Here is a 115343-nt window from a genome sequence, read left to right as displayed (position 1 = left end):
AACACAAAGTTCACAGGTTACGAAGTTTAAATAATTGAAAAACTATTTAGGCATTGTATTTTATGCAATCAACTTATTAAAGTAAAAACAGGTATTTTCACTCTGTATTACATTAACTTAAGTAGATATGATAAATTGCATAAGAAGGAAAATATACAATTGGATTTTGCTATTGATTTTCCCAGGTCTGCCACCGGATGGGATTGCCATTCTTGTCAAATGTAACCGATGAATAAGATTTGGGAAGGTCCGGAGATATGGTCCTGTCAAATAAATCGTCCCAGATTTTCAGCCACTCCTGACCAAAAAAGATATTTTGGGCATTATGATAAGTCCATTTTTCAATGACTTTCTCCACGGGCTGTTCCTCTCCACGATATACCTTGGAAGATTGTCTTTCAATTATATTACCAGAAGGATCCTTTAGATATATCTTTGTTGTAAGAACTGATGGCATTTTGTGTATTTCTTTTGCTAACCCTTTCTGATCGTAAATGAACGTTATAGTGTCTATAACCTGACCTGGATTAATATCTGAGAATTTTAATATCTGTATTATGCGACCGCTTTCAATATAAATGTCCCGTCTTGAACGATCCTGGAAATTAAAAGTATTGTGTCCGTATTGAAATACCTGTATATTGTATCTATCTTTATAAATAATGGTATCATAGATATCACTTGAAAACCGATCTGAATAAACGGAGCTAGCCGATAACGAAAAAAAGAAACCAATTCTCTTTACAGGTAAATTATCATTATTATAGAAAAAATGAGAAAAAAGGGTGTCGGTTTTTCCATCTGCTATTTTATTTCCATTTCCATCATAATATGCCTCTGCTGGTATGATTCCCATTTGGATACGGTTAATTTTTGAAACAGATCTGAAAATCGCTCCTCCTTCAGTAGTTGTAATTGGGGTTTCATCCTTTCTGCAGGCAAAAAGCACAGTTGAAAGCAGTATAATTTTAGTGATTGTTTTCATTTAAATTAGGCTTAAGCTAAAATGACTTATATGATGATAAAAATCAGTTTATACAAAGATAATCAATTTGTCATTATTGATCCTTTGGGCAAAGATCCTAATGGGGCAAATGCATGATTATGAGATGGCCAATTGTCTACTATTCTGAATGGTGATAAATCATCAGATCCCGGTGATGATCACGGAATCCATTGCTCTCATACAGGCGGCGGGCCCGCTCGTTGTGGTGTTCCACTTCAAGGAAAATAACTTTCAGGCCGTTTTCTGCAGCATATTCCTTCACAAAATTCACTGCGTATTTGCCATACCCTTTTCCGCGGGCCCTGTCGTTCAGGTACAATTCATCCAGGAAAGCAACCCGGCCGCCGAATTCAAAGCTGAGCATAAAGGTCAGCACCAGGAACCCGATCACCGTTTCCGTTTCATCATAGATCATAAAAAGCTGCCCTGCTTCAGGATGTGTAAGAAAGTAACGGGTAAGTTCCTTTGCGGCCGCCTCATCAAAGGGATAGCCGTCTATCGCAAAAAAATCCTGTTTCATAGCAATGAACAGGTCAGTGGTTGCTTCGGTCAGAGGCCGGATGATGTGGTTATCCATAATAGCGTTGTTTTTATAAGAAAGCCATCGGCTCCTGCAAAAATAAAACCGCTCCGGCAATCCGGAGCGGTTTTTATATTCTTTAAAAGAAAGTGCTTAGTAGCCCATGCCACCCATATCAGGACCACCCGGCATTGCAGGGGCTGCTGTTTTGGGTTCGGGTTTGTCGGCAACCACACACTCGGTGGTCAGCAACATACCGGCAATAGAAGCGGCATTTTCCAGCGCAACACGGCTTACTTTTGTAGGATCGATAACACCGGCTTTGAACAGGTTCTCGTAAGTTTCTGTTCTTGCGTTGAAACCAAAATCCGCTTTACCATCTTTGATCTTCTGAACAACGATAGAACCGTCGATACCGGCGTTGTCAGTCAGGGTACGTACAGGGGATTCCAGGGCACGTTTTACAATCGCCATACCGGTTGCTTCATCTTCGATCTGGCCTCTTACTTTTACGTCCAGGCTTTCAATAGCGCGGATATAAGCCACACCACCACCCGGTACAATGCCTTCTTCCACCGCAGCTCTTGTTGCATGTAATGCATCATCCACACGGTCTTTCTTTTCTTTCATTTCCACTTCAGTAGCAGCACCTACATACAATACAGCAACACCACCGCTCAATTTAGCCAGGCGCTCCTGTAATTTTTCGCGATCGTAATCAGAAGTGGTATTTTCAATCTGAGCTTTGATCTGGTTTACACGACCAGTGATATCGGCTTTTTTACCTTTACCGCCTACAACAATGGTGTTGTCTTTATCGATAGTGATTGAAGAAGCCTGTCCCAGGGAAGCCAGGTCTGCACTTTCCAGTTTGTGTCCCAGGTCTTCGGAGATCACGGTACCGCCTGTTAAGATGGCAATATCGGTCAGCATTTCTTTTCTTCTGTCGCCAAAGCCCGGAGCTTTAACAGCAGCCACTTTCAGGGTGCCACGCAGTTTGTTCACCACCAGTGTCGCCAGCGCTTCACCTTCCAGGTCTTCTGCAATAATCACCAGCGGACGTCCGCTTTGAGCTACTTTTTCCAGGATGCCCAGGATGTCCTTCATGGTGCTGATCTTTTTGTCGTAGATCAGGATATAAGGGCTTTGTAATTCGGCCTCCATTTTTTCGCTGTTGGTAACGAAGTAAGGAGAAATATACCCCCGGTCGAACTGCATACCTTCCACTACATCTACAGTAGTATCAGTACCTTTTGCTTCTTCTACAGTGATCACGCCTTCTTTACCTACTTTGCCAAACGCCTGCGCGATCAGCTCACCGATCTGCTCGTCGTTATTGGCAGAAATTGTAGCCACCTGTTTGATTTTTTTGCTGTCGCTGCCAACTGTCTGGCTTTGCGCCTTCAGGCTTTCCACTACCAGTGAAACGGCTTTGTCGATACCGCGTTTCAGGTCCATCGGGTTGGCACCCGCTGCTACCATGCGCAGTCCTTCGCCAATGATCGCCTGTGCTAAAACAGTTGCAGTTGTAGTACCATCACCTGCTATATCAGCAGTTTTGGAAGCTACTTCCTTTACCATCTGCGCACCCATATTCTCTACTACATCTTCCAGTTCAATCTCTTTTGCTACAGTAACACCATCTTTTGTTATAGCCGGTGCTCCAAATTTTTTCTCGATAACCACGTTACGGCCCTTTGGTCCTAATGTAACTTTTACAGCGTTGGCCAGAGAGTCAACGCCTTTTTTCATCTTATTTCTTGCTTCAATATTGAAGAAAAGTTGCTTTGCCATTTTTTATTTAATTTGAAAATTTGAGGATTTTAGAATTTGAAGATTAATCTGAATTATTGAAAGGGCCAATCATTTTCATATTAGCACATTTTCAAATTTTCAAATTAAACAATCGCCAGGATATCGCTTTCTCTCATAATTAAAAGGTCTTCGCCGCCAATCTGGATCTCCGTACCGGCATATTTTCCGTATAATACGGTATCGCCTGGTTTTACTGTTACAGGTTCGTCTTTTTTACCAGGACCTGCTGCCACTACTGTACCGCGCTGGGGTTTTTCTTTGGCAGTGTCAGGAATGATAATACCACCTGCGGTTTTTTCTTCTGCTGCTGCTGGTTTTACAATTACCCGGTCGTGCAAAGGGGTAACAGTTGATTTTTTAGCCATAATCGTATTGTTTTTTAAAATTTTAATTTAAAGTGCCAAAAATGCTTTTTTTAAGGCTGCTAATGTAGCATAAATAATATGCCATGCCCTTTTTAAATGAAAATTTTTCAGTTTAACCCCGGATTCGTCCAAAAAACAGAGGACTTTGCAGGTCTTTACATGTCAAAATTGCATTTCCGGCTGGTTTTTTCTTTAATAAAATAGAAATCAACTATCTTCGCAGCCGCAAAAAGAGTTCATTCAATCAATGATTAGCAGAAGAAATATAAGGGTTAAGGTGATGCAAACCCTCTATGCATGCAGCACGGAAACAGAACAAATCACCAAAACGCCCGATCCTTCTAAAATTTTAGACCAGCATTTCAATCAAACCCGCAGCCTGTTCGTTTACCTGATCTATTTTATAACGCAGATCGCCCGCTATGCGGAAAAGGATGCGCATAAAAGGGCCAGCAAGTACATCCCTTCTGCACACGACCTGAATGTAAATACCAAACTGGCCGGCAGCGGCCTGCTGTGGCAGATCCTGGAAGACAAGCTCTGGGAAGAACAGGTAAAAAAGGAAAAGCCGGAACAGCTGGTAGATGAAGAACTGGTAAAGAAAATTTACAATCAACTCGTAAAAACTTCTGAATATCATCATTATATATCAGTAAATCAGCAAAGTAAGCAGGAAGACCGGAAGATCTTTGAATTTATTCTCAACGATTACATGCTGGGCAATGAAGACTTTATCGCCCACATCGAGGAATTGTTCTCCAACTGGAACGACGACGGTGAAATGGTGGTGCAGCTGCTGCAGACCTACCTGCACAAGCCCGGTTCAGTTAAATTCCAGGAGATCGTAAGCCCGGATAAGGCCCGCTTTGCCCACAGCCTTTTAACTACCGTAACAGAAAAGAACGACTACCTGCTGGAATTTATTACACCCAAACTAAAGAACTGGGACCCGGAGCGGATCGCCCTGCTGGACATGGTGATCATGAAAATGGGTGTGGCCGAGTTCCTTTATTTTGAGACCATTCCGCCCAAAGTGACCATCAACGAATACATCGACCTTGCCAAGGAGTACAGCACCGCCCAGAGCGGACATTTTGTTAACGGGATCCTGGACAACATCCACAAAGAACTGGTACAGGAAGGACGGTTAAAGAAAACAGATTACAAAAAAGCCTGAGAGTGGTGATTTTGAACTAATTTCGCACTTCAAAAAGAAGGAAACGGAGCCGATCACTTTTCTCCCAAAGGAAATGATTTGCTGCGGAGTTCCACCAGGCCATTAGAAACATAAAAAATAAACTGATGAAAAAGGGGTTCCTTATTTTTATTGCTGCTGCCACACTGGTTGCCTGCAAAAATACTTCCGGTAAAACCGGTTCAGCAACCGAAGACAGCGTTTCTGCAGCTCAAAAAGAAAAAGCATTGACCGACTCAGCCAATTTTACCACCGCAGTATGGGTCGATTCCACGTTTAAAGATATTGGTAAAGTAAAAAAAGGCCAGGTGGTGGAAATTCCGTTCACGATCAAGAACACCGGCGACAAACCATTGGTGATTGCTTCGGTAAACCCCGGATGCGGCTGTACCCTGGGTGAAAAACCGGAAAAGCCCATCCTGCCGGGTGAAGAAGGAAAAGTGGTGGCCAAATTCAACAGCGAAGGCCAATCAGAAGGCTCCCATACCAAAAATATGGTGGTACATGCCAATACCAAACCCTTCACGGAATCCGTTTTAAATTTTAAAGTAGAAGTAGTTAATTAATCAAAGCGTAAATAGAAATGACAAATGTATTATTACAGGCACAGTCCGCTGGCCCCTTCGGATCAATGACAACAATGATTTTCATGTTTGGGATGATCATTGTTTTTTGGCTGTTCTTCATCCGTCCGCAGGCAAAAAGAGCAAAGAACCAGAAAAAATTTATTGAAGACCTTCAGAAAGGCGATAAAATAGTAACCATAGCCGGTATCCATGGCAAGATCAACCAGGTAAACGAAGACGGTACCCTGAGCATCGAGGTAAGCCCCGGTAACTATATCAAGATCGAAAAATCCGCCATCAGCATGGATTGGACGAACCAGCTGAATAAAGGTACCACTACCCCGGCTAAATAGCTATGGGCTGTCAGCTTTCAGCACATAGCTGATAAATAAGAAATAAAACACGGCAATCAGTAATTTTGCCGTGTTTTTTATTATCCTGTTTTACAGCCACAGAGCCGCTGAGACACTTACGCTTTTTAAGACTGTTTGAGGTCGATGGATGCAGGTGCCCGGCAGGATATAAAATCTGTGTTTCTGAGTTTCAGTGGCAAATCAGAAAAAAACAAACTTCATGCTTAAAATAGGTATCACAGGGGGGATCGGAAGTGGTAAAACACTGGTGGCTGCCGTATTTCACACATTGGGCATCCCGGTATACGATGCCGATGCCGCCGCAAAACGGCTGATGAACACCAGTCCGGAGATCCGGGAACAGATCACCGGATTGTTCGGCGCAGACAGTTATAAAACCGGGCAGCTCGACCGGGGATGGCTGGCTTCAAAGGTATTCGGCGATCCCGAAAAACTAAAACAACTCAACCAGATCGTGCACCCGGTCACCATCCGCGACAGTCAGGAATGGTTTGCACAACAGACCAGCCCCTATGCCATCAAGGAGGCCGCCATTTTTTTTGAAACCGGAAGCGACCGGTATGTCGATTACATGATCGGCGTTACGGCTCCCGAGGCCTTGCGCATCCGGCGCGCCATGGAGCGCAGCCATATTACGGAAGCACAGGTACGGGAACGGATGAAACAGCAAATGGACGAAGCCGAGAAAATGCGCCGCTGTCATTTTGTGATCGACAATGGCGGGTCCGTACCCCTCATTGCACAGGTAATGGACATACATAAAAAATTATTGACGCAGCAATAGAAACACAGCAAAACGATGGCATCAGTACCCAACCTGGTCTGTCGGGGCGTTTCCCGCAGGTGTACCCGATTTCAATCGCAGCTCCTGTAATCCTGAACCATTTAATGACCGGATTTGTTAATTGATATCGACCCGTCGGGAACATTTATTTCCCGCATTATTTTAACGATCTAATCTTTTGTAAACTAGCATTTTTCGCTTATTTTCACGTACAAAATTGACAAAACAATGGAAGACAATTATTCAAGAAGCACACCAGACAGTATCTTTTCAAGGAATGAAGCGGTAGGTTCCAAATCACGCTCCTTTCTGGCCAATGTATTTACATACATGTTTGTCGCATTGGGAATCACTGCAGTAGTGGCCTATCTTTTTGCCGGAAATGAGGCGCTCCTTTATCCGATAATATCAAATAAATTGTTGCTTTATGCCACAATATTTGCTCCCCTCGGCTTTGTATTGCTGATGTCCTTCGCATTTAACCGGCTATCTGCCCCCGTGCTGATGGCATTATTGCTGATTTATTCAGCCATCAACGGTATCAGCTTTAGCTTCATTTTACTGGTATATACCAGTACATCTGTTTTTGGCTGTTTCCTTACCGCAGCACTGATGTTCGGTGTAATGGCCGTAATGGGTTATACTACCAAGCAGGATCTTACTTCAATGGGTCGTATTATGATGATGGGGCTGATCGGTATCATCATCGCGTCCATTGTAAACTGGTTCCTGAAAAGCGATTCCATGAGCTATATCATCAGCTTTATCGGAGTAATCGTATTTACCGGTTTGACGGCATACGATGTACAAAAATTAAAAAGGATCGGTGAAGGGATCGACCAGGAAGGCAATGTGATTGCCGGCGATGCAAAGAAACTGGCGATCATGGGTGCGTTAAGCCTCTACCTGGATTTCATCAACCTGTTCCTGATGCTGCTGCGTCTGTTTGGAAGAAGAAACTAATTTTCCCTGATTAACTTAATAAAAGCCGGCATCCCCGGCTTTTTTCTTTTAATGCCATTGTCATGAATCTTCCGGTTTTATTTTCGGCTGCAATAAAAAAAGAGCAGGTAGCAGCGATCGTTGAATGGATCGGTGATGATCGAAAACGGTTCGGTCAATTGTTCTTACTCTTTTCAACAGGTGAGCCCCGTGTGGTGCAACGGGCGGCCTGGCCCATGAGCTACTGTGTGATCCGTTATCCGCAGCTGATCCATCCCTATTATAAAAAGATCATTTCCTTGTTGAATGATCCCAAACAGCCTGCGGCTGTAAAAAGGAATATCCTCCGGTTGATGGATCAGGGACCAGGGATACCTGAAAAGTTCCAGGGACCGGTGATGGATGCCTGCTTCCGCATTCTTGAAGATCCAGATGAGACCATCGCATCCAAGGCGTTTGCCATAGGTGTATTGTCCCGCATGGCGGACAGTTATCCGGAGATCTTACCGGAGCTGAAAACAGCGGTGGAGTTTATACTCCCCCATGCTTCTCCCGGCGTACGCAGCAGGGCAATGAAGGTGCTGAAGAAAAAATAAAGGAGACTGATAGTTAGAAGTAAATTGCAACAGGAGCACCGAAACCCGGATTTTATACTGCTTCGAACGTCTGGGCCAGGTCAAAACAATACATTTACTGTGCCTCAATTCCTTAGTGTTTATGAATGAGGGAGCTGCTTGTGTATCTTTTTTAAATCATTAAGAAGTTCGGCGTAGTTAAGTTTTTTGACTCTTGGCGCCCCTCAATTCCTTAATGTTTTTATCCTGTAACAGATCACAAACCCCTGAACGGTGTTGCAGAAAAATACAGGCGGTAATCTTTGATGCGTCCGTTGGGATTATCCTGGCGTGGCAATAGTTTCAGCCCTCCGATCTTGTAAGACCGGCCCAGATCGATCACCACCTGGTGCGGATGTTTCGGGCTATGGTCCTGCCATTCGGTGTGCCAGATGCTGGTAAACTGCAGGTCGAAAAGATTGGCAGCATTTCCGTCGTCGCCATCCAGTTCTTCACTGTCGGCATACAGCACTTTCCAGGCATTACGCGGGATCTCTTTCCCGTCATGGGTCAATAGCTGGAGCTCCGCTGCGGAAGTATAGGGCTGGTTTTTGAATTCATTCAATGCTTCAAGACAAACATATCTTGCAGCTACAGGGTTGAAGGAAGCGGTCTGCCACTCCTTACTGTCTTCGAAGCGGCCGCTGTAATACGCTTTTGAAGCAGAAAAGCTCCATTTCTGTGATGACTTTTTATGCGCCTCCGCCCGTTTTTCGGTCACCGAATCCAAAATGGGTTGATCCAGTCCCTTCAACCCGGGACGGCTGTTGCCCAGCAGGTCGAAGATGATGATCTCGTTCTCTCCGTTCTTCAGCCAGCAGCCCGGAAGGTACATGGTCTGTGTCGGACCGATATTCCAGTAGCGGCCGAGGCAGATACCATTTATCCATACCAGTCCTTTGTTCCATTTCCGCAGGTCAAGATAGGTATCCTTTTGCGCGGTTACACGAAAACGGGCTTTATAAAAAGCAGCGCCCGCAGGTGCCGGTGCAGAAAGTGGTTCATATGTTACAGGGATATTTTTATCGCCGAGTGCAATGGGATAGTTCTTCCACTGCCGCAGTTCTTTTCGGGTCTTGCCGTCATCCAGTATCACAGGCCCGTGAATGCCTTTCCTGTCGTGCATCAGGTGCCCGTAATTCACCCTCCCGGTTGCCTCCACCAGCACCTGGAGCAAAGTTGCTTTCGCGCGGGCCGGCACACTGAGTGTAAAATTGCCTTTTCTCCGGTCGATGGTCCCCACCTGTTTCTTATTGATCAGTACGACGGCATAGTCATGGAGGTCTGCAAACTGAAGGGTAGCGGCGCTTCCTGCGGGCAATAAGGTCTCATACAGCACCGCACCGTATCCCTGGTTCAGGTCTTCCATCAGCAGGGCCGTATCAGCGGTCACAGCAGCCGGCAGGTTCTTCCACAGGGAAGCCACTTCGGTAAACTGTATTGCGGGCAGCGGCTGTGCTTCCGTTGCCATTGGTACATCCGGAAGCGTTTCGCCCGGTTGCAGGTATTGCTGCAGCAATTCCCGGATAGCGTAAAATTTGGGCGTGGCGTTGCCGGCTTCATTAATAGGTGCATCATAATCATAGCTGCTGGTCTGGGGCAGATAAGGAGGCGCATTGGCACCGCTAAAGGTGCCGAAGGTGGTGCCGCCGTGGGCCATATAAATACTGAAAGATGCATTATGGTCCAGCATCCATTTCAGTTCATCAATCACGCGTTGACTGGCCCCTGTGTGATGCGGTCTTCCCCAGCTGTCGAACCAGCCGGGATAATACTCGGCGCACATTAATGGTCCCTTTGCCTGTACGGCGCGCAATGCCTTAAAGCCGCTTTCAGGATTACCTCCGAAATTCACTGCGGCAAAGATATCCGGACGGACATCATTCTTTAATTGTACCGGGCCATCACAGGTGAAGAAAGGAACCGTAAAACCCGCTTCTTTTAAATAATCCCGGATCCGTCCGATATATTCCCTGTCTGAACCAAAGCTTCCGTATTCATTTTCCACCTGCACCATGAGGATATTGCCTCCCTGGCTGATCTGAAGCGGTGCCAGTTGTTTACCTACTTCCAGCAGGTACCGCCTGCATGCTTCCAGGTATTGCGGATGCTGCGTGCGGACACTCATACTTTTGTCTTTGAGCAGCCACCACGGGAAACCGCCAAACTCCCATTCAGCACAGGAATAAGGCCCCGGACGCAGGATCACGTAGAGTCCCTCCTGCTGAGCCATCCGGCAGAACTCCGCAGCATCCGCCTGACCGCTCCAGTTGAATTTTCCGGGTTCCCGCTCTGTAAAATTCCAGAAAAGATACGCACATACCGTGTTCAGCCCCATGGCTTTCGCCATCTTCAGCCGGTGCCGCCAGTATTCACGGGGCACGCGGGTATAATGCATTTCCCCGCACCGGATAACGAACGGCCGGTCATTCAGCAGGAAACTGGAATCGCCGATAGAGAAGGTTGCGTGCGATTGTTGTGCCGTTGCATCATATTGAGCGACCAGCAGTACAAACGCCAGCGTCAGACAACAGCTGAATCTTCGGAAAGCGCGCATAATCCGGTATGTGTTGGATTATAATCTTCTTACTTTGATGTTACGGAACCAAACGGTATTGCCGTGATCCTGCAAACCGATGCGTCCTGATTTGAAGGCCATAAAATCCGGAAGGTTCTTGAATTTGCTTCCGGCTACCAGCGTGCGCCAGTTATCATCCCACAATTGGGTATCAACAATATGAACACCATTCAGGAAAAAGTCCAGTTTGCCGTTGAGGCTTTTTATTGCCACATGGTTCCACTCTCCCACTGCTTTTACCGGCTCGCTGCTGCTTTTGATGATATCATACAGATCGCCTGCACGGTGTTTGGTGATCTTTCCGTCCGGATGTCCGTCGTTATCGAGGATCTGCATTTCCAGACCGGTATACCACATATATTTGTATTTTTCCTTATTGTCGATCACATACAGGCAAACACCACTGTTCCCTTTTTGTGAGATCTTCCAGTCGAGCTGAAGCTCAAAGTTGCCATATTCTTCATCGCTCACCAGGTCGCCGCCTGTAGCGCTGCCTGACTTTGCATCGGCATCCAGTTCCAGGGTACCATCAACTGCTTTCCATGCGGTGCCCGCCGTGGTTTCACCATAGGTATGCCATCCGCTGGTGGAGGTTCCATCAAACAGCAATTTCCATCCGGCAGCTTTTTCTTTTTTGCTCAGCGTATTTGCAGGGGCATCAGTACCGGTTTGTCCCTGTTTCTGACCGGAACAGGAACAGGCCATGAAACCCAGTCCCAGAGCGAATAAAAACGATTTTGTCATGATCAAATTTTATCGGTTATTTTTTTAGAGCGAGGATATATTTCACCATTGTTTTTGCGTCAGCTTCGGACACGTTCGGGTGCGGCGTCATCGGAATTTCTCCCCAAACGCCACTGCCTCCGGAGATCACTTTCTGTGCCAGCTTGGTGATGGTAGCGTCATCCGCACCAGCATATTTATTGGCAACATCCCTATAGGCGGGGCCGGTCAGTTTTTCGTCGATCTTATGACAGGTAATACACTGATACTGCCCCACCAATGCCAGTCCGGCCTGGTAATCGGGATTCGCCGAGGCATCATTTGTTTTTTCAGTGGTCGTTGTTTCAGTACCCCCGGGTTTCTTTTCCTCTCCCCCGCCGCATGCCGCCGCTATTGTGGCCAGGATGGCCGCCGACAAAATAACTTTCTTCATGTTTCTGTCTGTTTGTTTGAATTTTTTTATAAAGATATTAATTGATTCCTAAAATTTTTCTATTTAACGCATCATCTTTTACGGTAGCTGCAAAATCGTCAAAAGCTTTATCTGTTACACGGATGATATGATCTTTAATGAACTGCGCACCTTCCCTTGCACCGTCTTCCGGGTGTTTCAGACAGCATTCCCATTCCATTACCGCCCAGCCTTTAAAATCGTATTCTGCCAGTTTTGAAAAGATGGTTTTGAAATCCACCTGGCCATCACCCGGGCTTCTGTAGCGTCCTGCTCTTTTCAGCCAGGGCTGGTACCCGCCAAAAGCACCTTTTTTTCCTGTGGGATTGAACTCGGAATCTTTTACATGAAATGCTTTGATCCGCTCGTGAAAGATGTCGATGTATTCGATATAATCCAGACATTGCAATACAAAATGTGAAGGATCATACAGCAGACAGGCCCTGGGATGGTTGTTCACTCTTTCGAGGAACATCTCGTAAGTATCGCCATCAAAGAGGTCCTCTCCCGGATGGATCTCATAACAAACATCCACACCACATTCATCAAAATAATCCAGGATGGGGGTCCAGCGTTTTGCCAGTTCGGCAAAACCTTCTTCCACCAACCCCGCAGGACGTTGCGGCCAGGGATGAAATGTATGCCATAATAAAGAACCGCTGAAAGTGGCATGCGCATTCAGTCCCAGGTTCTGGGAGGCCTTTGCTCCGTATTTCAATTGCTGAATGGCCCATTCGGTACGGGCCTTCGGGTTATTACGAACGGATTCCGGTGCAAAAGAATCAAACAACAGGTCATAGGCCGGATGCACAGCCACCAGCTGTCCCTGCAAATGGGTGGACAGCTCGGTGATCTCCATCCCGCAGGCATTAACGATGCCTTTGATCTCATCGGCATAGGTCTTGCTTTCGGCGGCTTTTTGCAGGTCGATGAACTGATCATTATTGGTAGGGATCTGTACCCCTTTGAAGCCCAGTGAGGCGGCCCAGGTGCAGATCGATTCCAGTGTATTAAAGGGAGCTTGATCACCGGCAAACTGTGCCAGGAATATACCAGGTCCTTTCAGCGTAGTCATATTTATCGTTATTTATTTTTCGGAAAGACCGGCTAAAAATACAAAACTTTCAATGAAACAATTCAGTTTTTCGTGTATTATGAACACTTTCCCCGGTTTCTATTATATGAACGGTATTTTTATAAAAATAGTTTGGGGCTGCCCCTTTAATTTTGGGTGCTGAAAAAAAATCAGCATAATTATTTTCAAGAATGAAAAAATAGTACATTTAGCGTCTAAATCATTTTTTTAGTTTCAATCATTAACGAAAGCATTAGTATGAAATCCAGCATTAAGATCCAACTGTCTTTGATGATGTTCCTCGAATTCTTTATATGGGGAGGATGGTTTGTAACCCTGGGAACATTTTTGGGAGCGAACCTGAAAGCCGACGGGCTGGATATTGCCAAAGTGTTCTCCACCCAATCTTATGGGGCCATCATTGCACCGTTTATTATCGGCCTGATCGCAGACCGTTTTTTTAATGCGGAGCGGATTCTCGGCTTTTTACATATAGCCGGCGCGATACTCATGTATATGATGTTCAAAGCCGAAGATGTAACGGTCTTCTATCCCTATGCCCTCGGATATATGATCCTTTATATGCCCACGCTGGCACTGGTGAACTCCGTATCCTTCCGTCAGATGACCAACCCGGAAAAGCAATTTTCTTCTATTCGCATCTGGGGTACCATCGGCTGGATCATTGCCGGTATTATTATCAGTCTGCTCAAATGGGATGACGTGGAAAACAACGCGGCGCATGATACACTGCGCAACACGTTCCTGATGGCTTCCATAGCTTCCGGACTTCTGGGTATCTTTAGTTTTACACTGCCTAAAACTCCGCCCAAGAAGGCAGAGGGCTCTGCAAGCGTTACTCAGATTCTGGGACTTGATGCGTTAAAGCTGCTGGCAGATAAGAACTTCCTTATATTTTTTATTTCCTCTATACTGATCTGTATTCCCCTGGCTTTTTATTACTCGAATGCCAACCCCTTTCTCACAGATATCGGCATGAAAAGTGCTACGGCAAAAATGACCATCGGCCAGGCATCCGAAGTACTGTTTTTACTGCTGATCCCAATTTTCTTCAAGCGTTTTGGTTTTAAGCTGACGATCCTTGTAGGTATGTTTGCCTGGGTATTACGCTACCTGCTGTTTGCCTATGGCAATGCCGGGGAAATGGCCTTTATGCTGATCCTCGGGATCGCGCTGCATGGTATCTGTTATGACTTCTTCTTTGTATCCGGACAGATCTATACCGATTCCAAGGCCGGTGAAAAATACAAGAGCTCGGCCCAGGGCCTCATCACATTGGCAACCTATGGTATCGGGCAGCTGATCGGCTTCTGGGTGGCCGGATATGTTGGAAAGCATTATGCAGACCTCGCCCCTGCGAAACTGGAAAATGGTGCCGTGCTTACAGACGCGCAGAATGCGGAACGGATCACACAGTTTGGAAATTTCTGGCAGCATGTATGGATCGTTCCCGCAATTATTGCAGCCATCGTGGCTGTATTATTCCTGTTATTTTTCCGTAACAGCAAAAAAACAGAGAGCGTTCAATAACGACGGGTCATGCAACGTAGAAAAGCGATCAAAACAATTGCAATAGCTGCTGCCCTTGCCGGAGGTACGGCAAGCTGGGGAACGGCTTTAAAAAAGAATAGAAAAGGAATGAGCTTAAATGGTAATATCAATCACAGTGTATGCCGGTGGACCTACGGCGACCTGTCGCTGGAACAGCTTTGCAACATGGTGAAGGAACTGGGCTTTGCCGCCATCGACCTGGTGGGGCCCAAAGACTGGGATGTACTGAAAAAGAACGGTATTTATTCCAGTATGTGCAACGGGGCAGAGATCAACCTGGTGGATGGCTGGAATGAACCCAATTTTCACAGTACGCTCATAAAAAATTATACGGATCACATCGAATATGTGGCAAAGGCCGGTTATAAGAACCTGATCTGTTTTAGTGGCAACCGCCGCGGAATGGATGATGAAACCGGTTTAAAAAACTGTGAGCATGGCCTGAAAAAGATCCTGGCGCATGCAGAGAAACGCCAGGTAACACTCGTGATGGAACTGCTCAACAGTAAGGTGGACCATCACGACTACATGTGCGACCATAGCGCATGGGGTGTTGAGCTCTGCAAACGGCTGGGCTCTGAAAACTTTAAACTGCTTTACGATATCTATCATATGCAGGTGGATGAGGGAAATGTAATTGCCAATATCCGTGCGCACCACCAGCATTTTGCACATTACCATACGGCAGGTGTTCCCGGCCGGCATGAACTGAACGAGCTCCAGGAATTGAATTACCCCGCCATTATGAAAGCGATCGCTGCCACCGGCTTTAAAGGATACGTGGCGCAGGAATTTATTCCCACGGGTAAAACAGCAGAGGACCGGAAACAGGCGTTAAAGGATGCCATTACGGTATGTGATATTTAATATCCTATGTACAAAAAACAGAAGTTATGTATAATAGAAAAGAGTTTTTAAAAAGATCAGGAGGCGCCGCACTGGGCCTGATGCTGGGTTCGGCCCTGAACACCGCCTGTAACGCCTCCTCTTCCGCTGCCCGCGGAAGCATCTCCAAGGTAGGCATTCAATTGTACAGCCTCCGGGACGATCTTCCCAAGGATCCCAAAGGGATATTGAAACAGCTGGCAGGCTTCGGGTATAAAGAGATCGAGAGTTATGAAGGAGCAGATGGCATGTTCTGGGGCCTGGGCAACAAAGGCTTTAAAGAATATGTGGACGGCCTCGGCATGAAGATCGTCAGCAGCCATTGCGACTATACCAAGGATTTCGAACGCAAAGCAGCTGAAGCGGCGGAGATCGGGATGAGCTATCTCATCTGCCCTTATGTTGGTCCGCAGAAAACACTGGACGATTATAAAAAGCTTGCAGATACATTTAATAAAGCCGGAGAAACCTGTAAAAAGAACGGCATCCGCTTTGCTTATCACAACCATGATTACAGTTTCCGGTTGCAGGACGGCCAATACCCGCAGGACATTTTTATGCAGAACACCGATAAGAGCCTGATGGATTACGAAATGGATATTTACTGGGTGGTGACCGCCGGACAGGATCCCATCGCCTGGTTAAAGAAATACAACGGACGATTTAAGCTTTGTCATGTAAAAGACCGTAAAAAAGGCGCCGTACCTCAACAGGGAGAACCCAACCTAAGCGTGATCGTGGGAACGGGATCGATCGACTTTAAAACGATCCTTGCCGCAGCACGTACAGAGGGTATGGAACATTATATCCTGGAGCAGGAGGCATATGAAAAAACGCCGCTTGAGTGTGTAAAAGAAGGGGCCGCGTACCTCAACCAGCTTGTTTTTTAACAGCAAATAAACCAAATCACCCATATCTTAAAACCGGCCGCTGCGCCGGTTTTTTTTAACCTTTCTTTTCCGTTATTTTTGCGCTCAAACAACCGGATCGCCTATTTATGATGCATACATACCTACTAAAATCACTTTGGATCAGCTGCTGCTTTTTATTTTATACCGTTACTGCAAACACACAACAATTGCCGGATCTTTCCGTCATCAACGACGCCCCTACCCTTGCCGCATATTTCAAAAAAGCCAAGGCAGAACAAACCGCGGCAAAGAGCTACCAGGCGCAATACGCTTATATATTCCTGGACTCCGCGCTTTACAAAGGGATGAAAGTATACGAAATCACGCTTTATGAACAGGAGTTGAAACTGACTATTGGAAAGAATCAGTCCTTAAAGCTGCGTGGTTTGATCGAGCAGGCAAAAAAGCAATACGGAAACCTGCTCACGCGAAAAGAATCCTACAGCGGGATCAGCTTCGAAGCAAAAACAGCAGAAGAAAATTTTCATTTATCCATCGAAGCGGAGAGTGAAACAGCGATCGGCAAGAACACCTCCGCTCAGCTCGAACGCAGGTTTAAACAATCTGCCGCCTATGCCTACCCGCTTTTGTCAAAAACGATACCATCCGATACAAGCGGACTCATCTATTACCTCCAGCTTGATACCGATAATACTACTGTCAGCGTTCGTGTAAACGGGGTCCCTGTAACAATTGCATCCGAAGCTTCGCTGATCCTGAACCCTTTTATTTTATCAGCTGCTGATGGTCTTTCTATAAACATCGAGGTAAAGCCGGGAGTGGACGAGCAGGGTATTCCGGAAAAGGTGATCGGGAAACGATCCTACTTCAGCGCCACACTTTATGCCGGTAAAATACGGCAGGGCGAGTTGAAAGCGCAGGAGGAATATCCGCTTTGTGAAGGATACAAAGGCTATGTAACAGACACCCTGATGGAAGATGGCCGCGAGGTACACAGCAGCTATATGGGAAACCCAAAGTACGGCAGCCCTTCCATTACCTGCGGATACCAGCTAAAAACCAAGACCGGTTATAAGCAGGAAGGCTGGAGCAACGGAACCGATCTGAGAACGGAAAAGGAGCTCAAAGAACAGGTACTTGCCCTGTATGGAAAATTATCGCAGGCCATTCTTAATAAGGATGCTTCCGGTTTTAATGATCTCCTGATCAAAAAAGAGGAAGAGCGTGTGAGAAGCATCTACAATATGAACCCCTCCCGGCTGGTGGAAGACTGGGAGGCCTGGATGGGGTTATTTGAATATACCAATATCACCCGGATCGAAAAAGACTTTGATCTTGAATTCAGCGATGACGGCAAACTGGTATACGCACGACCCAGAACGCAACGGCACATGTTGCGCGCCATCGGCAAGAACCAGGCAGGTGGTTTTAGTTTTTATATGTACAAATCCGGCAAGGAATTAAAATTTATCCGTTAACATGAAAGCAATCACTATTTTCCTTTTCAGCCTGCTGATGATACCAGACAGCAAGGCACAGCAGTACGATGACTATGTGGAAGCATTCGACAATAAATCCAACACTGCCATTATTGAAGAATTTAAAACATTTAAGGAAACACTGGAGCGGCTGGAAAAAATGGAATCGCTTTTTAAACAGGACGCTCCGCGCGTAATAGATCCGAAGGAGGAAACCCTTATGCCCGGATATCATTTTGACGCTGCCGCGGGATCAAACGCGCTGAAACAGGCCCTCGCAACACCACGGACATTCAAACAGACGATCACCCGCGAAGGATCTGAGATCGCATTCGACAGGAACCATGATGCTCCCGAAATGCGGGGAGCCGCATTTGAGATCACTACGAAAGTGAACAAGGTATATTTCTACGATGGTACAACAGCCAACGGGGATGCCCTGGCTGTAGATTATAATTTTTCTGAAACATGGCCTTATCGTAAACGTATCGACAGTATTGAAGTAACGGAAAACCTTAAGGCTGTTTCCGGTTTTGATGAGATCGTACTTACGGCACAACAACCTGCAGCCACTTATCAGAATAAAAAGATACAGATCGACCGGATCGACCGGAATACCATCTGGTTCACCAGCGACAACACCATTGCCCCCGAGTTTTATGAAGGCCTCAATAAGGCGGGGAAAGTCATCGATAGCAAAAGCAGCAGCTCCGGTACTTACAAACCAGAACAATACAAAACCGTCTTCGCTCCGCTAAAAGCCCCCCTCGCAACTTTGATTGAAAACGCTATAAAGGACAGCACGCTGGACAATGCGATTTTTAAAGAGAAATATAAAAAGGAGGCGGAACAGCTGGTAAAAAATATTCCCCGGTCGGACATGCGGTATTACACTGCCCAATATAAAGGGATGATAAACGGGGTGCGGCTTTTTATAAAGAAAAACAGTGAAGAAAAAAGCGGGACCCGGAGTTTCAGAAACGGGTACATTGCTGCCATACATGCATCCAGCCAGGGGGATACCACCTTTTTTTATGATAATGCAGGTAAAGAGCTTGCCCGGTTCAACCAGCCGCTGACGGCAATAAATGATTACTATTATGAAGATGATCAGGCCTATTATTACCTGGCCCCTTCAAAACCGTCACTGGAAAAACTACCCTACTACAGCCTGGAAAAGATAAACGGATCCTATGTAAGTGCCCGGGAAGATGAAAACACGCCCTTTCTCCTGCTGAACAACCAGCAACAACAACTGGGTACATTTGATTTTGTAACCGGCAGCGACCGGGTGGTGGCTGCCGAGAAAAGCGATGGCAGCGTTCTCATTGCCGGTCCTGAAGGCGTCAGAAACACCATTAAGGACGTGACCCGGCTAAGTGCTTTTATAAACGATGCCGCAGTAATAAAGATAAAAGACAATTATGGTTTTCTTGATGGTGACGGCAAACTGACCATCCCGGCTGTATATGAAGAGGTAAAAGGCTTTTCGGATATGACGACCTATACCGGGCAGGACCGGTTATTTGCAGTAAAGAAAAACAAGAAATGGGGCTTGGTAGATCGTGATAACAATACTGTTATTCCGTTTGCTTATGAGGATGTGGAGCCATTTTCCTTCGGCATCACTATGGCCAAAAAAGACGGCCACTGGGGACTCATCGACACAAAGAATGCGGTGATAGTCCCCTTTGATAACGGCCCCAGCTACAGCCTGTCTACAAATTTTGGTAAACGGACCTATGGACTTGGCGGCGGTACCTTCAATCATTTAGGAAAAAAAGAAAAAAAATAAACCGGCCCTTTTACGGGAGCCGGTTTAAGAATATAAGTTGGAACAGATTACTGATGTACGGGTGTTCCGTTCTTCGCCAGCCGGTCGATGCTCACCATATCATCCACTACATTGGCGGCCTGGTTTAAATAAATGTCCTCGCTCAATCCTTTTAGCCATTGCTTGGCCCGTTCGGCCTTGTTCTTATCCCCGGCAAATTTGTTCGCCTCTGCAGGAATAAGGGCGATATCCATTTTATTCTTTAGTTTCTGAGCCGCATTCATCTGGTCGGACTTGGCCTTGATCGCCTTCCGCTCTTCGCGGTATTTATCAATATTCAGTGAGCTTTCATTATTCTCTTTCACCAGCCACTGGCTGTTAGTCTGTATCACCTTAAAAGCGCTGTCTGTTTTCAACCGCTCATTACTCAATGTTTTTATCTCGGAAAGGTTCCAGCTGCTTTTCCAGGGGCTGTACTGTGCCTTGGTGATCTCATCATAAGGCAATGCATCCTTATTATCCTTCTCCCTTAGTTTCAGCAGGTCCATATAACTAGGCAGTACGATGTCCGACTCTACCCCCTTGAGCTGCGTAGAGCCTCCGCTTACGCGGTAGAACTTCTGCAAGGTCAGTTTTACAGTCCCCAGATCAGACTCACCATACGTAATGCCATTCTTGGCATCCAGGCCGAAATTGCGTTGCACGGTTCCTTTACCAAAAGTGGAAGTGCTGCCGATGATCACCCCCCTGCCATAATCCTGTATGGCGGCCGCAAAGATCTCCGAGGCCGAGGCGCTGAATTCATTCACCATAACCGCCAGCGGGCCATCATAGAGCACCGACTCATCTTTTACATCCAGGACATTGGCCCGGTTGATGCGGTCTTTCACCTGCACCACAGGACCCTTGCCTACAAAAAGGCCCACCATTTGCACCACATCATATAAAGAGCCTCCGCCGTTATACCGCAGGTCAATAATGATCCCGTTCACCTGCGCATCCTTCAGCTTCTGCACTTCTTTTGCCACGTCCAGGTAACTCCTGCGTCCGTTGGGGTCATCAAAGGCCGCGTAAAATTCCGGAAGATAAATAATACCTACTTTGGTGTGCTTTACCGGATCATTAATGATCGCGCTTCTTGCATAGGTATCAAAATCATTTTCGATCTTTTCCCGTTTCAATGCTACTTCCTTAACGGTTCCGTCTGTTTTACGCACCGTAAGTTTTACGATCGTACCTTCTTTACCCCGGATCAGTTTTACCGCATCCTGAACGTTATATCCCATCAGGTCTTCGGCAGGTCCGTCGCCCTGGGCTACCTTTGTAATGATATCACCATTCTGCAGCTGTCCCGATTTTTCTGCCGGGCTTCCCGCATTCAGCGAAGAGATCTTGATCTTGCCATCCACCTGCTGCAGTGCAGCACCGATACCAAAGAATACACCACTCATTTCTTCATCAAAATACCGCTTGTCCACCGGCGCCATAAAGCTGGTATGGGGATCCATGGTGTTGGCAATGGCATTCATAAACATATCAAACTTGTCATCATCGGTATATTTCACCTTATAGCGGTCGAATAAGCGGCCGATCACGGTATCGGTTCTGCTACGCGCCTGTTTTTCCAGCTCCGTATCACTTTTGATGACATAATCTTTTTGATTCTTGTTGGCTTTCTTTTCGTCAACCAGATCCACATATTTTTCAAGTGCCAGGTATTTCAGCTTCTTTCTCCAGCGGTCTTCACGCTCTTTTTCGCTTACCGGGTATTGCAGCTTATCAAAATCCAGCAGGATGGATTCGTTTGTTGTATAGTCAAACGGTTTCGCCAGGATCGATTGGCTCCACCCCGCAGTTTCCCGGATCCGCCGGTCAAAAACAGCGGAAATCGCCAGGAAGCTTTGTACGGGAGCTCCCTTTATTTCATCATCGATCCGGGTGGCATAAAGCGCTCCCAACGAATCGTAATCGGATTTCAAAAAGATATTTTTTTCAAAATCCAGATCGCTCATGAACTTATCAAAAACTTTTCTTGAAAAATTGTCATCAATGCTCTGCGGACTGAAATGCCCCTGCACCAGCAACTGCCCCACCAGCCCCATAATCTGTTCATATTTGCCGGGAGGAGTTCTTGCTACAGAAGATTTGAACGCAAAGAACGAACCTGTCAGCAATACAATCAACAGTATAAACGGTAATCTTTTCATATTCAATATATACTTTAACAAACCACGCATTACCAAAATTAACATTAAAAACGATGACTTACGTATTTCATCATTCTTTTTTAAGACAACAAAATGGTAAAATTTCTTGAGTTGTGCGCTCCGGATCAAAAGATTTCGCTCCAAAATATGGATTTTCTTACGCGTTGTATTTATTTTTTATTTACATTTGCAGCCCTGTTGATGGTGGCTATAGCTCAGTTGGTTAGAGCATCAGATTGTGGTTCTGAGGGTCGCCGGTTCGAACCCGGTTAGCCACCCTGGATAAAGAAAACCTCGAATTATGATTCGGGGTTTTTTTATAAGCACCTCAAGGAACAAAATTTATTTTCATGTCCTATTGGTTACTTCTTTTGCTACCGCTTTCTGCCGGCACAGGCTGGCTGATCCATCTGGCAGCAGCAAATTATTTCCTGAACCGGTACCTTCCCCGCCAGGATGAAAAACTGGCGAAGGCTGCCGGCCGCTGGGCGGGGGCTGCAATGAGCCAGGGGTTTAACATCGAAGAAAAGATCAGCGATCCGCGGCTCATCGAAAAAGCCATGCCTGCCATAGAAAAACACATAGATGAATTTTTAAATATAAAACTAAAAGAAGAAATCCCCATGCTGGCCATGTTCGTCGGGAACAAGACCACCGACAAAATCAGGGAGGTCTTTATCAACCAGCTTAAACTACTGTTTCCCCAGGTGATGCTTCAGATCACGGAGGGTGTAAAAAATGAACTCGATCCCGAACAACTGGTCGTCAAACACTTAACACAGAATCCTGTTTCCCTGCTGGCCAGGGATGCGGCGGCAGCACCATTGAAACGCTACCGGAATGCGGGTTTACTGTACGGGTTACTGATCGGCCTTGTCAACCTGATCTTCCTTTTCTTTTTCTTTATCCGCTGAATGTTCGCTTTATACCAGTATGTGGGCGCTGGTCAAATATTTTGAACACGGTAACAAGAATTGATTTAATTACGCGTCTAAAGCACTAAAATAATTTTTGATGAAAAAACAGTTAATCCTGGCGGTAGCCTTTTTATGGTCCATCGGGATGTATGCGCAGAACGGGCAGATGCCTACAGGCTCTCTTTATGGAAAAGTAGTTGATTCGGCCACAGGCAAAGGAATTGATGCAGCTTCTATACAATTACTACAGGTAGGAAAAGACTCGGCTTCCGGTCAGCCCAAAACAACAGTGGTAACCGGGATGCTCACCAAGGCAAACGGGGAATTCCGCCTGGACGGGGTTCCGGCAATGGGCCGTTACCTGCTTGAAATATCCGGTATCGGTTATACCACCTATAAAAAACCATTCTTCTTTATTGATCCGGCCCAGCTGAAACAGGGCAACCGGGACATGGCATCCCTGCTCAATAACCTCGACAAGGACCTGGGGAATATCAAACTGGGAATCGATAACCAGACATTATCCGCAGTAACGGTTGTCGGATCCAAACCTTCCGTCAGTCTGGGCATCGACCGCAAGGTGTATAATGTAGAGAACAACCTGATGGCTGCAGGCGGAACAGCTACTGACCTGCTGAAAAATATTCCTTCTGTAAACGTAGATATCGACGGCAACATCAGCATCCGGAACAGCAGTCCGCAGATCTTCGTGGATGGAAGGCCTACTACCCTTACGCTGGATCAGATCCCCTCCGATCAGATCGAGACCGTTGAAGTGATCACCAACCCCTCGGCAAAATATGATGCATCCGGCGGAACAGCCGGTATCCTGAACATTGTTCTGAAGAAAACAAAACGAGTTGGCTACAGCGGGAATGTCAGAGCAGGGATCGATCAGCGTGGAAAATTCAATGCCGGTGGGAACGTAAATATCCGGCAGGGAAAATTCAACATTTTTGCCAATGCCAACTATGGTCAGCGAAAGTCCATTTCCGATGGGGTTACCGAGCGCTCTACCCTTCTGAATGACACGACAAGAAACCTGTTGCAAAAAGACCGCAATATAGGTGAAGGAACATTTATGTTCGGACGCGCCGGCTTTGATTATTTCCTGGATAACCGCAATACCATCACCCTTTCAGGTATCGGGGTTAAAGGTAAATTCAATAATTATACGGGTAGCGACCTGTTTGTGGATACACTGGCGGACGGATATGCAGCGCATTCTAAAACCATCCGGGAATCCAACGGAAGTTTCAGTTTCCGCAACCTGGGCGGAAGCCTGGGCTATGTTCATAATTTCCCCAAGAGCGGCCATCAGCTGACGGCGGATATGAACTATAATAAAAGCAAGAATGACAACACGACTACCGTTAATAACAGGATCTTCGACAACGCGACCGGACCTCAGACAGGAATTTTCAACCAGCAACAAATAGGAAACGGAAACAATGAAAGGATGACCGGCCAGGTGGATTATACCAACCCGCTTTCCGACAACTCCAAACTGGAAGCCGGGGTACGGATGAATCAGACCAAAGTTTCCAGTCTGAACAATATGTATTATATACAGGGAGATGGTGCGCTGGAATTACAACCGCTGCTGTCTTCCCAGTTCAACTATAAAGACCAGGTATGGGCTGCCTATGGTAACTTTTCCAGCAAGATCGGGGAAAAATTTGGTTACCAGATCGGCGTGCGGCTGGAAAGCTCCAACTATGACGGAACCGTTTTTTCTACCGAAAAGAAAGACGGCGTCGTGGTACCCACCAGCAATCATTTTAATATCAAATACCCTGTAAGTTTATTCCCGAGTGTTTTCCTGAGTCAGAAGATCAACGACAAACAGGACCTGCAGCTGAATTACAGCCGGCGGATCAACCGTCCCGGGTTCTTCCAGCTCTTCCCTTTTACGGACTATTCCGATTCATTGAATCTTAGCCGTGGTAACCCGAACCTGAAACCGGAGTTCACCAACTCATTTGAGCTGTCTTATTCCAATAATTTCAATCGCAACAATAACCTGATTCTGTCGGCGTATTATAAACAAACTTCAGGACTGATCACCCGGTACCAGTCGCCAGACACCAACCCGATCAATAATCAGCCGGTACTGGTCAATACCTATATCAATGCCAATTCCAGTTTTGTAGGAGGTTTTGAAGCTGTGGGTAAGAACAAGATCACGCCCTGGTGGGACCTGACCAGCAATATCAATATCTATACTTCCAAAATTGATATTGATGATCCTTCTATTCCAACTGCAGATCAGATCTATAGCTGGTTCGGGAAGATCAATAACGATTTTAAATTACCCAGGAACTTTACATTACAATTATCGGGCGATTATAATTCAAAAACGGTACTGGCACCCGGGGGCAGCGCCGGTAACAATTCCGGCGGCGGCCGTGGATTTATGGGCGGTACAGTAAGTGGAAATGCCCAGGGATACACCATGCCGAATTACGGGGTGGATGCAGCGTTGAAGTATGAATTCCTGAAAGGGAAGGCAGCTTCTGTTACGCTTAGCGTAAATGACCTGTTCAGGACCCGCAAGAGCGATATCTATACCAGCTCCGGCTTCTTCAACCAGCACCAGGTGCGTACCCGCGACCAGCAATTTTTCCGTTTGAATTTTGCCTATCGTTTCGGAAAATTTGATGCATCCCTGTTCAAACGCAAGAATATGAAAGGCGAACAGGAAAGCATCCAGGGTGGCATGCAGGGAATGGGCGGACAATAAACCGGATCCGAAAGAATTGTTGTTAAAACGGGTGAAGTGGCTTTTCTGCTCCTCACCCGTTTTTGTTATTATATTTGCCGCCTGAAGAAGATCATTCATATAGTAGGCAACCGGCCTCAGTTCATCAAACTGGCGGTATTGTACAAGGCGATTGCAGAAAGCGGGATGGCCCGTCAGTTCATCCTGCACACCGGTCAGCATTCCAGTCATGAAATGAGCGGGATCTTTTTTGACCAGCTGGCACTCCCCGCGCCCGATATCCGGCTTCAGATCGACAATACGGATCCTGATCTCTTTATCGCAGCAGCTACCCGGCAAATACGGGACCACCTGTTTGCCAATAACTATAATGCCGTGCTGATCTACGGCGATACCAATACCACTTATGCGGCAGCAATCGCTGCTGCGCGAAGCGGGCAAACACTCCATCATATTGAAGCAGGTGTACGGAACGGAGATCTCCGTGTGCCGGAAGAGTTGAACCGGGTGATCGCAGACCGCCTGTCGTCGTATCATTATTGCTGCACACAATACAACCTTGATACGTTAAAAAGTGAAGGATCGGGAAAAGCCGGTAGCTTCTTTACCGGAGACCTCATGCTGGACGCCTATCTCCGGCTTCCGGAAGATGCGGCCTTCCGCCCGGAATTCTCCTCTTATATTGCCTGTACGATACACCGCGCAGAGCATATTCTGATCAAAGAACAACTGGAGGCAGTGATCGCAGCGCTGAACAATATCCATAAGCAGATCCCTGTTGTAATGCCGCTGCATCCGCACACGCAAAAGAAATTATCCGGGCTTTCTGTAAAAGCAGCATTCCGGATCATTGCTCCTCTCGGCTATTCCCGGATGAAAGCGTTTCTGCAGCACGCGGCGTTTATAATTACCGATAGTGGTGGTGTAAGTCGTGAAGCGTATTTTGCCAGGAAAAAAGCGCTGGTGATAATGGAACGCCCGGTATGGCCGGAAATATTGACAACAGGTGCAGGCCTCGCCTGCCCGCCGGACACCAGGATGATTGAAGACGCATTTCAGCAATTGCAGCAGCTGGAACCGGATTTTGAAAAAGCTGTCTTTGGAAAGGGCAATGCCGCAAGCGCCATTAGCCGGCATATACTAAACGCTTTGTAACTATTCATGGGTCAGAAACGCATTACAGTATCCGTTATCTCAGAAATAACCACCGATCAGCGGGTGATACGCATCTGTACCACACTCCGGGAAATGGGTTTTGATGTAGTGCTCATCGGCCGGGCGTTTGGCAACAGCCTTCCATTGGGGCATTATCCTTTCCGGGCCGGAAGGATGCGCTGCTTTTTCAGAAAAGGGGTATGGCAGTATGCCGAATTCAACCTCCGGCTTTTCTTCAGGCTGCTGTTTTGCAGAACGGATTATCTGCTGGCCAATGACCTGGATACGCTTGCGCCCAATTACCTCTTGTCAAAGTGGAGGAAGAAACCGCTGTTCTATGATACACACGAGTATTTTACCGGAGTACCTGAACTGGCGGGTTCGCCTGCAAAAAAAAGATTCTGGAAACGACTGGAGGATTATCTGTTTCCAAAATTGCCGGTGGTTTATACGGTGAGTGATGCGGTAAAGGCAAAATACCAAAAGGAATACGGAACACCGGTCACCGTGGTCCGCAACCTCCCTGTTCCACAGCCGGCTGAATTTATGGAGCGACCGGCTTCCTGGCGCGGGAAAAGAGTGTTGCTGATGCAGGGGATCGGGATCAATCATGGACGGGGCGGACTGGAACTGCTGGAAATGATGCGCTATATGCCGGACGATTGTTACCTGGTGTATATTGGTGGTGGCCTGCTCTGGGAAACCATTAAAGAAAAGCGTACCGAATGGGAACTGGAAGCGCAGGTAGAAATGATCGACAAGCTGCCACCCGATCAGCTAAAGCAATACACACCACACGCCGATCTTGGTTTTTCACTGGACGGATTCAGCGATGAAAATTTCCTGGTAAGCCTGCCAAATAAACTTTTTGATTACATCCAGGCGGGTATCCCTGTGGCTGCTACAGCCTTACCTGAGGTGAAAAAGATCATCGAACAATACGGAGTCGGATTTTGTTTAAACTTTCGTACCCCACGGGAAATGGCCGTTGAAGTGAAATCCTTCCTGTACAATGCAGAAAGCATGCAAAAAGCAAGAAATAATGCTATCATTGCGCAAAAGGAATTGAACTGGGATCACGAGAAACAGGTATTGATGAAAATATACACGCCTTATTTATAATGCAGTTGCACCTACATATCGTTTGTCTGGACGTACCCTGGCCCGCAGATTACGGGGGTGTTATCGACATGCTGAACCGCATCCGGGCCTTTAACCGGATGGGAGTAAAAGTTCATTTACATTATTTCAGCTATAACGAAAGAGGAGTGCCCAAAGAGCTGAATGCCTTTTGTGAATCAGTTCATGTTTATGAGCGCAGGAAAAAAACAGAATGCCTCAACCTTTCACTCCCCTATATTGTTTCCTCCAGGGTCAACCAGGAGCTGGCTGAGCAATTATCAAAGGATAATTACCCGGTATTGCTGGAGGGATTGCATTGCACCGGTATCATCCCCTTTATCGGCGGCAACCGCATGATCTGTGTACGGATGCACAACAATGAGGAAGTGTACTATAAGGAACTTGCCCGCGCCACCTCCGACCTTTTTAAAAAACTGTACTACACCACGGAAAGCAGACTGATTAAAAAGTATGTGCCTACGCTTCCCAAGAACCTGTTGCTGGCCTGCGTTTCGGAAGCCGATGTCGATTTTTTTAAGGAGCTGGGGTTTGACAATACCTTCCTCCTCCCTACCTATCCTTCCTGGCAGGAAGTGAACAGTCTGGAAGGGATGGGAACGCACTGTCTTTTTCATGGAAATCTATCAGTGGCAGAAAATGAAGAAGCGGCGCTCTGGTTATTGCATAAGGTTTTTAATAAAGTACGGGTTCCGTTCATCATTGCCGGCAAGGATCCCGGGCGCCAGCTGCAAAAAGCCGCGTCCCTCTGTCAGCACACCTGCCTGATCAGTAATCCCAGTGAATCAGAGATCAATGACCTGGTGCAAAAAGCACATATCAATGTGCTCCCCAACTTCAATAAAAATATTACAGGAATACGCCTAAAACTTTTACATTCACTGTATTCCGGACGTCATTGTGTCACCACCCCTGCAATGGTAACAGGTACGGGACTGGAACCCGCCTGTCATATCGGAAGCAATTCCAACGCCATCGCATCTATTATCTCCCAGCTTTATTATAAACCTTTTGAAGATGAAGAAATAAAACTCCGGAAACAGCTGGTGGAGCAAACCTTCAACAACGATAAGAACACTACCCAACTGATGCAGCGGCTCTGGTAATCCCGTTTAGGCCCCCTTCTGGGTACGGGCCTTCTTCAAATGATTCATCTATTTAAGATTGCATTTTGGCACCGGCATGCCAGTGTTCCAGTAGATCCCCATGCACGTCTGCCAGGGGCAATCGGAAACACGGCCTGCGGCTTGCTGCGATTTAAAGGCATTTACCTGTCTTGATCGGCAATATACACATTATAAAATAATATACTTTTATGTTTATGATAACAAGTATATTATATAAACTTAATTAAAAACTCTATTTCAATAAATTAAATAATTAATTATAAAACATATTTATATAAGAATGTTCCTCGAAAATTTTTTCACTTTTTACATCAAAATATATTATATAAAAAATCGTTTAATAAAATATAAATAATTTATTATCAAATATTTATTACAAAAATAAAAACTACTTGGATTAGCAAAATATTTTGAATTCTTCAAATTCAAAAAACTAAAAAAATTAGCTCAATATTTAAAACAATTTTCCGATTTTTAACAAGGTATTTTTCCTGCATCGGTGAAAGGCGCTTAATTTGCCGTCTAATTAAAATGAATATAAGAATGAAACAGTTTTTGGTTGTGTTGTTGGGTTTGGTACTCCTCTCCTCCTGTATGAAATACCAGGACATAAAGTTTATCGGAGTGGAAAATGTAAAACTGGGTAAAGTGGGTATGAACGAGACAACGATGGAGATGAACCTTATTTTCAATAACCCTAATAAAATGGGTGCTATGTTAAATAATGCCGGTGGAAAGGCCTGGATACAGGATATTTATATTGGTGATTTTCTGCTGAATGAGAATGTAAAGATTCCTGCCCGCAGCGATTTTTCGGTTCCGGTGCGATTGAAGGTAAATCTGAAAGACCTGCTGAATAATTCATTGACATTGATCACAAGGGACTCTGTTAATATAAAACTGGATGGTAATGCCCGTCTGAGTAAAGGATCCATTATCAAGAATTTTCCCCTGCGCTATAACGGAAAGAAGGCCTCCCGCGAATTGCTGGGGCAGCTCCGGTTTTAAGAATGAATACGGAAGCGGTAACGGGCCTCAGATCCCGTTCCAGTTTGCCGGATCCTCGCTCCATTTGAGCAGCAGCGCAGCTTCCTCATCATTGATCTGCCCCTTCTCCCGGGCCAGTTCCAGTAAAACAGGGTAGCTGGTCAGTGGTTGATACCGGATCCCACGTTCTTCGAACGCTTTCCGGGCTACAGAAAAATCATAGGTAAAGATCGATACCATCCCCACGATTTCCAGACCGGCTGCCAGCAGCGCATCCACCGCCTGAAGGCTGCTCTTGCCGGTGCTGACAAGATCTTCCACTACGGCGATCTTCTGCCCTTTTTCAAACAGGCCCTCTACCTGGTTTCCGAGCCCGTGCTCCTTTGGTTTTGGCCGTACATAAATAAAGGGCAGCTTAAGCTGATCAGCCGCCAGCGCACCCCACGCGATCGCCCCGGTGGCCACACCGGCAATACAATCGGCATCGCCGAACTGTTCGAACAACACATTACAGAGCTCGCTTTTAATAAAATCACGCACAAAAGGAAATGATAACACACTTCTGTTGTCACAATAAATCGGACTTTTCCAGCCGCTGGCCCAGGTAAATGGCTCCTGGGGTCTTAATTTAACCGCATTTACCTGTAATAACTTTTCCGCAACTACTTTTGCATCGTTCATAATAGCTCCCTAAATTTAGGCTGCGAAATTAAGCCCATCTTTTTAGAAAACTGAAATTATATGCAAATTAAAATTCACATCAACAATAAAGTGCTCTATCTCTGTGATGAACCCGGTGCAGCGCTCCGCGAATTGCTGCATCATCCGGAAACCGTACTGATCGACGAACTGGATACCCATTCTGTCAAAGCCATGTTACGCGAACTGACATTGCCGGAGATCAAAACAGGCATTTTTGTGCATCCGGATTTTGAGGAACTCAAAAAAGCCTTCTTCAAAAAATTTGAACGCATCCAGGCAGGCGGGGGATTGGTGATCAACGGGCAGCATGAAATACTGATGATCCATCGCCGTGGCTTCTGGGATCTTCCCAAGGGTAAGCTGGATCCGGGAGAGACCATCGAAGAATGTGCCCTGCGGGAAGTAAGGGAAGAAACGGGGCTTACGCAGGTCGCAATGGATGTGCCGTTGACGATCACCTACCACACTTATGAGCAGGGTACACATCATATTCTGAAAGAGTCGCATTGGTTTTTAATGAAAGGAGATGCCGCAGAAACACTGGTGCCGCAAACAGAAGAGGATATTACCGAAATACAATGGGTACCTGCTGCACGTCTTACGGCTTATAAAGATCAGACCTACCCTTCTATCGGGGATGTACTGGAAGCCTGGACCGGCAGGACCTCCTGAACCTGAGGTTCCTTTTAAACCTTAGTAATTTATTAACGGACCCGCCGCCTGCTTTCCTTTAAATGGATCGTCTATTTAATAAGAACATTCATTTAAAACCAAGGAGGTCATTATGAAAAAGGTATTCTTCTTATTTGCACTGGTTGCCGGACTTGCTACCGCTCAATTGGCACAGGCACAGGTAAACGTTAATATAAACATCGGCAGTCAGCCGCAATGGGGCCCTTACGGTTATAACCAGGCACGCTATTATTACCTGCCGGAGATCAATGTTTATTATGATATCTACAATAAAACATACGTCTACCAGAACCGGAGAAGCTGGGTAACCACCCGTACTCTTCCCCGCCAGTACCGGAACGTTAATCTTTACAATACGTATAAGGTAGTGCTCAATTCCAATACTCCCTGGAGAAACAACAGTACACATATACGGCAGTATAACCGGTACGGACAGGATCGCACACAGGTCTCTATCAGGGACTACGCATACCGTAACAATCGCCGCAGTGAAGTAACTGAAAGAAGGAATGATCGCAGCCGTGATTATGCCAATAGCCGCAATAACGGCAGAAGACGCTAAGCGGATCTTATATTCCGGATAAAGGGTGCACAATGCACCCTTTTTATTTTTCTTTTTTTATAAGATAATTACCAATGGAACAATAAAGACATTTACGTTCGTCACAGTAACGGGTCTTTAGTTCAATAAAAGCCTGCGAATCCATGGCCGACCGGTTGGCAAGACCAAAATGCTCAAAGCTCCGGGTGATGGTATTTTTTTCAGGCCGGGTTTCTTCCAGCCACCGGATGGCTTTTTCCTTCAGCGCGTGTTTTCCATAGATACTTCCATATGCAAAAAGAACCGGGGCAATGGTGTTAATAATAATATTGTCGATCATTGCAGGCCCAATCGATTTAATACGCAGCCCGCTTGCCTCGTTAAGGGTATAATGATAGTGCCAGAAATCATTGGCTTCCACCCTGAACCATTTCCGGATATTTTCCAGTGTGTCTTCGGCAATGACCTTTGAGAAGAGATGAACGGAAGAGGCGATTACCATCGCCAGCTGGGCCAGCCGTATGGTGGGGAAACCTCCCGGTCGCATCCGCAGGAAATGAACCGGAAGATTCACCGGTTGCAGCCCGTACTTCTTCCGGAGGAACCGGTACTCGCGTTGCAGCATGACCGGATAAGGGTCCTCAAAGCTATTGTCCAGTAACCCGGCCTGCCCCAGCAGCAACGCTTCCAGCTGTTGTACCCGTTGTTTGTGTCTCCCCAGCAGGTTCAGGGGAATGCTTTTGGCGATGGCTTCAAAAGCATCGGCATTAACGGGGAGTCCGAAATTTTTTGCCAGCAACCACCAGAAGCTTTCTTCCCAATGCTGGTGGTTGGTCTCAAGGTAATTTTCAACAACGGCGCCTTTCCGGATCAGCCGTTCTGCCACCAGCCGGCTCTTCCACATGCCAAGGGTGAGCTGCGGCACAGTTGCGATCATTTTTTCACAGGGAATAAAGGACCGGGTGTTCATCAGCCCTTCATAACGGTTTAACAGGTTCCGGGAGATCCGGGTCTTCAGCTCCACTACGGGCAATCCTTCCGGTTCCGGATGATCATCTTCATATACAACATGAAGCACCACTTTCCTGTAGTTCACATCAGCATGATGCCGGTGCTTTTTCCAGTCAGATGTTTTAAGATGGAGCTCCACAGAGCCGGCCCAGAGTGTAGTACCGATGCGGATCCGGGCCTGTTCAAAATCCGGCCCCTGGTTCCGGTTCAGCACGCCCACATAAAGTACCTGTACGGGAGTTCCTTCTGTAGTGGTAAGCGACCGGGCGTTAAAATACTGGAACTGCCAAATGTATTGGAGTAGCTGTTCGTTCATATGGTTGATGTTTTTCAGGTTATCAAAAACGCATTATCCGTCTGCGGATTTATACTGCAATTTATGTATTTCCTGTAATATTCTGCTCACGGGCAACCCCATTACATTGTAAAAATCACCATTTATTTTTTGAATTCCCACCACACCGATCCATTCCTGGATGGCATAGGCGCCTGCTTTGTCAAAGGGCCGGTACCGGTCGATATAATAACTGATCTGCTCCCCGGTAAGGGAATGAAAGGTCACCTCCGTTACTTCTGAGAATACAATCTCCTCCGCGCCGCGCACCAGCGCCACGCCGGTAATCACATCATGCGTATTGCCCTGCAATGCGGTCAGTGTTTCAACCGCCTCTGCCTTGTTTTTGGGTTTTCCGATGACCCTGCCATTTAAAACCACTACTGTATCGGCAGCAATGATCAGTGCTTCGTTTCCGGTATCGGAAAGCACTGCACGGGCTTTTCTGCGGGCCACGTCGGCCGCTGCGGACCGTGTATCCAGTGCCGGATCAAAATACTCATCGATCTCCTTTGTAACGATTTCGAACGGCACATCGGCCCATTCCAGTATTTGCTTGCGGCGGGGCGACGATGAGGCCAGAATAATACGGTCTGCACTCATATACTTTACAAATAAAAATAAAAAATACCCATGGACAGGATGCCTGTCAGCATGATTCCTTTGGTAAGGGCACTCAGTGAATGATATTCAGCTGCCCGGTTTGCAGGGATCAGTTTACGGAACAGGTAAGCAGCCGGAAGAAGAATCAGCAGCACACAGTAAAGAATGCCCGGCCACCATCCCAGCTGAAGGATATAGAACTGCACCACGGCCAGCAATGCCATCAGCAGGGTAAGCCACACGGCGATGTATACTTTTGTGGCATTCACGCCCCACAGGATGGGCATGGTCTTGCACCCGTATTTCTGGTCACCGGCGATATCTTCCACATCTTTTATCGCCTCCCGGATCAGGGAAATGATAAAGGCAAAGCCGGCGTACAGCACTGCAAACCGGAAAAATTTCAATTGCTCTTCCACCACGTTTCCGAAAGCATTGGAAAAAGAGAATTTGGAAAGAAAGATGATCATGATCGTCCAGGCAGTGAGCAGTGATATCACGATATTGCCGATCAGAGCCTCTTTCTTGAATTTTACCGAATAAAACCACAACAGCAATACGCAGATGATATTAGCCACCACCAGGTACCAGCGGGAAAACGGGTTTACCGCAATAGCGGTAAGCAATACCCCGCCCACACTCAATACGAGGTGCCATACCAGCGCCCATCTACGGTTGATGTATTTCCCGATGATCATTTTTTGGGGCTTGTTGATCCGGTCAATGTTCATGTCGAAATAATCATTGATAATATTTCCGCCGGCCGCAATAAACACCGACGCCAGCACCAGCAGCACGAACTGGAAGGTATCATGGTCTGGGATCCGGTTCCTGTAAATGGGATAATAAATGCAATATTGAAACATTGCCTGCGTAAGGGCAATAAAAATAAGGTTCGGATAACGTACCAGTCTTAAAAATGCAACGATCTTCATTGGGGCATTTTTAAATTAAGTAGATGCAACCAATGATTCGTTTCCCCATTGATCATTGCTGCGTAATACCTTTTCGATTACTTCGCGCACACAGCCCTTCCCTCCTTCAAAACCGGAAATAAACGTTGCCTTATGCAGCAGTTCGGAAGCAGCATCCGCCGGACAGGCAGGCAATCCCACGATATCGAATACCGGCAGATCGGGTATATCATCGCCCATGAACAGGATCTCTTCCGGTTGCAATTGTTCCTGTTCGATCAGCTCTTTCACGAATGCTTTTTTATCTTTTATACCGAAATAGGCCGTTTGAATGCCCAGCTTATTCAACCGCAGTTCTACAGCCGAGGGCGCCGAGCCCGAAATAATGAATATCTTATAATGAAGCTTTAGTGCCAGTTGCAATGCATACCCGTCCTTCACGTTCATAACACGAGCCCATTCACCACTGTCCAGTACCAGCAGGTCTCCGTTAGTAAGCACTCCGTCCACATCAAAAATAAACACCCGTATTCTCCGGAATCGCTGCAACAGGTTCATGCTGTAGTTGTTTTATATTAAAAGCTTGTGCAAATGTATTGGTTTAAGCCGATACCTTAAAATATCACAGCAAGGCGGATCACGGGTAGCCGGATCGTTTAATGACACATCAGTGCTTCTGTAAGAAAATTATAAACGGAAAGATGTTCCGGGTACTCTTTTAATAATTCCCGGTGCCGCTGAATCGTCTCCCCGTCCTTCCGGGCAGCGGGTCCGGTCTGCATTTGAGATGGTGATTCACCGGCAAGACGCTCTACGGTGTTCTGTACCAGCGGTAGCAGTTCATGGAAATCGATACCTTCTTTTTTGCAGAAAGACTCGGCAAGATCAAATAAATAGTTGGTAAAATTGTTTGCAAACACTGCTGCTACATGCAGCCGGGCACGTTTATCCAGATCTGCTGTTTGCACCGGGCCGGTGGTAATGGAAGCCGCCAGCTGATCGAGTATCTTTTTGGCAGCGGCGTTTGAGGCTTCGGTATAGATCGTCAGCTCCGGTATGTTTTCCTGTTGTTTGCGCATACTTTGCAGGGGATAAAACACGCCATAGTTTTCCGTGCAGTTCTTTAATACTTCCATCGGCACAGCTGCAGCCGTATGGGCCACTACTTTATCTTTCAGCCGAAGATCAGCGGCGACCGGCGCAATAGCTGCATCTGCGACAGCAATTAAATAAACATCTGCTGTTTTAATGATAAGGCTGGTATAATTGGTAGACTCTGTATTCCATTCGTAGGCCAGCTCGGAAGCTGCTGCGGCATTTCGCCCATAGATCTGTACGATCTGATGCCCGGCCCTCACCAGTTTGCGTCCCAGCACAGCGGCTACATTTCCTGATCCGATAATAACAATGTTCATAATATAGATACCTTTGCGTTTGCCGGTAACACAGCAGCTGTGGCTTCGGGATGAAGCAAATTTCAAGCCGTGTTCCATCCGGCCGGTCAACCATCCACCGGAGGTGGAAAGTAAAAAAATACGGATGAAATTACAAAATTTTATAAAGGAACTGCTTAAAACACGGATACGGCTGCTGGCGCTGGTTTCCAAAGAAAAGGCGGGCAACAGCGCTTTCCGGATATTCTGCACACCTTTGGGAAAGGCACGCTATGCGATAACACCAATATTGCGATCTGCAGAAAATCTTTCCCTATCCTTCAACCAGGTTCCGTTAAAAGGATACCGCTGGAACAACGGCGCCGGAAAAAAAGTGCTGATCGCACACGGTTTCCGGTCGCACACACAGCGTTTCGAACACCTGATCCCCTTATTAACCGCCAAAGGGTACGAGGTCCTCGCCTTTGATGCTCCGGCGCATGGACTGAGCGGCGGGAAGCAGATCAATGCGATCGACTACACAACGCTTGTTGCACATCTTACGGTCCGGTATGGCCCTTTTGATGCCTATATCGGGCATTCTTTCGGCGGACTGGCAGTAGCCCTGGCTGTGTCCGAACTGCCCGGTAATGCGGCGCTGAAAATGGTTCTCTTCGCTCCTGCAGCGGATACGGAAGGGCTCGCAGCCGGCTTTCTGAAACAAATGGAGGTCACCGATCCGGCGGTCCGGTTACATTTCTATAATAATGTAGAACGGCTGAGCGGCAAAACACTCAGCTGGTTCAGTATAAAAAGATGTTTACCCCACCTGAAAAGCGCTGTCCTCTGGATCCATGATGAGGAAGACCGCATCACCCCGGTAAAGGAAGCCCGGGAGATCCGGGATCTCCACCCCTCCAATATCCGGTTTATATTCACCCAGGGCCTGGGGCACAGCAGCATTTACCGGGATACAGCGGTGCTGCAACAGGTAGCCGAGTTCCTTTAACGGGTCATTGATGGCCGCCCGCGGCAAAGTATAACAGAATTATAATATTTGGCGTATTTCTGTAGAAAACAGTTACCAAAAACCGGAAATAACCCCGGTTATAAGCTAAAAATTGGGTTCATTTAAAAAAAAAATTCTAATCTTGCCCAAAATTTGGTGTTAACAGCGTTGTTCAGAAAATAATATGGCGAAGAACTTATTGATCGTTGAGAGCCCGGCAAAGGCAAAGACCATTGAGAAATTTTTAGGCAAGGATTTCCAGGTAAAAAGCAGTTTCGGGCACATCCGTGACCTTGAGAAAGCGGGTATGGGCATTGACATCGAGAAACAATTTCATCCCCGCTATGTGGTTTCTGAAGGAAAGGAAAAAGTGGTCCGGGACCTGAAAAACCTGGCCTCTAAAAGTGAAGAAGTATGGCTGGCAACGGATGAGGACCGTGAAGGAGAAGCCATCAGCTGGCATTTATGTGAGGTGCTGGGACTGGACCCCAGGACCACCAAACGTATTGTTTTCAACGAAATCACCAAACCTGCCATACAACAGGCCGTAGCGGCTCCGCGTCATGTGGATATGAACCTGGTGGATGCCCAGCAGGCCCGCCGTGTGCTGGACCGGATCGTGGGTTTTGAATTAAGTCCGGTACTCTGGAGAAAAATCAGTGTAAAAAATAACCTGAGCGCCGGCCGGGTACAGAGTGTGGCTGTAAGGCTGATCGCTGAAAGGGAACGCGAGATCAACGCATTTGAACCACAAAGCAGTTTTAAAGTGGTTGCCATTTTTACGGCAACAGACAACAACGGTAAGAAGATCTCCTTCAAAGCCGAGGGAGCCAAATTCAATACTGCCGCTGATGCCGAGCAGTTCCTGCAATCCTGTCTGAATGCGGATTATACGGTAAAAGACATTCAGGTAAAACCCGGCAAACGCAGTCCGGCCCCGCCCTTTACTACCTCCACCCTGCAACAGGAGGCCAGCCGCAAGTTTGGCTACAGCGTGAGCCGCACCATGCAGATCGCACAGCAGCTGTATGAGAACGGGCACATCACTTATATGCGTACCGATAGTGTGAACCTGAGCAATACCGCGCTTGGTGATCTCACCAGTACCATCAAAAGCATGTATGGTGAAGCGTACCACCAGTTCCGCCGGTTCAAGAATAAAAATGAGAGTGCACAGGAAGCGCACGAAGCCATACGCCCTACCTACATGAGCAACACAGTTGTTGAAAATGCAGACTGGAAGCGGCTTTACGACCTGATCTGGAAACGGACCATGGCGTCCCAGATGGCGGATGCACAATTGGAAAAAACAACGGCCCGGATAGAGATATCGACCAATAAAGAAGAACTGTCTGCAACAGGAGAAGTAATAAAATTTGACGGATTTCTGAAATTATACCGGGAGGACCGCGATGATGAAGATATCCAGGACGATGAGATCCAGGAAGGCATGCTGCCGCCGCTGACCGTGGGACAGGGATTGCCGCTGGTGGAAATGACCGCCACAGAACGGTTTACCCGCCCCTCACCCCGCTATACGGAAGCCTCGCTTGTAAAAAAACTGGAAGAGCTCGGCATCGGACGCCCCTCTACCTATGCGCCCACCATCTCCACCATCTTAAAAAGGGAGTACGTTGAAAAACGGGACAAAGAAGGACTGGAACGGAAATACCGCAGCATTACATTGAAAGACAACCAGCTGGCCAAAAAAGAAAATACGGAAATAACCGGCGCCGAAAAGGCCAAGCTTTTTCCTACTGACCTGGGCCTGGTGGTTACGGATTTCCTGAAGCAGTATTTTGAAGACATCATGGATTATGGGTTTACAGCCAGGATCGAGGAGGAATTTGATGAGATCGCCAATGGCAAGCTGCCCTGGAATAAACTGATCGGTGAATTCTATCATCCCTTTAAAGAGGATGTGGACAATACCATTGAAACAGCCGAACGCATCAAAGGCGAACGGGAACTGGGCACCGAAGCCGGAACCGGAAAGCCGGTGTTTGCGCGTATGGGCCGCTTCGGACCAATGATACAGATCGGTAATGTGGATGATGAGGAAAAACCGCGTTTTGCTACGCTGCGGAAAGGCCAGAGCATCGAAACCATTACTTTTGATGAGGCAATGGATCTCTTTAAATTGCCGGTAACCCTGGGCGAATACGAGGGCAAAGAGGTGGCGGTGAATATAGGCCGTTTTGGTCCCTATGTGAAATGGGGTGAGGAATTCATATCGATCCCGAGAACAGAAGATCCGCTATCGGTCGACCTGGAGCGTGCCGTGGCACTTATCAGTGAAAAACAGGTTGCTGATGCCCCCATCGCGCAGTTCGACAGCAAACCGGTAACCAAGGGAAAAGGCCGCTTCGGACCTTATATTAAATGGAACGACCTTTTTATAAACGTACCCCGCCGGTATGATTTTGACAACCTCTCCCAGGGGGATATCGATGAACTGATCAAGGCAAAGATCGAAAAGGAATCCAACCGGTATATCCGGCAATGGCCGGAGGAAAAAATCGCATTGGAGAACGGGCGTTGGGGTGCATTTATCCGCTTTGGCAAAAAAATGGTAAAGCTTGGCAGAAAGGAAGACGGCTCCAAATACACACCGGAAGAAGTGGCCCAGCTGGACATTGACACCGTGAAAAAAATGATCGAAGCCGAGCTTCCCGGAGCTTTTAGTAAGCCCGCGAAGAAAACAGCTGCAAAAAAAGCTCCGGCAAAAAAGAAAGCCGCCGCCAAGAAGGCCTCAAAAAAATAAAAATCACAGCATTTGACAACAAAGAGCAGCGGGAGCAGTACCTGCTGCTTTTTTTGTTCCCGGTTCCAAAAACGCTGTTTTTTTGTCTTTTTGCCTACTGGTTTTTCGGTATATTTTGCGAAGAATTCAGGCCGAATAAAATAATTTTTTATTTTGCCTCATGCGACTCCTGTTGTTATTAATTATAAGCTGCTTTGCAGGGATGGCAGGCTCCGGGCAGCCGATGCTGGGCGCGGCACATTATCCTGATAGTCTGCAGCATTTGCTGAACCACGCTCAAGATGACAGTGCCAGGGCCCGTCTCTCCTATTTTCTTTCCGATTACTGGAGTTATACGGACACCGCAAAAGCCGGCTACTATCTGCACCTGGGCCAGCGTTTCAGCAAAAACAAACCTTACCTGCAGGCACTCTATACATTTTACGATGCGCTCCTGCTGCACGATTTCCAGCTGGAGCAAGCCGCTCAAAAATACATGGAGGCAGAGAAACAGCTGGCAAAATTCCCGTACAAAGAAGCCCTGGTGTACCGGGCCAGGGCCTGGAGGAACTATGGCACATTGCAGCAGCGAAAGGACAATGAAATGGAAATGGTGGAAGTGCTCTTAAACCATGCCATTCCACTGGTGCGGAAGGCCGGTGACCTGGAACGGGAAGGCGCTTACTATATAGATGTGGGGCTCGTATACATGAACCAGCTGATGCACTCCAAGGCCGAGATCTTTTTTGAAAAAGGCATTACCACTTTAAAGAAGACCACACCCAAGCTGGAGAACCTGTTCCTGGCACTGGACAACCGGGCCAAGAATTTTTGCTATATGGACAGCGCCCAGTATGCCCAGCCACTGCTGGATGAGATCGGTGCGCTGCTGAAGCCTTACCCGGATGCAGAATACAATATTGACTATGCCCTTACAAAGGCGATCTATTACAGAAAAACGGGACAGCTTGCTGAAGCGTTGAAAAGTTTGCAGGCAGGCATCCCGCTCGCACAACGCCTCAAGCAGGCACGGCTGGAGAACAGCCTGCAGTTTCAGGTATATAAAGTTTATTCGGCCATGGGAACCTACAAGCTCGCCCTCGGCGCATTACAGACCGTTATTAAAAACAAACAGTACACTTTTATGGAGGACGAGGTGATGCATGCGTTTGAAATGTCGGAGACCTATGCACATCTTGATGATATACCGAATGCCTACAGCTGGTTAAAAAAATACAGCATCCTGCGGGATACGATGTACCTTCGGAACCTGAAGGCCGGCATCTCTGATATGGAGACAAAATTCAATACCGCTGAAAAAGAAAAGAAGATCGCCCTTCTTCAGGCGGAAAACAAGGAAACCGCGCTAAAAGCAAAGAACTCCAGGCTGAGCACCCTGATACTGATCGTTGTTTGTCTGGCGATCTTGGTGGTGCTGATCTTTGTAATGATCACTTACAGGACCTTTAAAAAACTGGCCGCCCAGCGCGAGCTGAACTACCAGCAGGAATTGAAAGAAATGGAGCAACAACGGCAAATTGTTACAACGGAGGCGATGCTGGAAGGCGAAGAACGGGAGCGCAGACGTGTGGCACGTGATCTTCACGACGGATTGGGGGGCATGCTTGCAGGGATCAAACTCAAGCTCTCCAGTCATGCAAGCAGCCAGCGGCACCATTATCCCGGCGACCAGCCGGAATTGGGCACCATCATTGATCAGCTGGATAAATCTGTGACCGAGCTGAGACGCATTGCGCGCAACATGATGCCGGAAAGCCTGATCCGGTTTGGGTTACAGACGGCACTAAAGGATCTTTGCGAATCCCTGATGACCAGGGAAACGCAGATCAGTTTTACCGCACTCGATGTGGATGAACGTATGGAGCTTTCAACACAGGTGGTGATCTACCGGATCATACAGGAAGCCCTGGCCAATGCCATCCGTCATTCAAAAGCCCGGAATATTATTGTGCAATGCAGTCAGGACGAGAACCGGTTTTATATTACGGTGGAAGATGACGGCATTGGTTTTAACAGTACAGCGGGCGCTAAAAAAGGCATGGGACTGATAAATATTGAGAACCGGGTGAAATACCTGAATGGAAAAATAGATGTTGTATCCGCAACGAATGAAGGAACAACCATAAACATGGAATTAAATGTTGCAGCATAGTAAACAGCTGGTCATTGCGATCGTTGATGACCACCCTATTGTTATCGAAGGACTGAAGAATCTTTTGGCTTCAGAGACCGGCTTTGATATTGTAAGCTTCACTACCGGCGGACAGTTTATGAACTACCTCAAAACACAGGAGGTACATGTGGTGCTGCTGGATATTGTACTGCCGGATGCCAATGGCCTGGAACTGTGCAAGGACATCAAAAAGAAATACCCGGATATTACGATCCTTGCGATCAGCAACCAGGCAGAACGGAGTATCATTATGCAGATGCTTCAGAACGGAGCCAGTGGTTATCTCCTGAAGAACGCAGCAGCAGACGAACTGCTGGCCTGTATCGAAAACGGGATGAAGGGGGAACCCGCGCTCAGCAAAGAAGCCCGGGAGATCATGTCGCGCCCCGCTCCCAACGACTGGAACGGCATCCCCTCATTAACAAAAAGGGAGAAGGAAATCCTACGGCTGATCTCAGAAGGATTCTCCAGTACTGATATTGCGGACAAGCTGTACCTGAGCCAGCTTACCGTGGAAACCCACCGCAGGAACATCATTCAAAAGTTCCGCACCAATAATATGTTCTCGGTGATCAAACTGGCCATCGAGCATAAGATGATCTGACCGCTGTCTTTTATCCTGCAGCGATCGTCTGGCGGATCCCTTCGGCGTAACCGGTTGGTTCTACCCCGAACGCCTTTTTAAATTTTGAACTGTCGAAATAATAATCCTGGCTGTTCTGGTACTGCATTTCCCGCAGTTCTTTTATCGTGCGGGAAAACAATCCGCCCAGCGTCAGCAGCAATGGCGATAAAACAGAATACTGGGGTTTCACCTTCATTTGGCCGGCCGCCAGTTCGATCAGTTGTTTGCCCGTAAGCCGCTCCTCTGACGTAGGCAGGTGCCACACCTGTCCGTAAGCTGCTGTTGTATTGCCCAGCAAGGCCGTAGCGTTTGCAGCATCGGGTGTATAAGTAAGTGAATGGATTTTATATGCATTGGTCTGCCAGTTGGCCCTGCGGCCTTTTTTAAAATTGTTGAGCACCAGCAGGTTCAGTATCCCGTTCCGCGCACCGGGGCCATAAAAATCGGCGCTGCGCGCCACAAGATACTGCAGCCCGTCCGCTGCGGCTGCCGCCTCAAGCATATGGAGGAGCCGTGCGCGCACCCTGCCTTTCCGGGATGGAGGATCTATGGGGCTCTCCTCCGTCATCATCGGGATGGCTGTTTTTGAATAAGAGTATACGTTGTCAAAAAATACCAGCCTGCAATGCTGTTGTACACAGGCTTCAATGGTGTTCTTCATGATCACCGGCCATTGTCTTTCCCAGACTGTTACATCATAAGCCAGCCCGACGGTCAAATACGCTACCTCGCTGCCCTTAACCGCGTCCTGTACAAACGCGGCGTTCAGCAGGTCGCCAGAAAGTAGTTCATCCCCGTCATTTACTTTCTCGGGATTACGTCCTACCAGCCGGATCTCACTGGTATAAGTTCTTAATGCAGTAGCAAGAAACTTTCCGATATCACCACCCGCGCCGAGGATTGTTTGCATAGTTATTTGTTTATACCTGCAAACCTACTTCCGGCGGCTAACTAAAACGATGATCTGTGTTAAGATTTCTGAGGCACCATCATGCGTTTCCGGATGCGGCTCAGGCTTTCAGGAGCAATCCCCAGGTATTGGGCAATATAGCGCTGTGGCACCCGTTGCAGCAGTTCGGGCTTATCGCGTACCAGGTCGCTGAATTGTTTTTCGGGGGAAAGTGATAACAATGCTTTTGTCCGGCGGATATTTTCGGCAGCCACGTTCTCCATCACGATCCTGAAGAATTCGGCGGTTGCCGGAGATGCGGTAAGTGCCTTTACAAGGTCTGCGCAGGTGATCACCATACAGGTTGTCGGCTCAAGAGCAGCAATGGATGAAGCCGAGCGTGACTTGCGGGAAAAGCTTTCCAGGTCGGTGATGAATTCATGCTCCATCGAAAGATTACAGGTACGTTCCTGCCCTTCTTCATTCAGAAAATACTGGCGGACGACACCTTTCATAATAAAAAACACCTCATTTGCCACCCGGCCTTCCTCCAGCAGAACGGCGCCTTTTTTGTATGCTTTTTCTGAAAACAGGGAAAGGAAAAAATACGCCTCATCATCGGGAAAGGAAGTGTAGTTGCGTATAGTGGCGATCAGCGGATGCGGCATGGCATAAAGGTAAAGCCTTTGGCGGATACCAAAGGCTTTACGCTTTTATTAATTTATAAAACTCCTATTTATTTGCCAGCTCAAACTGTTGCATGAATGTCACCAGTTTCTGAACCGTTTCCAGCGGTATCGCGTTGTAGATGCTGGCCCGCATGCCACCCGTGGTGCGGTGTCCTTTCAGATTCACGAAACCATTTGAAGCGGCTTCTTTCAGAAACAGCTCATCCAGCTTGTGTTCTTTTGTAATAAATGGAATATTCATGATGGAACGGTCTTCTGTGGCAGCCGTACCGCTGAACAGATCAGACTCATCCAGGAAATCATACAATACCCGGGCTTTTTCGATATTTATTTCGGCAATTGCATCCACGCCGCCCTGGTCTTTCAGCCACTCGTATACCAGTTTACAAAGATAGATGCCATAAGTAGGCGGCGTGTTGAACATGGATCCGTTATCCGCATGATTCTTATAGTTCATCATGGAAGGGGTAAAATCCATGGCATTGCCCAGCAGCTCTTCGCGAACGATCACCACACAAACACCGGCGGGTCCCATGTTTTTCTGGGCACCGGCATAGATCAGTCCGAATTTGCTTACATCATAATATTTGGATAGGATATCGGACGACATATCGCCCACCAGCGGCACATTCCCGGTATCGGGCAGTGCATTAAAACGGGTACCATAAATGGTGTTATTGGTCGTTATATGAAAATAGTCCGCATCCGGTGTAAAGGTTGACGGATCCAGTTTGGGGATATAGTTAAATACTTTATCTTTTGAGCTGGCCACCACGTTCACGGTTCCGTAGCGGGAAGCCTCTTTGATCGCTTTGTCGGACCACACACCGGTATTGACATAATCTGCCTTTTTATTCCGGTTCATCAGGTTTAAAGGTACCATGGCAAACTGACTGGAAGCACCGCCCTGCAAAAACAACACCTTGTAGTTGCCGGGTACCTGCATCAGCTCCCGGAACAACGCCTCTGCAGACTCGATAATGGCCATATAATCCTTCGATCGGTGACTCATCTCCATCACGGACATTCCCGTATTGTTATAGTTCAGTAACTCTTTTTGCGCTCTTAATAAAACTGCCTCTGGCAGTGCGCAGGGACCAGCCGAAAAATTGTAGACTCTTTCCATTCTGAAAACTGATTTATAATAATTGAGGTCGCAAAATTACTAATAACCCGGCACCTGGTTAAAAACTTTAGTCCGATTCTAATAAGAAGCGGATATATTGAATTTTTTCTAACAAACACGGGATATTTTCCATCCCGTCCCTGTCAACAGGAACAGCCGGTTCTGAAAGCGCCGTTTACTGCAACGATTTTGGTGACCTCAAGCGTGATCCCGTTCTCAAGGATCAGGAGATCCGCTCCATTGTCCCGGGTCAGCCCGCGGATCTTCCCTTCGGCCCGTTCCCACCCGTTGTCATCATAAAGTAAAGATACCGGCTGCCGCTGTTCTATACAGGATTGTAACGCCTCCAGCACATCTGCAGTGGTATCCAGGATCGTTTTATAGTCCATTTTGCATGATTTATTAACAAAGATAATCAATTGGAAATGATTCATAACCAGTGGGTTTTACTATGGTGGGTAATTTTTTTGCCCCCTGCATACTAATCCGGGTCATCCGAGCGTTCTATTGAAAGCCAAACATATTATCAAGACCTCTTAACAACCACTAGCATGGAGATCAACAAAATACAGGATAAGATCATTGCCGAGTTCGAGAACCTGGCAACTGTGGTCAACAAATTTTCCTATTTCCGGCACCTGAAACGGATCTCCAGCGAACCGGGAACCCTGGATGCAGCAGAAAAAAAGGATGAGAACCTGGTCACAGGCTGCAGCAAAAAGGTATGGGTAACTGCCTACAATGAAGAGGGCCGGATCTATTTTAAGGCCGACAGCGATCACAGCATCACAAGAGGGCTGGTGAATCTGTTGTTGAAGGTCTATTCCGGTCATACGGTGGCTGCCATTACCAATGCCGACCTCTATTTCATGCATGAAATAAAACTTTTCAATTATCTCTCTCCCAATTGGCTGCGCGACCTGCTTTCGGTGGTGCAACGCATAAAATCACTGGCAATTGTGCATCACCTTAATGCACATGCGGAACCGGCCCAATAATCATTCCGGAAAGTTTGAAAGTTTCTGTAACATTGCTGCATGCAAGATAACACCCGTCGCTTCAGCAACCGTGTGGATGACTATGTGCGCTACAGGCCGCATTATCCCTCACAGATCGTTACAGAACTGGAATCACAACAACTCCTGACACCCGGTATACAGATCGCAGATATCGGTTCAGGAACCGGTATTTCAGCGGCATTATTTCTGGAAAAAGGATACCCGGTATGGGGCGTTGAACCCAACCGGGAAATGCGTTTAAAAAGCGAGGAACTGCTCCGGGATTACCCTGGTTTTAAGGCGATGGACGGGACGGCAGAAGCAACAACACTTCCCGATCAGAGTGTGGGACTGATCGTGGCCGGACAGGCTTTTCACTGGTTCAACAGGGAGCAGTGCCGCACGGAGTTTGAACGCATATTAAAACCTGGCGGCGTTGTAGCCCTGATCTGTAACGAACGGCTGACCTCCACTCCTTTCGAAAAAGCATATGAACAACTGATCATCGATCATGGCAATCAATACCTGAAAGTAGACCACCGGAACATTGATGTGGCTGCCATCGAACGTTTTTTCGCTCCAGGAAGAGTAACCCTGCAGATTTTCGACAACCGGCAGGTCTTTTCCTATGAAGGACTTGAAGGGCGGCTACGCTCTTCATCCTATATGCCGGCAAAAGGCGGACCGGGTTATAACGAAATGGTCGCCGATCTGAAAAAATTGTTCCATCAATTTCAGACCGGCGACCGGATCACCATTCGTTACAGTACGCGGGTATACTGGTGCAGACTTGCTTAAACCATCCGTCCCATAAACGGATCGGTAATACTCTCTTTTGTTGTTTCCACGCGACCTGCATAGCGTTTTTCAAAACTGCTGTTGCCTTTGATCCGGACGCTGAAATCATACCAGCCGCTGCTTTTGGATAAATTCAATACCAGCTTCTGATCTCCGTTCACCTGGCGGCTGACCGTATTATTCTTGTAAGCGTTATCCACAACATCGATGTATACCGGTTTGGATGCATTGAATTGCAGCACCACATTGCCCGTCGGCTGATTGTTATTCAGCTCATAAGTACAGGTCACGGATAGCTGCGGATCCTGTTTGCCTCCTTTGAAAGAGCGGAAAAAACCGTTGGGGCCATGGATCCGCAGATGATACTGTTCCTTATCAAAATATGTTACCGGCCATTCATAACTCAGGCCATCACCCGCCTTTACAGCAAAAGACCAGTTGCGGCAAACGGAAGCAGTTCCCTTTTCATCCTGAAACGTTTCCGGAGCATAGGCCGTAAAAGGCGCTCCCTGGGCCTTTTTACCAAAAACAGCATTGCCGGCTTTCAGGGAAACGACCAGCCGGGACCGGTCTTCTGAAAGATTACCATCCACATACAATTCATAAGGCAGCGCCGGTGAAGGCCGCGTACCTTTCTCCTGCCGGGGCATAAAGGCGGGATACCCACTGCCCGAACTTACCTGCCGGATATCCTGTTCGGAAAGAAGGTGAAACCCACCCGGGTCTTTTTTGAACTGGGCATTATAAATGGTTTCAACAAACGGATCGCGTTTCAGGAAAGGCAGTTCATGTGCCGTGTTCCCGTCAAACGGACTAAAGGCCGCAGTAAGATCGCCGCATATCGTCCGCCGCCATTCACTGATATTGCCGATACGGATGTTCTTATTTTGTTTCTGATTGAAAAAGGTTTCAAGAAATTGTAAGGTGGAAGTATGATCAAATAACTGGGAACAGACTTTCCCTCCCCTGCTCCAGGGTGAGGCGATGACCATGGGCACCCTGAAACCCAGTCCCACAGGGGCTTCCCGTGCCTGTTTTTCCGGAATACCCTGTTTCAGTTCATATTCCAGCCGCACATGTTCTATTTCGGTTTCGATACCATCGCTGCATTTTCCCGTTCCCGGTTTTTTATTATCCGCTATAGAGAAAGGGGGCACATGGTCGTAATACCCATCGTTCTCATCATAGGTCATGATAAAGATCGTCTTCTTCCATACTTCCGGATTCTTTGTAAGAATATCCAGGATCTCAGAAACATACCAGGCACCGTACCAGGGAGCACTGGGATGATCGGAAAAATTCTGGGGTCCCGCCAGCCAGGAAACAGCAGGCAGTTTGCCTTCGTCAACATCTTTACGGAACTGGTATAATATATCGCCTGAAGGAACGGTCAGCAGCCTGTCGGTACCTCCTTCGGAGTATTTCAGTTCCGACAAGGACCGGTATCCCGCATCCTGCTTATTATTTACAAAGGCATTGTAAAAAAGTTCTTTTTGTTTGTCGGTCAGTTTTTCAAAATTGGTAATGCTCCATTGCTGCAGTTCTGCGCGGGCATTGTCCAGCACCTCCTGTTTCTTGGCCAGTGCGGCTTTTATCTTTTTTGCTGCGGCCTCGCTCGACGGGCTTTCTTCCTGCAGCTGGTTGATCTCTCCCGGAAGTGTTTCCACCAGTTGTTTTAACCCCTCCACATAACGGGGCGTATACTTTACATTGTAGGCTTTGAAAAATTCGAGCAGGTTACAACCGAAGTTGGAAAGCCAGGAACGCTCCTGTGCTTTATAACCGCCGCCGCAGGAGATATCGTTCTGGTAAAACTTCCAGGGGATATCCTTTTCTGTCAGCAATTCCGGGAAGGTCTTCCAGCTCATCTTTGCATGCGAAAAATTATCATTACGGATATTATCCCGGGGGTAGCCTTCATCTGTGTCCCGTATCTTTCCGGTCCAGAAGAACGAACGGTTGGGCGTGGTGCTGGTCATGGCGGAGCAGAAATTCTGATCGCAGACGGTAAAGGCATCCGCCAGAGCGTAATTGAACGGCAGGTCTTCACGGGTATAGAAGCCCATCGTAAGCGGAAGACCGGAATATTTTTTGTTGCCTGCCTTTTTTGAAGGGAGCCATTTATCGTATTTACCATTGTTATAGGCATCCACCTGGCTGTGCCGCGAATGCGGCAGCGCTCCCGTCCAGGTAGCTTTCGATTCTTTGATGTTCAGCCGGAAGGGTCCATAGGTGTCTCCTTTTTCATTGGTCTGAAACCAAACCGGTTTCTGATCCGGCAGTGTAATGGCACGGGGGTCATTAAAGCCCCGTACGCCCTGCAGGGTACCAAAACAATGATCAAAGGAGCGGTTCTCCTGCATCAGGATCACAATGTGTTCCGCATCGAGAAAAGTGCTTCCGGGCTTCGGGTCAATGGAAAGGGCTTTTAAGAGTGAGTCCGGTACGGCTGCTCTGATCCCTGCTGCACCGGAAAGCAGCATGGATTTTTTCAGGAATGATCTTCTGTTATCCATCAAAAATTTTTTACAAATAAGGCAATAACGTTAACGAATCCGGTCAAATATACTTTAATGAGATCTGCACAAGTCATTAAATCATTGTTAACCGGTTCTATTTTCCTTTCGACGGTCGGAAGACGGGAAGGTTTAATGCATAAGCCGTAGAATTTTCAGGACGACACATTCCATCGGGTACTTTAACGATTAAGACCGGGCCTTCCCCTGGTCAGATCAGTACGTCTTCAGCAAACGCATCCTCCTTACTGGCCTCGCGCCTGAGGGCATTGGAGCGGATGCTGACATTGATCTCAAAACCGATCAAAAGGATCAGTGAGTTGATAAAAATATAAACCAGTACCAGCAGCACGGTTCCAAGGGATCCGTACAGTTTATTGAAATTATTAAAGCTGCTGACCCATAATGAAAAACCCAGTGCCAGCACTACCATAAAAAAAGTGGCGAATATGGCTCCGGGGGTGATCCAGGGCCATTTTTTATTTACAGAAGGAACGGCCCGGTAAATGTAGGATACGATCGTAAGGAACAACAGGAAGATCAGTATCCAGCGCGTGCTGCTGATCAGGTTGATGAGCCATTGCTGTTCGATACCAAACCATTTCAGTACACTGCCCTGTGCCGCGAGTAATACGATACAGAGTATAAAAAGAAAATCGAGCCCCAGCGTCACCCGCAGCGCATTCCCGCGCTTTTGCAATCCTTTGCGCTTGATAAAGCCGGGAAGATCTTTATCAAAGGAACGCATCAGCCCCATGATCGCATTGGATGAAAAGAACAGGGAAAGGAAGATACCTATCGACAGAAGGTCGGTACGCGGGCGGTTAATGATATTAAAGATAAATTCAAGAATAGGCTCGTAATTCTTTTTGGCAGGGATGATACTGATGACCAGTGTTCCGATCTGGGCCTCCATCTGCGCCCTGAAATCAATGTCTGTGGGAAAAAGCCCCAGCACAACGGGAACCAGCGTAAACAGGAAGATCAGCGTGGGCGGGATCGCCATAAAAAAATTATAAGAGATCGCTGAAGCGCGTTCGATGATATTGTCATCCTTTATCTGTTTCCGGAATCCCCTGAAAGTATCTACGACAGATACCCGCTCAAAACCGGGAATGACAGCTGTTTCCCCTTTGTGCCGCAACCAGGTCACCCGTCTCGAGCTCCTGAAGCGCCTGATGATATTTCCGATAAAACTCATTGTGCTGCTCTGATACTGTCTCTTTTCCTGATCTGTGCGTCCAGTGCCTGCTGGTATAGTTTTGCATATTTTGTGTGCTCCTGGTAATTACTGGTAAAAATATGGGAGCCATCAAAATTGCTGCTGGCCACAAAGTAAATATAATCTGTTTTGGGAGCATTCAGCACGGAGTCGACCGTGGATTGCTGCGGGGTGCAGATGGGTCCTGGCGGCAGCCCTTTATTCTTATAGGTATTATAGGGCGATACCACCGCGAGATGGCCAAAGAGGATGCGTTTGATGCCAAAGTCCTTTAACGCAAACTTAACCGTCGGATCCGCCTGCAGCGGCATTCCTTTTGCGATGCGGTTCATATAAGTGCTGGCGATCCTGGGTTTGTCGGCCGCCTTGTTGGTCTCTTCATCAATGATAGAGGCAAGAGTGATGGCCTGTAGCGGTGTTAGTCCCTGTGCGGATGCTTTCTGTTTCCGCTCATCCGTCCAGAATTTTTTATACGCTTCAAAGAACTTGTCAAAAATGGTCCGCGGTGTGGTGTTCCACCTTATCTCGTAGGTCAGCGGCTGCACGGCGGCCATCACGGTATTGCTGTCGAGTCCGTATTCTCCGAGGGAATCGCTGCTGTTCAGAAAACCGATGGTCTGCGATGAATCACATTCAAATAATTTCCCGATCCTCCCTGCCAGTGCTTCCCTGGTACGGATCTTTGTAATCACCAGGTCCACCGGTGTCTGGTTCCCGTTTTTCAGCATCCGCACCAGTGTGAGTATACTGGTACCTCTTCCCAGTTTGTATTTGCCCGGTTTTACCTGGCGGTATTGCATCATGTTTGCTGTCATATTGAACCAGGTTGTTCCCGGCAAAACGTTCTCACTCACCAATTGTTTCTTTAACTGCTCCATCGTGGTACCTGTCTTTACATACAGGAAGCCGCTGTCTGTTTTACCTGTGGCCGGCCCCAGGAATTTAAATGCTGTAAAACCCAGCAGCAACAGGATCATAAACAGGATATAGGAATAGTTTCTTTTTTTCTTTGCCATTTTAATTCAGTCTTTTTACCGGTCGTTAACACCCGGTGTTTATCAGGTATACTCCGTTTACCGGAGGTACTTTATTTCAACAATTTCTTTTGTTCCGGTGGTTACCCGGAAGCGGTTATCGATACGGTGGTTGACGATCCACGGCAGCTTCTGCTGCATTTCAAGCACCCACACTTTTTCTTTTTGGGTAGCGCTCAGCTTCTGATCGATCAGGAAACGCGCTACTTTCTTTTTCTTCGTCATCCCCAGCGGATAAAAATAATCCCCGGTACGCCAGGGCCGCAGGATCAGGGGAAACTGTATGGCAGCGGCATCCAGCCAGGCGATACCGGGATCTTCCGGAATAGCGCCCTCATATTTTCTTTTGCGTAATTCCATTCTTCCTTCACTGAAGAAGAATTTTCCGGGGCCTTCAATAATCAGTCTCGACTGAACAGCCGGCGGCAGCGGGGCGATCACCAGGTGTTTCCGGTCGCGGATCACACGATGGGTACCGGAGGCGATATAGCGGCCGGGCTCCGATTCCGTAAGCGCAAAAACCTCCGGAAGCTGTCCCGCGCTGAAACCATATTCTTTGATGATCTCCAGCAACAGGGTTTGCGGAGCGGCGGTCTTCAGCAACAGCAGCACGGGTAGCTGCACTTCTGCACCCGAAGTCACCAGGAGCTTTTTCCTGGCATGCTCCACGGATTGCCGGTAAAGCGCCTGCACTTCCCTGAACCGGTGAATATTATTCATCAGGTTCTGTTCCACTTCCGGATAAATTGCAGCCAGTTGAGGCAGCAATTTGTTCCTTATATAATTTCTTGTGTAATCATCCTTCAGATTTGAAGCATCCTGTACAAAATGCAGGGACTGCGCTTCCAGGAATGCCTCCAGCTCGGTCCTTTTTGCAAACAGCAACGGCCGTACAAGCAGGTCGTTTGTTTCTTTGATGCCTGTAAGCCCGTTGATACCTGTGCCACGAAAAAAGCTCATCAGAACCGTTTCAATATTATCATTGGCATGATGCGCCGTAAGTACATAATCAAAAAGTTCTTTTTTCCGGATCTCGGTAAACCACTCGTACCGCAGTTCCCGGGCGGCTTCCTGTATGGACAATTTATTGGCAGCGGCAAATTCCCGTGTATTGAACCGGATGGTAAAAAAGGGCACCTCCCATTTTTCTGCAAGCTTTTTCACAAAAAGCTCGTCCGTATCGCTTTCTGTACCCCGCAGCTGAAAATTACAGTGCGCAACGCCAAAATCAAAACCAGCGAGCTTACAAAGCTGTCCAAGTACCACAGAATCCACACCTCCGCTTACGGCCAGCAGCAGCCGGTCATTCTTTGTAAAAAGATGATGTTCATAAACGTGCCGGATAAAACGGGTTAACAGCTCCATTCCTTATAATTAAAATTCCAGGTATTCACATGCAGCCCTCAATTCATTATACGCATGCTGCTCTCCCAGTTTCAACGCAATTTCCATTCCCTTTTTGTAAACGGCAATAGCCCCCTGTTCCGCCCCATTCCGCTCCAGCAACTTTCCCAGGTGGTAGTAACTGCCTACATAATCCGGATTATCCGCCAGAAGTTGCTTAAAGATCCCTTCTGCCTTTGCATCATTGCCGGCCTTTACATATTCCAGTCCCAATGCATGATTCAGAAATGCATCTGATCCGTTCTCCTGCAACAACGCTTCCAATTTTTCAATCCGGCTCATTTTTGAATTTTTTTCCCGATATCGTATACATTATTACCTTACAACTGTTATCTTTGTTTGGTTGCATAAACAACTTTCAATACATAAAAGTCAATCCTTTATGAAGATATTAGTTTGTATTAGTAAAACGCCTGATACCACGGCAAAAATAGCTTTCACGGATAATAATACGAAATTTGATACGGCCGGTGTACAATGGATCATCAATCCGAATGATGAATATTACGCACTGGTAAGAGCTATTGAGCTGAAGGAAGCCGATGCTTCCGCCGTTATACATCTTGTTAATGTAGGCGGGGCAGAATCGGACGCAATCATCCGTAAGGCGCTGGCCCTGGGAGGCGACGAAGCCATCCGGGTAAATGCCGAAAACCTCGACAGTTTCGGGATCGCTTCACAGATCGCCCATGTGGCAAAAGAGAATGGCTACGACCTGATCTTTTTAGGAAAAGAGACCATCGATTATAACGGCAGCTCTGTGGGCGGAATGGTAGCAGAACTGCTCGACCTGCCCTATATTTCCCTGGCTACAAAATTTGAACTGAATGGCACCACAGCAACCGTAACCCGCGAGATCGAAGGCGGCGAAGAGATCTGTGAAGTGCAGCTTCCCGTTGTTGTAAGCTGCAATAAAGGAATGGCCGAGCAACGTATCCCAAATATGAGAGGGATCATGGCCGCCCGTACCAAGCCGCTGAAAGTAGTGGAGCCGGTAGCTGCCGATGCCCTGACAGAAATTGAAACCTTTGCCCTGCCCCCTGCAAAAGCGGGTGTGAAACTGGTGGAACCGGATAATGTACAGGAACTGGTACGCCTGTTGCACGAAGAAGCAAAAGTGATCTGAATCCGGTTTTGTTAACAACATATCCTGGTCTGAATACCTGTTTCAGACCTCAAACATTAAACTTCAAATTTTATAAATGTCTGTTTTAATATTCATCGATATCAATGAGGAAGGTACCGTCAAAAAGACTTCGCTTGAGGCGCTGACTTACGGATCTAAACTGGCGCAGCAGCTGAGCGTACCTGCCGAAGGGGTGGTGCTTGCTCCCGTAACGGAAGACCTTGCCGCATTAGGCAAGTATGGTGTTACAACCATTCACCAGGTACAGCAGGAAGCCTTAAAGCACTTTGATGCCCAGGCATACAGCAGTGCCATTGCGCAGGTGGCTGAAAAAACCGGTGCCACGGTCCTGGTATTCTCCAATAATACCGATGGAAAAGCACTGGCGCCCCGGTTGTCGGCCCGCTTAAAGGCCGGGTTGGTATCCGGTGCGGTGGCCCTGCCCGAAGCCGGTGCAGGATTTACAGTGAAAAAATCGGTTTTTTCGGGTAAAGCATTTGCCAATATAAAGATCAACACTCCGGTGAAGATCATAACATTAAATCCAAATGCCTTCCCGGTCGAGCCAGGTGAAGGGGCTGCCAATGTGGTGCCCGCCGAGGTATCCGTTAGCGCTCCTAAAGTAAAGGTGGTAAGTGTAAACCGGCAGACCGCCGATGTACCCCTGGCCGAAGCGGAGCGCGTGGTGAGTGGCGGCCGTGGCATGAAGGGGCCGGAGAACTGGGGCATACTGGAAGACCTTGCAGCGGCATTGAACGCCGCCCTTGCCTGCAGCCGTCCTGTGGCGGATGCGCACTGGCGCCCGCACAACGAGCATGTGGGACAAACAGGCGGCGCCATTGCTCCCAACCTGTACGTGGCCGTTGGTATTTCCGGCGCCATCCAGCACCTGGCTGGCGTGAACCGCAGCAAGGTGATCGTTGTGATCAATAAAGATCCGGAAGCGCCGTTCTTCAAAGCAGCAGACTACGGTATTGTGGGTGACCTGTTTGAAGTGGTACCCAAGCTGACAGAAGCGATAAAACAGTTTAAAAGCTGATAAACGAAGCCGGGAAAAAACCCCGGCTTTTTTTATGCAATCTCCGGGATCACTGCATCCTGCAGAAAAAGCATATGAAATCTCTTTTCCTCTTCCTGATCCTCGGGTCGGTAAGCAATACAGCCCTGGCACAGAATACTGCTCCTACCCTTATCACTCCCACCCTTTATTTATATTCATATCCAAACTCAGATGTTGTTGATACTTCATCCATTAAAAAACTTAACGACAAATTTTATATAGCTCGTGCCCGGCAGGATAATATGCCGGTCCTGCTGCCCTCCGGAGCCGGAGGCGCAATACCCAATGCAACCCGCCCGCAAACACCGCGCGACCGGATGCCCAATCTCTGGAAAAAACCCACACAAGATCTCAAATCATCCCCCCGTACAGAAGACAGGCATGATCTTCAGAAACTGCCGCGGCTATCACCCCCTCCAAAATACAACAGCAAAAACGTCCAGCAATCTGCCCGGACTTTCAGGGCTCTTCGCTGATTACGGAATGCTGACAGCTACGGTCTATTCTGAGTAAAAAAATAGGCTGCCTTTAACAGCATCTGTTACTGAATGAATTATAAAACCTGTATCTTCCGGGACGGATAGTAACCAAAATCAATTATAAATCCTTTATATGATCTTTAAGCTATGGTCCGGATGTGCTGTTTTGGGCCTGTTATGCTGTGCCCGGAGCCTGTTCGGCCAGGACCTGTTGATGACCGCCCTTTCCAAAGAGCTGGACCGGGAATACCGGCAGTTGAAAGCTGCAGATGAGCGGCTTTATTATATGAGCTACCGGGTGGATGATATTACTACGTATAATATCCGCACTTCCTTTGGTGCCGTCACCGGGATCGACTCTTCGCGCTACCGCGTTTTTTCGCCCTCCATCCGGCTGGGCAGCTACCAGATGGACAACACCCATAACGCGGGGTTCGGACAGTACCCGGCAAGTATTCCTGCGGTGGATGATGAAGACATTATCACACTTGCCGTGTGGAAAAGCACCGACAATGCCTATAAAAATGCGGTACAGGCCTATGAGCAGGTACTTACCAATAAAAAAGTAAAAGTGGCTGAAGAAGATACAGCTGCAGACTTTTCCGCTGCACCCAAAGTGGTGTACCACGACCCTCCGCTGCAATATGCTTCACTGCGACCGGATATCACCACGCTCACCCGTAACCTTGTTGCTTATTCAGGGCTTCTGAAATCAAACCCCGATCTGCTGACCGGCATCGCCACTGTGGAATTTAAGATCGTCCGGAAATATTTTGTGGATACCGATGGTTCGGCCATTACGGAGAACAGCACCAGCACCTGGCAATCGGTGTATGGCCAAACAAAGGCCTCCGACGGAATGGAACTGCCCTTGTTCAGGATGTATTATGCATATGAACCCGGCGCACTTCCCGGTAAGGACAGTGTATTGGAAGACATTAAAGCGATGAGTGTAAAACTGACCGAGCTGAAAACAGCTCCGGTTGCCGACCCTTTTGTAGGACCGGCCATATTATCCGGCAGGGCATCCGGCGTATTCTTCCATGAGATCTTTGGGCATCGCCTGGAGGGGAAACGGATGAAAAGCGATTTTGACGGGCATACTTTTAAAAACAGGATTGGCAGTGCAGTATTGCCCACCTTCCTCAGCATTGCGCTGGACCCTACCATAAAAAAACTCGGGGCTACAGAAGTCGATGGCTTTTACCGTTATGATGACGAGGGAGTACCCGCACAAAAAGTAAATGTAGTGGAGAACGGGATCCTCCGCAGTTTTTTAATGACACGAACACCTATCAACGGTTCCAGCGGATCCAATGGCCATGCCCGGACGGCGCCCGGCGGCATTCCGGAGAGCCGGCAAAGCAACCTGGTCGTAAAAGCATCTGAATCAAAAACAGCAGCGGAGTTAAAAGACCTGTTACGGAATGAGGCAAAAAAACAGGGGCACGAATACGGGTACTATTTTGAAGATGTACAGGGCGGTTTTACCAGTATCGGAAGAACAACACCCAATGCCTTTAATGTAATGCCCATTGAGGTGTATAAAATATTTGTTGATGGCCGTCCTAATCAGGTGGTGCGGGGCGTTGACCTGATCGGTACTCCCTTGTCCATGTTCCGCCGGATCATCGCTGCCGACGACCGGGTTGAAACCTTTAATGGCATGTGCGGTTCTGCGTCCGGATGGGTACCGGTTTCCGCTTCCTCCCCTGCCATTTTTGTCGATCTGATCGAAACACAGAAAAAAAGCAAATCGAACGAACGCCTGCCGGTGCTGCCCCGGCCCGACCAGGATAAAGAAGCGCATTAAATCATCCGGCAACGAGTTATAAAATCAAAAGATGTCAAAGAAATTCCTGTTATACATTGCTTTTTTTGCGTTTGCTGTTGCAGCACAGGCGCAGGAGCTTCGTGATAATTTTTATGTAAAAGTGCTTTCAGATGAGCTCAACCGTAATATCACGCGGCTGCGTCTTCCTGATCTGGGAAAACCATTCCTGATCAGTTATAAATTACGGAACACCGTTACCCAAACCCTGCGTGCGGAACGGGGACAGCTCGTCACACCATTTGTGGCACCTTCGCAAACCAAAACAGCTGCCGTAAAACTGCTGGTGGGCGATTATCACCGCAACTTTGATTACCTCTTCAGCGATGGCTCATTCATCCTGCTGCCCGATGAGGACAATTATGATGAATACCGGCGGCTGCTCTGGCTGGAGACCGACCGCGTCTATAAAATGACCGCCCAGCAATACAATGCGGCCACTGCCGCATTAAAACGGGTAACAGTCGATCAGAAAGAACTGGATCTTGATGACCTTTCGCGGATCAAACCCCTGGTGAAAGATTTTGGCGCACTCCCGGTAGTCTCCGATAAAAGCATAGCGCAATGGGCACCGCTGCTGAAAAAGATATCAGCGCTCTTTGTGGCGCATCCGCAGCTCACCGCTTCTTCCTGTGCCCTGGCCGTGAATACCGCCGAGGAATATCTTGTTTCCAGTGAAGGTACAACCGTACGGAAACCTGTCTCGCAAATAACCCTCACCATTTCCGCGGCAATGCCGGGAGACGACGGAGCAACTATCTTTGAAACCTATACCGACTATGTTACCGACATCAACGAACTTCCGGATTATACCACACTTGCGTCTGCAACAGAGGACATGATCAAAAAAATAAAAGAGCGGGATAAAGCTTCAAAATTTGAGGGCTCCTATCTCGGTCCTGTTTTATTTGAAGGCGAGTCGGTGGCCAATCTTATCGCTGGTTTCTTCCGGTATAATCTCGGGGTCAGCCGTAAATCGATCCTCTATCCTGATAACAGTACCACGTTTTATGAAGATAAGCTCGGGCAAAAACTAATCGCTTCCAACCTGACCCTAACAGCACTGCCACATCTTAAAACATACAGGGGCCGGCAGACCACCGGTGCTTTTGATATTGACTATGAGGGTGTGGTGCCGGGCGATTCCCTGGTGCTTATCAGCAACGGGGTACTAAAAACGCTGCTCAACGGCAGGACACCTACGCAGAAATTCCGGGAACCCGGTGGATTTGCATGGGGAGAACGGAGCTATAGCGCCGGAGTGCTCAAACTGTCGGCAGATACTACAGCACCTGCAACAGACATGAAGAAGGAGCTTGTAAAAGCAGCCAGGGAAGAAGGCCTCCCCTATGCCTATATTGTACGCGGGGTGAACGTAAGCTATGGGCAGGCACCTTATCTGTATCGTATTGATACCGCTACGCTCAAAGAAGAATTGCTTACCGGATTTAAATTTACCAATCTTAATATGCGCAGCCTGCGCCGGTTTATCCTGGCTTCTGATCAGATGCACCTGTGGAACCAACCGGCGTATTCGGTACTTTGTCCCGGCGGGATGATCATTGGCGAAGTGGAGCTGGAAGCGGAAAACAGCGTGGTCAAAGCCAAACCGATCCTTGTCAGCAATCCATTGCTCGACAAAAAACCTGTAACGGTGAACAATAAAAAGAAACGAAAAAGATAAAGGACGTTGTTTGGACCAATCACCACTGCGTTAAACACTGGTGAGCAGTCCCGTCCTTTAATTCACTCATTGGTGAAAACGCTGATCAGGAGCGCACAGCCAGCAGGCAGGCAAAAAAAAGCCGCCTGTTTACAGACGGCTTTGCTATAGATAAAAAGATCGTTTACCATTTTTCAACCTCTTCATGATCACCGGAGGCAGCCGTATTACTGCTTTGATCTGAAGAAGGCGGCTCTTCCTGTTTTTCTTCCGTAGCATCCGGCTGGGATGCTGGTGCTTCGGGTTCAGATTCTGGCGCTGGAGGTGTTGGGGCCTGGGTGCTTGCGACCGAGTTGCCCCCATGTTGATATGCGGGAGCACCCTCCTCATCATAATCTTCGTGATTGAACGCATCAAAATTAAAGTCGGGCATCAGTTCTGTTTTTACATAATCGATGGCTTCATTCAGTGCTTTCAGGAATTTGTTGAAATCCTCTTTGTAAAGGAACACCTTGTGTCGGTCATAACCATTGTCATCAAAGCGTTTCCGGCTTTCAGTAATCGTCAGGTAGTAATCGTTTCCTTTGGTAGATCTTACATCAAAAAAATAAGTTCTTCTTTTTCCGGCACGGAGTCTTTTGCTGTAAATGCTCTCCAGTTTTCGATCGTTATGCTCGTTCTCCACGTGTTTCTTTTTTGGTAAATAAAAAGATTAATATACAAACAAATATATGTATGTTTTCAATAAAAATTAAATTTATTGAAGTTTTACCAATTTTTTTCAAACAATTTTTATATTCAAAAAAACAACTATGTAAAAACGCATAAACAGGCCTGAATCAGTGCGTTCCGGCATCCATCCCCATCTGCTGCCGGTGATACAGCCGGGCATAAAATCCGTCGCGGATCTTCATCAGCTCATCGTGTGATCCCTGTTCTGCGATCCTGCCTTCATCCAGTACAATGATACGGTCGAATGAAAGAAGGGAAAAGACACGGTGCGTGATAATAATCGCCGTCTTATTCATAAGGTATTGATTAAGCCGGCCCATGATTTCTTTTTCGGTTTTGGCATCAACAGCGCTCAATGAATCATCAAAGATCACGATAGCCGACTCCTTTATCAAGGCACGTGCGATGGAGATCCGTTGTTTCTGTCCGCCGCTTAATGTTACCCCCCGTTCCCCGATCAGGGTATCATATCCTTTCTCAAATCCTTCGATCTCTTTTGCCACACCCGCAATTTCGGCAGCAGCTACCACCTCGTCCCTGCCCACGCCCGGCTTGCCAAACCGGATATTGTTCTCCACCGTATCGCTGAAGAGGAATACATCCTGCGGTACATAGGCGATCTGTTCCCGCAGCCGGTAGATATCCATATCCTTTATATTCCGGCCGGTTAATACAAGATTACCGCTGTCCACATCATACATCCGCAGCAGCAATTGGGCAATGGTGGTCTTGCCGCTTCCCGTTCTTCCGGTGATGGCTATTTTTTCGCCTTTCTTTACCGAGAGGGAAAACTGCTGCAGGGCCTTTATACCGGTATCCGGATAGGTAAAATTCACTTCGTTAAAATCAATGGTACCATCAAGCGGAAGTGGTGTGGCCCCGGTTTCGTTTTTGATCTCCGGTATAATGTCCAAAAATTCATTGAGCCGTTTTTGCGAGGCCGCTGCGCGCTGTACCATACTGGCGGTAAGCCCGATGGCGCTTACCGGAAAGGTGAGCATGTTCACATATACGATAAACTCCACAATAGTACCCAGCGTGATCTGATGTTCATGATTGATGTAGTAAAGTCCGCCGATCATGATCGTGAACAGCGTACTGATACCAATAAGCAGCTGGATCGAAGGAAAGTAAATGGCCTCTACCCGTGCCAGTGCAATCGCATTTTTCCGGTAATGCTCGCTGTTCTCGGCAAAGAAGCGGAACATGGCATTCTCCTGAACAAAGGATTTGATCACCCGGATACCGGAATAGGATTCCTGTGCATTGGTGGTAAGGTCCGACAGCGCCGCCTGTATTCTTTCGCTCTTCTTATGGATATTACTGTTTACAAAATAGATGATCACCGCCAGCACCGGCAAGGGCAGCAGCACATAGATCGTCAGCTCCACACTGCTTTGCACCATAAAGAAAACACTGAGCACGATCACTGTAAGCAGGTTTACAATATACATGATCGCCGGACCTGTAAAAATACGCACGCGGCTTATATCTTCTGCAATCCGGTTCATAAGATCGCCTGTGGTATGCCTTTTAAAAAAGGAACTGTCCAGCCGCTGGTACTGATTGTATACTTCATTCTTCTGGTCGTATTCGATGTGCCGGCTCATTACAATAATGGTCTGCCGCATCAGGAACATAAAAAAGCCGCGCAGCAATGCCAGCAAAAGGATGATGATGCTGGCAACAAGCACAACGGTTGCAATGCTGCTGTACTGTGTTACCCATTCTACGATCCGCTTTACAAGAACATCATATCCCCTGTTCTCAGCAGCCTGCGGGTTGCCCGTAAGCGCCAGCGACTGGTCGACATAGTTCACAATAAAACGCATCAGCTGCGGCGACAATACATTAAAGTAATTCGACAATGCCACAAACAGGATCCCCGCTCCCAACCGGATCCGGTATTTCCAGAAATACTTCCCCAAGGCGCCCAAGTGCTTCATAGATGCAAAATAAGCGGGTAAATTACCAAATACCAAATGCTGGAATTCCAAATACCCAATACTAAATTCTAAATCTCAGGATCCAGGTCCCAAATCTCAACTTAAAGCAGTATCTTGTTAAAAGAATTTAATATTACTTATTATTATGGTTCCGGAACTCCGACAGGCTTACAATACCGCATTCACCGATGAAAAATTCCAGGCCTTTGTAGAGGCGCTCAACAGCCATTCCACTCCCATTCAGTTCCGCATTGCGGAGACCCCGGTATTTATCCCAAAGAAATTCGCGCATCAGATGATCAGTGCCTGTGAGCAGATCGTTGATGTGATCCTTCGGCCAGATTTTAAGGAAAAGACCGGACGGGCGATCCCCGATGCATTCAGGGTTCCGAACGAGAACAGTCATCCGCACTTTATTGCTTTTGATTTCGGTATCTGTCATGGTGCCGGAGGGATGCTGGAGCCCCAGCTGATCGAGATGCAGGGCTTCCCCTCTCTTTTTGGCTACCAGGTGTTGCTGGATGATGTGTTTAAGCAACATTTTGGCGCTGTCGCAGGCTACGCTCCTTACCTGGACGGACTAAACCGGGAAACTTATCTCGAACTTTTTAGGAAGATCGTAGTGGGTGATGAAGATCCGGAGCAGGTGATCCTATTGGAGCTTTTTCCCCGGCAACAAAAAACCAATATTGATTTTTATTGCACGGAAGACTACCTGGGAATACCAATGGTATGCGTAACGGAGCTCATCCGGAAAGGGAATCAGTTATTTTATCGCAACCATGAAAAAGAAATCCGGGTCAAACGGATCTACAACCGGGTGATCTTCGATGAACTGCAACAGCAGGACATATCCGTTCAGGAAAAGGCCGCCGTTTTGTTTGATGACCTTGATGTGGAATGGGTAACCCATCCCAACTGGTTCTACCGCATCAGCAAATTCACACTTCCCCTGATCCAGCATCCCAATATACCGGAGACCCGTTTTTTAAATGAGCTGAAGGAGCTACCCGGGCAACTGGATCAATATGTATTAAAACCATTGTTCTCTTTTGCCGGGCAGGGTGTGGTGATCGATGTGACACCCGGTGATATTGCTGCGATCAACGACCCGGAAAACTGGATCCTCCAGAAAAAAGTGGAATATGCGGCGGTCATAAAGACTCCGGATGAACCGGCAAAGGCCGAGATACGGATCTTTTATTTCTGGGAAGAAGGTGCCGCACGTCCCCGCCCGGTCAACAACCTTGCCCGCCTGAGCAAGGGAAAGATGATCGGTGTGCGTTTTAACAAGGACAAAACCTGGACGGGAGGCAGTTTTGCTTTATTTGAACAATAAACCATGTGCATTTTGAAAACAGTATTTTGAGGCGTACAAGTTTTGTTAATAATGGGATTATTTTCTTTTCGTAAAAAAAAGCCGGTCATCGGCTTAACCCTTTCCGGGGGAGGTATGCGCGGTGTGGCCCATATCGGCACACTGCGGGCACTGGACGAGTTCGGACTAAAGCCCCAGGTAATGTCGGGCACCAGTGCCGGAGCCATCATCGGAGCCTTTTATGCGGCGGGATTCTCTCCTGAAAAAATGCAGGAGATTGTCATAAAGACAACCTTTTTTTCCCGCTCTTCTTTCCGGTTGGGCACAACGGGCATTTTTAATACCGGCTTCCTGGAACGGCTGTTCCGGGAATATTTTCCCGAAGACAATTTCAGCGTACTGAAAATACCGTTTTATATTGCGGCTACCGAGATCACCTACGGGCGCACCGAATATTTTTCGGATGGAAAGCTGTTCCAGGCATTGCTGGCCTCTGCCAGTATTCCCTATATCTTCCCTCCGGTCCGCATCGGCGCTAAAGTGTATATGGATGGGGGTATTCTCAACAATTTCCCGATCGAACCGATCTACAAAAAATGCGATTTTCTGATCGGCTCCCATGTAAACTCACTGGTGTATGATGAAATGCAAAAGATCAGCGCCCGTAAAGTATTCGACCGGGTGATTCATCTCGCCATCGGCAACTCGGTTTATTCAAAGGCCCGTGCCTGCGATCTTTTCTTTGATCCGCCTAATATGACGCAATACAGCCTTTTTGATAAACGGGGTGTACCGCAAATGCTGGATATGGCGTATAAGAATGCCGTACGCATACTGGAAGAGAAAGGATATAAACGATGAGTGGTCAGAATTGAGAATTCAGACTTGAGATCTCATATTTGAGATTTAGTTATTATTGTACAGATGGCATTATCCTCTTCTACCCTTCCAATTCTGAATTCTCAAAACTCTATGCTGATCCCTTAAAGCTTTTCTGCACTATGGTTACATTAATAACCGGCTGATTATTTGTTCAGCAAATGCCTATGGGTTAGTTTTGCAGACAATGAAATGGTTCCTGTTTCTTTTCGGGTTTTACCTGTTATCGCTCACCACCATACCCTGTTCAGACGGGGGGGATGATTGTGGTAACCGTGCGGCAGTAACAACCCTTGAAGCCGCTTCGAGCCATGATCATACAACCGAACACTGCACTCCCCTGTGCCTTTGCAATTGCTGCAATACTGTTGTTGCAGGGATCCCCCTGGCACCGGCGGTTTCCTTCCGTACTCCATTGATAAACGGGTTCAGGCCCGTTCTTTATGCCGATCAATACCTTGCCGGATTTAAGACCCGCATCTGGCAGCCTCCAAAATTCAACACCTGATCCTTCCCTTTTCGGACGATTTAAGGATGCCTTTAAACGCCGGTAATTGTTGCTGATTACCGATGGGCTGTATACAGCCTGCCGAGGGCCACAGGCAATCCCCGTTTTACTGTTAATCATGATCCTGTTCTCCCGGGTATCATCTTTTATCATATAAATAGCATTCAGCGTGTTAGAAAAAATCATTCATTTTAGCATCCGGAACAAGCTCATCATTGCCCTGCTGACCATCGGACTGATCATCTGGGGCGTTTGGAGCGCCACCAAACTTCCTGTGGATGCCGTACCGGACATTACCAATAACCAGGCACAGGTGATCACCATCACACCCACACTGGCCGCACAGGAAACAGAGCAACTGGTAACCTTTCCCATTGAGCTGAGTCTGGCCAATATACCCGGACTGATTGAAATACGTTCCATATCAAGGTTCGGTCTTTCTGTAGTAACGGTGGTATTTAAAGACGACATCGATATTTACTGGGCCCGGCAGATCATGGGAGAAAAACTAAAAGAAGCCGAGCAAAAAATACCGGCCGGTGTAGGCACTCCCGAACTGGCGCCTGTAAGCACGGGGCTTGGCGAAATTTACCAGTACGCCATTCATCCCAAACCCGGCTCCGAAAATAAATATACGGCCATGGACCTCCGGACCATGCAGGACTGGATTGTGGCGCGGCAATTATATGGCACACCGGGTGTGGCCGAAGTGAACAGTTTTGGCGGCTTACTCAAACAATATGAAGTAGGTGTTGATCCGGCACAGCTGAAATCATTTAACATCACCATTGCGGATGTTTTCAATGCACTGCAAAAGAACAACGAAAATACCGGCGGTGCCTATATCGACAAACGCCCCAACGCTTATTTTATCCGGGGTGTAGGGCTGGTCACTTCTCTGGATGATGTCAAAAACATCGTGGTTAAAAATGTAAACGACATCCCGGTATTGATACGTGATGTTGCCAATGTGAAATTTGGCAGTGCCATACGTTACGGGGCGGTCACCTTTAACGGGGAAAAAGAAGTGGTAGGCGGCATTGTTATGATGCTGAAAGGAGCCAACAGCGCAGAAGTGGTACAGCGGGTAAAGGAAAAAATGAAAGTGATCCGGGAATCCCTTCCCGCAGACGTGGAAGTAGAGCCTTACCTGGACCGTACATCACTGGTAGACCGGGCCGTGAGCACCGTAAAGACCAACCTGCTGGAAGGCGCACTGATCGTGATCTTTGTGCTGGTGCTGTTCCTCGGTAATTTCCGCGCCGGTCTCATCGTGGCCTCCGCGATCCCTTTATCGCTGCTGTTCGCCCTGGGCATGATGAACCTGTTTGGCGTAAGCGCCAACCTGATGAGCCTTGGCGCTATTGATTTCGGACTGATTGTGGACGGGGCGGTGATCATTGTGGAAGCCACGCTGCATTATCTTCATGAAAAATATCAGGGGCGCCGGCTGGATCAGCAGCAACTGGATGCCGCCGTGGAAGGCAGTGCAAAAAAAATGATGAGCTCCGCTGCTTTCGGTCAGATCATCATCCTTATCGTGTACCTGCCTATCCTGTCCCTGCAGGGCATTGAAGGCAAAATGTTCCGCCCAATGGCTGAAACCGTTGCGTTTGCCATACTGGGTGCACTTATTTTATCGCTCACCTATATCCCGATGATCTCTTCCGTCCTGCTGTCAAAAAAAATAACCGGTAAAAAAACCATTGCGGATAAAATGATGGCATTTTTCTACCGTATATATGAGCCGCTTCTGCGAAAAGCCATAAAGGTCAAATTTCTGGTGATGGGCATTGCTGCAGGCATTTTTGTCGTTACACTTTTTGTATTTGGCCGCATGGGCGGTGAATTTATACCACAATTGCAGGAAGGTGATTTTGCCATTGGCGTCCGCCTGCCGCCGGGCACCTCCCTGTCGCAAAGCGTTGAAACCTCTATGCAGGCCAGCCGCATCATACGTACGTTTCCGGAGGTGAAGGAAGTTGTGGGCAAAACGGGAAGTGCGGAAGTCCCTACAGACCCCATGCCGCCGGAGGCCACCGACCTGATGGTAGTATTAAAACCGATCAAGGAATGGAAGTCCAAACAGGATTATGGTGACCTGGCAGACCGGATGACAAAGAAACTGGAATCGATTCCCGGCATTTTTATTGAAGTGACCCAGCCCATACAGATGCGGTTCAATGAGCTGATGACGGGCGTTAGACAGGATGTTGCCGTAAAGATATTCGGTGAGAATATTGATACCCTTGCCGATCTGGCCAATAAAGTAGCAGGCGTGGTACAGAACGTAAAAGGTGCAGCCGACCCCCAGGTGGAAAAAACAACGGGGCTGCCCCAGATCAATATCGAATACGACCGTGCCCGCCTTGCTTCTTACGGGATCAACATCGATGTGGTAAACCGTACTGTAAGCACCGCCTTCGCCGGGGAAGCAGCCGGTGTGGTGTTTGAAAATGAACGCCGGTTCGACCTGGTGGTGCGGCTCGACAGCGCCAGCCGTGCTTCCATCGATGATGTGAACAATCTTTATATTCCTATGCCCGACGGTAACCAGATCCCGCTGTCGCAGGTGGCTACAGTAAGCTTTAAGGATGGTCCGGCACAGATCAGCCGCGAAGAAGGCAAACGAAGAATTGTAGTGGGCTTTAATGTGCGCGGACGCGATGTACAATCGGTAGTGACCGAGATACAGGACAAACTGGAGAAAGCCAAACTGCTGCCCGTAGGCTATTATTATACATACGGGGGCACTTTTCAAAACCTGCAGGAAGCAAGTGCTCGGCTTAAGATAGCCGTCCCTATTGCGTTAGGGCTTATTTTGCTCCTGCTTTATTTTACATTCCGTTCTATGAAAGAATCATTATTGATCTTTACAGCCATCCCCATGAGCGCTATTGGCGGGGTCTTTGCCCTGCTGATCCGGAATATGCCCTTCAGCATTTCTGCAGGTGTTGGTTTTATCGCGCTGTTTGGTGTGGCGGTGCTCAACGGCATTGTGCTCATCAGCACCTTTAATCAATTGCGGAAAGAAGGGATGCGCAATACATTACGCATCGTTATTGAGGGTACAAAAGTGCGGTTACGGCCCGTGCTCATGACCGCCACAGTTGCCTCTATGGGGTTCTTCCCGATGGCATTTTCCACAGGTGCCGGGGCGGAAGTGCAAAAACCGCTGGCCACCGTGGTCATCGGGGGACTGATTACCGCAACCATTCTTACGCTGATCGTGCTTCCCCTGCTGTATATTATTTTTCAAACGGGGAGGAAAAACAAAAAGCGCTTTGTCCCTGCTGCTGTTATCGCCGGACTGCTGGCAGTTGCTTTACCAGTTGCCACGGTTCAGGCCCAGCAACAGCCGGGGCTACCGGAACAACGCATCAGCCTGAAGCAGGCATTTGAAATGGCCGTTGCTAACCTTCAGTACGGGATCAACAAAGCAGAAATAGCCCGGGCCGGCAGCCTGGTAAAAACGGCTGCAGCAATACCAAAGACCGGCATCTTTGCAGAGAATGAGGACCTGCGCCCCAGTGATAAAACAGGCATTCCGAAAATCGGGATCTCTCAAAGCATTGCGTGGCCCGGGTTGTATACGGCTCAGCGCAACCTTTACAAAGAGCAGCAACGGTACTATGAGGCCAGCACCGGTCTTATAGATATCAATCTTCGCAGGGACATCCGCACCGTATACTATCAGCTGTGGTACCTGAAGGATAAAGAGCAATTGTACAGGGAACTGGACACGATTTACTCCCGGCTTAAAAATGCGGCCCATTTGAAAGTGCGTACCGGCGACAGTCCGGGGCTGGACAGTATTGCAGCGGATGTAAAGGCCTCCGAAGTAAAGGCATTCCTGAAACAGATCGGTAACGAGATCTCCATCCAGCAGCAGCTGTTTATGCAATTGCTGAATACCAACACTCAGCTGCTGCCGGAAGAAGACGTGCTGCAAAAACTGCCGGTAACCGGTGAAGCAGCGGATGATTCCCTTATAACGCACCCTGCACTGGCCCTGCAGTCGCAGAACATAAAGATCGCCGAAGCCGGTATCGGTGTAAGCCGCAATGAAAATAAGCCGGAGTTCTCCGGGCGCTTTTTCAGTCAGCGGTTGTATGGTATGAGCGATCCCTTTACCGGCTTTTCGGTATCGGTGGCCGTACCCCTTTTCGGACTGGGTGCTAATCGGAATAAAGTAAAGGCTGCTGAAATGGAAGCACAGGTACAGCAAAAGCAGCTGGTGTACGATCAGCAGCTCTTTGCCACCAGGCGGGCCCAATTGTTAAAGGAAGTTCAGCGCAACAATAACCTGCTCGATTTCTATAAAGAAGCTGCCCTCCGCCAGGCAGGCGCCATCATCAAAGCCTCCTCCATGGCCTATGAGGCCGGTGAGATCAGCTTTGCGGAAATGGCCCAGTTTCTTACGCAGGCCATCGACACCCGCCGCAACTACCTGGAAAGTCTGAACAGTTACAATCAAAGCGTGATCCAGTACTATTATTTTCTGAACCAGTAATAACACTATTTAAGCAGTTAACAACTGTCTTAAAACAATATAAAATAAAAAACATGAAGAAAGCATTTTCAATTGCAATCGTTTTGCTGATCACCCTGTATTCCTGCAGCGATAAAAACGGGAACAAGGCATCCGAAAACCCTGACCCGCCAGAAGCTTCCGGCACAAGGCCCGACAGTACGGCCCGGGAAGACAATGAGACCACTGCCATTTTAAATGAAGCACAGCTTAAAAGTGTGGGCATCGAATTGGGGGCCATTGAAAACAAACAGCTGACCAATACCCTGAAAGTAAATGGCATGCTTCGGGTACCGCATCAGAATAAGGCATCCATCAACTCGCTTTACAGCGGCGTGATCAAAGCCATTTATGTACAGCCGGGCGACCACATACGCCGGGGGCAAACCATCGCCACCGTAACCAATCCCCAATTCCTGCAGGCGCAAAGTGAATACCTGGGCACCAATGCCCGCATACAACTGGCAGAACAGGAACTGAAACGCCAGAAAGACCTGGTGGAAGGCAATGCCGGCGCGCTTAAAAACCTCCAGGCTGCAGAAGCCAACCTGCGCACGCTGCAAACACAACGCGCCACGCTCGCACAGCAGATCCGCCTGATGGGCGTTAACCCGGCAGGGATCAGCAACGGCAGAATGGCATCGGTGCTTGCCATTACCAGCCCTATCAGCGGCGTGGTGAGCACCATTGGAGTGGAAATGGGCAGCTATGTAGACATCAGTACCATGGTAGCGCAGGTCATCGATAACAGCAGTCTTCATGTGGACCTTTATGTTTTTGAAAAAGATCTGCCAAAGGTGAAAGACAATCAACAGATCCATTTTACCATTACCAACAGTCCGGACAGGGAATACGACGCACGGATATTTTCGAAAAGTGCTTCCTTCGAAGGAGAGACCAAGGCCGTAACTGCTCATGCTAAAGTAACCGGCGATAAAACAGGACTGATCGATGGCATGAACATAACGGCAGTGATCAGTCTTGATAAAAACGTATCGGCAGCTGTGCCGGCGGAGGCTGTTGTACAAAATGCAGGGCAGGATTATATTTTTGTGCTGAAAGAAAAGAAAACAGATGCAGCAAAAAATGAAACCGATTATGTTTTTGAAAAAATACCTGTGGCAAAAGGAACTACAGATGTGGGCTTCAGCGGTATTACCCCACTGAAGCCGATTGCACCGGATGCAAAAATAGTAACCCGGGGTGCTTTTTTTGTAATGGCAAAACTTACCAATACCGGGGAAGAGGAATAGCGGCCGGTTGTCGCAAATCCCCCCTTATATTGGCGGAGCACTCATTCCCTACGGGCAACAGCCGGATTAACTTTGTAATGTATACGCAGATCGTTCATCAAACAGAAATCATATGTTGCTCGAAAATAAAATTGCGGTAGTATATGGAGCCGGGGGCTCCCTGGGCGGCGCCGTCGCCCGTGCCTTTGCACAAGAGGGCGCAATGGTGTGGTTAACGGGTCATAAAGCGGAGCCGCTGCAGCCGGTATATGAAGCGATCCTCCGATCCGGGGGAAAAGCAGCAACTGCCGTAGTGGATGCACTTGACAACCGTGCAGTGGAGCAGCACCTCGATCAGCTGGAACGCGCACCGGACATCTCTTTCAACCTCATCGGCCTTGAAGATAGACAGGACATGCCGCTGACCGAAATGGGGCTTGAAGATTTTATCCGCCCGGTAAACAGGGCCATGCGTTCGCAGTTTATTACCGCCACTGCCGCTGCCCGGAGAATGAAGCAGCAGCAAAGCGGCGTCATCCTTTCCCTTACCGCAACTCCGGGGGGTATCGGCTATCCGCTCGTAGGCGGCTTCGGACCTGCCTGCTGCGCTATTGAAAGTTTTTCAAAAAACCTGGCCGCCGAGGTGGGCCCCTATGGTGTCCGGGTAATGAATATCCGTTCAGGAGGATCGCCCGATTCCAATGTATTCCGGGAATTTAGCAGCATGTATCCGGAGCAGTCTGAAGAAGTCCTTGGAAAGATGCGCAATGACACCATGTTAAAGACGCTTCCGGAAATGCAGGACATCGCACATGCGGCCGTCTTTATCTGCTCACCTCTTGCACCTACGCTTACCGGCACTACGATTGATCTTACCGTTGGCACCACCAGCGCCCTCAATCACCGCACTGCTGTACGGGACCCAACCGACGACAACGCGCAATCATTTTTCAATCCGAAATATCAATCGCAATAAAAAATCCCCGTAAGTGTTTGCTGCATTTTTTACCTCAGATCAATGAGAATGGGCACAGGTCGTTCATCCGTGAAAACCGGGGAAACCCAGTCATGTATTTCACCAGATCAGAAATAGCGCTCAAACACCAGCCCATAGGTAAACAACAGGTTCTCCTTATTGGTACGGCTGAGCCGGTTATAATTCAAATTGGTGGATAAAGAAAGCCATTTGATCAGCCGGAGGTTCAATCCCAGCTGACAGGTAATGATATAATCGCTGCTGTTCTTCAGTGAAGGCTGCCAGAACGATGTACTTTCAAAGGATAGGATCCTGTAGGGATACCACTTCAATTGCAGCCGCAGCGAGTTCCGGAACGTGTTGTAACGCTCCCTTATACTGTCCGGGCGTATAATATCGCTTTGTTCAAATAAGATCCCGTCGCTCACCCTCAGATAAAGGCGTGGATTGTCCACCAGCTTATAGGCCCCGCCCAGCCCACCCTGGAACTGGTTGTTGATCTTAAGGGAATAACTGGTGGTATAGGCCGTCAGTCCCCAGTAGTTAAAACGGGATGCGGTATCCCTGTAAATATTGAAATCCAGCGCTGTTGTAAAATCATTATTGGTCACCCCATCATTATTTTGTCCATAGATCCATCCGGCATTGAAATTCAGTCCGGACTTCCGTTTGTAAAAGCCATATTTAACGGCATTGTTCAGCAGGTAATTTTTATTGCCTGCTGACTGATTAAGTGTACCGGAAAGCCCTGCATTCAGATAATGGTTAACAGAGTCGTTAAACTGGGCTGCAGCAGCCTGCTGCAGCAGTGAAAACAATAATATCAAACATATCCTGTCCATACCCGCGAAAGTAATACCTGTAGTTAAAAAATGGCCGCTGTTGCTGCATTTTTTGAACCAGCGTACAAAAAAAGGGAACCGCCTGTTTTATTCTTAAGCAGCAACCCGGTCTGTACCGAAACACAGCATGCAGGGAAAGCTGATGTACTACTCAAAATCATTATATTTGGGAACGCTCACCGACATAATAAGTAGAAATGGTTGTACCGGAAATCTATCGCGAAAAATCCCCGTTATCTGAAAAAGATTGTTTTGTCGTGTTCGACCGGCGTAAATCAAGTTTTACATTTCCGGTGCATGTGCACCCGGAATTTGAGCTCAATTTTGTGGATGGTGCCGCGGGTGCGCAACGCATTATCGGCGATTCCGTAGAGCAGATCGGGAAAAAAGACCTGGTGCTGATTGCCAACCCCGAGCTGAAACATGCCTGGAAAGACGGCGGGCATACGTTCACCAATATACATGAGATCACCATTCAGTTCCACCCGCAGCTGATCGACCAGTACCTGAACAAAAACCAGTTCCGCAGCATTCAGCGGCTTTTTGAGCGGGCTGCCAAGGGCCTTTGTTTCGGCGAGGCCACCATCGAACGGGTGCAGCCGCTGTTGCAGATCATCACAATGGAGAACGATGGTTTCTATTCGGTGATGCGCCTGCTGATCCTTTTGTATGAATTATCAAAAAGTGAGGATTGCCGGGAGCTCTCCAGTGGCCTGCCGCATGAGATCACCCGGAGCGCTGCATTGCTCAACCGGTTACAGGACCACGTCAGTCAGCACATCACCGATCTGATCCGCATATCGGACGCTGCCGCATTACTCAATATGAGCCGCTCTACCTTTGCCCGGTTTATCCAGTCGCATACCGGGATGAATTTTACCGACTATCTGCTCGACTTCCGGATCAATATCGCCATGCGTAAATTAAAAGGCACTGCTTCCATACAGGATGTAGCAGACCAGTGCGGTTTTAACAGCATTTCCTATTTCTACCGGGTATTTAAAAAAGCCAAGGGCATCACTCCTGCCGAATTCAGGGACAATTTCAAAAAACAGCAGCTGATCGTCTGATCCTGTTCTTAATGTGCCGTACTTTTCAGGTTTTAAGGCGATCCGCCGGGTGCCTGCATGAGTGAATTATTCAATAGAACTGAGCGGATTATTCAATAAAAACACCCGTACAAAGCAGCACCGTATCTTTCTTCGATTGAAGAATGCATTGCCCTTAATATTCAACAGACCCGTGAAATCCTTTACTGTAGCGGAATTCATCCATCCACCAAAAGGCACCCTATAAGTCAAAGCCCGTCTTCTCCCATAAAATAAATGGGTGAATCCTTCAATAAAGTTGATGTTATTGTGAAATCCCGCCGTCTGGTTTTCAACTAGTTTTAGCCCCTAAATTTTTTTATCAATTAAGCCATATGTATGAAAAAAATACTACTCATACTGCTTTTAGGAGCCATCTGCCATGTAACATGGGCACAAACATCACAGATAAGAGGTACCGTGCGGGACAAGGACAACAATCCCCTGCCCGGCGCCACTGTCACCATTAAAGGAACCGCTACCGCTACTGTAACCGATAAAAACGGGAATTTCAGTTTGAATGCAGAAAAAGGAAACACGCTGGAGTTTACTTATGCGGGCATGCAAACCGCCGAAACCCTTGTTGCGGATGACAACGCCATCAGCATTGCCTTGCGCGAGAACCAACAGATGGACGAAGTGGTGGTGATCGGATACGGCACCATTAAGAAAAAAGACCTCACCGGTGCTGTCGCCTCCGTTACCGGTAAAGACCTGCAATCCAACCTTGCCAAAAGCACTGCCGGAGCGTTGCAAGGCCGTGTTGCCGGAGTAACGGTGCAAAATGCCGGTGGCGCACCGGGTAGTGGCATGTCCATTAATATTCGCGGGCTTGGTTCCATGCGCGGCAACACTCCGCTATATGTCATTGACGGGGTATTTGGCGATATTAATATGGTGGATCCCAACGATATTGCCTCGCTTGAAGTATTAAAAGATGCTTCAGCGGCCGCCATTTATGGTTCGCGGGCGGCCAATGGCGTGGTGCTCATTACCACCAGGAGCGGCCGTCAAAATAGCGCGCCCGTTATAAGCTTCAATGCATTCACAGGTATTCAAAGCCTGCCCAAAAAAATGGACCTGATGAGCGGCCCGCAACTGAAAGCATTTTATAAGCAAAACGGCATCCTGCCCTCCGAGGCAGAAAGTCTGAATGCGAGTACCGATTGGCAGGATGAAGTATTTCATAATGCCCCCATCAACAAGATAAACCTGGATGTATCGGGTGGCGGCGCGCACTCTACCTACAACGTTTCTGCCGGGTATATAAATCAACAGGGTATTTTAAGAACCACCGGCTATAAGGCTTTTAACGTGCGGGCCAAAAACAGCTTTAGCTTCTTCAACAATCATTTTCGTGTGGGAAACACCTTCCTGATCAAAGATGGCGATCAAAAATACAACGACATCGTAATCACTGATATCCTGCGAATGCTTCCTCTTGTTCCTGTTTACGATGTTTCTGTACAAGGTGGCTATGCCACTCACGCATCCTGGATGAAGAATATTGATAACCCTATGGCAACCCTCAATATGCATAATAAACACCGGTATCAAACGGATATTATGCTGAACGGTTATGCTGAAGTGGATTTATTTGTAAAAGGGCTGAAATACAGAATCAATACAGGTATCAACCGAACTGCCGGCCGTGGATATGACAGAGGGCAAGCGTACCTTTATGGTACTACCCCTCAAAAGTCCTATCTTACGGAAACTCCATTTTTCAACAATCAATGGATACTGGAGAATACCCTGAATTTTGACCGGAGTTTTGACAAACATACTATCGCTGTTGTAGCTGGCTACTCGGCACAGCAAAATACCAGTAGGGGGTTTTCTTTACACCGGTTAAATATTCCCGCGGGTGTGGATGCCCTTGATGCCGGAGCAACGGATGAGCAAACACTCGGTGGAAGCCCGGACACCTCCACATTGGTATCTCAGTTTGGCCGGTTGGTATATAGTTATGATAGCCGTTACCTGCTTACCGCATCACTGCGCCGGGATGGCTCTTCAAAATTTGCTGAAGGACATCAGTATGGGATCTTTCCTTCAATTGCTCTGGGCTGGAATGTTTCTAACGAACGCTTTTTTGAAGCTGCAAAAAATGTGGTAAACGAATTTAAAATACGTGGCAGCTATGGCAGATTGGGTAGCCAGGATATTGACAATTACCTCACGCAAAATCTCCTTGCCCTTAACATCAACTACATACAGGGAGGCAAGCTCTGGACGGGAAACATCACGGGCCTTAACTGGGTGTCATCCACTAACCTGACCTGGGAAGAAACCGCCACCAGCAATATTGGTGTGGACCTGGCCTTTTTGAAAAACAAGCTAACGATTAGTGCCGACTATTACGTCCGGGAGACCAAAAACATTTTGTTAGGTATCAACCAGCCTCCATCAACAGGAATGCAGGGAAAACCCACCATGAATGCCGGTACCATCAGCAATAAAGGCTTTGAGTTTCTAGCCAATTATAGAAATACCATAGGTGCTGTAAATTATAATATTGGTGTAAATGCCTCCACTGTTAAAAACGAGGTAAAAGCGGTAACCGTAGGCAAAATACAGCAATTTGCGGGCGCCAACCCCAATGCAGAAGGTGTACTTACATGGGCCAGGGTGGGCTATCCCATTGGTGGTTTTTGGCTGGTAAAAACCGATGGCCTCTTTCAGTCCGATGCGGAAGCACAGGCTTATAAAGATGCTGAAGGCAATGTGATACAACCCGCTGCCAAAGCCGGTGATATTAAATTCATCGATTTTGACGGCAATGGAACAATTGATGATAATGATGCACAGTATGCAGGCAGCCCCTTCCCGAAATTAGCCTATGGTATCCGCGGCAATCTGGAATATAACGGCATTGACCTGGGTTTTTTCTTCGATGGCATGTACGGCAATAAAATTTTAAACTACACCCGTACGCGTATGGAAATAACCAAGTATGTAACCAACTATGCAACAAGTGTACTCAATTCCTGGACACCCGAAAATACCAATACCACCATGCCCCGCTATACTTTGCAAGATCCGAATAATAACGGGCGCGTACCAAGCGACCGCTGGTTGGAGAACGGATCGTTCTTTCGCCTGAAAACCGTGGAGCTGGGCTATACCCTGCCTGGTACCTGGCTAAGCAAAGCCCGCCTGAAGAACGGGCGCATTTATGTAGCGGCAGACAACCTGTTTACCGCCACCCAATACAAGGGCTATACGCCTGATTTAGGACGGAGCAATGACGACAACAGCGGCGGCGGCGGTGTACTCACCAATGGCTTTGACTATGGCCGTTTTCCGCTGGCACGCACGATTATGTTTGGCATACAGGCTAACTTTTAACAGCGTAGCATAGATTTAAAAAATAATCTTATTTTCTTAAAAACGATAATATGAAATTTTTGATAAAATATACGATGGCCGCGGCAATAGGCCTTTCGTTCACCGGCTGTTCAAAGGATTTTTTGAACACGCAGAACCCCAAACAACCCGTTGAAGGATCCTTTTGGAAAACAGAAGCCGATGCGGTATCGGCCGTAGCGACTATTTATTCGCCCATTCGCAATCAAATGTATGGTTATTACGGAGCAATAACCGGTTATCAAACGATGAACCGGGCCGATGATATGTGGATGCTGGCAGGGGAAGGCGGCGATAGTGGTGTGGATCAATATACCAGCTTTACAAACACGCCCGGCACCGCAGGAAGTGATTTTGGCTCCTTGTACAATGGTATCAATCGGGCCAATGTATTTTTAAAATATATTGATCAAATACCAATGGATGAAGCCAAAAAGAAAGTCCTGATCGCCGAGGTACATTTCTTACGAGGCATGTACTATTTTTTATTAGCCGCCAATTATGGCAATGTCCCTATTCGCCTGTTACCCGCAGTTGATGATACAGGCAGCGGCAGCAAGGCTTCTTCACCGGAAGCTGAGGTATGGAAGCAGGTGATCGCCGATTTTAACGTAGCCAAGGGCGGACTGCCCGTAACAAGGCCGGGTGCGGAGCAGGGCCGGGTTACCAGAGGAACAGCCATTGCATACCTGGGCAAAGCCCTGGTGTATACCAAGCAATACGCCGAGGCCGAAACCGAACTAAAAGCGCTGCTTACGACTCCTTATAACTACGACCTGGTGCCTAATTTTGAAGATAATTTTAAACCATCCACCAAGTTTAATAATGAGTCGGTATTCGAGCTGGCCTATGATGGACTCTTAGGGCCCGGTGGCGTTTGGGGCAACGATAGTCCGAACGGACAGTTAGGCTTTCAACTGCCTCAATTCTGTGGATCAGCAGGTACGGGAGCCTGGTTTAAATTAGTGCCCGGTATTTCCATTGTACGTGATTTTGTAAGCGAAGAGCGTCCTGCCGGATCCAATACCCGCTTTGACAAACGCATGTACACCAGCTTTTTCTGGAAATACTCCGATTATGAGGACACCACGGACATAAAGGATGAAAAATGGTTTGGTGACCAGCCTTTTGATACGCTTTGGAAAGCCGCACAAACCAAAATGTCGGTAAACGTAGGATTAACCTACCCTGATGTACGTGGTAAGAAAGGCCGTTTTTTAATTAAAAAATATACTAATTTCTATATCAATAAACCGGATGCCAATAGCATGTATGATGCAGCATACCGGAACAATAACCTTCGTGTCATTCGCTTTGCAGAAGTGTTGCTGTTACATGCCGAAGCCTGTGCCCAAAACGGTAACACAACAGCGGCAGCAGCCGATTTAAAGCGCATTCGCGACCGGGCCGGCCTGGCCAATAAAACCTGGGGCGGAAAAGAGGAGTTGATGAAGGAAATTGAAAAACAAAGCGAGCTGGAATTCTTCTTCGAAGGACATCGTTTCTTTGACCTGAAGCGCTGGCACACCCCTGCCGAAATAAAGCAGATTTTTATCGATAATAAAAAACAGGGCGCCAGTAATTTCCAACCCAAACATTTTTACCTGCCCATTCCACAGGATGAAATCAATACAAGTACCGAGATTGACCAACACCCCTTGTGGAAATAAAACCGATTGAATGAAGTGAATAAAATTGTGTGAGGCCCATGCCTCACACTTTTATGCTATCGCTCCTGGTCATGAAGCGACCGGAATACAGGAGTAGCTGAAAATTTTAAAATAATCAACGGAATGATGCTTTTTTTTCAGACCACTAAAAGCCACCTGGATGTTGTTGCTATCCGTTCTTTTCGATTGCAGACAACATGCGTATTACTGCTCGGTGTTATTGTCATTATGTTGTCCTGCAGTCGCAGTAAGGACGCCGAAATAGAGCCCCCTTCCAAAACCGGCCTGCAAGCCCGGGCAGACGGGGGGGATCTTTTACTGAATGTTTCCAAAACAGACGGCTCCTATATTTTTGAGTTTGAAACCGGGAACCTGTCGGTGCCGGAACCGGAAATTACAACCATCACTCCCCAACCCGAACGCTGGAAAACCATCGTCAGTTTCAGCGGCGGCTCCAAATTGATCATCCCTTCAAAAGGCGGCAGCCTCGATTATATGGTGGAAGACATCCGGCTCAACCCATCGGGCTACAATCCGCTTGCGGCCCTGGTAAATGTATGGCTGCCCACCTATGGCCGGGTAAAAGTAACCGTACATGGTAAAAACGGGGAGAACGGCACTATTACACACTTATGCCGGGAGGATATCCCACGCCAGAGCGTGCCCGTTTTTGGCCTGTATGCCGATTATGATAATATAGTAGATCTCACTTTTACGGATCGGGAAGGCAGGGAACGTGGCAGCACCACGATCCATATCCGCACAGCGCCGGTTACCATACAGGATTTTCCCCAATGGAAACTGATAAAAAGCCAGCCGGAAAAAATGGAACCCGGCGTCAATCTCATCAGTTATCCCGGAATGTCTGAAGCAGATGTATCGCTGCCCTATATGATCGATAACGAAGGGGAATTACGGTGGTTGCTGCTTTTAAAATCATCGCCCGACCTGCAACGGCTTTCAGCCTCTATCGGATTAAAACGTACCAGGAACGGAACTTTTATAGCCGGAGATCAGGAACAGCCACGTGTGGTGGAGATCGACATGTTTGGCAACCTCCTGCACCAGTGGGATCTGCAAAAGTTGGGTTATACCTTTCATCACGAAATCAGAGAAGCCGCCAACGGCAATTTTCTGATCAATGTTACCAAAACCAGTGCCCGTCTGCGTAATGGTGCCCCTCGCATTAATGATCATATTATTGAATTAAATCCGGAATCGGGCGCGCTGGTAAAAGAATGGGACCTGGCTACCCTGCTGGATACCGCACGCTATGTAAAGCCCGACGGCATTACACCGCCGCAATTTTCGCAGACGCCCAACAACTGGGCACATAATAATTCGATCAATGAAATTGGGGATGACCTGCTGGCTACCGCACGTTACCAGGGCATATTCCGGTTTACCCATACCGGCACCCTCCGGTGGATCATTTCTCCGCATAAATACTGGGGAACCGCCTATCAGTCCTACCTGTTAGATCCGGTTGATGAAAACGGCAACCGGGTAACGGATCTAGCAATCATTAATGGGGACAGACATTCCGATGGTTTCGACTGGCCCTGGGGGCCCCACACTCCTGTTGTTCTATCTGATGACCACATCCTGGTATTTGACAATGGCTATAACCGTAACTGGATACCTAATTTTGGTTCAGGCGCCGCCAACTACAGCCGTGTAGTGGAATACAAGATCGATATAACAAAGAAAACCGTGCAGCAGGTCTGGTCTTACGGCAGAGAAAGAGGCGCCGCGGGCTTTTCACAGGCGCTTTCCGGTGTACAGTTCCTGCCGCAGACAAAGCACGTATTATTTTGCCCGGGCATGGGTGTGCCTACCTCCATCGGGTCCGGAGGACGTATCGTGGAAATAGACCCTGCAACAAAAGAAATACTATTTGAAATGGAGATCGCAGCAGGCAGCGGCAGCGCCTTTCACCGCATAACCCGTATGCCGCTTTACCCGGATACGATTTAAAGCGTGCGATACAGCTAAGCAGCGAGAATATATATTATGACAGAACAATTTCAGCAACGCCTGGAACTACTGCTCCGCGAACAGGAGCGATTGATCGGAAGCAGGAACACCGCCCAGGAATGTTACAACGGTATCATACGGCGGTACCGCAATCCGGTCGTCACCCGGCAACACGTGCCCGTGGCATGGCGCTACGATCTTAACCCGCAGACCAATCCGCTCTGTATAGAACGCATTGGCGTAAATGCTACCCTGAATGCCGGGGCGATCAAGTGGAACGGTAAATACCTGCTGATGGTGCGGGTGGAAGGTGTCGACCGCAAATCCTTCTTCGCCATTGCAGAAAGCCCGAACGGGATCGACGGCTTCCGCTTCTGGCCGCGGCCGGTGCAGCTGCCGGAACTCTCAGATACGGAAACCAATATTTACGACATCCGGCTTACCGCGCATGAAGACGGCTGGATCTATGGCATCTTTTGCAGCGAAAAGCGCCATCCGGATGCAGCACCGGGCGATCTTTCGTCAGCCATCGCCGCCTCGGGGATCGTCAGGACAAAAGACCTGGTCCACTGGGAACGGCTGCCCAATATCGTTTCCTCAAGCCAGCAGCGGAACGTGGTATTACACCCGGAATTCGTGAACAGTAGGTATGCCTTATATACAAGGCCGCAGGATAACTTCATTCTCGCGGGCAATGGCGGTGGTATCGGATGGACGCTGATCAACGACCTCTCCCATCCGGTCGTTCACTCCGAAACGATCATCAACCACCGTTATTACCACACCATCAAAGAGCTTAAGAATGGTGAGGGCCCGCCTCCCATAAAAACCGGCAGGGGCTGGCTGCACCTGGCGCATGGCGTGCGCAGCTGTGCATCCGGTCTGCGGTACGTATTATATGTTTACCTCACAGCACTTGAAGATCCTTCCCTGCTGATAGCAGAACCCGCGGGTTACCTGCTGGCGCCCGATAATGAAGAACGTATGGGCGATGTCTTCAACGTGGTCTTCTCCAACGGGTGGATCGCCGATGCCGATGGTACTGTTTATATTTATTATGCTTCCAGCGATACCCGGATGCATGTGGCCGTCTCCTCCATCGACCGGCTGCTGGATTATTGTCTGCACACACCCCGCGATGGCCTCCGCTCTGCGGAATCTGTAAAGCGGGTGAATGAGTTGATTGACGCCAACCGGGCATTCCTGGAGCCCTATGATTAAGCGGCCATGATTCTACTCACCGCAGCGCAAGACTGCTGCCACCGACGATTGATGTTATTTTATTCAGTGTTTTTGGATCTTATGATGTATACAAAAACAGCAGGGAATAATAAAAATGAAGAAGTATTGCCGATCGTAATCTGGTATACTTTTTTCTAAGCACCGGTAAAAAAAGATCCGGCTTTTACGATCCGTAACTTCAGGCAGCCGATATTTGCTCATCCGGCCACCCACCGGAGAAACTTGTTTACATGAAGCTTGAACTAATTGATGCACTCATTATTGCCGTATACCTGATCACCATGATCATCATCGGGCTGGTTCTTAAGAAAAAGGCTTCCAGGAATATGGATGCTTATTTTCTGGGCGGGAAAACCCTGCCCTTTTACCTGCTGGGGCTTTCCAATTCTTCCGGTATGTTTGATATATCGGGTACCATGTGGCTGGTATATCTGGCATTTACCTATGGTTTAAAAAGTCTCTGGATCCCCTGGCTGTGGCCGGTCTTTAACCAGATCTTTATGATGGTCTACCTCTCCGTATGGCTGCGCCGGTCCGGTGTGCGCACCGGCGCGGAGTGGATCCGGACACGCTTCGGGAACGGGCGTGGTGCCCGCCTTTCACATACCATCGTGGTTTTTTATGCTATTATCGGCGTTATCGGGTTCCTGAGCTACGGGTTCGTGGGCATCGGCAAATTTATCGAGGTCTTCCTTCCCTGGAAGGTCGTGGAACCTTATATGCCGTTCGCCGTCGACCCGCAGCATGCACCGCATGTGTATGGCATCTTCTTTACCGGCATTGCCACTTTTTACGGAATGCTGGGGGGCATGCAGGGTATTGTATGGGCCGATCTGGTCCAGTTCGTTATTAAAACAACAGCAGGTATTGTAATCGCAGTGACAGCCATTACCCGGGTAAGCCCGGAATTGCTGGCAGCCCATACGCCCGCCGGATGGGACACCCCCTTCTTTGGCTGGAAACTGGACCTGGACTGGAGCACACTGTTGCCATCGATCATGGATAAGATTGCTATGGACCAGTATGGGTTGTTTGGCATTTTTGTAATGATGATGTTGTTCAAAGGCATCTTCTTCAGTATGGCCGGTCCGGCACCAAATTATGATATGCAAAAGATACTCGCCTGCCGGAACCCGAAGGAAGCGGCGTTAATGAGCGGTTCGGTCTCCGTGTTCCTGCTCATCCCGCGCTACCTGATGATCATGGGGTTTTCCGTACTGGCCGTTGTATTTTTCAGCAACGATTTCCTGGCACAGGGCTCCGGGATCGATTTTGAAACCATATTGCCTCGTGCCATCCACCGGTTCCTGGGGGTGGGATTAACAGGACTTTTACTTGCCGCATTGTTATCCGCCTTTATGTCCAGCTTTGCCTCCACGGTAAATGCAGCACCGGCCTATCTGATCAATGATGTGTACCTAAAATACATCAATCCCGGGGCATCTTCTAAAAAACAACTGCGGCTCAGTTATCTGATCGCCCTGTCGGTAGTGGCTTTCAGCACGGTTATCGGCATTTATATTCATAATATAAATGATGTGCTGCAATGGATCGTTTCTGCATTATACGGCGGTTATATTGCAGCCAATGTGCTCAAATGGTATTGGTGGCGTTTTAACGGCAATGGTTTTTTCTGGGGTATGGCTACAGGTATTGCCGCGGCAATGATCATTCCCGAATTTTTCCCGGGTACATTGCCCCTGTATTATTTCCCGGTGTTGATGGTGCTCTCACTGGGCGGCTGTATTGCAGGCACGCTAACCTCAAAACCCACGGACATGGAAACACTGATCTGCTTTTATGTAAAAGTACGCCCCTGGGGCTTTTGGGGGCCGGTTGCCCGTGCCGCCAGAGCACGGTATCCGGAACTCAGGGTCAATACAGGATTCAGGAGGGATATGTTCAACGTTGCCACCGGCATCATCTGGCAATGTTGCCTCACCCTTATTCCCATGTACATTGTATTGCAGCAGAAACTGCCATTGTTCAGCACTATGCTGGTATTGGGCATTACCACACTGATCCTGAAAAAAAGCTGGTACGACAAAATGAACCGGGAAGAAAAGGAATACAACCGGTTCATGAAATCGATCGGTGCAGGATAACCACCGCCGGCATGGGGCATCAGTACTGATCCACCGGCCTCTCTCCCATTTTTAATACCAGTGTTCCGCCGTTTGTCAGCTTATCCCAGGAAAGAAAAGGGCGATGCAGCGGGCGGTTATTAAATTGCAGAGATTGTATATATGCATTCCCGGGAGTATTGTTCAATGCCTGTATGGTAAATGTTGTGCCTTTGTAGTAGCGGGGATTCAGATGAATGGTAATACGATCAAACAACGGGCTGCCGATGCCCATTTCCGGTTGCATAGCGGTAAGACCTTTTACATCAAACAAACCGATGGAAGAAAGTACATACCAGGCGCCCAGCTGGCCCTGGTCCTCATCCTGGCCAAAGCCATAACCATGTACCGGTTCCGTTCCATAAAATTCGTTACAGATGGCACGCACCCATTTCTGCGTAAGCGAAGGCCGGCCGGAAAAATTGAACAACCACGATACATGCAGGTTGGGCTGATTGCCATGATTGTAAATGCCGGCAATACCGGCAAAGGCATCAATAGTTGCACCGCCGCCAAATACCGCCTTCTGTGCAATTTCAAAAGTGCTGTCCAGTCTTTTATTAAAGGTGGATGTTCCGATCTTATTCACCAATGCCTCAATATCGTGCGGAACAAAATAGGTATACTGCCAGGCGTTCCCTTCCTGGAAGCCGCGCCAGGGCTGTGAGGGGTCAAAAGGCGTTACAAAGCGTCCGTCTGCCAGTCGCGGGCGTACCAGTTTCAGCCCGGGATCATACACTTTTTCCCAGGCCTTCGACAGACGCAGCAACTCACGGTAATTTTTTTCATCTCCCCGCTCCTTTGCCCACTGCGCCACGGCAAAACAACTAAAGGCATATTCCAGTGTATGCGATACGGAGAACTGCCAGCGTTCACCGTCGCCTTCCCCTTTATCCAGGTGGTTCACATAGCCATATTTCCGGAACCGGTCCACGTCGGTCTTCCCCGCACCAAACGGCCGGTTACGTCCTTCCAGCTCATTCTTCAGCGCAGCTGCATAACCCAGGCGAGTATCAAAATCACGGATGCCCGCCCTGTAAGCCGCAGCGATCACCAGACCTACAAAATTGGTACCCACACCGGAAACATAGCGGCTGTTGGCAATGCCATCCGCCAGCCAGCCGGCGTCTTTATACATCAGCAACTGACTTTTTATAAAATCGGAATAATATTCCGGGTAAGCAATAGCCCACAGTTGTGCCAGGTTCCAATAGATACCCCATGCCGCATCCGTATTATAATGCTGGTGCAGCGGCTTGCCATCGGTGCCCAGGGGTATTTGTCCCACAGTACCATCATGACGCGGATATGCACCATTCACATCACTGGCCAGTCCCCTGCCCAGCAACGCATGATAAAGGCCGGTATAAAACTTAACAAGGTCGGCCTGTCTGCTTCCTTCCACCTCGATCCTTCCCAGGTAATCGTTCCATATTTTTTTTGATGCAGTACGTGCGGCATCAAAGGAAACCGTTGCCGCTTCTTCCTTTAAATTCAGCCGCGCATTTTCTACAGAGGTATAGGACAGTCCCGCCTTAACGACAATGGCTTCTTCTTCTTTTGTAGAGAACGAAAGATAAAGCCCCGCCCCTGCTCCTGTGGCAATGGCACTGCCGGCCTTAACCATAGTCCCGTTAAAGCTGCCGTAGGCTGAAGGCTTTTTGCTCAGCTCCGCAGAGAAGAACATCGTTATTGCCGCACCGGGCTGGTATTTCTGTACATAAGCGGGTAGTGTGGTCACCCATCCTTCCACACGTCCGTCCGGTGTCAGGTATACCTTTGCATCCTTTACCGGGCCGCTTTCTCCCTGGCGGTTGCCGATGTCAAACAGTATGTGCGCTTCCGTTGTTTGCGGAAACGTGTAGCGGTGAAAGGCCACCCGTGGCGTAGCCGTCAGTTCTGCCCGGATCTTATAATCTTTTAATAAAACGGAATAATAACCCGCCGTACTGATCTCATTCTTATGATCAAAGTGGGAGCGGTAACCACTATCCGGCGTTTCCAGTTTACCGGGCACTGTTTGCAGCGGCCCTGTAGTGGGTGCAAACACGATACCGCCCACCTGGAATTCATGAAAATTCGGGAATCCTTCGATAGAGGTATGCCGGCTGTCGTAGCCGGTAGCCTCCCATCCGCTGGCGTTGCCATAACTTCCGTTGGTAGCAGGTGCAGGCTTGGCCATACCAAACGGCAGTGCGCCGGGCGTATAGTGAAACCAGCGGCAGTGCGCGGTGCCGATATCGGGGTCTACAAAACGGGTGAGATCCTTTTGTGCGTAAAGTGCACCGGCACAAAAAATGCTGAGAACGATCAAAGAAACGCGTATATAAAAAGCAGAAGGATTCATGCAGGATCATTAAAATGGTAAAGGTATTGTTGCTGCCAGCTACCTGCGGCGCCGTATAATGCAGCCAGCTCTCCCAGCGCTGTTTTTTTTAATGCCACGCCGGGAAATTTTTTCTTCACTATATCTTCTGTAGCTGAGCCAAACAGTTCATATGCCTTTGTAATATTACCGCCCATCACTACAGCTTCGGCCTGCTGCTGTTCAATAAAATGGTTCAGAAAAAGACCCAGGTGGTGTCCAAAGATGTTAAATACCTCCTGCGCAGGGGCCTCTGTTGCAGCCACAGCTGCGATCTCTCTGGCGCCTTTTACGGTTTTTCCGGTTAATTGATGATAGTGGTGCACGAACCAACGGGTGGATAAATAATCTTCTGCAATACCTTCCTGAAACGGAAAGGCCCACAGGTCACCACTCTTTGCCCGCCCGTTATTGAAAATAGCCGTACCCAGGCCCGTGCCTAATGTAAGTCCGATCACATTGCCGAAGCCTTCACTTACCGCGCCGGCAAATAGTTCTCCCTGCAAAAAGGAGGCAGCATCGTTCTCCATATAGAACAGGGATGGATCCCGCTGCAATGCTGCAGCTAGCAATTGCCGGACATTTTGCAGATACAGGGCATCGTACTTGCCCTGGGCATTCATCCGGCTGATGCCGTTGGCATAATCAAAGGGACCGGGCAGGGCCAGGCAGATCTTTGCAACCGCTGCATCCCGCATCGCATTACGCATACAACCGCTCCAGATGGCGATGATCGTTTCCGTTGGGGCAGCGGCGTCGACGGCTGCCCGTACAATACTTTCAGGAAGCACTTTGCGGGTGGTCAGGTCCAGCAATGCGGCGGTAATGTGTGTGCCGCCGATGTCAACAGCCAGTACCAGGTTTACCGTTGTATTCATGACCTGATGGGTTTGGTGTCAGAAACGGGCAGGTCATTATTCCATTCGCTTTCGATCTGTTCCAGCGATTTGCCCTTTGTTTCCGGAAGCAATTTATATACAGTGATAAACGCAATGATCCCAAACAATGCAAAGATCCAGAACGTGCCCGCAGTGCCAATCTGTTTTAAAAGGATCGGGGTCAGTTGTCCTACAATAGTATCCGCGATCCACATTACCATAATGCTGAGCGCCATGGCCCGGCCGCGGATCTTACCGGGAAATATTTCTGAAGCAATGACAAATTTGAGCGGCCCGATGGAGAACGCAAAGCAGGCAAGGAAGGCCAGCACACAGATCAGCAGCCAGACAGTGGTGGTAGCCCCGGTTGCAAAACAAAGTCCGGTAAGGAACAGTGTAAGCGTGGCCCCCGCTGTTCCCCAAAGGTACAATGGCCGGCGGCCTGCGCTGTCCACCTTCCATATTGCAATAAGGGTAAAGATCATATTGGCAAAGCCAAAGATCACCTGGCTTAAGAAAGCATTGCTTAAAGATACACCGGCATTGCTGAGGATGCTGGGGCCATAATAAATGATGGCATTGATACCGCTGAATTGTGAGAACAACGGAAGTGCAATGCCCAGCAGTAAGGCCTTTCGCCAGCGCGGCGAAAAAAGCGCTTTGTAGGACCCGGTGCCGGAAGCCGGCTGCGCTTCCTGTTGCAGTGGCTCCCAGTTACTGCCGGTGGTAATGCCTTCCATAATAGCATGGCCTTCCGCGGTGCGCCCCTGTTGTATCAGCCAGCGCGGACTTTCCGGCACCAGGACCAATCCAAAGAGGAACAATAAGGCCGGTATAACGCCCAGGCCCAGCATGCCCCGCCATACTTCCTGCCGGAAAATCAGCTCCAGCCAGCCTCCCTGTCCTACAGGCGGATGTGCGGCTGCATAGCTGACCAGTCCTGCATTGCTGAGGTAGGCGGCCAGGATGCCCAGCGTTAGCGCAAACTGGTAAAACGTTACCAGTCTTCCGCGTTTGTGGGCCGGGGCGATCTCTGAAATATAGAGCGGCACTACGTTTGATGCGAGGCCGATACCCACGCCTCCGAGAAAACGCGAAACAAGGATGCCTTTGAGTGAGGGTAAGAACGCACAGCCCACCGCGGATAAAAAGAACAGCAGCGCTGCAATGAATAACGGGTTCTTTCTTCCGGTACGGTCACTCAGCTCACCGGAAACAGCAACCCCTGCTATACAACCGATCAGCGCAACGGAAACAAACCAGCCTTCCTCTACCGGTGAAAGCGAAAATTGTTTTTGAATAAAAGGCAGCACGCCGGATACCACGGCCATATCAAACCCGAAAAGAAAACCGCCCAGGGAAGCTACCAGCGTAATGATAAGAATAGAATATTTTTTTGTATGGCCCGGCATCGGTAAAAAATTAATACGTTAGAAATCGGATATACACCACCGCGGAAGGCCGCAGAAGGCTCTTATAATAAAGACAGGAGGCGTAAACCGTCTCCTGTCTTTAAAGGTTATTCTTTTAAATGATCGATCGATGTTTTAATGAACACCCGTACCAGTTTTGCACGTGTTGCTCCGTTATTGCGCAGACTATATGAAGTTGCTGCGGCGGGTATCACAAATGTTTCTGCATAGTAGTACACATGGTCTTCTCCTGCCACCGTCACCGTTACCGATGTTCCTTCCACCAGCATCAGTATATTACAACTATTCGCTGTTGTGAAGGCAATGGTTGAGTCGAACTCTACCCGGTGCACGTCGTAAAAATGATGCGGATGCGTGGGCAGGTGATACGTTTCCCAGTCGCTGCCGCTTTTGATCAGGGCTGGGTGTGAAATCAGGGACTCTTTTACATAATCCCCCTGGTAGTTAAACCGGAGGTTGTTAAAGGCATGCCCGATATTAATGGCACGTGGTTCACCGTTCAGGTCCAGCCGCAGCCAGTCGTACATTTTAAACGTAAAGATATAGGGAGTGGAACTGATCTCCAGCACCAGGTTATTAGCACCGGAACTGTGAACGGTGCCGTTGGGGATCAGGAACAGGTCATGCTTGTGGGCCTTGTGCGCCTGTACAAACTCCTCCACTGCAACCACCTCTTTATTTTCCTGGCTGTTTTCAAGTACCGCGCGGAACTGTTCGGGATCAACACCTTCCTGAAAACCCAGGTATACCTTTGCGTCATCCTTGCAATCCAGTATATAATAAGTTTCATCCTGGGTGATCCATTCTCCGAAATGCTGCCGGATATACGGCAGCGAAGGATGGCATTGGATGGAGAGATTACCGCCGTCCCAGGTATCCAGGAAATCAAACCGGATGGGGAATTCATCGCCAAAAAAATCCGCATGACGACCCAGTACTGCAGCTGCATCGTGGAACATGATAAAATCGAACGACAGCTCCAGTAATAAACCGCTGCTTTCAAACACTATTCCATTCTCCGGAACGATCAGCTCAAAGGACCAGGCATAGTTCACGGCCTTCTTATTCAGCCCCGGGATCCGGTCCTTCATCCATTGTCCGCCCCATGCACCCGGCTCAAACCAGGGCCGCACGCGGAACACCGACCGGGTCAGCTGCTCCAGCGCCTTGCGTATCACCGTGCCAAAAGCCCAGTTAAGCGTATCGTTCCACTGCGTATCACCCAGTATGGTAATGTTATTGTATATCGCTTTTTTATGCGCATTCAGCACTACCCAGTCTACAAAATAAAAACGCTTGTACATCCGCGCGGGCGCTACCAGCTCTTCCGCACCCAGGTTGTTAACGGAGCCGGCGCGCATCCGGTACTGGATCTCGTTCTTGGGCACATCCAGGTAAATCAGCGGCGCCTCCCATCCGCAGAGTGCGGCGCCCGTTCCGATGATGATCGTACAGGCGGCATCCGGGTTTTCGCCGGCACGTTGCAGTTGTTCCAGCTCAAAAAAATCAGCCAGTTTATGCGTACAGCGGGTGCCCCACACGGCATTGTCTTCGCCAAGGAAGGGCTGTACCAGGCGGCGGATCGTCTCTTCCGGCTTCAGGTAATCGCTGGTAAAGATCCATTGCACGGAAACCCCCGCTTTCAGGAACGCCTCGTTTAAGCTGGTATGCACCTGCTCCCAAAGCACCCCGCTATAGCCATCGATGATCACCCTCCTGTTGGTAAGTATCCATTCGGCCAGGGTGGTATATCCTTCAAAGATCTGGCCGGTCCCAAGGGAGTGGAACGGATAGATCGAATAATTTTCTGCCAGTGGTTCGTTGCTGTTATTTTGCCGGGGCATCAGCGGCTGAAGGCTTTCTCTAAAAGATTGCTGCTCGTCAGTCTCCACCTCCTTCTGCATCATTTTGATCATAATTTAATGGTTATCAATAAAAATCTGTTTCTAAAAATGCTGTATTATTTATTTGTACATACATAGATACATATTTTTATCGGATCCTCCAAACTTTACAGCTCCAACTCCCGATTTATTCATCATGAACGCCGGATCCGTCTGTTTATTTCATCCGGCATCTGTTGCAGCGGTCATTTCTTTATCCGGGTCTTCTGCCCGAACTGTTGATACAATCTTAATGATCACTGGTATCCCACAAACTTCTGCTCTGCTTTTACAATCTTTTCAAAAAAGACCGCAAACCGCTGCGATCTTCCGCCGCATAAAATTGCTGCCGGCTATTAGCGAACTTACGGATAACCGGCGCTTCATCCGAAGGGCAAGAGGCATCGCCTCGGCCAACCAGCAACTGCGAACTGAAGTTCGCAGTACAAGAGGATATTACAGAACAGAGAGCCATAGGCTCGGGACATAAATTGAAGCACAGCCGCTCCCCCTGTCACCCTGAGCCCGCCCGTGCCGGTCGGGCTGGCCCGTCAAAGCGCAACAAACATCCCGCTTCCCTCCACGGCGGACAGGCGTCCGGCTCAGCATCACAAGCCCCCCTCACATCCCCTTCTTCCGTTTCCCTGCCGACCCCGCCACAGCAGCGCCCGGTGCGCCATCTGCAGACGCGTCCTTTCCCCCGCCTCCGGTCGGTTTTATGCCACCGCCCCCCTCCCGCACCCATATCAGGTGCGCCGCTTCCAGCAGCTTGGTCAGGCCTATACAAAGGGGAATCACGTTCAGCCGCAACCCCGCATCACCCGGCGTAAGGGCCGCCTCCACCAGCGCCTCCCAGTCCCGCACCCAGCGCTGCAAGCTCCCCTGGCGGAACAACGTTGCAAACACCCCGTACGGATGGTGATACTCCTTTATCGTTAAGCTGCGCGGAAAATCGCCCCAGGCATCCGGCTTCCCCCCGCCGCAGCAATAGTCCACCAGGCGCACCACCACCGGCTCCGTTGCAGGTGTAAGCTCCGCGCCACTGGCCGCCCTTAGCGCATGCGCCGCCGCCAGTGCGGAGCGTACCACTTTCATGTCCAGCAGCACATCGCAAGGCGCCTCTTTTTTGTAGAGCTTTTCAGAAAACGCATACGTGCCAATCCGCCTTACTTCCCGTCGCAGCTCCTTAATTTCCTTGTGAGAAAATACTTCGGCAAATACCCGCCGCGCATCGTTAAAAGGGCCGCTGCTCCAGCACGCCGTATCAAAAGGGTCCTGGGGTAGTTCTGTTATCATGGTTGTTTTTTTTAGGTGATCCATTGGGTTTTTTATCCGCACCAAGGTACCCCGCCGCCGCCCTGTATGCAACATTGCCGGTGTGTAAAATACCGGCCCCGACCTGTTATTTACCCCTGTATTTTACGTATCTTTATAAAGGAACCCTGTTTCGTTTATTCACCCTAAATTTGAACCTATGACAAATACAGATGCTATGGAGAAAAAGATACACGAAGGCCGTAATGTAAAGCGTTTTCGCGAAATGCTGGGCATCAAGCAGGATGCCCTGGCTGCCGATCTGGGCGATGACTGGAACCAGCAAAAAATTTCCCTGCTGGAGCAAAAACAAACCATCGATGCCGCCCTGCTGCAACAGATCTCCGCCGCCCTTAAAATACCCGCCGAAGCCATCCAGAATTTTGACGAAGAAAATGCTGTGAATATTATTTCTAATACATTTGATAACTGTAATCAGCCTGCTTCTGTTTTTTATAATTCAACTATTAATCCAGTAGAACAAATAATAAAACTACACGAGGAAAAAATTGCCTTATATGAACGCATGCTAAAAGAAAAAGATGAAATGATGGCCGAATTAAAAAAACTAATACCAACGAAGTAATTTTTTATCAGGGCGTGCCCCCTGCCCTGCCAGCGCACAAGGGGCAGACGCACAGCAGCGGTCGGGCTATCCGCTATATCTTTTGCTCCGCCCAGCCTGCCCTGAGCCCTGCCGAAGGGCTCCACAAAAGGATGCCGCTGCTATCCCTCACGCGAAGGGAAAGAAGAAATAAGATTAAAAGAAGAACTCCTAAAAAACAAAAAACCGCTTATGAAAAGTTTATATGAACTAGTCTATAATACCCCAGTACCTCAATGGAACTATTATTTTGATTTAAACGAAGTTATTACATTTAATAACCCGTTCATTGATAATACCAATTATAATGAATTTATATCCAGCTACTTCAGAAAAAGTGGTAAGGAGCAAGTTTTCAAATTGAGTCAAATCGATATTGATAATTTACGTCTTCCCAATCATATATGTTCCGTTTTTTTTATGGGGGTATTACTATATTTCAAAACTTCCTTTCATAAAAAATATATATTGAAAGATCACGATCCAGGGTATAGCGCCTTCCCATTTATCTGGTTTCTTATAGCGCTTTTTCACGATAGTGCATACCAAATGGAAGCCAAAAGTGAATTGCAGGAGATATCGAATATTGATGACTTAATAGCTAGATTTAATATAAAACACAATTTGCTTAATGCTAAATTTGAACACTGTGAGCAACTCCACAAACTAAGAAAAAACTATTTCTTTTTCGTAAGAAAACATCTTGGAGTTGTTGACCACGGGATTTTAGGCGGTATGTTGCTATACGATAGACTAATAAAAATCAGGCGTCAGAAAAAACGGCTAAACGAAGACAATCTTTTCTGGGGTAAAGCATTAGAAAAAGATTATAAAGTTGCCGGCAACGCTATATCTCTGCATAATATATGGCTACAACCGGACGAAATATGTAAAGAATATAAACTAACGGAAATGTTGAATTTCCAACCAGTAAAATTTGCCGATTTTCCACTTTTCTACATTTTAGGTGTCGTCGATACAATTGAACCGTTAAAAGCATTTCGTAATTCCGGCTATACTGATGAATATATAATGAAAAACTTAAACTACGAATTTCGATCGAATTCAATTAAAATTGAAAATAATTTAAATTCAAAACTTAGGTTTAACATCCTTTTAGATCGAATTAAGGGGTTCAAAAACTGGCTTGATATACGTATTAAAACTTATGAAAATGGATTTGAATTATTATTTAGATAATTTGCAAATCATCGAAGCATGAGCAGCAAACTTTTAAGGAATGACTTTTTTTGCGGTTGATTAGAAATATTATCAAATAGAATTATTTCCTAACTGTTCAATTACAAACTTGAGCCTTCTTAGTAAATCATCGTAGGTAATAATATCTACAATGTTCTTATATTTCCTTTTAACAACCTCAAAATCTTGAAGCTGATCATTTGTCAATCCAATTTCTCTTCCCATTATAATAATTCCGCTCGGATTGGTAATTTTTATTAAAAACCCTTTAGGCAGCTTATTTTCATACTTTTTCGTTATCGCTGCTTCACCATGCATTCCCCATCGATTAAGATAATATATATACTTTTCAATTTGCATAACTGTGCCAGATAATTCTTTAAGAGGAATATGATTATCTCTATGTTTTGCCTTGGTCATTATTGCATTACCAAATGGCTTCTTGATTTCCAAAATATCTACATTACCATTACTGTCAACTAAAAGAAAATCTAAAAATTTACTACCTGATATTCCTACAATCTGCTTTTTTATTTCAACCTCCCGAAACGCCAAAATATATTTCGGATAAATCAATAAAATAATTTCTAAAATTTCGGACTGCCACTGTTTCTCACTATAAGAATCTTCATCAGCTAAAATCTTTTTTAAACGGGCTAGAATTCGATTATACTTATCTATCTCATACGCTTTAAAGCTTTCGACTAATCCACTAGAATGTACTTCGAGTTTATTATTTAAATAACTAGTATATTGCTTCTCAGCATCTTTTACTTCATCCAGATAATTTCGCAATACGGAAGCCACTCGAGCCTCAGTATATTTAATTCTTTCATAATAAGAAGGAAATTGTCTAATAATATCCTCATATACCTCCACAGAAATAGCAAATGGATGTCCACCTCCAATGTAGAAATCATTAGTAGTCAATCCAGAGACAATTTTAACAATAGACATCTTTAAGTCTGTAACAAAATACTTTTCGGCTAATTCTACGTTTTCATCAATAAAAACATCAATATCGTCTATTAATACTCCATTTTTTACTTTATAATATCCGTTTTTTAACCTAGTAGCAAAAACAAAATCGTAAACAAATTCAGGTCCAAAGTGCAAAGCAACTGCACTGTCATTTCGAATCTCCTCATTATCGACAAGATCTGATTGATTAAATGTAAAGGTCTTCTTAATGGTTACAGGCTTGCCTTTTTCAAACTCTTTATCGATCCAATCACCTCCAATGTCGGGTATATATCGTAAAATTATTTCATTCTTCTGCTTAAAAAAATCAATAGGCATTTATTGCGCGCTTATATTATTTGAAGAAAGAATATTAGCAAAAAAAGATATTCTGATTCTTTTTGATTAAATCATATACACATATTTGAAAACAAGGCACCCCAAATAAAAAGAGTATTTAATTTTGAAAAATGATATATGGCAAAAAGGAATAAAGTTGCAAGTAATAGTATTCCTAAAAAAGAAAGCCATAGTTTGGTATAATTTTTCAATTTATCATTGATGAATTTTACATCTCCATTAAAATCTTTATCATTAATTAATATCCGTTGTATATCCTCTTTTTCCAAAAGATCTGTATATCGAACCTTTAAGTTTTCATAGCTTGCAATAAATCTTTTGCGCTGCTCTTTCACCTCCCACCTTGCTACTAAAAAATAAATAAATGATCCTGCCAGAAAACTAACTGAAAGAATTGTCATATCAAAAGTAAAAACATTAACAAAATTTCCACTACCTAGAACTTTTATTGCAATTGCAGAAAAATAGAAGGTAACTAAAGCTAGTGCACTTTTCTGAAAACCACTTGCGAATGTTTCTATTACCTTATTGGCTCTATTATTAAAATCAATTAACTGGTCAGCAATCTTATTTCTTATCTCAATATACTGTTTAATATTCTGTCGCTCATAGACCTTATAACTTGATTTTACGGATTGAAAAGGATGCCCTTGCAACTTAAGCTTACCATTTTCAATAAAATGTAGCGATATAATATTTCTTGCAAGCCCTATCTTATCACTAAGATTACCACCTGTGTATACCCATTCAAAAATCTCGTGATATTCAGCATACCCATTACCGACTAACTCCGAGATTTTAGCAATACCTTTAATTGATTTATATCCATTGATTTTAAATTCAACGACATCTCCTTTAACAGATGTAATATCAAACAAAGATATTATTGAAAGCAAGTTTAAATATCGTTCAAAAATTTCGTTAAGATCTCTTCTTACCTTAGAAGGATCAAGTAATTTGAAATCACTAGGCAGAAGCCTAAAATTTTCAATATTTGTAAAATGACAATGCGCTACAAAGGCTTCAAATTGTTCATCTCGTCTTGTATGGCCTAGCAACTTAAAATCAGATTCAAGTGAACTAAATGAAATAGAAGAACTATAAAAAGTAAAATCAAGGTTAAAAACTTTAAAATTCACACATCTGTCAGAAGTTAATAGTCTTGAAAAAATAGAGAAAAATTGATTTGCATCTACTTGTCCAATAGTTTTAACAAATGTATCTATATCATAAATACTACATACCGTGTCTCGAACTAATTTATTAATAATAATATCTATTGTTATAGACTCCCCATCTTCTAGGTATAGCGACTCATCTTCTAAGCTTTTACACAATGTATCAAAGTCCGCTCTTTCTGATTGAAAAACTATTGCATCGGCATTTCCAAAAACAATAGATAAATGAAGGTTATCTCGGTCACTTAGAAAATTAAAATACGTCTGCAATTCAGCAGAATTCTTGGAGTTATATTCCGACGACACAAATTGTGTCCTAAATATCTGGTCGTTTTCCTCAGCCTCTACTAACTGAGAATTAGGAAATACATCTGACAAAAAATCCTTCAAGAATGTCATTGTTGTTGACTTTTAAAATAACGATATCCCTCATCAGATTTAATCTTTACATACTTCTGTCCGTCCAAACCTTCTTCAGCAAGAATAGTATTATCTGCAAAATCTCCTTTAATATGAAGATCTATTTCCGGAGTGAGTTTAACCGTATTAAGAAACTTTGCTTTTATTTTATCTCTTATAATATTAAATTGACTGTCAAACGGGGAACGTTGTTTTGTAGGTAAATCTCTGATCTTGACCTTCAAATCATCCACCCTTAGTCCGGCGTCGCATGGCTCATAGTCTCCCACGACATTATCTAAAAAATCTTGCATTTCAAAGCGATTCTTAGAACGAAAATACCGAACAGCACTATTCCTCAAATATGTATAATCTTGGGGATATTCTTTTTTAATTTTTGCAAATACGGACTTGTCAATTGCGGCAAACGCCCTTTCAGTATTATCTTCATCAGAATACACCATACTTAATTCCAAAAGATCTTTCCACCAATATTTAGTGTCACTTGGATTTGTATCATACACCAATATATCGCTTATTGTATCCTCTGGATATAAGTTACAAACAAAAGCTTTAAATGCCTTTTTCTTTACGGGTAACCCGCGAGATAAACTATAGTCAATTTCATTTAGAAACTCATTATGATCTGCTTTGCAAATTATGAACTTATTTTGCCCATCTTCCTCTATTTTGGCCTGAACCAAGATTCCCTTTTGAATTAAAATTCCCAATTTGATCATTCTTTGTTGAGCGTCAAATTCAACAGACATAAGCCTATCTGCAATAATTTTTGCAATATCAACAAAGTCTTCTCCCCTATTAATTCTTGATATTTGTGCTCGCACTTCTGTCGTTTCTCTTTCGAAAAGAAATTGTCGCCCGCTACTGCCTGCAATTATAGTTCCAAATAATTCTTTAAGATATTCAACCAATTCATTCCCATAAGTTGTTGAGTCAATAAACTCAACTTGTTCTTCTTCAAGGTTTATTTTAAAAATTTGAATTTCATTAATAGTCATATTGAACAAGCTTATTTGTTAGTTTTATCAGTTAAGGCATTCATGTTTTAGGTTACTTACTAGATCAATTCGAACATCTATTCCCTTATTAAAATCCGATATATATCAGCGGTTAAATTTTCAGGGCACTTATGCTTTATTTCCTCTCCTATTCTATTGTGCGCTTTCGCAATTGGCAATTTATATAAACGCTTTACATCTGCTATCCAACAATGTTTGATGCTCTTACCAAATTCTTCAAAGAACAATCTTTGTGTCTCTTTATAAGTTTTCATTAAATTATCATTTAGTTTTTAAACACTTCTTTGCAGCTCAATTTCAGGCATCTCATCATAGGTTTTCCCATTCAAAAGGCGTCCCGCTGCCTTTTTATTTTTCCCACCCCATTGCTTAAAAAAGAATGCTACTTTGGCTTTTTGGCATTGTTCCTGAATGTCTAAAACCCAATCGGGATCCATTGGCCGTGGTTTATGACCACTTTCACCACCTACAATTACCCAATCAATTTTTTTGAGATTTAACTTAGGCAATGGGCCAATCAACGGCTCACAGGATAAGAACTTGATGCGCGCATTTGTTTTTCTTAAAAAATCTATTCGATCAACTACTTTTTCATTCTCCACAGAAACACCCATCCAAATATTGTGTGTCCACTTTAATTTCTTGTGCAATTCAAACAAACGCTCAGCCCTTTTAGTCAGTACTTGAAATACGTGCTGAGGATTATCATTCATTACATCAAATACTTTCTGTATAAATTCAAGAGGTATATCTTTATGAAATAAATCACTCATCGAATTTACAAATACTACTTTCGAGTGTTTCCATGTATAAGGTATGCGCAAGGCATCCTCATGCGTTCGCACTTTAAAATTGTCTTTATATTTTTCTACCCCCATAGCCTGCAAACGTTTCGACATTACTTCCGCGTAGCAATATTTACATCCTGCCGATATCTTGGTACATCCTGTAGTAGGATTCCAAGTCATTTCTGTCCACTCGATACTTGATTGTGCCATAGCTAATTTTTTCTATTATATTTCTGAATGATCTCGTTTGCAATTTTAACTGCGGTTCTATTATTTGACGCCATCAAAAAATGAAACATCGTAGAATTACTTCTATTTTTTAAAATATAAGGTTCTGAAACATATTTGAAAAGTGAACCTAATCTGCTTTTGTACAATTCAGCCGATTTTTCAACTGCATTTTCCTCCTTAGTTGTCTTAACCTCTTCACCGAAAAGCGTCATAGTTACTGATTCTTTATAAAAACTGTTCAAAATTTCTTGTTTATTCATTCCTAAAAAAATCTCTAGTTTAGAAACCCACGCATCTGAAATATTTGAATCTTTTTTCAACAGCCTATTCACACCCATTCCTGTAGGAATCAATATCCATACATCAACTGATAGTTTCTGTAGCGCTACAAGAGATTCCCAATTTAATTGCATTCCGCAGGGATCTATGTATGCCAAGACCTTATAATTGTGTCCTTGAGGACTAGATAGAAAATTACTAAGTGCTTTAATTTTTTTGTTACAATCTGTTGTTACAATTCTTATATTTTTATCAGGGAATTGATCTTTTGTATTTGCCTTCAAAAGCTCCGCATTTTCGCTTTCTTTTTCTACAAAGTAAAACATATCAAAAGAGCGTGGGTCTTCGATTTCCAAAATCCTTCTCGCTGCACCAATAATTAACTTTTGGTCTTCCAGTTTTCCCTTTTTTATAAATCCAGATCCTGCAAACCCATCAAAATACAAAAGCTTCCATCCATACTTCTTTGCATGAATATTCATTATATTCAAGTAAGCTCCGGCATACTCTACTAAAATCTCAATTTTATTTTCGGTCCAGTCACCTCCAAAATTATTCATACCGCATTTTTTATTATGACTTTGGACCTATACAAAAGTATAGGTTTATTTTAATATACTAAAATATTTAGCATTCAATTATTGGCGTTTTACTTCGACACTTTTAATTGCCTAATAATCTGATACTTATCAAGGTGTGATGTCCGCTTCATATTTGGTCATTTTTTATTTAGCCTTTTGCATATTCATTTATACATTGTCTTTTCTCTTAAAAGTATTTATTTGCAAAGGATGATTTCTACGGGAAACCGTAATAATGCTAAATATTCGTTGATCAACGGCTCTTCAGGCTCATGCTTTCCGCCACGGCGGACAGGCAGCAAGCTCGGCATGACAACGAAATTTTCAGTTCCTTAATCAAATATTCGATCCTTGCCCAACATGTCTTTAATGTTTTCAATATGCCGGTTTTGAGTTTCTATATTTTCTCCGTTTTCCATCGCTTGTTTTAGCATCATAAGCACTTCATTTATGTTAGTGTAATAAATGGGGGTATTATTTCTCATTATAACTTTTAGCACCTCTAATACCCGAGGTGGCTTTACAAGGAACGTTCCATTTGGCACAAAGCTAACATCCTTCAATACGCAGTCGCCATAAAACACCACAATCGAATAAAACGGAACATCGCCCAATTGGTTCAGTTGCTTCCTTAGCACTTCAATATGCGTATTGTTTTGCATTATGGGGTTATAAAACCGGTACTTTTCTTTGCCATACGCCAATACTTGAGTCCATTGTGATTGACGCCCATTGCCAAAGATCCAGCCGCTGATTTTTTTTATTTCAAATACAATAACCCCTACTCCTGTAATGGCAACCAAATCAATTTGAGAGAATTTACCATTGCCCTTGCTTATATAGAGATCATGAAAAAGCATTTCTGCTGGTAGCCCATACTTCAAAAGCTTCAATACTAAATCTCTTTCCGTTTTGGTGCCCCTATATGATCTTGTAACGGTATTTAATAATTTTTCATCCCGTATCTTAATAAAGATAAAGAAGCCAACCAATACAAGTAAAACGAACCATATCATAGCATAGTGCTCGTTGTTCTAGGCGTGTATACAAAAATGGTTGTGTATTTCTCCATAAATTATTCCAATAATCTTTCTTTTGGCAGACAAACTACCAACTAATACAACTAAACCATGTATAAGCATTTGTTGTCGTTTGTAAACGTTTATTATCGGCTTTATATTTATCGGGCGGACTATGCGCAGTTATAGGCAATTTCATCAATCGTTAATCTTTGTTTGGTTCTTTAAATATAGGAAAAAAATTGAAATCTTCCTTAGTTAAATTATTTTATGAGGCCTGCCTTTCGGCTTCCGGAGCCAACAGTAAGGGTCTATTTTTCCGTATCTTTAAGGCGCTACAGCAATACATTATGGCGGATAATACCATACAGGGGCAGGCCCCTCCACTTCCTTTTAAACTCAACGAAACCCTACAACGGGCTATAATACATGATAGGTATGGTGGCAATCGGCAGGCAGGCATATCCACCCCGGCCGGCCACCCGTATATCTTTATTTTTTCAGGGGCTACGGGCCAGCAGCACGGCTATAAAGACCAATGGGAAAACGACGATGTGTTTTCCTACACCGGAGAGGGCCAAACGGGCGATATGCAACTGGCAAAGGGCAATTTGGCATTAGCCGAACACTTAAATACCGGCAAAAGGGTATTTCTGTTTGAGTATGTGCAGCGAGGCTATGTACAGTACAAGGGCGAGCTGGAACTAATAGAATACGATTATTTTACCGCTCCGGACCGAGACGGCCAACAGCGCACGGCCATAAAGTTCTTTTTTAAAAGAAAAGGCACTACTCTACTCTATGAACCGGAGCTAGAAGGGATCATGGTAAAGGACCCGCCCCCAAAGCAACAGACCATTCCACCCAATGAAACCGAGCGCAAGGGTTTGGTTACCTCCCGTATTGGTCAGGGCGCTTATCGCAAAAGCGTATTGCATCGCTGGCGGTTTGCCTGTGCCGTTACCGGCTATACAAAACATGAGATATTGATTGCCTCCCATATTGTGCCCTGGCGGGATGCCAACAACCTGGAGCGGCTGGATGTGCACAACGGCATTTTGCTATCCCCGGTGTATGATGCCTTGTTTGACCAACACCTGATTAGTTTTGAAAACAATGGGAAAATCATCCTGTCCCCCGCGCTGCGCGCCAGCGCTTATGATAAAATTGGTGTTACCGGCCGGGAAACCATTAAAAACCTGTCGGTAGAAAATCATCGTTATTTGGAGCGGCATAGAAATGAGATAAAATAGCGGATTAGTTTTTTACAATCCTATCAATAGAAGCCTCATCAACTCCTAACCATCTCAACATCTTCCCGGCTCTGCGGCGGTCTTTTTCTTTTACCTGCTCAAATTCATCTATTAAACCACTTGCAAACAGCCGCTCATTAACGGTCATTGCAGACAGTCCTTCTATTTTTTGAATGCGCAAGAAAAGATCCTCATCTATTAGTAGTCCATAAATATACTCACAAGCTGCTCTTTCCGTAAAAAACACCCTGATCGCGTGTTTTCTCCACGCTCCCTGAAGTATGTTTCGTATTCAATGCGATCCTTTCCTTTTCTGATTGTTAAGGAAACTTTTTCATTATCATCTGTAGCACCATAAAGGCCATGAAGGAAATACCGATCCTCTGAAATACCTTTTTCTTTTAATGCTGCGTGTAGTTCAGAAACTGTCATTTTTATAAAGTGTTACATAGTTTATTTCAATCTAAGCAATCTTTCAACATCGTTGCGTAAATTAACGATTACCTTATATAGTTGGGCTCATGCTTCGTCAAGCTCAGCATGACAAAGGATTTTCGTTTCTTTTATGTTATAGTTACGGAGATCCTTCGACTTCTCCCGACTTTCGTCGGGATGCGCTCAGGATGACTACGCCAACCCTGCTTTCGTCGTGTTGAGCGGAGCAACGCACAGCCCCCGCCCGAACGTACCGTTCGGTACGGGCGGGGTAACGCCCCTGTAATATGGGGCAGTGCGGCAATGGGGAGATCCTTCGGCTCCACTACGTTCCGCTCAGGATAACGTACACCAACCCTGCTTTCGTCGTGTTGAGCGGAGCAACGCGCAGCCGAAACACCTCTGTAATGCAGGACAGTCCGGCAATTGGGAGGTCCTTCGGCTCCACTGCGTTGCGCTCAGGATGACGTGGGGGGAATTGGGCATTCTTCTTTAAACGTAAACCGGGTTTATAGCACGGATGCCCGCGTGAGGGATAGAAAGGGCGGCCGCCAACAGCGGCCGGTGCGCAGCACGGAACCCCTGCATAGCCCGACCCCGGCCGTGTGTGGGCCTGGTGCGCCGGCGGGCTGGGGGCACGCCCAAAAAAGGATCGCAATCCCCTGTTAACTCCTGCGCTGCGCGCCAGCGCCTATGATAAAATAGGCATTACCGGACGGGAAACCATTAAAAACCTGTCGGTAGAAAATCATAGCTATTTGGAGCGGCATAGAAATGAAATACGGTAACCGATATTTTAATAACTAATCGTGAGTATCATCTATTTCCTCATCATCGTATTCAAATTTATCCCGGATCCATTGATCGCCTATAAATCCCCGTTCCGCCTGTTCTCCAAATTCCAGGTTAAAGATCTCGTTCACGGTGTTGTCTCTTAAAACAAGCTCCTCTAATGCCACAATCTTTATATTTTCGGTGGAATGTTCATCGGCCGTTAAAAACTGCCAGTCGCCGTCTGCATCATGAATTACACGGATAATGGGCTTGTGCTGCGCTATCCATTGTTTGGTGGTAAATACTGCAAGATTTTTTGCCTCCCGGAATTTAAAATCCGCATTCCGATCCAGCAGCGGTTGCCGGTAGCTGAATTCCTCTTCAAAATCTTTTTCCCAGGGAAATCTGTCATTCCGGTCCGCCCAAACAAATTGCAGCGCAGGAAAATCATCCGTATCGTAAATATCCATTGCGGTACCAAAATAATCGCCCAAATTCCTTTTATCAACCGGAACAAACTGGGCCCGCCCTTTTTCAAAGAAATCGGCATAATCCCTGTTTGTTTCAATGATGTGCCCGTTCCTCACCACATCAGCTACATCATTGATAAGCTGGCCCAATGTCTTTATGGTTAAGCCGAAGCAAATAATTTCCGGGTGTTGAAATGTACGCCATAAGCCAATGCTATATGCAAAGGATGGTAAATAATCGGTGGCATCCAGCATAATAACTGCAAGTCCGTATTGTTCAATGTCTGCCATTATTTTATGGTCATCCCGGCAATTATGGCCCTTTTCTGAAGTCATGGTCTGTTGATTTGCTTTATGCTATGAATATACGCAACTTCCTAACAGTGGCGTTCCTCCTTCCGTGTAATCAGATCAAAAAATCCGGCTAACCCGATTACAGATCTGTAATCGGGTCATTTGTAATCAAACCATCTGATCACAAAATTTTTGATTACAAAACACAGCGGGGCACCGGCTCCCCCCCGGGTACCAGCTTCATATACTTTCTGGGGCATCCGGCGCCATTTTTACTCAAAATAAACATACGCATACTGCCGGTATAGTGTTTTATCCTTACCCCCGCCCAGGTATTCTTTATTGATCAATCCACCGGGAGTAAAGACTTTCTCAATTATGGGATGATATTGCCCGGCTTCATCTTTTTCCACTTTATCACCAGAAAAAGCAAGCTCATATTTTGTCCAGCTACTATCCGTATAAACATATTTCGTTCTTTGGTGAATGTTCCTTTGCCTTAATTCACCCATAGCTCCATACTTTTGAAACCGGGCTATTGTTTTTACTCTTCCACGCTCATCATATTGCAAGCTTTCGGTAAAGCGCTCGTCTTTGGGTCCGGTCATTTGTTTAACGGATACCATCCTACCCTTGTTATCGTAAAAATAATTTTCAGCGCTATTCAATTCATAGGCCGCCGCATTTGTTGGGTAATGCTCATCCAGCGTTTTTGAAAAATCATGCGCATAATAAAAGTGCCTGGCGGTCATTTTATTTAAGGAATCATAATAAAACCTTGTTAACCGGGCCGAAATGTGGTTGGTGTTTTGATAACAATTGGCATGAAGGATAATTTTCCCCTGCTGGTTGTATAAATATTTCTGTATTTCTATAAGCCGGCCATCGGGATTTTTACCTGAAATAATACTAAGAAAGCACAAAACGGTATCTGCCAATTTTTTATACTCGTATTTGTATTTGATTTCGCTATTTGTGTGATAAGATCCTTCGACTCCATTGCGTTGCGCTCAGGATGACGTACACCAACCCTGCTTTCGTCGTGTTGAGCGGAGCAACGCGCAGCCGAAACACCTCTGTAATACAGGACAGTTCGGCAATTGGGAGATCCTTCAGCTCCACTGCGTTGCGCTCAGGATGACGTTCGCCAACCCTGCTTTCGTCGTGTTGAGCGGAGCAACGCGCAGCCGAAACACCTCTGTAATATCGGACAGTGCGACGATTGAGAGATCCTTCGGCTTTACTACGTTCCGCTCAGGATGACATACACCAACCCTGCTTTCGTCGTGTTGAGCGGAGCAACGCGCAGCCCCCGCCCGAACGTACCGTTCGGTACGGGCGGGGAAACACCTCTGTAATATCGGACAGCCCGGCAATTGGGAGATCCTTCGACTCCACTGCGTTGCGCTCAGGATGACGTACACCAACCCTGCTTTCGTCGTGTTGAGCGGAGCAACGCGCAGCCGAAACACCTCTGTAATATCGGGCAGTGCGACGATTGAGAGATCCTTCGGCTCCACTGCGTTGCGCTCAGGATGACGTACGATAATCCTGCTTTCGTCGTGTTGAGCGGAGCAACGCGCAGCCCCCGCCGGAACGTACCGTTCGGTACGGGCGGGGAAACACCTCTGTAATATCGGGCAGCCCGGCAGTTGGGAGATCCTTCGACTTCATTTCATTTCGCTCAGGATGACGGTACAGCAAAGTCATTCTGGCGGGGTGTTCAGCCGGGCGGCCTTCGGCTCCATTCCCCAAGGCGCCCGGGGTGAGGGTGCAAATACCCGCCGCCGCCCGGTTATTTATACCTGTATTTTACGTATCTTTATAAAGGACCGCTATTTCGTTTATTCACCCTAAATTTGAACCTATGACAAATACAGATGCTATGGAGAAAAAGATACACGAAGGCCGTAATGTAAAGCGTTTTCGCGAAATGCTGGGCATCAAGCAGGATGCCCTGGCTGCCGATCTGGGCGATGACTGGAACCAGCAAAAAATTTCCCTGCTGGAGCAAAAACAAACCATCGATGCCGCCCTGCTGCAACAGATCTCCGCCGCCCTTAAAATACCCGCCGAAGCCATCCAGAATTTTGACGAGGAACAGGCGGTGAATGTGATAGCGAGCACGTTCAACGACAATGCTCAAGTAGGCGGTGTAATCAATAACTACAATCCTGTTGATGCTGTCTTAAAACTCCATGAAGAAAAGATGGCTTTGTACGAAAGGATGCTAAAGGAGAAGGATGAAATGATGGTGCGGTTGGAAAGGTTGATTGAGGGGAAGTAACACAGATGAACTCAATTCTCCTATATGTCTTTTAAAATTGATAGCCAGCTAAGTGAAAACCAAATAGAATCTGACGTTTCTTCATATTTGGGATACATTACGCCATTTTGGTCTAAACGATTTAGGCTTATTTCTGTAGACGAACAAACTACAGGTGCCGATAAATTATTTAATCGTTTTATTCCTATTTACTTGCAGTTTAAGGTTTCTCATGGATTGAACCCAATTAGCCCTATTGCTCTGCAATTTCAGAAAAAGCCGCTAGCAAATATTATTAATTACCGGAAGAATAACAATCTGTCAGGTAATCCAATTTTATATTTTCAACTACGTAAGCAAGCAAAAACTGCGCAAGATTTACAACACAATATTTTGTTTCAGCTCAACAAACCTCCCCAACAGTACAGTTTATATGTAGCCCCGCTTACTTTAGAAATTGCGGAGTACGAAAAGTTATTGGATGCCGATTGGCTTATGAAATTCTATCGTTTCAACCCATTTTTTGATAGAGATTTTGAGCTACACGACACATCTTCACAAAGGGATATTTTACTAGGTTCAAATCCTTTTCTTCGTCATCACATTTCGATTCCTCCGCATACCTTAGTTAATACTCATGATCATCATTATTCTTATTCAAAAAGCGGTGGTGATGTGGCTTGGCACGGTGGAGAGATATTAAGTGATGATTTCCGGTTTTCAAATCAACTCTTAAAAATTCTAAATACTTCTTACAATAGAGATTTTAGTTTTTCTCAAAGACAGTTTATTGAATTCATAAATGATTTTGATGATTACAGAAACGTAAATAATAATGAGGATGATATCTTTCAAATACTTCGCTTTTCAAACTATCTAAAGACAACCCACAATATCAGAATGTTACTTTTACAATTCCCATGACTTGTAGGCTTCTGAATAACTCTAAAAATTATCATATTGGTAACTGTAGCTTCGTAAATGAGGTGTTGGCAATAAACCCGAAGGATTAAACCGAGTTATTCTTCTTCCAGTTTCGGATATTATGTGTAAATGCTTTTTGGCTCTTGATGCTAACACATATAATAATTTCTTTGAGTTTTCATTTCCATTGGGATCATTAAAATGAGGAACAAGATCATTCAGCAATGCAAAGCCAATCATAGTGTCATATTCTTCTCCTTTTATTCCATGAAGCGTCGAAACGGTTATTCCATCTTTTTGCTTGAAGACTTTTCGAAAGTTCTCAATATCACCAATGTAAGGATTTCCTTCATGGATAAGCCGCTGTATTCTGGCCTGTGAACTTTCAAAAAACGAATCATAATGTTCCTGTAGCGTTGAGAAATGTTCCAGATTGATAGTTAACTGTCGGCATAGTTCAGCAAAAAATAACCTCAGATAATTCAAGCCATCCTTTTCATCAAAATCAATACCATTACAAATAGATAAAAAGCTTTTGCTCGTTAAGTCAGAAACATCTATGCCTGCTGCACCTAGATCATGCAGCACTTCTCTACTCCATCTTAACCTTCGCACATACATAAAAGGAGATGGCTCTGTCAATACAATTCTGGATACTTTGAACCAAAAATTATCAATATCTCTGGAAAAAGGTGCCATTCCAGGGCCATCAAAGCTATAATCAGGTAACCTCACCATCAAGCGCCTGGTGATACTTGCAATATGAACCCATTGCGGAGCCGCGATACAAATCTCATTTGGAGAAATCCCTTTTTCGTTTATGTTGAATAATAACAGTCGGGCAATTTCTTCAATCAAGTCATTAACAGATACTACAGAATTATAGCTAATAATGCTGTCATAATCTTTGGTTTTTCCTGAAGCAACAATGGTATTGGCATAAGTTTTATAATACTCGAAATAAGTAATAATTTTTTCAGATGACCTATAATTTTGTGTTAAGCCCAACTCTTTTAATTCAAACCCTAATAGTGTTTCCAAATCGGCTTTAGGCATAGGATAGCCTCCTAACGATTGATATATGGATTGATTGGGATCTCCTACAATTAGTGTCTTAGAGCAGCCTTTATTTGCGACCAATATTTTTGAAATGATGTGATATTGTATCTCTTTTGTGTCCTGGTATTCGTCAATTAGTATGAAAGGGAACAACTTGCATAATACATCGGCGATAATTGGCTTTTCCAGCAAGATTTGGTAAGAATAAAATAGGATTTGCTCAAAATCAATTTGGTGATTTTCTTCGAGAATTTTAAAATATTCTGAATAGATTTCTTGAAGTGCTTCATGTTTATTGGTATCAAGGCAAGTTAGATAGAGATTATCAGGTTTTGCTAAAATCCCACAATCCCAAAATGTAATTCTTTGGTCTTGATATGGCCGACATAAAGTCGTAAGTATTTTTTCAGATTCATGCGAGTTAATGATCCTAAAGCCATCTTTTAAACGATTATGATAGAGATAGTATGGGCGTAAAATCCATTCTGAGCAAAAAGAGTGGATAGTACCTATCCACAATTGACTTGTATCTACTCCCAGTAGCTCAACTCTTTCCTTTATTTCGTCTGCAGCATTGTTGGTGTAAGTAATCGCAATTACATATTCTTTTATCGATTTAAGCCTGCTTAATTCATAAGCTATTTTATAAGTCAAAGTCCTTGTCTTTCCACTGCCGGGACATGCAATCAACAAAACGCTTTCAGGATGTAGAATCGCATCCTCTTGCTCTTGATTTAAATCACCTTTATCCCAATAAAACATTTAGTTCAATACTTTTAAGTAAGGTTACAATTTGATCATCAGCAATAACATCTTCTATTCCTTTAATTACTGTTTCCAACTCAACTTCTCCTTTTCTATATTGTTCTAAAATGGCATTACAAGCTGTGAAATCCAGGGAATCATCTTCCTCTAGGTTTTTCCTGATCCTGTAATCAACTATATCGGCAATAACGTGATTTGAAAATGAGTCTTTAGCAAAAACCACAGCATCAATAATATATTCTGGTATGTTAGTACGCCAAAAAATTTCATTTGCAAGCAAAATAGCAAACCAACCTTTGCCCTCTTGCTTTGCCATTGTTAAAACACGTTTGCCATAAACGGCAACATCATCTGATTCTAAATCTTCCTTTGATTGCTGACGTACGCCAGGATGAGTATATACCTTGTCAATAATATTTACAACTTCAAAATCGTTCCCTTTTTGTATAAAATCTACCTCAAAGGTATAATCAGCATAAAAAGTATTAATCCAATTATTGCCATGAATAAACGTATCTAATATTACTTTACGTTCTAACCCTTTTTTCTTTGATTGTGCTACTCGATTTTTATACTTCTTAAGCGGCTCATCATCTCCCTCCAAAATAGTTGTATCACAAATAGCTTCATCCAAGTCTGTTACAATACTACATTTTCTCTGTATCCTGTCATTATGGAAAAGCTGCGCTACATTGGTAAATCCAGTACTTCTGATATTAATTAGGCTTATTCCTAACTCATCCAAGCTAACGCCAAACGCCTTTTTAATCATTTGAGGGATTAGTATTTCTTCTGCATCACCTTCTACTAATATTACTCCTTTTGCAAATAATAAATTTGTTCTCACTGCATCTAGATAACGTTGGATTTCACTAATGCTTTCCGCTCCTAATCTGGTTGAGGGCTGATATACCTCAGCATTATTCATCTTTTTTGCCAAGATGTTAATCTTCTCGACATTACTTACTTCAGATATTTGAGTCGAATGAGTTGAATACATTATTTGTGTATCCCCATAGTCTAACTTATCAAACAATGTCTTTTGTATGTGATTGTGAATATGTGCTTCAGGCTCTTCTATTATTAAAAAATTGGCAAAAGTATCATTCGATTTTTGATACTTAAATTCCAATAGTTTTAATGTTAGAAATATTAAATTTGCTCCACCTAGGCTTAGTTCATGTATTCCTCCTTCATAGGCCTCATCGGGTTCGCCAATAAAGAGTTTTAACGATTGTAATAGTTTATCGGCCTCACTAGGCACACTTGATCTAATAGAAAGAGAGGAAGGAGAATAGGTTTGCCCTACCGCATCTTGTATTGTGGTTCTTATATCTTTTCTGATATTCTCAACATCATCAAGCGATTCTATGCTTTCATTTAACTGTTTTACCAAATCACTAATAGGTTGGTAATCTTCCTCTTTTATTTCCCCACTTTTATTCTTTAATAGGGTTAACAAAGGGTTTGTTCGATTATTGTGAAAATCGCTGATAACGTCTCGTAAAGCTTGAATGAATGTAAACGAGATTTCTTTTGAAACCGAAAGTTGATGAGGGATTTTCGCACCAAATAAGGAAGCGTCAATTGTCGCCGGAAAAATCACTTCTTCGAAATCGCCAACAAGCTGCTTATACACTTGTGGATCATTGAAATCAGCAGTACTCTTTCCTGTAAAAAATGTTTCGTAATTATCTTTTATTGTTAATGGTTCTAAAATGGCATTTAACCCTTCCGTATCCCCAGCAGTCAATTCTGACAACCGTTGTCTTATATCAGCCTTAGGTCGGAAAAATAAGTTATAGCTAGCCTTCTCAACATGAGCTTCCCCAATTACCCCTGCACCATGAACAAATAATGCTTGAATAGCTTCCTCATTATTTATCTTATCAAATTCAATACTAATAATAATCCAATGGCCTTTCCAATTTCCCAATGCTCGATTAAAATCACTTTCCGAAAGTTTGTAGGAATATTGCAAGGACGCATCTTCTAATAATAACCGAATTGCTCTAAAAAGATTTGTCTTACCAGAACCATTTTCTCCAATAATTGTATTTATCCCCTCTTTAAAAAGAAACTTGGCATTCAAGAAGTTTCTATAATTAACTAAACTAACTTTTGAAATGTACATGTGATTAATTGGATTTGATTTATATCATTTTAATAATTGGCCAAAAGCAACTAAAAAGTCAGCAAAGTATATCAGCCCTTGAACTGCGGTATATAGTCCATATTATCCTTATTCACTAGTTTGCGTCGCATTAATTGCTTATTCGAAAAATGCCGGGAGATTTCAAGAGTCGTTTCTTCAAAACTATCCGTACCATTTTCTCTTACGTAGAAAAAGACTCTAATGCTATCACAATTTTTATGTTCAAAAATTTCTTTAAGCAATGCCCGATCAGTAATGCCACAAGAGTGCCCGATAATATGCACCTCAAATGGCTCTGAATCGATAAATGATAACAGTTTTTTGTAGTTCGGAGCCTTGAGATAAGCAAACGATTTGAGTTTTCTCAAGTACTCATTCACGCCCAGGTGCTCCAATCTTTGAATTTCTTCAGTAGCTTCATCTCCATATCCAAAAACAATTGGATTATCCCTATACCCAAGGCGGCCATGAATGTAATTAACTTCACTTTCATACCCATAGGATTTTTTTATTATGGTATCTGTATAGTTAAAGTTTAGATACATTGTCTTTACTTCCTTATCGGGTGCTAACACATTTGAAATATTGGCCCTGGGATCATGCAACAGGTTATCTTCATTAATTCCGGCATTTACGATTTCTAAATATTCAGCCAGTTTGCCCATAATATAATCCAATTCTTTATGCAGCTTACGTATCAAATTTAAAACGCTTTCATTTTGAGCTTCATGGTAGGGATAAGCATAATTATAATTTTGAAACGACTGAAGCAGTCTTATAAAATACGTAGATTCAATATCAACCCATTTCTTTTCATCATAAACTTTAGAAATTAATTGGCTGAGAAAATTGTTTTTGATGACAAAAAAGTCGGAACGGGTTTTCATAATTGCATGAACTTCTTTGGCAGTAATATCGCTTTTATCTCGAATGAAATAACGATTTCCTGCGTGCTTATTCCCAAAACAAAAACCATCGTCCTCATGGCAATAATTGTTTTGCTCGTATCTATTATAGGAGCTACACAATAACCAGTCAATGAAATCAGAATATTTCGTTTTTAATCCATGTGCAATATCAAAACCATTACCTATTATTATTAGTCTATTCTTCTTCATGCCGATAATTAATCACTTGAAATTGAAGGCGAATTATGCGCAGTTATAGGCAATTTCATCAGTCGTTAATCTTTGTTTGGTCCTTTAAATATAGGAAAAAATTTAGAACAGCCTTTTCCCTTTAAAAAAAATTTCTGCCAATACCGCTCGTTTGTACAAAGGTATCACCTAGCTCTAGGCGATTTTTACGGAAAACCGTATTACAAGTACACTGTAACGGCTACTAGAGGTCCTGCTTTAGGGCTCATGCTTCGTCAAGCTCAGCATGACAAAGGGTTTTCGTTTCTTTTATGTTATAGTTACGGAGATCCTTCGGCTCCACTGCGTTTCGCTCAGGATGACGTACGACAATCATACTTTCGTCGTGTTGAGCGGAGCAACGCGCAGCCGAAACACCTCTGTAATATCGGGCAGTGCGACAATTGGGAGACCCTTCGACTCCACTGCATTGCGCTCAGGATGACGTACACTAACCCTGCTTTCGTCGTGTTGAGCGGAGCAACGCGCAGCCGAAACACCTCTGTAATATCGGGCAGTGCGACAATTGGGAGACCCTTCGACTCCACTGCGTTGCGCTCAGGATGACGTACGACAATCCTACTTTCGTCGGGATGCGCTCAGGATGACGTGAGGGGGAATGGTCCTTCTTCTTTAAACGCAAACCGGGTTTATAGCACGGATGCCGCGTGAGGGATAGCAGCGGATACCCCGCTGAAGCCTTTGTGCAGTGGGTATTGCGGCGGAGTAGCAGCGGATAGCCCGACCCCAGCCGTGTGTAGGTCCCGATGCGTTGGTGGGCTGGGGGCACGCCCAAAAAAAAGATCTTACTACTGTGATGCCGATAGCGCTACTCCCTGCCCTGTACCACCTTCATGAACTGCGCCAGGGTGGCGGTAAAGGGAACCGCGGAGGCCCTGCCGGATGTATAGTTGGGCAGGTTTTTAAAATGCCATTGCAGGTGGTGCAACTCCGGCTCCGGCACGGGCGCCAGGCGGATGACCAGGTAATGGGATTGCGTGGGGGAAGGATAGTTTTTGTCCACCAGCTCCTGCCGGGAAAAGACCTGCGGACCCTTACTGATGATCTTCCACAGCTCGCCGGACTGCTGCTGCCCGGCGGTATGCAACAGCAGATACCGGGCGCTTACGGTGGGCGCATCCAGCACCAGGCCCCCTGCCCCGCTGCCGGTCCTGAAATTGTACAGGTGATGCTGCCGGATCCAGGCCAGCTGCTCGGCCGATTTATAATAGCCGATGAGCACAAAACTATCGTCCGGCAACAGATCCCGGTTGGCGCCGTAGGGCTCCGGCAAGGGCTCGTTGAGTATGTTGTCTTCCCCCGGCTTTTGCCTGAATACGTCAAAAGTATGATAGGCCCATTTTTCCCGCTGGGAACTGCGGTTGATAAAATGATCGATAATGGCCGTGATAAAGGCTTTTAAGGCGCCGGTGCCATCCTCCGTTTTGGAAGGCCGCACCGGGAAGGCGCCCAGTCCGGGCAGTATTTCATGAAAACCCTTGCGGGTAAGGTCCTTATGCCCCGGGTACAGCACATAGGCCCCACCCGTGCGCCGGATGGCATCCTTATACGCATGCATTTTAAGCAGGTCGGCATTTTTATAAATGCCCTTGCTGTTGTCCTTTTTTTCCTGCGCCAGCGCAGCGTTGGAGGAAGGCTCTAAAAATTTATTGAGGTGATCAATCTTATACTTGGCATCAAAATGTATGTGCACGATGAGCTCCTGCAGCTCGGCCTCCGCCTCGGTAATGCCCGCGGGCCAGAAGGAAAGCGTATAGTCCGGCCGCATGTGCATGGTCCAGCTGCCGGCATCCGGGTAGGATTTGCTGCCGCTAAAGGAACGGTTGTAGCTAAAGCGGATGGACAGCTTACGACTACCCGCATCGTACACCCCTTTTACGGGATAATGCCGGCCCTGTTTGAGCCGCAGGTTGAGCCCGTCTTCCGTTTTTTCGATAAGCTGGCTGATATCCTCCGCGTTTAACTGGAACAGGGACTGAAAGAGCGACAGCAGCTTAAAGAACAGCCAGTACTCATACAGCGTGGCCACATCTTTTTTACCACCCTGGTACACATCATCGCCGCCCGTCCACACCAGTCGCGCCGCTGCATCAAACAACAGCCAGGTGCGCAGCACCTCCCGGTAGCCCTCCTTGCGTTGCAATACCGGACTGTTGAGCCGGAGCGTGGTGGGTGCGGAAATTTTTGCAAAGAGGCTGTGGTGCAAAAAACCTTCCAGCGTGCGGATGAGCAAGAGCGATTCCTTATACAGCTTGCTTTGCGGAGCCGCCACGTTGTGCACCTCCGTACAAAATTGTAAGAACACTTCCAGCGCATGTTTTACAAAACGGTTCTCCGGTGTATCCACCGCGTCTGTTTTGCGCGTGGCCGCAATGCGCCGGGGCAGGCTGTGGAACCCGGCTTTTTTTAAGGACTCCGGGAGGATGGCCGGACTGCCGCCTTTTAATAGCTCCTTTACATGCGTGTTGGAGAGACGGCGCAGCTGGCGTACATCCCGCGGTTCCGGCGCGTCTGCCCATTGGGTAACGGGTGCCGTAACAATGCGGTGAATGGCTTCGGCAAACTCATCTGTACCGATCACCGATTTGATGAACGCAAATTTTTGATAAAGGGTCTGGCTGTTTTTTGTATAATCAATGTCGAAATAATGCGCGGCCGGCGCGTTGGACTGCAACAGCAGGTCGGTACATTTTTCGGTGATCAGCTCCAGCATATCCCGGTAATCGTTGCGGTAGCTGGTTTTGGTGGACTGAACTTCCAGCTCGATGCTTGTAACCGGCTCCGGCTGGTGGTTGGATAATATAGGAATGGTGAGCGTGCCCGTAAAAATATTTGGCGCTAGGGTACCCGTATGTGTATTTCTTTTATGCGGGATGATGATATTCTCCCCCACATCGCCCAGCTGGTAACCGGGATGGTTGAACGCATAATCATAAAAAAAACCTTCCATCAGCTGGTACCGCGCTTCGTTATGTTCGGCCGCATCCTCCTCCCCGTCAAACAGGGTATCCGGTTTGCGGGCATCAATGTACAGGCGCAGACCGGGAGCTACCTGATCCAAATGGAGTTCTATGGAAGACAGGGTTTTCATATCAGGCTTCGGCAAAGCTTGCAAACCCGTTATCAATGGCGCCTTTGTACATCCTGGTTATTTTTTCCAGCGACAGGGGAAAGAGCACCTGGTCGGTTTCATAATCAAAATCATCGGTTTCAAACACTTCCTTTTCCACATTGCTGCCCTTAAAGCAAAGCGCGCCTAAGGTGCTCAACACGGGTATTAGCTTGCGGCGCGATCCGTGCAGCTTGGGCAGGAGCTTTTGCATAATGGCCATATCCAGCTTTTGATTTAAGGAGAGGTTGTGATCGATCACCCCCAACTGGTGCAGCAGCTGCAATATTTCCGTGGCCGTACGGTAGCCAAACTC

The 115343-nt window shown here is 46.5% G+C and carries 95 protein-coding genes and 1 tRNA gene (1 of these 96 only partly in view); 48 read left to right on the top strand and 48 right to left on the bottom strand.

The genetic code is table 11. From position 1 onward, the window contains the following. Positions 1-169: 169 nt before the first annotated feature. The 4 genes from K7B07_RS23015 to K7B07_RS23000 form a co-directional block, all read right to left on the bottom strand. Positions 170-985, bottom strand: coding sequence for a hypothetical protein (locus K7B07_RS23015; protein ID WP_223712893.1), 816 nt, complete (start codon positions 983-985; stop codon positions 170-172). A gap of 139 nt (positions 986-1124) precedes the next feature. Beyond that, entirely contained in the window at positions 1125-1583 is a 459-nt protein-coding gene (locus K7B07_RS23010) for a GNAT family N-acetyltransferase (RefSeq protein WP_223712892.1), read from the bottom strand. A gap of 96 nt (positions 1584-1679) precedes the next feature. Continuing rightward, positions 1680-3320 carry a chaperonin GroEL gene (gene groL / locus K7B07_RS23005; RefSeq protein WP_223712891.1) on the bottom strand — a complete coding sequence of 547 codons (1641 nt, stop codon included), beginning with the start codon at positions 3318-3320 and terminating at the stop codon, positions 1680-1682. Between the two features lie 104 nt (positions 3321-3424). Next, the gene (locus K7B07_RS23000) at positions 3425-3706 is read right to left on the bottom strand and encodes a co-chaperone GroES (protein WP_223712890.1); all 282 of its coding nucleotides are present in this window, start codon (positions 3704-3706) and stop codon (positions 3425-3427) included. A 247-nt stretch (positions 3707-3953) separates the two neighbouring features. Between K7B07_RS23000 and nusB the strand changes: the two genes are divergently transcribed. The 6 genes from nusB to K7B07_RS22970 all read left to right on the top strand — a co-directional run bounded on the left by nusB (position 3954) and on the right by K7B07_RS22970 (position 8163). Then, a complete protein-coding gene (gene nusB / locus K7B07_RS22995) occupies positions 3954-4883 on the top strand; it encodes a transcription antitermination factor NusB (RefSeq protein WP_223712889.1) in 930 nt (309 codons plus the stop codon). A gap of 125 nt (positions 4884-5008) precedes the next feature. Further along, a complete protein-coding gene (locus tag K7B07_RS22990) occupies positions 5009-5467 on the top strand; it encodes a DUF1573 domain-containing protein (RefSeq protein WP_223712888.1) in 459 nt (152 codons plus the stop codon). A 17-nt stretch (positions 5468-5484) separates the two neighbouring features. After that, complete coding sequence (yajC, locus tag K7B07_RS22985; protein ID WP_223712887.1) at positions 5485-5820, top strand: preprotein translocase subunit YajC; 336 nt, start codon at positions 5485-5487, stop codon at positions 5818-5820. Between the two features lie 220 nt (positions 5821-6040). Next, positions 6041-6625, top strand: a complete 585-nt coding sequence (coaE, locus tag K7B07_RS22980; RefSeq protein ID WP_223712886.1) for a dephospho-CoA kinase — start codon at positions 6041-6043, stop codon at positions 6623-6625. A gap of 228 nt (positions 6626-6853) precedes the next feature. After that, positions 6854-7588 (top strand): Bax inhibitor-1/YccA family protein, encoded by a 735-nt coding sequence (locus K7B07_RS22975; RefSeq protein WP_223712885.1) that lies wholly within the window; start codon positions 6854-6856, stop codon positions 7586-7588. A gap of 62 nt (positions 7589-7650) precedes the next feature. Further along, positions 7651-8163 (top strand): hypothetical protein, encoded by a 513-nt coding sequence (locus tag K7B07_RS22970; RefSeq protein ID WP_223712884.1) that lies wholly within the window; start codon positions 7651-7653, stop codon positions 8161-8163. Between the two features lie 235 nt (positions 8164-8398). Here the strand turns inward: K7B07_RS22970 and K7B07_RS22965 are convergent, their stop codons facing one another. The 4 genes from K7B07_RS22965 to K7B07_RS22950 are packed head-to-tail and all read right to left on the bottom strand — an operon-like array spanning position 8399 to position 13008. After that, entirely contained in the window at positions 8399-10738 is a 2340-nt protein-coding gene (locus K7B07_RS22965; protein WP_223712883.1) for a beta-galactosidase, read from the bottom strand. Between the two features lie 18 nt (positions 10739-10756). Continuing rightward, entirely contained in the window at positions 10757-11503 is a 747-nt protein-coding gene (locus K7B07_RS22960) for a 3-keto-disaccharide hydrolase (RefSeq protein ID WP_223712882.1), read from the bottom strand. Between the two features lie 16 nt (positions 11504-11519). Next, entirely contained in the window at positions 11520-11915 is a 396-nt protein-coding gene (locus tag K7B07_RS22955; protein WP_223712881.1) for a c-type cytochrome, read from the bottom strand. A gap of 37 nt (positions 11916-11952) precedes the next feature. Next, the gene (locus K7B07_RS22950; protein WP_223712880.1) at positions 11953-13008 is read right to left on the bottom strand and encodes a sugar phosphate isomerase/epimerase family protein; all 1056 of its coding nucleotides are present in this window, start codon (positions 13006-13008) and stop codon (positions 11953-11955) included. Positions 13009-13266: 258 nt separating this feature from the next. Between K7B07_RS22950 and K7B07_RS22945 the strand changes: the two genes are divergently transcribed. From K7B07_RS22945 to K7B07_RS22925, 5 genes are all read left to right on the top strand, one after another. Beyond that, the gene (locus K7B07_RS22945) at positions 13267-14559 is read left to right on the top strand and encodes an MFS transporter (RefSeq protein WP_223712879.1); all 1293 of its coding nucleotides are present in this window, start codon (positions 13267-13269) and stop codon (positions 14557-14559) included. 9 nt (positions 14560-14568) lie between these two features. After that, positions 14569-15447 (top strand): hydroxypyruvate isomerase family protein, encoded by an 879-nt coding sequence (locus K7B07_RS22940; RefSeq protein ID WP_223712878.1) that lies wholly within the window; start codon positions 14569-14571, stop codon positions 15445-15447. A gap of 26 nt (positions 15448-15473) precedes the next feature. Next, positions 15474-16355 (top strand): sugar phosphate isomerase/epimerase family protein, encoded by an 882-nt coding sequence (locus K7B07_RS22935; RefSeq protein WP_223712877.1) that lies wholly within the window; start codon positions 15474-15476, stop codon positions 16353-16355. A gap of 107 nt (positions 16356-16462) precedes the next feature. After that, the gene (locus tag K7B07_RS22930) at positions 16463-17815 is read left to right on the top strand and encodes a hypothetical protein (protein WP_223712876.1); all 1353 of its coding nucleotides are present in this window, start codon (positions 16463-16465) and stop codon (positions 17813-17815) included. Between the two features lies 1 nt (position 17816). Next, positions 17817-19610: a WG repeat-containing protein gene (locus tag K7B07_RS22925; RefSeq protein ID WP_223712875.1), complete on the top strand. Its 1794-nt coding sequence runs from the start codon at positions 17817-17819 to the stop codon at positions 19608-19610. A 47-nt stretch (positions 19611-19657) separates the two neighbouring features. On the opposite strand, the gene K7B07_RS22920 is transcribed toward K7B07_RS22925, so the two are convergent. Next, the gene (locus tag K7B07_RS22920) at positions 19658-21796 is read right to left on the bottom strand and encodes a carboxy terminal-processing peptidase (protein WP_223712874.1); all 2139 of its coding nucleotides are present in this window, start codon (positions 21794-21796) and stop codon (positions 19658-19660) included. 204 nt (positions 21797-22000) lie between these two features. Here K7B07_RS22920 and K7B07_RS22915 point away from each other — a divergent pair. From K7B07_RS22915 to K7B07_RS22885, 7 genes are all read left to right on the top strand, one after another. After that, positions 22001-22074 (top strand) — tRNA-His (locus tag K7B07_RS22915). A 72-nt stretch (positions 22075-22146) separates the two neighbouring features. Further along, positions 22147-22710 (top strand): hypothetical protein, encoded by a 564-nt coding sequence (locus K7B07_RS22910; RefSeq protein WP_223712873.1) that lies wholly within the window; start codon positions 22147-22149, stop codon positions 22708-22710. Positions 22711-22810: 100 nt separating this feature from the next. After that, positions 22811-25456 carry a TonB-dependent receptor gene (locus K7B07_RS22905; RefSeq protein ID WP_223712872.1) on the top strand — a complete coding sequence of 882 codons (2646 nt, stop codon included), beginning with the start codon at positions 22811-22813 and terminating at the stop codon, positions 25454-25456. A gap of 36 nt (positions 25457-25492) precedes the next feature. Then, positions 25493-26590, top strand: a complete 1098-nt coding sequence (locus K7B07_RS22900) for a UDP-N-acetyl glucosamine 2-epimerase (RefSeq protein ID WP_223712871.1) — start codon at positions 25493-25495, stop codon at positions 26588-26590. Positions 26591-26596: 6 nt separating this feature from the next. Next, positions 26597-27712: a glycosyltransferase gene (locus K7B07_RS22895; RefSeq protein WP_223712870.1), complete on the top strand. Its 1116-nt coding sequence runs from the start codon at positions 26597-26599 to the stop codon at positions 27710-27712. Beyond that, the gene (locus K7B07_RS22890; RefSeq protein WP_223712869.1) at positions 27712-28836 is read left to right on the top strand and encodes a glycosyltransferase family 4 protein; all 1125 of its coding nucleotides are present in this window, start codon (positions 27712-27714) and stop codon (positions 28834-28836) included. Before K7B07_RS22895 ends, K7B07_RS22890 begins: the two co-directional genes overlap by 1 nt. A 564-nt stretch (positions 28837-29400) precedes the next feature. Next, positions 29401-29865 carry an LEA/WHy family protein gene (locus K7B07_RS22885; RefSeq protein WP_223712868.1) on the top strand — a complete coding sequence of 155 codons (465 nt, stop codon included), beginning with the start codon at positions 29401-29403 and terminating at the stop codon, positions 29863-29865. 27 nt (positions 29866-29892) lie between these two features. On the opposite strand, the gene pyrE is transcribed toward K7B07_RS22885, so the two are convergent. Further along, positions 29893-30525 (bottom strand): orotate phosphoribosyltransferase, encoded by a 633-nt coding sequence (gene pyrE / locus K7B07_RS22880; protein ID WP_223712867.1) that lies wholly within the window; start codon positions 30523-30525, stop codon positions 29893-29895. Between the two features lie 60 nt (positions 30526-30585). On the opposite strand from pyrE, the gene K7B07_RS22875 reads away from it, so the two are divergent. Together K7B07_RS22875 and K7B07_RS22870 are read left to right on the top strand one after the other, a co-directional pair. Further along, the gene (locus K7B07_RS22875) at positions 30586-31218 is read left to right on the top strand and encodes an NUDIX hydrolase (protein ID WP_223712866.1); all 633 of its coding nucleotides are present in this window, start codon (positions 30586-30588) and stop codon (positions 31216-31218) included. A 112-nt stretch (positions 31219-31330) separates the two neighbouring features. Next, the gene (locus K7B07_RS22870; protein WP_223712865.1) at positions 31331-31801 is read left to right on the top strand and encodes a hypothetical protein; all 471 of its coding nucleotides are present in this window, start codon (positions 31331-31333) and stop codon (positions 31799-31801) included. A 43-nt stretch (positions 31802-31844) separates the two neighbouring features. Here K7B07_RS22870 and K7B07_RS22865 read toward each other — a convergent pair whose 3' ends face one another. The 5 genes from K7B07_RS22865 to K7B07_RS22845 form a co-directional block, all read right to left on the bottom strand. Next, positions 31845-33107: a DUF2851 family protein gene (locus K7B07_RS22865; protein ID WP_223712864.1), complete on the bottom strand. Its 1263-nt coding sequence runs from the start codon at positions 33105-33107 to the stop codon at positions 31845-31847. Between the two features lie 33 nt (positions 33108-33140). Further along, positions 33141-33728, bottom strand: coding sequence for a Maf family nucleotide pyrophosphatase (locus K7B07_RS22860; protein WP_223712863.1), 588 nt, complete (start codon positions 33726-33728; stop codon positions 33141-33143). A gap of 5 nt (positions 33729-33733) precedes the next feature. Further along, on the bottom strand, positions 33734-34663 hold the full coding sequence (locus K7B07_RS22855) for a geranylgeranylglycerol-phosphate geranylgeranyltransferase (RefSeq protein ID WP_223712862.1): 930 nt from the start codon (positions 34661-34663) through the stop codon (positions 33734-33736). 15 nt (positions 34664-34678) lie between these two features. Then, entirely contained in the window at positions 34679-35200 is a 522-nt protein-coding gene (locus K7B07_RS22850) for a KdsC family phosphatase (RefSeq protein ID WP_223712861.1), read from the bottom strand. A gap of 98 nt (positions 35201-35298) precedes the next feature. Continuing rightward, a complete protein-coding gene (locus K7B07_RS22845) occupies positions 35299-36057 on the bottom strand; it encodes a Rossmann-like and DUF2520 domain-containing protein (RefSeq protein WP_223712860.1) in 759 nt (252 codons plus the stop codon). A 124-nt stretch (positions 36058-36181) separates the two neighbouring features. Here K7B07_RS22845 and K7B07_RS22840 point away from each other — a divergent pair, with 124 nt between their 5' ends. From K7B07_RS22840 to K7B07_RS22825, 4 genes are all read left to right on the top strand, one after another. Continuing rightward, positions 36182-37024, top strand: a complete 843-nt coding sequence (locus K7B07_RS22840; protein ID WP_223712859.1) for an alpha/beta hydrolase — start codon at positions 36182-36184, stop codon at positions 37022-37024. 184 nt (positions 37025-37208) lie between these two features. Then, positions 37209-39788 (top strand): type I DNA topoisomerase, encoded by a 2580-nt coding sequence (gene topA, locus K7B07_RS22835; protein WP_223712858.1) that lies wholly within the window; start codon positions 37209-37211, stop codon positions 39786-39788. Between the two features lie 202 nt (positions 39789-39990). Continuing rightward, positions 39991-41940 (top strand): ATP-binding protein, encoded by a 1950-nt coding sequence (locus tag K7B07_RS22830; RefSeq protein WP_223712857.1) that lies wholly within the window; start codon positions 39991-39993, stop codon positions 41938-41940. Next, a complete protein-coding gene (locus K7B07_RS22825; protein WP_223712856.1) occupies positions 41927-42565 on the top strand; it encodes a response regulator in 639 nt (212 codons plus the stop codon). Before K7B07_RS22830 ends, K7B07_RS22825 begins: the two co-directional genes overlap by 14 nt. Positions 42566-42575: 10 nt before the next feature. Here the strand turns inward: K7B07_RS22825 and K7B07_RS22820 are convergent, their stop codons facing one another. The 4 genes from K7B07_RS22820 to K7B07_RS22805 all read right to left on the bottom strand — a co-directional run bounded on the left by K7B07_RS22820 (position 42576) and on the right by K7B07_RS22805 (position 45679). Continuing rightward, positions 42576-43496, bottom strand: coding sequence for an NAD-dependent epimerase/dehydratase family protein (locus K7B07_RS22820; RefSeq protein WP_223712855.1), 921 nt, complete (start codon positions 43494-43496; stop codon positions 42576-42578). A gap of 59 nt (positions 43497-43555) precedes the next feature. After that, entirely contained in the window at positions 43556-44143 is a 588-nt protein-coding gene (locus tag K7B07_RS22815) for a Crp/Fnr family transcriptional regulator (protein ID WP_223712854.1), read from the bottom strand. A gap of 64 nt (positions 44144-44207) precedes the next feature. Continuing rightward, positions 44208-45290, bottom strand: coding sequence for a 3-phosphoserine/phosphohydroxythreonine transaminase (gene serC / locus K7B07_RS22810; RefSeq protein ID WP_223712853.1), 1083 nt, complete (start codon positions 45288-45290; stop codon positions 44208-44210). Between the two features lie 143 nt (positions 45291-45433). Next, on the bottom strand, positions 45434-45679 hold the full coding sequence (locus K7B07_RS22805; protein ID WP_223712852.1) for a hypothetical protein: 246 nt from the start codon (positions 45677-45679) through the stop codon (positions 45434-45436). A 162-nt stretch (positions 45680-45841) separates the two neighbouring features. Here K7B07_RS22805 and K7B07_RS22800 point away from each other — a divergent pair, with 162 nt between their 5' ends. Both K7B07_RS22800 and K7B07_RS22795 read left to right on the top strand, forming a co-directional pair. Then, a complete protein-coding gene (locus K7B07_RS22800; RefSeq protein ID WP_223712851.1) occupies positions 45842-46288 on the top strand; it encodes a SufE family protein in 447 nt (148 codons plus the stop codon). Positions 46289-46327: 39 nt separating this feature from the next. Beyond that, positions 46328-47086, top strand: a complete 759-nt coding sequence (locus K7B07_RS22795; protein WP_223712850.1) for a class I SAM-dependent methyltransferase — start codon at positions 46328-46330, stop codon at positions 47084-47086. Here the strand turns inward: K7B07_RS22795 and K7B07_RS22790 are convergent. The 5 genes from K7B07_RS22790 to K7B07_RS22770 form a co-directional block, all read right to left on the bottom strand. Then, on the bottom strand, positions 47083-49602 hold the full coding sequence (locus tag K7B07_RS22790) for a phosphocholine-specific phospholipase C (protein ID WP_223712849.1): 2520 nt from the start codon (positions 49600-49602) through the stop codon (positions 47083-47085). The genes K7B07_RS22795 and K7B07_RS22790 overlap by 4 nt on opposite strands. 211 nt (positions 49603-49813) lie before the next feature. Next, entirely contained in the window at positions 49814-50803 is a 990-nt protein-coding gene (locus K7B07_RS22785) for a YihY/virulence factor BrkB family protein (RefSeq protein WP_223712848.1), read from the bottom strand. Continuing rightward, the gene (mltG, locus tag K7B07_RS22780; RefSeq protein ID WP_223712847.1) at positions 50800-51840 is read right to left on the bottom strand and encodes an endolytic transglycosylase MltG; all 1041 of its coding nucleotides are present in this window, start codon (positions 51838-51840) and stop codon (positions 50800-50802) included. The genes K7B07_RS22785 and mltG overlap by 4 nt, the downstream gene beginning before the upstream one ends. 57 nt (positions 51841-51897) lie before the next feature. After that, positions 51898-53223: a tRNA lysidine(34) synthetase TilS gene (gene tilS / locus K7B07_RS22775; RefSeq protein ID WP_223712846.1), complete on the bottom strand. Its 1326-nt coding sequence runs from the start codon at positions 53221-53223 to the stop codon at positions 51898-51900. A 9-nt stretch (positions 53224-53232) separates the two neighbouring features. Then, positions 53233-53544 (bottom strand): tetratricopeptide repeat protein, encoded by a 312-nt coding sequence (locus K7B07_RS22770; RefSeq protein WP_223712845.1) that lies wholly within the window; start codon positions 53542-53544, stop codon positions 53233-53235. Positions 53545-53644: 100 nt separating this feature from the next. Between K7B07_RS22770 and K7B07_RS22765 the strand changes: the two genes are divergently transcribed. The 5 genes from K7B07_RS22765 (at position 53645) to K7B07_RS22745 (ending at position 59442) form a co-directional block, all read left to right on the top strand. Then, positions 53645-54388: an electron transfer flavoprotein subunit beta/FixA family protein gene (locus K7B07_RS22765; RefSeq protein WP_223712844.1), complete on the top strand. Its 744-nt coding sequence runs from the start codon at positions 53645-53647 to the stop codon at positions 54386-54388. Positions 54389-54464: 76 nt separating this feature from the next. Beyond that, the gene (locus K7B07_RS22760; RefSeq protein WP_223712843.1) at positions 54465-55427 is read left to right on the top strand and encodes an electron transfer flavoprotein subunit alpha/FixB family protein; all 963 of its coding nucleotides are present in this window, start codon (positions 54465-54467) and stop codon (positions 55425-55427) included. Between the two features lie 74 nt (positions 55428-55501). After that, on the top strand, positions 55502-55924 hold the full coding sequence (locus K7B07_RS22755; protein WP_223712842.1) for a hypothetical protein: 423 nt from the start codon (positions 55502-55504) through the stop codon (positions 55922-55924). 136 nt (positions 55925-56060) lie between these two features. Then, positions 56061-57740: a metallopeptidase TldD-related protein gene (locus K7B07_RS22750; RefSeq protein WP_223712841.1), complete on the top strand. Its 1680-nt coding sequence runs from the start codon at positions 56061-56063 to the stop codon at positions 57738-57740. A gap of 31 nt (positions 57741-57771) precedes the next feature. After that, complete coding sequence (locus tag K7B07_RS22745; RefSeq protein ID WP_223712840.1) at positions 57772-59442, top strand: metallopeptidase TldD-related protein; 1671 nt, start codon at positions 57772-57774, stop codon at positions 59440-59442. Positions 59443-59605: 163 nt separating this feature from the next. Here the strand turns inward: K7B07_RS22745 and K7B07_RS22740 are convergent, their stop codons facing one another. Both K7B07_RS22740 and K7B07_RS22735 read right to left on the bottom strand, forming a co-directional pair. Continuing rightward, entirely contained in the window at positions 59606-60106 is a 501-nt protein-coding gene (locus K7B07_RS22740) for a DUF3276 family protein (RefSeq protein WP_223712839.1), read from the bottom strand. 154 nt (positions 60107-60260) lie between these two features. After that, positions 60261-62099 (bottom strand): ABC transporter ATP-binding protein, encoded by a 1839-nt coding sequence (locus K7B07_RS22735; protein ID WP_223712838.1) that lies wholly within the window; start codon positions 62097-62099, stop codon positions 60261-60263. Positions 62100-62244: 145 nt separating this feature from the next. On the opposite strand from K7B07_RS22735, the gene K7B07_RS22730 reads away from it, so the two are divergent. The 6 genes from K7B07_RS22730 to K7B07_RS22705 all read left to right on the top strand — a co-directional run bounded on the left by K7B07_RS22730 (position 62245) and on the right by K7B07_RS22705 (position 71543). Next, on the top strand, positions 62245-63438 hold the full coding sequence (locus K7B07_RS22730) for a hypothetical protein (protein WP_223712837.1): 1194 nt from the start codon (positions 62245-62247) through the stop codon (positions 63436-63438). Between the two features lie 51 nt (positions 63439-63489). Beyond that, positions 63490-64278, top strand: coding sequence for a patatin-like phospholipase family protein (locus K7B07_RS22725; protein ID WP_223712836.1), 789 nt, complete (start codon positions 63490-63492; stop codon positions 64276-64278). Between the two features lie 205 nt (positions 64279-64483). Further along, positions 64484-64804, top strand: a complete 321-nt coding sequence (locus K7B07_RS22720) for a DUF6660 family protein (RefSeq protein ID WP_223712835.1) — start codon at positions 64484-64486, stop codon at positions 64802-64804. A 169-nt stretch (positions 64805-64973) separates the two neighbouring features. Then, the gene (locus K7B07_RS22715) at positions 64974-69317 is read left to right on the top strand and encodes a CusA/CzcA family heavy metal efflux RND transporter (RefSeq protein ID WP_223712834.1); all 4344 of its coding nucleotides are present in this window, start codon (positions 64974-64976) and stop codon (positions 69315-69317) included. A gap of 53 nt (positions 69318-69370) precedes the next feature. Beyond that, positions 69371-70588, top strand: coding sequence for an efflux RND transporter periplasmic adaptor subunit (locus tag K7B07_RS22710; RefSeq protein ID WP_223712833.1), 1218 nt, complete (start codon positions 69371-69373; stop codon positions 70586-70588). 112 nt (positions 70589-70700) lie between these two features. Next, on the top strand, positions 70701-71543 hold the full coding sequence (locus tag K7B07_RS22705) for an SDR family NAD(P)-dependent oxidoreductase (protein WP_223712832.1): 843 nt from the start codon (positions 70701-70703) through the stop codon (positions 71541-71543). A gap of 107 nt (positions 71544-71650) precedes the next feature. Here the strand turns inward: K7B07_RS22705 and K7B07_RS22700 are convergent, their stop codons facing one another. Beyond that, the gene (locus K7B07_RS22700; protein WP_223712831.1) at positions 71651-72385 is read right to left on the bottom strand and encodes a DUF481 domain-containing protein; all 735 of its coding nucleotides are present in this window, start codon (positions 72383-72385) and stop codon (positions 71651-71653) included. A gap of 197 nt (positions 72386-72582) precedes the next feature. On the opposite strand from K7B07_RS22700, the gene K7B07_RS22695 reads away from it, so the two are divergent. The 6 genes from K7B07_RS22695 to K7B07_RS22670 all read left to right on the top strand — a co-directional run bounded on the left by K7B07_RS22695 (position 72583) and on the right by K7B07_RS22670 (position 83836). Beyond that, on the top strand, positions 72583-73455 hold the full coding sequence (locus tag K7B07_RS22695) for an AraC family transcriptional regulator (RefSeq protein WP_223712830.1): 873 nt from the start codon (positions 72583-72585) through the stop codon (positions 73453-73455). Positions 73456-73812: 357 nt separating this feature from the next. Continuing rightward, complete coding sequence (locus tag K7B07_RS22690) at positions 73813-76824, top strand: SusC/RagA family TonB-linked outer membrane protein (protein WP_223712829.1); 3012 nt, start codon at positions 73813-73815, stop codon at positions 76822-76824. Between the two features lie 50 nt (positions 76825-76874). Then, positions 76875-78512 carry a RagB/SusD family nutrient uptake outer membrane protein gene (locus tag K7B07_RS22685; RefSeq protein WP_223712828.1) on the top strand — a complete coding sequence of 546 codons (1638 nt, stop codon included), beginning with the start codon at positions 76875-76877 and terminating at the stop codon, positions 78510-78512. Between the two features lie 123 nt (positions 78513-78635). After that, positions 78636-80489, top strand: coding sequence for an aryl-sulfate sulfotransferase (locus K7B07_RS22680; protein WP_223712827.1), 1854 nt, complete (start codon positions 78636-78638; stop codon positions 80487-80489). A gap of 36 nt (positions 80490-80525) precedes the next feature. Continuing rightward, positions 80526-81710: a glycoside hydrolase family 130 protein gene (locus tag K7B07_RS22675; RefSeq protein WP_223712826.1), complete on the top strand. Its 1185-nt coding sequence runs from the start codon at positions 80526-80528 to the stop codon at positions 81708-81710. A gap of 251 nt (positions 81711-81961) precedes the next feature. Further along, a complete protein-coding gene (locus K7B07_RS22670; protein WP_223712825.1) occupies positions 81962-83836 on the top strand; it encodes a sodium:solute symporter family protein in 1875 nt (624 codons plus the stop codon). A 19-nt stretch (positions 83837-83855) separates the two neighbouring features. Here the strand turns inward: K7B07_RS22670 and K7B07_RS22665 are convergent, their stop codons facing one another. The 5 genes from K7B07_RS22665 to K7B07_RS22645 form a co-directional block, all read right to left on the bottom strand. Continuing rightward, positions 83856-86201 (bottom strand): GH92 family glycosyl hydrolase, encoded by a 2346-nt coding sequence (locus K7B07_RS22665; RefSeq protein WP_223712824.1) that lies wholly within the window; start codon positions 86199-86201, stop codon positions 83856-83858. Further along, the gene (locus K7B07_RS22660) at positions 86198-87097 is read right to left on the bottom strand and encodes an ROK family protein (RefSeq protein ID WP_223712823.1); all 900 of its coding nucleotides are present in this window, start codon (positions 87095-87097) and stop codon (positions 86198-86200) included. The genes K7B07_RS22665 and K7B07_RS22660 overlap by 4 nt, the downstream gene beginning before the upstream one ends. Then, entirely contained in the window at positions 87094-88509 is a 1416-nt protein-coding gene (locus tag K7B07_RS22655; protein WP_223712822.1) for a sugar porter family MFS transporter, read from the bottom strand. Before K7B07_RS22655 ends, K7B07_RS22660 begins: the two co-directional genes overlap by 4 nt. Positions 88510-88616: 107 nt before the next feature. After that, positions 88617-90437 (bottom strand): class I mannose-6-phosphate isomerase, encoded by a 1821-nt coding sequence (locus K7B07_RS22650; RefSeq protein WP_223712821.1) that lies wholly within the window; start codon positions 90435-90437, stop codon positions 88617-88619. A gap of 597 nt (positions 90438-91034) precedes the next feature. Then, positions 91035-91709, bottom strand: a complete 675-nt coding sequence (locus K7B07_RS22645; protein WP_223712820.1) for a hypothetical protein — start codon at positions 91707-91709, stop codon at positions 91035-91037. A gap of 178 nt (positions 91710-91887) precedes the next feature. On the opposite strand from K7B07_RS22645, the gene K7B07_RS22640 reads away from it, so the two are divergent. Further along, the gene (locus K7B07_RS22640) at positions 91888-92313 is read left to right on the top strand and encodes a helix-turn-helix domain-containing protein (RefSeq protein ID WP_223712819.1); all 426 of its coding nucleotides are present in this window, start codon (positions 91888-91890) and stop codon (positions 92311-92313) included. A gap of 210 nt (positions 92314-92523) precedes the next feature. Continuing rightward, positions 92524-93531 (top strand): hypothetical protein, encoded by a 1008-nt coding sequence (locus K7B07_RS22635; protein WP_223712818.1) that lies wholly within the window; start codon positions 92524-92526, stop codon positions 93529-93531. A 72-nt stretch (positions 93532-93603) separates the two neighbouring features. On the opposite strand, the gene K7B07_RS22630 is transcribed toward K7B07_RS22635, so the two are convergent. The 7 genes from K7B07_RS22630 to K7B07_RS22600 all read right to left on the bottom strand — a co-directional run bounded on the left by K7B07_RS22630 (position 93604) and on the right by K7B07_RS22600 (position 100363). Beyond that, on the bottom strand, positions 93604-94830 hold the full coding sequence (locus K7B07_RS22630; RefSeq protein WP_223712817.1) for a Shedu immune nuclease family protein: 1227 nt from the start codon (positions 94828-94830) through the stop codon (positions 93604-93606). A 71-nt stretch (positions 94831-94901) separates the two neighbouring features. Further along, a complete protein-coding gene (locus K7B07_RS22625) occupies positions 94902-96428 on the bottom strand; it encodes a hypothetical protein (protein ID WP_223712816.1) in 1527 nt (508 codons plus the stop codon). Continuing rightward, positions 96425-97447, bottom strand: a complete 1023-nt coding sequence (locus K7B07_RS22620; protein ID WP_223712815.1) for a nucleoid-associated protein — start codon at positions 97445-97447, stop codon at positions 96425-96427. The genes K7B07_RS22625 and K7B07_RS22620 overlap by 4 nt, the downstream gene beginning before the upstream one ends. 77 nt (positions 97448-97524) lie before the next feature. Further along, positions 97525-97722, bottom strand: coding sequence for a hypothetical protein (locus K7B07_RS22615; protein ID WP_223712814.1), 198 nt, complete (start codon positions 97720-97722; stop codon positions 97525-97527). Between the two features lie 18 nt (positions 97723-97740). After that, the gene (locus K7B07_RS22610) at positions 97741-98466 is read right to left on the bottom strand and encodes a DUF5131 family protein (RefSeq protein WP_223712813.1); all 726 of its coding nucleotides are present in this window, start codon (positions 98464-98466) and stop codon (positions 97741-97743) included. Between the two features lie 2 nt (positions 98467-98468). Next, a complete protein-coding gene (gene tcmP, locus K7B07_RS22605; protein WP_223712812.1) occupies positions 98469-99326 on the bottom strand; it encodes a three-Cys-motif partner protein TcmP in 858 nt (285 codons plus the stop codon). 353 nt (positions 99327-99679) lie between these two features. Next, positions 99680-100363, bottom strand: coding sequence for a nuclease-related domain-containing protein (locus K7B07_RS22600; RefSeq protein WP_223712811.1), 684 nt, complete (start codon positions 100361-100363; stop codon positions 99680-99682). A 245-nt stretch (positions 100364-100608) separates the two neighbouring features. On the opposite strand from K7B07_RS22600, the gene K7B07_RS22595 reads away from it, so the two are divergent. Further along, a complete protein-coding gene (locus K7B07_RS22595) occupies positions 100609-101619 on the top strand; it encodes an SRA domain-containing endonuclease (RefSeq protein ID WP_223712810.1) in 1011 nt (336 codons plus the stop codon). 4 nt (positions 101620-101623) lie between these two features. Here K7B07_RS22595 and K7B07_RS22590 read toward each other — a convergent pair whose 3' ends face one another. The 4 genes from K7B07_RS22590 to K7B07_RS22575 form a co-directional block, all read right to left on the bottom strand. After that, the gene (locus K7B07_RS22590; protein WP_223712809.1) at positions 101624-101866 is read right to left on the bottom strand and encodes a hypothetical protein; all 243 of its coding nucleotides are present in this window, start codon (positions 101864-101866) and stop codon (positions 101624-101626) included. Next, on the bottom strand, positions 101818-102051 hold the full coding sequence (locus tag K7B07_RS22585; protein ID WP_223712808.1) for a hypothetical protein: 234 nt from the start codon (positions 102049-102051) through the stop codon (positions 101818-101820). Before K7B07_RS22585 ends, K7B07_RS22590 begins: the two co-directional genes overlap by 49 nt. Before the next feature lie 806 nt (positions 102052-102857). Then, on the bottom strand, positions 102858-103589 hold the full coding sequence (locus K7B07_RS22580; RefSeq protein WP_223712807.1) for a DUF4262 domain-containing protein: 732 nt from the start codon (positions 103587-103589) through the stop codon (positions 102858-102860). Between the two features lie 275 nt (positions 103590-103864). Continuing rightward, positions 103865-104344, bottom strand: a complete 480-nt coding sequence (locus K7B07_RS22575; protein ID WP_223712806.1) for a hypothetical protein — start codon at positions 104342-104344, stop codon at positions 103865-103867. A 1115-nt stretch (positions 104345-105459) separates the two neighbouring features. Between K7B07_RS22575 and K7B07_RS22570 the strand changes: the two genes are divergently transcribed. Next, positions 105460-105879, top strand: a complete 420-nt coding sequence (locus tag K7B07_RS22570; protein ID WP_223712805.1) for a helix-turn-helix domain-containing protein — start codon at positions 105460-105462, stop codon at positions 105877-105879. Between the two features lie 24 nt (positions 105880-105903). Further along, entirely contained in the window at positions 105904-106782 is an 879-nt protein-coding gene (locus tag K7B07_RS22565) for a hypothetical protein (RefSeq protein WP_223712804.1), read from the top strand. Positions 106783-106803: 21 nt separating this feature from the next. Here the strand turns inward: K7B07_RS22565 and K7B07_RS22560 are convergent, their stop codons facing one another. From K7B07_RS22560 to K7B07_RS22540, 5 genes are all read right to left on the bottom strand, one after another. Continuing rightward, entirely contained in the window at positions 106804-108603 is a 1800-nt protein-coding gene (locus K7B07_RS22560; RefSeq protein ID WP_223712803.1) for a UvrD-helicase domain-containing protein, read from the bottom strand. Further along, a complete protein-coding gene (locus K7B07_RS22555; protein ID WP_223712802.1) occupies positions 108587-110740 on the bottom strand; it encodes an ATP-dependent nuclease in 2154 nt (717 codons plus the stop codon). The genes K7B07_RS22560 and K7B07_RS22555 overlap by 17 nt, the downstream gene beginning before the upstream one ends. A gap of 71 nt (positions 110741-110811) precedes the next feature. Next, positions 110812-111879, bottom strand: coding sequence for an AbiH family protein (locus K7B07_RS22550; protein WP_223712801.1), 1068 nt, complete (start codon positions 111877-111879; stop codon positions 110812-110814). 847 nt (positions 111880-112726) lie between these two features. Beyond that, positions 112727-115009: a DUF2357 domain-containing protein gene (locus K7B07_RS22545; protein WP_223712800.1), complete on the bottom strand. Its 2283-nt coding sequence runs from the start codon at positions 115007-115009 to the stop codon at positions 112727-112729. Position 115010: 1 nt separating this feature from the next. Then, positions 115011-115343, bottom strand: partial view of a ScoMcrA-related endonuclease gene (locus K7B07_RS22540; protein ID WP_223712799.1) — the end only. 1536 nt of this gene lie beyond the right edge of the window; only the last 333 of its 1869 coding nucleotides appear in the window; its start codon lies off the right edge, out of view; its stop codon occupies positions 115011-115013.

This window comes from Niabella beijingensis (genome assembly GCF_020034665.1).
GTDB classification, from domain to species: Bacteria; Bacteroidota; Bacteroidia; order Chitinophagales; family Chitinophagaceae; genus Niabella; species Niabella beijingensis.
The sequence above is the reverse complement of the archived record's forward strand: the minus strand, read 5'-3'. Positions and strand labels throughout refer to the sequence as shown.

Coding starts and splice junctions, on each gene's coding strand:
- K7B07_RS22800 (WP_223712851.1), top strand. CDS start 45,842: ATGGAGATCAACAAAATACAGGATAAGATCATTGCCGAGTTCGAGAAC.
- K7B07_RS22815 (WP_223712854.1), bottom strand. CDS start 44,143: ATGCCGCATCCGCTGATCGCCACTATACGCAACTACACTTCCTTTCCC.
- K7B07_RS22840 (WP_223712859.1), top strand. CDS start 36,182: ATGAAATTACAAAATTTTATAAAGGAACTGCTTAAAACACGGATACGG.
- K7B07_RS22580 (WP_223712807.1), bottom strand. CDS start 103,589: ATGGCAGACATTGAACAATACGGACTTGCAGTTATTATGCTGGATGCC.
- K7B07_RS22570 (WP_223712805.1), top strand. CDS start 105,460: ATGACAAATACAGATGCTATGGAGAAAAAGATACACGAAGGCCGTAAT.
- K7B07_RS22620 (WP_223712815.1), bottom strand. CDS start 97,447: ATGACTATTAATGAAATTCAAATTTTTAAAATAAACCTTGAAGAAGAA.
- K7B07_RS22920 (WP_223712874.1), bottom strand. CDS start 21,796: ATGAAAAGATTACCGTTTATACTGTTGATTGTATTGCTGACAGGTTCG.
- topA (WP_223712858.1), top strand. CDS start 37,209: ATGGCGAAGAACTTATTGATCGTTGAGAGCCCGGCAAAGGCAAAGACC.
- K7B07_RS22785 (WP_223712848.1), bottom strand. CDS start 50,803: ATGAGTTTTATCGGAAATATCATCAGGCGCTTCAGGAGCTCGAGACGG.
- K7B07_RS22895 (WP_223712870.1), top strand. CDS start 26,597: ATGGGTCAGAAACGCATTACAGTATCCGTTATCTCAGAAATAACCACC.
- K7B07_RS22990 (WP_223712888.1), top strand. CDS start 5,009: ATGAAAAAGGGGTTCCTTATTTTTATTGCTGCTGCCACACTGGTTGCC.
- K7B07_RS22675 (WP_223712826.1), top strand. CDS start 80,526: ATGACAGAACAATTTCAGCAACGCCTGGAACTACTGCTCCGCGAACAG.
- K7B07_RS22875 (WP_223712866.1), top strand. CDS start 30,586: ATGCAAATTAAAATTCACATCAACAATAAAGTGCTCTATCTCTGTGAT.
- mltG (WP_223712847.1), bottom strand. CDS start 51,840: ATGGCAAAGAAAAAAAGAAACTATTCCTATATCCTGTTTATGATCCTG.
- K7B07_RS22930 (WP_223712876.1), top strand. CDS start 16,463: ATGATGCATACATACCTACTAAAATCACTTTGGATCAGCTGCTGCTTT.
- K7B07_RS22585 (WP_223712808.1), bottom strand. CDS start 102,051: ATGACAGTTTCTGAACTACACGCAGCATTAAAAGAAAAAGGTATTTCA.
- K7B07_RS22660 (WP_223712823.1), bottom strand. CDS start 87,097: ATGAATACAACGGTAAACCTGGTACTGGCTGTTGACATCGGCGGCACA.
- K7B07_RS22555 (WP_223712802.1), bottom strand. CDS start 110,740: ATGTACATTTCAAAAGTTAGTTTAGTTAATTATAGAAACTTCTTGAAT.
- groL (WP_223712891.1), bottom strand. CDS start 3,320: ATGGCAAAGCAACTTTTCTTCAATATTGAAGCAAGAAATAAGATGAAA.
- K7B07_RS22805 (WP_223712852.1), bottom strand. CDS start 45,679: ATGGACTATAAAACGATCCTGGATACCACTGCAGATGTGCTGGAGGCG.
- K7B07_RS22575 (WP_223712806.1), bottom strand. CDS start 104,344: ATGACCGCCAGGCACTTTTATTATGCGCATGATTTTTCAAAAACGCTG.
- K7B07_RS22885 (WP_223712868.1), top strand. CDS start 29,401: ATGAAACAGTTTTTGGTTGTGTTGTTGGGTTTGGTACTCCTCTCCTCC.
- K7B07_RS22960 (WP_223712882.1), bottom strand. CDS start 11,503: ATGACAAAATCGTTTTTATTCGCTCTGGGACTGGGTTTCATGGCCTGT.
- K7B07_RS22865 (WP_223712864.1), bottom strand. CDS start 33,107: ATGAACGAACAGCTACTCCAATACATTTGGCAGTTCCAGTATTTTAAC.
- tcmP (WP_223712812.1), bottom strand. CDS start 99,326: ATGAATAATTTTGGAGGTGACTGGACCGAAAATAAAATTGAGATTTTA.
- K7B07_RS22965 (WP_223712883.1), bottom strand. CDS start 10,738: ATGCGCGCTTTCCGAAGATTCAGCTGTTGTCTGACGCTGGCGTTTGTA.
- K7B07_RS22860 (WP_223712863.1), bottom strand. CDS start 33,728: ATGAGTGCAGACCGTATTATTCTGGCCTCATCGTCGCCCCGCCGCAAG.
- K7B07_RS22855 (WP_223712862.1), bottom strand. CDS start 34,663: ATGAAGATCGTTGCATTTTTAAGACTGGTACGTTATCCGAACCTTATT.
- K7B07_RS22795 (WP_223712850.1), top strand. CDS start 46,328: ATGCAAGATAACACCCGTCGCTTCAGCAACCGTGTGGATGACTATGTG.
- K7B07_RS22680 (WP_223712827.1), top strand. CDS start 78,636: ATGATGCTTTTTTTTCAGACCACTAAAAGCCACCTGGATGTTGTTGCT.
- K7B07_RS22725 (WP_223712836.1), top strand. CDS start 63,490: ATGGGATTATTTTCTTTTCGTAAAAAAAAGCCGGTCATCGGCTTAACC.
- K7B07_RS22850 (WP_223712861.1), bottom strand. CDS start 35,200: ATGAACCTGTTGCAGCGATTCCGGAGAATACGGGTGTTTATTTTTGAT.
- K7B07_RS22750 (WP_223712841.1), top strand. CDS start 56,061: ATGATCTTTAAGCTATGGTCCGGATGTGCTGTTTTGGGCCTGTTATGC.
- K7B07_RS22790 (WP_223712849.1), bottom strand. CDS start 49,602: ATGGATAACAGAAGATCATTCCTGAAAAAATCCATGCTGCTTTCCGGT.
- nusB (WP_223712889.1), top strand. CDS start 3,954: ATGATTAGCAGAAGAAATATAAGGGTTAAGGTGATGCAAACCCTCTAT.
- K7B07_RS22710 (WP_223712833.1), top strand. CDS start 69,371: ATGAAGAAAGCATTTTCAATTGCAATCGTTTTGCTGATCACCCTGTAT.
- K7B07_RS22720 (WP_223712835.1), top strand. CDS start 64,484: ATGAAATGGTTCCTGTTTCTTTTCGGGTTTTACCTGTTATCGCTCACC.
- K7B07_RS22615 (WP_223712814.1), bottom strand. CDS start 97,722: ATGAAAACTTATAAAGAGACACAAAGATTGTTCTTTGAAGAATTTGGT.
- K7B07_RS22870 (WP_223712865.1), top strand. CDS start 31,331: ATGAAAAAGGTATTCTTCTTATTTGCACTGGTTGCCGGACTTGCTACC.
- K7B07_RS22910 (WP_223712873.1), top strand. CDS start 22,147: ATGTCCTATTGGTTACTTCTTTTGCTACCGCTTTCTGCCGGCACAGGC.
- K7B07_RS22645 (WP_223712820.1), bottom strand. CDS start 91,709: ATGATAACAGAACTACCCCAGGACCCTTTTGATACGGCGTGCTGGAGC.
- K7B07_RS22845 (WP_223712860.1), bottom strand. CDS start 36,057: ATGAACATTGTTATTATCGGATCAGGAAATGTAGCCGCTGTGCTGGGA.
- K7B07_RS23015 (WP_223712893.1), bottom strand. CDS start 985: ATGAAAACAATCACTAAAATTATACTGCTTTCAACTGTGCTTTTTGCC.
- K7B07_RS22565 (WP_223712804.1), top strand. CDS start 105,904: ATGTCTTTTAAAATTGATAGCCAGCTAAGTGAAAACCAAATAGAATCT.
- K7B07_RS22610 (WP_223712813.1), bottom strand. CDS start 98,466: ATGGCACAATCAAGTATCGAGTGGACAGAAATGACTTGGAATCCTACT.
- K7B07_RS22955 (WP_223712881.1), bottom strand. CDS start 11,915: ATGAAGAAAGTTATTTTGTCGGCGGCCATCCTGGCCACAATAGCGGCG.
- K7B07_RS22625 (WP_223712816.1), bottom strand. CDS start 96,428: ATGACATTCTTGAAGGATTTTTTGTCAGATGTATTTCCTAATTCTCAG.
- K7B07_RS22730 (WP_223712837.1), top strand. CDS start 62,245: ATGGTTCCGGAACTCCGACAGGCTTACAATACCGCATTCACCGATGAA.
- pyrE (WP_223712867.1), bottom strand. CDS start 30,525: ATGAACGATGCAAAAGTAGTTGCGGAAAAGTTATTACAGGTAAATGCG.
- K7B07_RS22700 (WP_223712831.1), bottom strand. CDS start 72,385: ATGGACAGGATATGTTTGATATTATTGTTTTCACTGCTGCAGCAGGCT.
- K7B07_RS22635 (WP_223712818.1), top strand. CDS start 92,524: ATGAAAAGTTTATATGAACTAGTCTATAATACCCCAGTACCTCAATGG.
- yajC (WP_223712887.1), top strand. CDS start 5,485: ATGACAAATGTATTATTACAGGCACAGTCCGCTGGCCCCTTCGGATCA.
- K7B07_RS22650 (WP_223712821.1), bottom strand. CDS start 90,437: ATGATGCAGAAGGAGGTGGAGACTGACGAGCAGCAATCTTTTAGAGAA.
- K7B07_RS22655 (WP_223712822.1), bottom strand. CDS start 88,509: ATGCCGGGCCATACAAAAAAATATTCTATTCTTATCATTACGCTGGTA.
- K7B07_RS22820 (WP_223712855.1), bottom strand. CDS start 43,496: ATGCAAACAATCCTCGGCGCGGGTGGTGATATCGGAAAGTTTCTTGCT.
- K7B07_RS22770 (WP_223712845.1), bottom strand. CDS start 53,544: ATGAGCCGGATTGAAAAATTGGAAGCGTTGTTGCAGGAGAACGGATCA.
- K7B07_RS22735 (WP_223712838.1), bottom strand. CDS start 62,099: ATGAAGCACTTGGGCGCCTTGGGGAAGTATTTCTGGAAATACCGGATC.
- K7B07_RS22670 (WP_223712825.1), top strand. CDS start 81,962: ATGAAGCTTGAACTAATTGATGCACTCATTATTGCCGTATACCTGATC.
- K7B07_RS22975 (WP_223712885.1), top strand. CDS start 6,854: ATGGAAGACAATTATTCAAGAAGCACACCAGACAGTATCTTTTCAAGG.
- K7B07_RS22690 (WP_223712829.1), top strand. CDS start 73,813: ATGAAAAAAATACTACTCATACTGCTTTTAGGAGCCATCTGCCATGTA.
- tilS (WP_223712846.1), bottom strand. CDS start 53,223: ATGGAGCTGTTAACCCGTTTTATCCGGCACGTTTATGAACATCATCTT.
- K7B07_RS22665 (WP_223712824.1), bottom strand. CDS start 86,201: ATGAATCCTTCTGCTTTTTATATACGCGTTTCTTTGATCGTTCTCAGC.
- K7B07_RS22830 (WP_223712857.1), top strand. CDS start 39,991: ATGGCAGGCTCCGGGCAGCCGATGCTGGGCGCGGCACATTATCCTGAT.
- serC (WP_223712853.1), bottom strand. CDS start 45,290: ATGGAAAGAGTCTACAATTTTTCGGCTGGTCCCTGCGCACTGCCAGAG.
- coaE (WP_223712886.1), top strand. CDS start 6,041: ATGCTTAAAATAGGTATCACAGGGGGGATCGGAAGTGGTAAAACACTG.
- K7B07_RS22755 (WP_223712842.1), top strand. CDS start 55,502: ATGAAATCTCTTTTCCTCTTCCTGATCCTCGGGTCGGTAAGCAATACA.
- K7B07_RS22640 (WP_223712819.1), top strand. CDS start 91,888: ATGACAAATACAGATGCTATGGAGAAAAAGATACACGAAGGCCGTAAT.
- K7B07_RS22695 (WP_223712830.1), top strand. CDS start 72,583: ATGGTTGTACCGGAAATCTATCGCGAAAAATCCCCGTTATCTGAAAAA.
- K7B07_RS22765 (WP_223712844.1), top strand. CDS start 53,645: ATGAAGATATTAGTTTGTATTAGTAAAACGCCTGATACCACGGCAAAA.
- K7B07_RS22945 (WP_223712879.1), top strand. CDS start 13,267: ATGAAATCCAGCATTAAGATCCAACTGTCTTTGATGATGTTCCTCGAA.
- K7B07_RS22825 (WP_223712856.1), top strand. CDS start 41,927: ATGTTGCAGCATAGTAAACAGCTGGTCATTGCGATCGTTGATGACCAC.
- K7B07_RS23000 (WP_223712890.1), bottom strand. CDS start 3,706: ATGGCTAAAAAATCAACTGTTACCCCTTTGCACGACCGGGTAATTGTA.
- K7B07_RS22890 (WP_223712869.1), top strand. CDS start 27,712: ATGCAGTTGCACCTACATATCGTTTGTCTGGACGTACCCTGGCCCGCA.
- K7B07_RS22905 (WP_223712872.1), top strand. CDS start 22,811: ATGAAAAAACAGTTAATCCTGGCGGTAGCCTTTTTATGGTCCATCGGG.
- K7B07_RS22940 (WP_223712878.1), top strand. CDS start 14,569: ATGCAACGTAGAAAAGCGATCAAAACAATTGCAATAGCTGCTGCCCTT.
- K7B07_RS22760 (WP_223712843.1), top strand. CDS start 54,465: ATGTCTGTTTTAATATTCATCGATATCAATGAGGAAGGTACCGTCAAA.
- K7B07_RS22970 (WP_223712884.1), top strand. CDS start 7,651: ATGAATCTTCCGGTTTTATTTTCGGCTGCAATAAAAAAAGAGCAGGTA.
- K7B07_RS22545 (WP_223712800.1), bottom strand. CDS start 115,009: ATGAAAACCCTGTCTTCCATAGAACTCCATTTGGATCAGGTAGCTCCC.
- K7B07_RS22745 (WP_223712840.1), top strand. CDS start 57,772: ATGTCAAAGAAATTCCTGTTATACATTGCTTTTTTTGCGTTTGCTGTT.
- K7B07_RS22685 (WP_223712828.1), top strand. CDS start 76,875: ATGAAATTTTTGATAAAATATACGATGGCCGCGGCAATAGGCCTTTCG.
- K7B07_RS22705 (WP_223712832.1), top strand. CDS start 70,701: ATGTTGCTCGAAAATAAAATTGCGGTAGTATATGGAGCCGGGGGCTCC.
- K7B07_RS23010 (WP_223712892.1), bottom strand. CDS start 1,583: ATGGATAACCACATCATCCGGCCTCTGACCGAAGCAACCACTGACCTG.
- K7B07_RS22925 (WP_223712875.1), top strand. CDS start 17,817: ATGAAAGCAATCACTATTTTCCTTTTCAGCCTGCTGATGATACCAGAC.
- K7B07_RS22630 (WP_223712817.1), bottom strand. CDS start 94,830: ATGCCTATTGATTTTTTTAAGCAGAAGAATGAAATAATTTTACGATAT.
- K7B07_RS22600 (WP_223712811.1), bottom strand. CDS start 100,363: ATGATATGGTTCGTTTTACTTGTATTGGTTGGCTTCTTTATCTTTATT.
- K7B07_RS22560 (WP_223712803.1), bottom strand. CDS start 108,603: ATGTTTTATTGGGATAAAGGTGATTTAAATCAAGAGCAAGAGGATGCG.
- K7B07_RS22935 (WP_223712877.1), top strand. CDS start 15,474: ATGTATAATAGAAAAGAGTTTTTAAAAAGATCAGGAGGCGCCGCACTG.
- K7B07_RS22950 (WP_223712880.1), bottom strand. CDS start 13,008: ATGACTACGCTGAAAGGACCTGGTATATTCCTGGCACAGTTTGCCGGT.
- K7B07_RS22550 (WP_223712801.1), bottom strand. CDS start 111,879: ATGAAGAAGAATAGACTAATAATAATAGGTAATGGTTTTGATATTGCA.